This window comes from Pandoraea sp. (assembly GCF_004297875.1).
Lineage (GTDB): Bacteria > Pseudomonadota > Gammaproteobacteria > Burkholderiales > Burkholderiaceae > Pandoraea.
Window position 1 is genome coordinate 1 of the sequence record NZ_SCSK01000063.1, and the last position, 112358, is coordinate 112358.

The window sequence follows — 112358 nt, forward strand, 5'->3', positions numbered from 1 at the left end:
GGTGAACAAGGCGGTCACGCAGATGGACGAGGTGACGCAGCAGAACGCGGCGCTGGTGGAGCAGGCGGCAGCGGCGGCGGGCTCGCTCGAGGAGCAGGCCCATCGCCTCAAGGATGCCGTGTCGGTGTTCCGCATCGGCCAGGGCGTCGCGGATGTCGTGGCCTTGCGGCAACCCGGGAAATCGGTCAACGACGATCGCCACGATCGCGAACCGCACCAGGCTGCGACGCGCAAGCGCGCGCTGGGCTGATTACCAGAGACGCACATGAGCACGCCGCGCCATCCGCCGCCCTCGCCGAGTTCGCCGGCGTTCGCCCGTCCAGCGGCCAGGACGGCCGAGAGCGCCTCGACGCCGGCGCTCGACAGCGGCCGCGACTTCGTGTTTACCGTCGCGGACTTCGCCCGCATTCGCGACATGATTTACCAGCGGGCGGGCATCGCGCTGGCCGAGCACAAGCGGGAAATGGTCTACAGCCGTCTGGCGCGCCGCATGCGCGCGCTCGGGCTGATGCGTTTTAGCGATTATCTCGACCGGCTCGAGGCCGATAGCGGCTCCGGCGAGTGGGAAGCCTTCACCAATGCGCTGACCACCAACCTGACTTCGTTCTTTCGCGAAGCGCACCACTTCCCGCTGCTGGCCGAGTTCGCCCGCGCACGTGCCAAGCCGCTGTCCATCTGGTGTTGCGCCAGTTCGACCGGCGAAGAGCCGTACTCGATCGCCATGACGCTGCTCGATGCGCTGGGCCCGCGTGCCCAGGCCAGCGTGCTGGCCACCGACGTCGACACGCAGGTGCTCGCGCGCGGCGCGGCCGGCACCTATGCCGCCGAGCAGGGCGGCAAACTGCCGCCCGAATACCTGCGCCGCTTCTTTCTGCGCGGCACCGGTGCGAACGCCGGCAAGATCAAGGTGCGGCCCGAAGTCGCCGCCCTGGTGTCGTTCGCGCAGCTCAACCTGCTCGCGCCGCAATGGCCGGCCCAGGGTCCCTACGATGCGATCTTTTGCCGCAACGTCATGATCTACTTCGACAAGACCACGCAACGTCGCATCCTCGAGCGCTTTGCTCCGCTGCTCAAGCCCGGCGGCCTGCTGTTCGCCGGACACTCCGAGAACTTCACCTACGTCACGCAGCAATTCCGCCTGCGTGGCCAGACGGTCTACGAACTGGCTCGAGCCGAGGAGCGCGCATCATGAATGCCCCGGTGCTGGCCAAGTCGCTGGCGACCAACCTCTATTTCGATCAGCAGTTCGGCTGCCAGGCGGTCAAGCTGCTGCCCAGCGAATACTACGTCACCAGCGCCGACATGATGCTGGTCACGGTGCTGGGCTCGTGCGTGGCGGCCTGCGTGCGCGATACCGTGAGCGGCATCGGCGGCATGAACCACTTCATGCTGCCCGACGAAAACGACAGCGACCGCCTGTTGTCGGCCTCGATGCGCTACGGCGCCTATGCGATGGAAATGCTGCTCAACGAGCTGATCAAGGCGGGTGCGCGCCGCGAGCGGCTCGAAGCCAAGGTGTTCGGCGGCGGCGCGGTGCTCGCCGGCATGACCACGCTCAATATTGGCGATCGCAACGCGCAATTCGTGCTGCGCTATCTCGAAGTCGAGCAGATCAAGGTAACCGCTCAGGATCTGCTCGGCGCGCAACCGCGCAAGGTCTGCTTCATGCCGCGCAGCGGCAAGGTCATGGTCAAGAAATTGGGTCAGCGCGGCGACGACGCGATCGTCGTCAAGCGCGAGCAGGATTACGCCCGGCAGTTGCGCGGTAACCAGGTGCGCGGCACGGTCGAGCTCTTTTCCTCGCCGGCGCGCAGTGCGCGCCAGGCGAGTGTGGCGGAGGAAACTTGAAAGACAAAATCAAAGTCCTGTGCGTGGACGACTCGGCGCTGGTGCGCAGCCTGATGACCGAGATCATCAATGAGCAGCCCGACATGACGGTGGTGGCGACCGCGCCCGATCCGCTGGTCGCGCGCGACCTGATCAAGCGTCATGACCCGGACGTGCTGACGCTGGACGTCGAGATGCCGCGCATGGACGGGCTCGATTTTCTTGAAAAGCTCATGCGCCTGCGCCCGATGCCGGTGGTGATGGTGTCTTCGCTGACCGAGCGCAATTCTGAAATCACCCTGCGTGCGCTCGAGCTGGGGGCGGTCGATTTCGTCACCAAGCCGCGCCTGGGCATTCGCGACGGGCTGCTCGAATACGGCGAGATGATCGCCGACAAGATTCGTGCCGCGGCGGGCGCGCGCATCAAAAGCGCGGTGCCGCGTTATCTGAAGCCCGCCGCCAGCGAGGAAGTGCCGCTGCTGCGCAATCCGCTGGTCAGCACGGAAAAACTGATTATCATCGGTGCCTCGACCGGCGGGACCGAAGCGATCCGCGAAGTGCTGCTGCCCTTGCCGCCGGATTGCCCGGCGATCCTGATCACCCAGCATATGCCGGCCGGCTTCACGCGCTCGTTCGCACAGCGCCTGAATTCGTTGTGCCGGATCACCGTCAAGGAAGCCGAGCACGGCGAGCGGGTCTTGCCGGGGCACGCCTACATCGCGCCGGGCGACACGCACTTGCGGCTCTCGCGCAGCGGCGCGAACTATGTCGCGCTGCTCGATCAGGGGCCGCCGGTGAACCGGCACCGGCCGTCGGTCGACGTATTGTTTCAATCGGCGGCCGAACATGCCGGGCGCAACGCGGTCGGGGTGATCCTCACCGGCATGGGGCGCGACGGCGCGGCCGGATTGCTGAGCATGCGCCAGGCCGGCGCGCATACGCTGGCGCAGGACGAGGCCAGCTGCGTGGTGTTCGGCATGCCGCGCGAGGCCATTGCGCTGGGCGGCGCCGACGAGATCGTGCCGCTGAACCAGATGGCGCGGCAGGTGATGCAGCAAATCGCAAGATTCGGAGAGCGGGTGCAGCGCGTATAGTGTGCCAATACGGGTGAGCCAATACGGCGCTGCCGGGTAAGTTGAGCCAGTTAGCAATAGTGGAGTGATGATGGTGGACAAGAACATGAAGTTTCTCGTGGTCGACGATTTCCCGACGATGCGGCGCATCGTGCGAAATCTCCTCAAGGAACTGGGATTTTCGAATGTCGACGAAGCCGAAGACGGCGTCGTTGGGCTGGCCAAGCTGCGCGGGGGCTCGTTCGAGTTCGTCGTGTCGGACTGGAACATGCCGAACATGGACGGGCTGACCATGCTGCAGCAGATCCGTGCCGACCCGGCACTGGCCAAGCTGCCGGTGCTGATGGTCACGGCCGAGGCGAAGAAGGAAAACATCATCGCCGCGGCGCAGGCCGGCGCCAGCGGCTACGTCGTCAAGCCTTTCACAGCCGCGACGCTCGATGAGAAGCTCAACAAGATCTTCGAAAAAATGGAAAAAGCGGGGGCCTGAACGTGAGCGAAGAAGTCACTCTCCATCCTCCGGGCGAGCTCGACGGCGGGCATGCCCCGGGCGATCACGAGCAGGCCGAGCGCATGCTCAACCGCATCGGGCAATTGACCCGCATGCTGCGCGACAATCTGCGCGAGCTGGGGCTCGACAAACAGATCGAGCAAGCGGCCGAGGCCGTGCCTGACGCCCGCGACCGGCTCAACTACGTGGCCACCATGACCGAGCAGGCGGCCGAGCGCGCCCTCAATGCGATCGAGGCCGCCAAGCCGATCCAGCAGCGCCTGCAGCAGGAAGCCAGCGCGCTCGACGAGCGCTGGTCGCAGTGGTTCGGCGGCCCGCTCGACATGGACGACGCGCGCCGCCTGGTCAACGATACGCGCGCCTATTTGCGGGCGGTGCCGGACGAGACCCGCGCGACCAACGAACAATTGATGGAAATCATGCTCGCCCAGGACTTCCAGGATCTGACCGGGCAGGTCATCAAGAAGATCATGGAGGTGGTGCGCACCATCGAGAGCCACCTGCTGCAGGTGCTGCTGGAAAACGTCTCGCTGGAAAAACGGCGCGAGAGCGGCGAGCCCCTGCTCAACGGCCCGCAGATCAATCCCGAGGGACGCTCCGACGTCGTCTCCGATCAAGCCCAGGTCGACGACCTGCTGGCCAGCCTCGGTTTTTGAGGCAGGCCCCGCGCGCGTTTTCGTGCGCTCAGTCCGCGGCCGGTGCCGGCACCACCACCGGCCGGTGATAAGCCTGCGGTTTCGACGCGACGCGCACTTGTCCATGGATGCGCGCCTGGTGCTCCGGCGCGAACATGTAGTACGGGAAGGCCGCGGCGGGCGCGCTCACCGCATCGAGCCGGGCGAGCAGTGCCGGCTCGAGTGTGAAGTCGAGCGAAGCGAGCGACTGCTGTAGTTGCTCCGGCTTGGTCGCGCCGACGATGATGCTCGACACGCCGCGCTTGCCGGCCAGCCAGTTCAGGGCGACTTGCGCCATGGGTCGACCGACCGCGTCAGCGACCGCCTCGAGCTCGGCGACGATGCCGAAATTGCGTTCGGTCAGTTTATCGAAGCCCGGACCGGGGTTGGCGCTCACCGTTTGCAGGCGACCTTCGCCGAACGCCGCACGCCCGTCCCGCGCCGGCCGATATTTCCCCGCGAGCAAGCCCATGGCCAACGGACTCCACGGAATCAACCCCATGCCCAGCTCGGTGGCCAGATCGCTGAACTCGTGTTCAGCGTTGCGCTCGATCAGCGAGTACTCGATCTGCATCGCGGCAACCGGCTCGAACCCTCGCCAATCGGCCAGGGTTTGCGCCCGGCCGGCGAACCAGGCCGGCGTATCCGACAGGCCCACGTAGCGAATCTTGCCTGCCCGCACTGCGTCGTCCATGGCACGCATGACCTCGTCGACCGGCGTCATGCGGTCCCACGTGTGCAGGTAGTACAAATCCACATAGTCGGTCTTCAATCGTTTGAGCGAGCCGTCGAGCGCGCGCAGCAAATTTTTCCGATGATTGCCGCCGGCGTTCGGGTTGCCGGTCTCGCTGTTGTAGCTGTACTTGGTTGCCACCACCATGCGATCGCGCAAGCCGCGCGCCGCAATGAATTGGCCCAGCCACGCCTCGCTGGTGCCGGCCGTATACAGGTCGGCGGTGTCGACGAAGTTGCCGCCGGCGTCCACGTAAAGATCGAACAGGCGCTGCGCGGTCGCCTGGTCCGCGCCCCAGCCCCACTCGGTGCCGAAGGTCATGGTGCCCAGTGCAATCGGGCTAACGCGCAGGCCGGAGCGGCCCAGGGTGGTATAGGTTTGCATCATCGTCATGGGAGTCTCCTTCAGGGTGTTTGCGACGGCTTTGCGCAACTGCATTGGTTGCCATATTGCCCCGACTTGTTTATGTAGAAAAATAGCGTTCTACTAAAAGGAATATGAAGCTGAACTTCATAAAAGGAGGCGCCATGGATGCCGCTCAATTACCCGCTGTCAGCGCTTTTGCCCGCGTCGCCCAATGTGGCAGTTTCACGCGCGCCGCGGCGGTGCTCGGGGTCTCGCCGTCGGCGCTGTCGCAGACGATCCGGGGCCTTGAAACCCAGCTCGGCGTGCGGCTGCTGCAGCGCACGACCCGCCGCGTGGGGCTCACGGAGGCCGGCGCGCAGTTCCTGCGCAGTGTCATGCCGGCGCTCGAGTCGCTGTCGGTGGCGTTCGACGCCCTTAACGATTGGCGCGCACGCCCTGCCGGCACGTTGCGCATCAACCTGTCGCGGGTGGCCAGCGAGTTGCTGGTGATGCCGTATCTGGCCGAATTCAGCGCCGCATATGCCGATGTCACGCTTGAGTTGATGCTGGACGACGGCATCAGCGACCTGGTGGCCGAAGGCTGCGATGCCGGCATCCGGCTCGGCGAGCGGCTGGCGCAGGACGTGGTCGCGGTGCGCCTGGGTGGCGAGCAGCGCACCATCGTGGCTGGCTCGCCAGCCTATTTCGCACGGCACGGCAAACCGCGCACGCCCGAGGATCTGTGCACGCACGATTGCCTGCGCTACCGTTTCGCCTCGAGTGGCGGCATTTATCGCTGGGAATTCACCCGCGACGGCCGTACTTTCGAGGTCGATCTCAAAGGCCGTGTGGTGACCAACGACTTGCGCACCATGGTCGAGGCCGCACTGCAAGGCGTGGGTCTGGTGCATGTGATCGAAGACTACGTCCGTGCGCCGCTGGCCGACGGGCGGCTCGAACGTGTGCTCGACGAGTGGTGCCAGCCCTTTCCCGGGTTTTATCTCTACACGCCCAGCCGCGCGCAAATGCCGTTGAAATTGCGCGCCTTTATCGATTTCCTGCAGGCAAAGCTTCACCGTTGACCGGTCGCTGGCCTTGCCGCACCGGCGGACAAATTTTGAATAAGGCCTTAATCCCGGCCCTGTTTCGCCGATCGCCGCTTGACGTGTTCAACGACAATCGGTCCTGATGGGGTGGGTCTCGCCGCCCTCGGCACAGTGAAAAAGGGCTTGGAAGGGCATGGCTGAAGAGAGCGATCTCGAGCGCACCGAACCTGCGTCCCCCCGGCGCCTCGAACAGGCGCGCGAGGAAGGGCAGGTTGCGCGCTCGCGCGAATTGGCGACGTTCATGTTGCTGGCCGCCGGCGTTGGCGGCCTGTGGGCCATGGCCGGCAGCCTGTCGCAGCATTTCGCGGGGCTGCTGCGGCACAGCCTGAGCTTCGATCAGGCCAGCGCGCTCAACACGCACGTGATGATGGCGCGCGCCGGCGCCTCCGGCCTGCAAACGGTGCGGGTCATGCTGCCGCTGCTGGGCCTGCTGGCGCTGGCGGCGCTGATCGCACCGATGATGCTGGGCGGCTGGCTGTTTTCAACCAAACCCCTGATGCCGCAATTCTCCCGGCTCGATCCGCTCAAGGGTCTGGGGCGAATGTTTTCCGTGCAAAGCCTGGCCGAACTGGTCAAGGCGATTGCCAAGACGATCCTGGTCGGCTGCGTCGCGCTATGGGTGCTGCTGCGCGACCGGGACCAGGTGTTCGGGCTGATGGGGCAGGCGCCCGACGTGGCGCTGCGGCACGCCGTGCATCTGGTGGGCGAGTCGTGCGCGTTCATCGTCGGTTCGCTGCTGCTGATCGCCGCGCTCGACGTGCCGCTCCAGCTCTGGCAGCACTACCGCAAGCTGCGCATGACGCGCGAAGAACTTCGCAACGAGTACAAGGAAACCGAGGGCGACCCGCACGTCAAGGCACACATCCGCCAAATGCAGCGCCAGGCGGCGCGGCGCCGCATGATGGCAGCCGTGCCCAAGGCGGACGTGATCGTCACCAACCCGACCCACTTCGCGGTGGCGCTGCAATACGTCGACGACACCATGCGCGCGCCGCGGGTGGTCGCCAAGGGCGCCGATCTGGTCGCGCAGCGCATCCGCGAGCTCGGGCTCGAACACGGCGTACCGGTGCTCGAGGCACCGCCGCTGGCGCGCGCGCTGTACCGCCATACCGAACTCAATCAGGAAATCCCCGCGACCCTCTACAACGCCGTGGCCGAAGTGCTGGCGTGGGTCTACCGGCTGCGCCGCTGGCGCGCCGAGGGCGGCGAGCGTCCGGTCGAACCGGACGAGCTGGCGGTGCCGCCTGACATGGCGGGCGGCGCGCCGGGCGCCGAAGGCGGTGCCGCATGAACGCGCGCGTGAACGACTGGCTGCGCCGTCCCGGCAATCTGCTGGGCGGCAATCTGCGCGCGCTGGCGCCGCCGATCCTGATCATGATGATCCTGGGCATGATGATTCTGCCCTTGCCGCCATTTCTGCTGGATCTGCTGTTTACGTTCAACATCGCGCTGTCGGTGATGGTGCTGCTGGTCAGCATGTACACCCAGAAGCCGCTGGACTTCGCGGCGTTCCCGAGCGTGCTGCTGTTCTCCACCCTGCTGCGCCTGTCGCTGAACGTCGCCTCGACCCGGGTGGTATTGCTCAAGGGGCATACCGGGGCCGATGCCGCCGGACGCGTGATCGAGGCGTTCGGCCATTTCCTGGTGGGCGGCAATTACGCGGTGGGGATCGTGGTGTTCGTCATCCTGGTGGTCATCAACTTCATGGTGATTACCAAGGGCGCGGGGCGGATCGCCGAAGTGGGCGCTCGCTTTACGTTGGATGCCATGCCCGGCAAGCAAATGGCGATCGACGCCGATCTGAACGCCGGGCTGATCGGCGAGGAAGAGGCGCGCCGCCGCCGCGCGGTGATCGCCCAGGAAGCCGACTTCTACGGATCGATGGACGGCGCCAGCAAGTTCGTGCGCGGCGATGCCGTCGCCGGCCTGCTGATCATGGTGATCAATATCGTCGGCGGGCTGATCGTCGGGGTCGTCCAGCACAATATGGACCTGGCCGACGCCGCCAAGACCTACACGCTGCTGACCATCGGCGACGGACTGGTGGCGCAGATCCCGGCACTGGTGATTTCCACCGCGGCCGGCGTGGTGGTCAGCCGCGTGGCCACCGACGAGGATATCGGCCAGCAGGTGATGGGGCAGCTGTTCTCCAATCCGCGCGTGCTGGTCCTGACCGCGGGCATCCTGGGCATGATGGGCCTGATCCCCGGCATGCCCAACGTGGCGTTCCTGCTGCTGGCCGCCGCGCTCGGCGCGCTGGCGCGCTGGCAGCTCAAGCGCGACGCGCTGGCCAAAAGCGGCGCGGCGACGCCGGCACCGGCCCCTGGCCCGGCGGTGGACGTGGCCGAAGCGAGCTGGGACGACGTCACGCTGGTCGACCCGCTCGGCCTGGAAGTCGGCTATCGCCTGATCCCGCTGGTCGATCGCGCGCGCGACGGCGAGCTGCTCAAGCGCATCAAGGGCATCCGCAAGAAATTCGCGCAGGAAATCGGTTTCCTCGCGCCGGTGGTGCATATTCGCGACAACCTCGAACTGAAGCCGACCGCCTACCGCATCACCCTCAACGGCGTCGAGATCGGCCACGGCGAAGCCCACCCGGGACAGCTGCTGGCGATCGACCCCGGCCAGGTCAGCGGCCCGCTGCCGGGCACCCAGACGCGCGATCCGGCGTTCGGATTGCCCGCCGTGTGGGTCGACCCCAGCCTGCGCGAGCAGGCCAATATGCAGGGCTACACGGTGGTCGACGCCGGCACGGTGGTGGCCACCCACCTGAATCATCTGGTTTATGGCCATGCATCGGAATTGTTGGGCCGTCAGGAAGTGCAGCAACTGCTCGACCGTATCGGCAAGGACTCCCCGAAGCTGACCGAAGATCTGGTGCCCAAGACGCTGCCGCTGACGACCGTGCAAAAGGTGCTGCAAAACCTGCTGGACGAAGGCGTGCCGATTCGCGACATGCGCACCATTCTCGACGCGCTGGCCGAGCATGCGCCGCGCGTGACGGACCCGCACGAGCTGACTGCGCTGGTCCGCCTGGCCTTGGGCCGCGCCATCACGCAGGCGCTCTACCCCGGCCAGGGAGAGCTCCAGGTCATGGGCCTCGACGCCAATCTCGAACGCATCCTGAGCCAGGCGCTGGCGGCCAGCGGCAACGGCGCGGGCGCGGGTCTCGAGCCGGGGCTGGCCGAGACTCTGCTGCGCGAGACGCAGGACGCGATGCGCCGCCAGGAACGCGCGGGCCTGCCGCCGGTGCTGCTGGTGCAACATCCGCTGCGCGTGCTGCTGGCGCGCTTCCTGCGCCGCAGCCTGCCGCAACTCAAGGTGCTGTCGTCGGCCGAAGTGCCCGACACCCGCTCCATTAAAGTGACTGCCCTGATCGGAGGTCAAGCTTGAATATCCGTAAGTTCGTCGCCGGTACGTGCCGGGACGCATTGCGCCAGATCCGCGAGGAAATCGGTCCCGATGCCGTGGTCCTGTCCAACCGCACGGTGGCCGGCGGTGTCGAAATCGTCGCATTGTGCGAGGCTGACCTGGCATCGCTGGCGAGCGCCTCGCCGAACCCGCCTGCCTCCAAGGCGCCCCGCGCGACGCTCGACCCGGCGCTGGCCGAAGCCATGATCGGCGAGATCCAGTCGATGCGCGGCCTGCTCGAGAACCAGGTAGCCGGCCTGTTGTGGAGCGAGCGCCAGCGTCGCACGCCCGCGCACGGCGAGATCCTGCGCACCCTGCTGGGCAGCGGTTTCAGCGCGCAACTCGCCAAGACGCTGCTGGAGGCGTTGCCGGCCGGGCACACGCGCGAAGCCGGACTGGCGTGGGTCAAGCAGGCGCTGATGCGCAACCTGCCGATCATCGAAAACGAAAACGCCCTGATGGAGCGCGGCGGCGTGTATGCGCTGATGGGGCCGACCGGCGTGGGCAAGACCACCACCACCGCCAAGCTCGCGGCGCGTTTCGTGATGCGCCACGGCGCCGACAAACTGGCGCTGCTGACCACCGACAGCTATCGGATCGGCGCGCACGAGCAGTTGCGCATCTACGCCAAGATCCTCGGCGTGACCGTGCATGCGGTCAAGGACGCGGCCGACTTGCGCCTGGTGCTGGCCGAGCTGCGCAACAAACATACCGTGCTCATCGATACGGTGGGCATGAGCCAGCGCGACCGTACCGTGCCGGAACAGGTCGCGATGCTGTGCGGCACCGACACGCCGGTACGCCGCCTGCTGCTGCTCAACGCCACCAGCCACGGCGACACGCTCAACGAAGTCGTGCACGCCTATCAGTCGGCCGACGCAGCGAGCCTGGCCGGCTGCATTCTGACCAAGCTCGACGAGGCGACCAACCTGGGCGCGGCGCTCGATACGGTGATCCGCCACCGCTTGTCGGTGTATTACGTCTCGACCGGGCAGCGCGTGCCGGAAAACCTGCATGTGCCCGAGCGCGAGTTTCTGATCGACACGGCATTGAACGCCACGCGCGAGAACTCGCCGTTCGTGCCCGGCGCGGACGACATGCCGACGTTGCTCAGCCGCCTGGGCGGCAGCTCCGGCGCTTTTAGCGCGGAGGCTCGCCTTGGATAAGCTCGTGCGGGATCAGGCCGAGGGTCTGCGCCGCCTGTTGCGGCGTCATGCGCCGCGCGTGGTGGCAATCGCCGGCGGCACGCCGCGCGGCGGGCAGACCAGCGTGGCCGTCGAGCTGGCGGCAGCGCTCGCGCAGCAGGGGCGCGACGTGCTGCTGCTGGACGAAACCGGTCATGCGTGCGGGGCGCTGGGCATCGCCTCGCACCACCATCTGGACGACGTGCTGGCCGGCGAGATGCCGCTGTCGATAGCGCAAACGCGCCTGCGCGACGGCTTTGCCGTGCTGCCGGCCGAGGCGCGCAAGATGACCGGTCCGGTCAGCGGGCAATGGCCGACGCGACTGGGCGCGACCGCCCCCGACATCGTGCTGATCGACGCCGCCGCGAGCCCGAGCGCGCCGCTCTCGTCGCTGGCGTGCCATGCGCAGGACGTGATGGTGGTGCTCACGCCGAACGCCGAATCGATTACCGGTGCCTATGCGTGGATCAAGCGCGCCCACCTGACTCATGCGATTCCGCGCTTTCGCCTGCTGGCCAATCGCGCGGGCGAATCGGAGGCGGCGGTGATGTGCCGCAACCTGGCCGGCACCGCCAGCCGCTATCTGGCCGTCACGCTGGAGCTGGCCGGCTGCGTGCCGGCCGACCGCCAGCTGCAGCAGGCCCGGCAACTCCGCCGCTGCGTGGTCGATGCGTTCCCGGCCGCACCCGCGGCCGTGCAGTTCCGCCAGCTTGCCGCGACGCTGATGCAATGGCCGGCGGCCATGGGCGCGCCGCTGCCACTGGCGCGCAACAGCGCGGCCGGCGTCGCTCTTGCCGCGCAACCGTGCGCGAGTTGACCATGGGGGACGGCATGTATACGGCGCGCGGCACGGTTCAGACCAACGATCTGCTGGAGCAATATGCGCCGCTGGTGCGCCGCCTGGCGCTGCAGTTGATGGCCAAGCTGCCGGCCAGCGTCGAGCTCGACGATCTGGTGCAGGCCGGCATGCTCGGCCTGCTCGATGCCGAGAGCCGCTACCAGGAGACCCAGGGCGCGCAGTTCGAAACCTACGCCAGCCAGCGCATACGCGGCGCGATGCTCGACGAGCTGCGCGAAATGGACTGGGCCTCGCGCGGCGTGCGCAAGATCGCGCGCCAGATCGAACAGGCGGTGCAGCGGCTGCAACAGCGCCTGGGCCGCTCTCCGGCCGAGAGTGAAATCGCCACCGACATGCAGGTATCGCTCGAGGCATACCAGCAGATGCTGCAAGAGGCGCATGGCTGCCAACTGATCTACTACGAGGATTTCGAGGGGGACGACGAGGAGCCATTCCTCGATCGATTGAGCGCCGACCATCACGCCGATCCGTTGGCCGCGCTGCTCGACGACGACCTGCGCCAGGTGCTGTCCGATGCCATCGAGCGCCTGCCCGAACGCGAAAAGCTGCTGATGAGCCTGTACTACGAACAGGGGTTGAACCTGCGGGAAATCGGCGCGGTGCTCGAAGTCAGCGAGTCGCGCGTATGCCAGCTGCACAGCCAGGCGATTTCGCGCCTGCGCGTGCGTCTGCGCGAACAGGCCTGGACCACCTCGGGGCAATGAAGCTGCGTCCGGCCGAATGCCGATGACGCAGGCGCTCGAAAGTGCCGCGCCTGCGGCGCGCCTCAGGCCGTGACGCTGCCGCCGCCGAGCGTCGCCTGCTGGCGGCCGTCGGGGCCATAAAGCGGTTCGCCGGCGCCCACGTTGAGAGCGGCCAGCGCGCGCTGGGTGTAATTCAGGCGCGTGCGGATCAGGCTGCCGTTGATATCGTTATTGCGTTTGGCCACGGCGGCCAGCGCCAGCAGTTCGGCCCAGGCCTGGCCGATCTCGGGGTCGCACGCGGCGGCCGCCTCGCCGCCGGCGCGTCCCGCGCCGAAACCCATCTCATGCAAGCGCCGGTCGCGGTCGCGGCCGTGCCCGGCCAGTTCGGCGACCAGCTGGGCTTTGCGTTCCGTCAATGCCGGCAACGGCTCGAGCGAGCCGGCCACGAGTGCCTGCTGCTCCTCATCGAGCACGGCCGCGAAGACCGCGACGGCGGCGTGTTCGTTGGCAATGGCGCTCAGCAAATCCTGTTTCATGATTTCTTCTGGGCACTGAGCAGATCGCGCACGGAGTTGATCAGTCCGCTGGCGATCTTGTCGGGGTTGATGGCGAGCTTGCCCTCGCTGATGGCCTGCTTGAGTTCGGCCACCCGGGCGGTATCGATATCGGCCGCGCCGGACTGCGCCAGCTGCGTCTGCAACGCTTGCATGTGGCTGGCCAGCGGGCTCAGGCTGACCGCGTCGCCCTCCAGGCTGCTGCCGGCACTCGCCCCGGCCGCACCCGGCCCGGGCGCGCCGGCGTTGTTCGTGGTGCGCGCGGTGCCGCCCTTGACAGCGGACGTCCCGGTCACTTTATTGGCGGATTGTTGGATTTTCATCATCTTTTCCCAGAATCTTGCCTGTTTAACGGCAGCATCTTGCGGAACTTTAACAGCGTACCGCGGCCCGCGCACTACCCGCCCGCCAAGGGGGTGCGTCCTCGGACCGGCGCGGCGCTCCGGCGCCTCACAACGAAACGATGACCTCCACTCCGCCGGAGCGGTCATGGGCCACCACGCCGCTGACCACTTGTCCCGAGCGCATCCGCACCTGAACCATCTGACCCACGCTGGCGCGCGTCAGGACCTGGCCTTCGGCGCTGACCTCGAAATGGCTGCCCTTGGCCACCACACGCAAATTCTGCCCCTGTTGCACGACGATGGCGCCATGCAGTAAATCTTGCCGAATCGGCAGGCCGGCGGTGATCATGTTTTGCGCGACCTGGCCGATCGCCTGACCCGGATCGGTCACGATCGAGCGCGGCAGCAGCGTCAGATCGCCTTGCCGCGCGATCAGGTCGCCCGCCTGAATGGTTTGTCCGGCGCTGATCTGGCGCCCGGCTACGAAATAGGTCGCATCGACCGCGATGCGCGCTTGCAGATAAAGCGTCCAGGGCCGCGCGCCGCTGCAGCGCACGCCCACGCTGGTGGTGCCCCACAGGCGCGCGCCGGGCGGCAGGAACGCTTCCATCGCGGTGCATGCTGCCATGCGGTTCGAGACCGCCTCGCCCAGCGTGATCTTGACAGTGCCGGGCATGCCGCTGGTCTGCGCCTGCAGGAACGACAGCGCCGTCTGCCGGATCGTCTGCGGGTCCTGCCACGCGTCGGGCAGGGTGGCCGGCGCGGTCGCGGCGAGTGCCGGCGCGCCCGCGCACAGCAGCGCGAGCAGCGCCGGAAGCAGGCATCGCGCGCGGCGCGCCAGGGCGGGGAGGGGCAGCTTGGTTGTCATCGTTTCGGATCCACTCATGCGGCGCCGGCGGCAGTGCGCCGGGTCTTTTTCACGCTTGCATTCTAGCCACGCAAGCGCTCGGGGCATGGGTGGAATTGGACGGCAAATTGCGGCCTGTTCGGGCAATTGATCCCGGCGTGACGAATCTAGAATGCCTCACATGCCAAAAGGTCTCGAGGCGTTGGCGCGGGCGCTGCCCGCATTGCCGCGACGAGCGCCATGGCACGGCAAAACCATTGGAGCGCGCCGGGGCGCGCAGAGGTCGAGGACGGCATGATCGACAAACTGGATGCAGCTTTGCGTTTTAACCAGGACGCGCTGGATTTACGGGCCTACCGGCAGGAGGTCCTGTCGTCCAACATCGCCAATGCCGACACACCGGGGTACAGGGCGCGCGACTTCGCTTTCGGCAGCGCGCTGGCGCAGGCCGTCGAGCGTGGCACGCAGGCCGCCCAGGCCGTCACGTCGCAGCCGGGGCAGCCGGTGCTGCTGCGCACCTCGGCGCGGCAGTTCGCCGGCCAGGCGATGCCTTCGACCAATGCCGGCGCGCCGGCGGGCGTTGACCTCGCGTATCGGGTGCCGTACCAGCCGAGCGTGGACGGCAACACCGTCGATCTCGATAACGAGCGAGTCAGGTTTGCCGATAACGTCGTGCATTACGAGACGGGACTGACGGTCATATCCAACCAGATCAAGCAAATGCTGGCGGCGATCCAGCAATAGGGGTGAATCCATGGCACTGATGAGCATTTTCGATGTGGCCGGCTCGGCCATGACCGCACAGTCCGAGCGCATGAATGTGGCCGCCAGCAATATGGCCAACGCCGACAGCGTGACCGGTCCGGACGGTCAGCCGTATCGCGCCCGGCAGGTGGTGTTTCAGACCGACCCGGCCGGTCAGGGCGTGGGCGGGGTGCGCGTGGCAGGCGTGATTCAGGACCCGTCGCCGATGAAAAAGGTCTACGACCCGAAAAACCCGGCGGCCGACGCCAGCGGCTACGTCACGATGCCCAACGTCGACATGACCGATGAAATGGTCAACATGATCTCGGCTTCGCGTTCGTACCAGGCCAACGTCGAAGTGCTCAATACCGCCAAGACGTTGATGCTCAAGACGCTCACGATCGGCCAATAAAGGAGCGCCGCCATGACCACCATTACCGGCTCCAACGGCCAGTTTTCCAGCAGTTTCCTGGATGCCGTCAACGGCACCAGCGGCAGCGGCGGCACCTCGGGCTCGGGCAGCGCCTCGGGCACCGGCAGCGCTACCAGCCTGCAGAACAATTTTCTGCAACTGCTGGTCGCGCAGATGAACAACCAGGATCCGCTCAACCCGATGGACAACTCGCAGGTGACCTCGCAACTGGCGCAGATCAGCACCGTCAGCGGCCTGAACCAGCTCAACACGACGCTCTCGTCGATCACCGGCCAGATCAATTCATCGCAGAACCTGCAGGCCGCCGGCCTGGTCGGCAAGGGCGTGCTGGTGCCGGGCAGCACGGTGGGGGTGACCGGCGGGCAGGCGACGCCGTTCGGCGTGCAACTGCCGGCAGCGGCCGACACCGTCACGGTCGACATCGTCAGCCCGAGCGGCGCGACGGTGCGCACCCTGCACGAGGGCGCGCTGGCCGCCGGGCCTCAGGTCCTGACGTGGGACGGCAAGGACAACAACGGCGTCACGGTCGCCGACGGCAGCTATACCGTGAAAGTCAGCGCCACCGCCAATGGCCAGAACGTCGGGCCGACGGCATTGAACTACCAGGTGGTCAGCAGCGTGGTGACCGGGGCCAATGGCGCACCGTCGCTCAATCTCGGCACAGGCGGCGTGGTCAGCCTGAGCAGTGTCCAGGAAATTTTGTAGGCGCGGCCTGACGCATGTGCGTCAACTGCACTCGCTTCCAAGGGGTTTGATATGAGTTTTTCCACAGCTTTGAGCGGCCTCGATGCGGCGTCCCAGAATCTGGACGTGATCGGCAACAACGTGGCCAATGCCAGCACCGTCGGCTTCAAGGAAGGCGAGGCGCTGTTCTCCGACATCTACGCCAACTCGATGTCGGGCTCCGGCAACAACCAGATCGGCATGGGCACGCGCGTGACCGGCGTCGAGCAGCAGTTCACGCAGGGCGACCCGACCGTGACCAACCAGTCGCTCGACCTGGCGATCAACGGCAACGGCCTGTTCCGGCTCAACGACAACGGCACCACGGTGTATTCGCGCAACGGCCAGTTCCAGCTCGACAAGAACGGCTACATCGTCAACGCCAATGGCGATCGCCTGACCGGCTATGGCGCCAACACGACCGGCGTGATCAACAGCGTCAGTCCGCAGGATCTGCAGATTCCGACCGGCTACATCGCGCCGTTGGCCACCTCGACGATCGCCGGGCAGTTCAATCTGGATTCGCGCACTGCGGCGATTCCGTCGACCACGGCGTTCAACCCGGCCGACACAACGACCTACACCAATGGCACGTCGGTGAACGTCTACGATTCGCTGGGCAACCAGCACTCGGTCAATCTGTATTTCGTCAATCGTGGCCCGGATCCGGTCACCGGCCTGGGCACCTGGAACGTGTACGGTACGATCGACGGCAGCACGCCGATCGGCGCCGCGCCGGGGCTGATCGACACGCTAACCTTCAATACCGCCGGTGGCCTGGCCAGCGGCGGCGGGCCGATCACGCTGCCCACCATCAGTTACGGCAACGGTTCCTCGAGCGTGAGCAACATGACGCTGACCCTGAACGGAACCACGCAATACGGCAGCACCTACGCGGTCAATGCGCTGCAGCCCAACGGCTACGCCACCGGCCAGTTGAGCGGCTTTACCATCGGCAACGACGGCATCATCACCGGCACCTACTCGAACGGGCAGTCGGCCACACTTGGGCAGGTCGCGCTGGCCAACTTCAATAACCCGCAGGGGCTGGTACCCACCGGCAACAACGCCTGGGTCGAGTCGGCCACCTCGGGCGCGCCCAAGGTCGGCGTGCCGGGCAGTTCCAACCTCGGCAGCCTGCAGTCGGGCGCGGTCGAGAGCTCGAACGTCAATCTCACGGCCGAACTGGTCAACATGATCACCGCGCAGCGCAACTACCAGGCCAATGCGCAGACCATCAAGACGGAGAACCAGCTGGTGCAGACGCTGGTGAACCTGTAATGCACGCCGCTCGCTTGCCGCGGAGGATCTCATGGATCGCGTGATTTATCTGGCGCTCAGCGGCGCACAACAGGCCTTCGAACAGCAGGCCGTGACCGAAAACAACGTGGCCAACGTCTCCACGCCCGGCTTTCGGGCGCAGCTCAGCGCCTACCGGCAAGTGCCGGTGGTCGGCGGCAGCGGCAATCCGACCCGCGTGTTCGTCACGGCCTCGACCCCGGGGGCCGACTTCACGCCGGGGCCGATCATGCAGACCGGCCGCCCGCTGGACGTGGCGGTGCAGGGCGACGGCTGGCTGGCCGTCAATACCGCCAACGGCGGCGAGGCCTACACGCGCGCCGGCGATATCCAGATCAATCCGGACGGCGGCCAGCTGACCATCAACGGCTTGCCGGTGATGGGTTCCAGCGGGCCGCTGGCCGTGCCGCCCGGCGCGGCCATCACGATTGCCAAGGACGGCACCATCTCGGCACTGGGACAGGGCGACCCGCCCAACTCGGTGGCGGTGATCGGCCAGCTCAAGCTGGTCAACCCGCCGACGTCCTCGCTGGTGCGCGGCGACGACGGGCTGTTTCGCCTGGCCAACGGCCAGCCGGCGCCGGCCGATCCGAACGTCACGGTGCTCTCGGGCGCGCTGGAGGGCAGCAATGTCAATCCGGTCACCGGCATGGTCGACATGATCGCCCAGGCGCGCGATTTCCAGATGCACATGAAGGTGCTGCAAAACGCCGACACCAACGACCAAAGCGCCAACCAGCTGTTGACCTTCAACTGACGCGCCGCCCGCGCGCGCGCCACCGATTCCTGCAGGAGAACGCCGCATGATCCGCTCGCTATACATCGCCAAGACCGGCATGGATGCCCAGCAAACCGAAATGGACGTGATTTCGAACAACCTGGCCAACGTCAGCACCACCGGCTTCAAGAAAAGCCGTGCGGTGTTCGAAGACCTGATGTACCAGACCATCCGCCAGCCGGGCGCGCAGTCCTCGCAGCAGACCCAGTTGCCGTCCGGGCTGCAGTTGGGCACCGGCGTCGAGCCGGTATCGACCGAGAAGATTTTCACGCAGGGCAATCCGCAGCAAACCGGCAATCCGAACGACGTGGCGATCCAGGGCGACGGCTTCTTCCAGGTTCTGTTGCCCGACGGCACGACCGGCTACACGCGCGATGGCTCGTTCACGAAAGACAGCAATGGCCAGTTGGTGACCGCCAGCGGCTATCCGCTGCAGCCGGCCATCACCATCCCGGCCAACGCGCTGACCATGACCATCGGCACCGACGGCGTGGTGTCGGTCACGCAGCCTGGGTCGGCGGCCAACGTGCAGGTCGGCACCATCCAGCTGGCCACCTTCGTGAACAATGCGGGGCTGCAAAGCAAGGGGCAGAACCTGTATCTCGAGACCGCGGCCTCGGGCGCGCCGAACGTCACCGCGCCGGGCACCAATGGCTCGGGCACGCTGGCCCAGAATTATGTGGAGTCCTCCAACGTCAACGTGGTGGAGGAGCTGGTCAATATGATTCAAGCGCAGCGGGCCTACCAGATCAACAGCAAGGCGGTCACGGCATCGGACCAGATGCTGCAGACCCTGACGCAGCTTTGAGTCCGTCGGGCGGAACTTGATATGAAATTTCGTTGGGCCGCTTGGTGGGTCGTGCTCGGGCTGCTGTGCCTGGGCGGCTGCGCCTATTTTCCGCAGGAACCCGTGGTGGAGGGGCCGACGACCGCGCGGCCGCCGCCCGAGCCGGTCAAACCCGATCCGGACGGCGCGATCTACCGGCCGGAATTCGCCAACCGGCCTTTGTTCGAGGATTTGCGCCCGCGCAATGTCGGCGACATCCTGACCATCGTGATCAACGAAAAGACCGCGGCCAGCAAGAACTCGGCGACCGACACCAGCCGCTCGGGCAGCGCCGGCTTCGCTTTCCCGTCGATTCCCGGGATGGTGGGCGGCCTGTTCAACAACCAGGCCACTTCCGTCAACGGCGCGAACCAGTTCGCTGCCAAGGGCGACGCCGATGCCAACAACGTGTTCACCGGCACCATCACCGTGACGGTTTTGCAGGTGTTGTCCAACGGCAACCTGGTGGTCGCCGGCGACAAGCAGATCGCGATCAACCAGGGCACCGAGGACATCCGCTTCTCCGGCGTGGTGAATCCGGCGAGCATTTCCGGAACCAACACGGTGTCGTCCACGCAAGTGGCCGACGCGCGCATCGTCTATCGCGGCAAGGGCGCGATCAACGAAGCACAGACCATGGGTTGGCTGCAGCGCTTTTTCCTTAACGTTTTGCCTTTCTGATGATGTTGCCGACCTTACTCCAACGTTTTCGCGTGGCCCGCTGGGGGCTGGTGCTGCTGGCCGCGGCCGGGCTCGCCGCCGGCATGGCCGCGCCGGCGCGCGCCGAGCGCCTCAAGGATCTGGCCTCGATCCAGGGGGTGCGCGACAACCCGCTGATCGGCTACGGCCTGGTGGTCGGGCTGGACAACAGCGGCGACCAGACCATGCAGACGCCGTTTACCACCCAGAGCCTGACCAATATGCTGTCGCAGCTGGGCATCACGGTGGCGCCCGGCACCAATATGCAGCTCAAGAACGTCGCCGCGGTGATGGTCACCGCCACGCTGCCGCCGTTCGCGCAGCCCGGCCAGCAGATCGACGTAGTGGTGTCCTCGATGGGCAACGCCAAGAGCCTGCGCGGTGGCACGCTGCTGATGACCCCGCTCAAGGGCGCCGACGGCCGTGTCTATGCGATCGCCCAGGGCAATCTGCTGGTCGGCGGGGCCGGCGCCTCGTCCAATGGCAGCAGCGTGCAGGTCAATCAGCTGGCCGGCGGGCGCATCAACGGCGGCGCCATCGTCGAGCGCGGCGTGCCGACCACGATGGGCGGCCAGCCCGGCGTCGTGCGCCTGGAGTTGAACACGACCGACTTCGGCACTGCCGAGCGGGTCACCAACGCGATCAACCGGCGCTTTGGCCCCAGCACCGCCAATGCGCTCGACGGCCGCGTCATCATGCTGCATTCGCCGCTCGATCCTTCGGCTCGCGTGGATTTCCTGGCGCAGGTCGAAAACATCGACGTGCGGCCGTCGCTGGCGCGCGCCAAGGTGATTCTCAATGCGCGCACCGGCTCGGTGGTGATGAACCAGACCGTCACGATCGATGCCTGTGCGGTTGCGCACGGCAATCTGTCGGTGGTCATCAATACCACCCAGACCGCCAGCCAGCCGGCACCTTTCTCCAACGGCCAGACCGTGGTCGTGCCGAACTCGCAGGTGTCGCTGCAACAGGACGCGGGCGGCCTGCACCTGCTCAGCTCGGGCGCCTCGCTGGCCGACGTGGTCAAGGCGCTCAATACCCTGGGCGCCACGCCGGGTGACCTGATGTCGATCCTGCAAGCCATGAAAGCGGCCGGCGCCTTGCACGCCGATCTGGAAATCATCTGAGGAAGCGGTATGAGCGATTCCCCTCTCATCGGACAGCCGGGCGACCTGAGCCAACGCCTGGCGCTCGACGTGCAAAGCGTCAACGCGCTGCGCCAGGCGGTGCGCACCGACCCGCGCGCCGGCGTGCAGTCGGCCGCGCGCCAGTTCGAGGCAGTGTTCACGCAGATGCTGCTCAAGAGCATGCGCGATGCCTCCAGCGTGCCGGGCTCGCTATTCGGAGGCGACGACCAGACGCAGACGTACACCGAAATGCTGGACCAGCAACTCTCGCAGGAAACGTCCACCAAAGGCATTGGCCTGGCCGACATGATGCTGCGCCAGTTGGACCGCGCCGCCGGCCTGCAGCCGGGGACCACGCCGCTGCGCGCCGCCCCGGCGCCGGTGCCGCTGGCCGGGCGACCCTACGAGGCGGCCGGCGCGGTGGGCGTGCCCGCGCCGCGCCATGACGGTACGGTGGCGGGCAACTTCGTCGATCGCCTGGCCGGCGCCGCGCAAAGCGCCAGCGCGCAAACCGGGATTCCGGCCAACTTCATGCTGGGCCAGGCCGCGCTCGAGTCAGGCTGGGGCAAGCACGAAATCCGCAGCGCCGACGGCAGTACCAGCCACAACCTGTTCGGCATCAAGGCGGGCAAGGATTGGCACGGGCCGGTAGTCGAGGCGATGACGACCGAATACGTGCACGGCGTGCCCACGCGCGTGAAGGCCAAGTTCCGCGCCTACGGGTCGTACGCGGAGGCGTTCACCGATTATGCCAATCTGTTGCGCGGCAATCCGCGCTATGCGCAGGTGGTGGCCTCGGCGGGCGACGCCCGCTCGTTCGCGCAAGGCCTGCAGCGCGCCGGTTATGCGACCGATCCGCATTACGCCAGCAAGTTGATGAGCGTCATCCGGCAAATGACGTGAGTGCGGTACCAGACCGGCCGCACCGGCGGGCTCAATTTTTCGCTCGCGCGGCCGTAAACACGGGATAAGGGCAGGCCGCGCGCGAGCGTGCGGCTCAACCAACTGATCGCCAGGGACATCATGAGCATTGCAGGCCTGACAAATATCGGGGTGAGTGGGCTGGATGCCGCGCAGTTCGGACTGACCACCACCGGCAACAACATCGCCAACTCCGGCACCGCCGGCTACAACCGCGAGACCGTTGGCTACCAGGAGGGCGTCGGTTCGTTCGCCGGCGTCGGCTACCTGGGCACGGGCGTGCAGGTCAGCGGCGTCAATCGCGTCTACAGCCAGTTTCTCGCGGCGCAGGTCAACCAGTCGCAGGCCCAGTACAGCCAGCTCAATACCTATTACCAGCAGGTGCAGCAGATCGACAATATGCTGGGCTCGCCTACCGCGGGCCTGTCGTCTTCGCTGAGCAACCTGTTCGCGCAGTTGCAGACGGCCAGCTCCGCGCCGGGCGACGCCGCCACGCGCCAGACCGTATTGGGCGCGGCCCAGTCGCTGGCCACCATGTTTCAGTCGCTCAGCGGCAGCCTGTCCCAACTGAGCACCAGCGTGAACGGGCAGATCGGCGACGACGTCACGCAAGTCAATAGTTACGCCAAGCAGATCGCCTCGCTCAACCAGGCGATCCTGACGGCCCAGACCAGCAGCAACGGCGCCGCGCCCAATGCGCTGCTCGATCAGCGCGACCAGGCCGTGGCCAGCCTGAACCAGCTGGTGCAGGCCAACGTCGTCAAGGCCAGCGACGGCAGCTATAACGTGTTCATCGGCACCGGCCAGACGCTGGTCATGGGGCAGCAGAATTTCTCGCTCAAGGCGGTCCCGTCGGCGTCCGATCCGACCCAGACGACGATCGGCTACCAGGGACCCTCAGGCGCCACCGTGGCGGTGCCCGAGGGCAGCATCGCCGGCGGCGCGCTCGCCGGGCTGCTGACCTTCCGCGCGCAAACACTGAACCCGACCCAGAACGCACTGGGGGCCATGGCCGTCACGCTGGCCGACAGTTTCAACAGCCAGAACCACCTGGGCATCGACCTGAACGGTAAGCTCGGCGGCAACATTTTTTCCGTCGCGCCGCCGACGGTGCTGGCCAATGCCGCCAATTCGGCGACCGGCGGCGTGAGCGCCACCGTGGCCAACGCCGCGCAACTCACCACCAGCGATTACACGCTCGCTTACGACGGCACCAACTACACGCTCACGCGTTCGTCGGACGGCACGACCTGGAGCGGCACCTCGCTGCCGCTGAAGAATGCCAACGGCACCTATCCGGACGGCTTGCAGCTGAGCGTGACCAACCCGCTCACTGCCGGCGACAAATTCACCATCCTGCCGACGCGCGACGCCGCCTCCAGCATCGCCGTGAGCATGACCGACCCGTCCGGGCTCGCCCTGGCCGGCGCGGTGGCCACCGCCAAGGGCGCCACCAACACCGGCAGTGGCGCGATCGATGCCGGTTCGGTCGACACCAGCTATCCCGCCGCGCCGCTGAGCTCGCCCGTGACGCTGACCTACAACAGCGGGCCGCCGAGCACGCTGAGCTTTGCGCCGGCCGGCGCGGCGGTGACGTCCACCGTCAATGGCACCGCCACCACCTATGCAGCCGGCACCCCCGTGCCATACACGCCGGGCACGCCGACCCAGCTTTCGTTCGGCGGCATCACCGTCAATCTGAGCGGCGCGCCCGCCAATGGCGACACCTTCACGATCTCGCCCAATGCATCGGGCGTCTCGGACAGCCGCAACGGCCAGCTGTTGTCGGCGCTGCAAACCGCCAATACCATGGCCGGCGGTACTGCCAGCTTTACCGATGTCTACGCGAAACTGGTGTCGGACATCGGCTCGACGACCGCGCAATACCAGACCACCAGCACCGCGCAATCCAACCTGCTCAAGCAGGCCACCAACGCGCAGTCCTCGGTGTCGGGGGTGAACATGGACGAAGAAGCGGCCAACCTGTTGAGCTACCAGCAGATGTACCAGGCCAACAGCAAAGTGATTCAGATCGCCTCGACGCTGTTCGATACGATCCTGAACCTGAATCCCTGAGCCCTCGCGACGCGGAGCAAAGCACCATGCGCATCAGTACCAGCATGATCTACCAGCAGGGCCTGCAGGCGATGCAGGACCAGACCAGCCAGCTGCTGACAATTCAGCAGCAATTGAGCAGCGGCTCGCGCGTGCTCACCCCGAGCGACGACCCGAGCGCGGCGGCCGAAGCGGTGAGCGTGTCGCAGGCCAGCGCCATCAACACCCAGTACGGCGCCAACGACGGCGCCGTGAAGAACGCGCTGTCCCAGGAAGACAGCATCCTGGGTAACGTGACCAACACCATCCAGAGCGTCATGTCGCAGATCGTCGCGGCGGGCGACCCGACCTTGAGCACGGGCGGGCGCAATGCCATCGCCAGCCAGTTGCAGGCCAGCTACAGTCAACTGCTGTCGCTGGCCAATAGCCAGGACGGCAATGGCAAATATCTGTTCTCCGGCTATCAGGGCAATACCGCGCCCTTTGTCGACCAGCCCGGCGGCGCGGTCTACGTGGGCGACCAGGGGCAGCGCATGGTGCAGGTCAGCGCCAATCTGCAACTGGCCACCAGCGATATCGGCAGCGACATCTTCGCGCGCGTGCAGGGCGGCGCGGCCGGCGACGTGATCAGTGCCAGCCCGAACAACACCGGTACGGCCACCTTCAGCCAGGTGTCGGTAACCAATGCCGCCGATCCGGCCGCCGGCGATAAATTCCAACTGTCGTTTACGGTGGACAACACCACCACGCCGCCGACCACGCATTACACCGTGCAGGATCTCACCAACACGGCGAATGCCCCCGTCACGGGGGTGTACACCGCGGGCCAGGCGATTTCGTTCGGCGGCAAGCAGGTGAGCATCTCCGGCACGCCGGCCAACGCCGACAGTTTCACCATCGCGCCGGCCGCCGGCGCGGGCGGCGGTTCCAGCGCGGTGACCGCGAACAGCGCCAACACCGGCAGCGCGACCTACGGCCCGCTCTCGGTGACCAACCCGGCCGACCCGGCCATCGGCGACAAATTCCAGATTTCGTTCGCGGTCAATCCGCTCACCTCGGCCACCACTTACACGGTGCAGGACTTGACCAACACCGCGGCCACGCCGGTGACCGGCACCTACACGGCGGGCCAGCCGATCGCCTTCGGCGGCCAGCAGCTGAGTTTTTCCGGCAGCCCAGCCAACGGCGACAGTTTCAACGTGACGCCGAGCACGCCGGTCAGCACGAACGTGTTTGTCGCGCTCAGCGGCCTGATCCAGACGCTCAAGAATGCCGGTGACGGCCCCGGCGCGCAGGCCAGCCTGACCAATGCGCTGGCAACCTACAACCAGCAGTTCAGCAATGCGTTGAACAATGTGCTGACCGTGCGCGCCAGCGTGGGCGCGCGCATCGATCAGGTCAACACGCTCAGCTCGCAAAGCAGCAGCAACAATCTGCAATACCAGACGCAGCTGTCGAATCTCATGGATGTCGACTGGAACAGCGCGGTCACCAAGTTTTCACAGACGCAGGCGGCGCTGCAGGGCGCGCAGAAAACCTTTCTGCAGATCCAGCAGCTGTCGCTGTTCAGCCTGATCCAGTAGGTCCGGCCGGCGCACGCCGTGCCGCCGCTGGCCGCGCGCCGCGGCTCACGGCCCCTTGAGCGCCGCGCTGACCTGATTCATCAGATCGATGCCGGTGGTGAACATATGCTGGAACATCGGCGCGAAGCGCGGCATCAGAAGCTCGAGCACCAGCAGCCCGGTCAGCAGGGTCAGCGGAAAGCCGACCGCGAAGATGTTCAGTTGCGGCGCGGCGCGGTTGAGAATGCCCAGCGCCAGGTTCGCCAGCAGCAGCGAGGCGATCAGCGGCAACGCCAGCAACAGGCCGATCATGAAAATGTCGGCGCCCCTGGCGGCCAGCAGGTGCCAGCCGGCGGCGGCCAGCGGCGCGCCGATGGGCAGCAGCTGAAAGCTGTCGACCAGCGCCGCGAGCATGGTCAGGTGGCCGTTGAACGCCAGGAACGCCAGGATGGCGATCATGTTGAACAGCTTGCTCAGCACGTCGGTGCTGCCGTCGCTGCCGGGGTTGATGAGCACCGCGAAACTCAGGCCCATTTGCAGTCCGACATAATCGGCGGCGGTTTGCGCGGCGGCGAAGATCACCTGCATTACGAAGCCCAGCGCCACGCCGATCAGCACCTGCTGCCCGAGAATCCATAACCCGGCCAGGGAGAATGGCGTGAGTGCCGGCAAGGCCGGCAGCGTGGGGGCGACGATCAGGGCGATCACGGCGGCCAGGCCGACTTTCACCAGCGTCGGAATATTGCTCTCGTTGAACGGCGGCGCGGTGCTCATCAGCCCCAGGATGCGCACGAATGGCCACAGGAAGCCGACCACCACCGCGCTGAGCTGCGCTTCGGTAAAGGTGATCACGTCACACCGGCGCGGCTTAACTCACCATGCCGGGAATGGCATCGAGGATCTGGCGCATATAGTCGGTCATCAGGTTGAGCATCCACGGACCGGCGATCACCAGCGTGGCGAACACCGCCAGCAGCTTGGGGATGAACGACAGCGTCATTTCGTTGATTTGCGTGGCGGCCTGGAACAGGCTGACCAGCAGGCCGGCGGCCAGCGCCACCAGCAGCGGCGGCGCGGCCAGCAGCAGGGTGATGACCATGGCCTGGTGGGCCAGGCCCATGACGGTCTCGGGAGTCATGACGAGCGGCCCTCAGAAAACGAAGCTTTTTGCCAGCGAGCCCAGCAGGAGCTGCCAGCCGTTGACCAGCACGAACAGCATCAGCTTGAACGGCAGCGAGACCGTGGCCGGCGACACCATCATCATGCCCATCGACATCAGCACGCTGGCGACCACCAGATCGATGATCAGGAACGGGATGAAAATCGTGAAGCCGATCTGGAATGCGGTTTTCAGCTCGCTGGTGGCGAACGCCGGCACGAGGATGCGCATCGGCACGTCTTCGGGCCCCTGCATCGGCGGGGTCTTGGCGATCTTGGCGAACAGCGCCAGATCGGCCTCGCGGGTCTGCTTGAGCATGAACGCGCGAAACGGCTGCGCGCCGCGCTGCACGGCCTGCTCGAAGCTCAGCTGGTTGGCCTCGAACGGCTTGTAGGCGTTGTTGTAGGCCTGGTCGAGCACCGGCGACATGACGAAGAAGGTCAGGAACAGCGCCAGTCCGATGAGCACCTGATTGGGCGGCGTCGACTGCGTGCCGAGCGCCTGGCGCAGCAGCGAGAGCACGATGATGATGCGAGTGAAGCCGGTCATCATCAGCAGGATCGCCGGCAGGAAGGTCAGCGAAGTCAGCAGCAGCATGGTCTGCACGCTGAGCGAGTAAGTCTGGCCGCCGCCGGGCGCCGGCGTGGCGGTCAGGGCGGGCAGCGCGGCCTGCGCGAACGACAGGGCCGGCAGGCCCAGCAGTACCACGGCCAGGCAAGCGGCCGGCAGCCAGCGGCGGCGCGATGGCGCGAGATTCGACAGCGTGTCCATCACCGGTCCTTGCGCAGCTTTTGTTGCAGGCGTTGCGCGAACTGCATGGCGCTGGCCGCGGCGGCGCTGGGCGCCGGCATGGGCAGGTCGGGCGGCACCCGGTCGGCGGCGATGGTGTGCAGCGTGCGCACCTGGCCCGGCGCGACGCCGAGCACCAGCCAGTCGCCGGCCACCGAGACCACGACTACGCGCTCGCGATGGCCCACCGAGGCGCCGCCGATGATTTTGACCGGGCCGCCGGCGAGCGGACGCTGCAGGCCGAAGCGCTTGGCCAGCCAGGCGCAACCGAACACCAGCGCGAGCACCAGCACCAGACCGAAGCCGGCCTGCATGAAGCCGGCCGCGCCCAGGCTCGGCACTTCGACGGCATGAGCGGCGGCCTGGCTCGCGGCGTGCGCCGGCAGTGCCGCGCCAGCGCACAGCGCGCCCAGGACGATCGGAGCGAGCCGGGCGGCGTGCGCCGCCAGGGCGGCCGGGCGCCGCCGCGCTGCGGAGTAATGCGGGGATTTCATCGATTCAATTTGCGAATGCGTTCGGAGGGCGTGATGATGTCGGTCAGCCGCACGCCGAATTTGTCGTTGACCACCACCACTTCGCCCTGGGCGATCAGGTAACCGTTGACCAGCACGTCCATCGGTTCGCCGGCCAGGCCATCGAGCTCCACCACCGAGCCCTGCGCGAGCTGCAGCAGGCTCTTGATGGCGATCTTGGTGCGCCCCAGCTCCACCGTCAGCTGCACCGGAATATCGAGAATCATGTCGATATCGTTGTGCAGCGCGGGCGCGCCGCTGCCCACCAGCGGCTGGAACGCGGCCGGCGTGGCGGCCACCGTGGCGGTATTTTGCTCGGCCATTGCGCTGGCCCAGTCGTCCAGTGCGGTATCGGGCGTGTCACTCATGATCCGGTTCCTTGAATGAATCGTTTTGCGCGTGATTGATCATTTGGTTCACGCGCAATGCATATTGGCCGTTGAAAACACCGTAGCCGCACTCCATGACCGGCACGCCGCCGACCTTGGCCGTCAGGGTTTCCGGCATCTCCATCGGAATCACGTCGCCGGCGCGCATATTGACGATCTGCGCGAGCGTGACGTCGACTTCGGTCAGGTTCACCACCAGCTCGACCTCGGCGCTTTGCACCTGCTGCGAGAGCAGGCGCACCCAGCGCTTGTCGACTTCGAGCGCCTCGCCCTGCAACGGGCTGGAAAGGTGATCGCGCAGCGGCTCGATCATCGAATACGGCATGCAGATATGCAGCTCGCCGCCGGTCGAGCCGAACTCGATGTCGAAGGTCGTCGTGACCACCACTTCGTTGGGCGTTGCCACGTTGGCGAATTGCGTGTGCATTTCGGCACGCACGTATTCGAATTCAACGGGGTGCACCGGCCGCCACGACTCGCCGTAGCTGTCGAATACCAGTTGCAGCATCCGCTGGATGATGCGCTGTTCGGTCTGCGTGAAATCGCGCCCTTCGACGCGGGTATGGAAACGTCCGTCGCCGCCGAACAGATTGTCGACCACCAGGAAGATCAGGTTCGGGTCGAACACGAACAGCGCGGTGCCGCGCAGCGGCTTGATGTGGACCAGATTCAGGTTGGTCGGCACCGGCAGGTTGCGGATGAACTCGCTGTACTTCTGCACCCGCACCGGGCCGACCGAGATTTCGGAGCTGCGGCGCATGAAATTGAACAGCGCGATGCGCAGCAGGCGGGAGAAACGGTCGTTGATGATTTCCAGCGTGGGCATGCGCCCGCGCACGATGCGTTCCTGCGTCGCCAGGTTGTACGGGCGCACGCCCGACAGATCGATGGCCGCGGAGTTGTCCTCTGGCTCGCCGGTGACGCCCTTCAGAAGGGCGTCGACTTCTTCCTGCGAGAGAAACTCCTCGTGTGCCATGAGCGACTCACTGAATCACGAAATCGGTGAACAGCACGTTGGTGACCTGCTGCGCAGGCAGCCCGGCGCCGAACGGCTGATCGACCAGCGTGCGGATCTCGCTGGCCAGCTTGTGCTTGTCGGCGATCGTGCCGAGGTCGCTGACCTGCTTGCTGGCCAGCAGCAGCAGGATGCGGCTGCGCACTTCCGGCATGTGTTCGACGATGCGCTGTTGGTTGGTGGTGTCGCTCACTTTCAGTGCCAGCCCGATATGCAGGTAACGGTCGCTGTCGGTATCCGCGAGATTGACCGTAAAGGGTTCCATCGAAACAAAAACCGGAGGTGCGGGCGGCTTCACTCGATGCGCATCGGACTTGTTCCGGTGCATCAGGTAGACCGCGGCGGCCGTGCCGGTCACGCTCATCAGTAGCAACACGATGCCAATCAGGAGCCAGGGACGCCGCTTGGCGGCGGCGGGTTGCGGGGTTGCGGGATTCGCCATCGTAGTTACCTGAATCTGGAGTGTATTGTCGGCCACGAATCGATCTTGCGATCGGCCGAATAGAAAGGACAAAGACGTCCTACTCGTGTCTTAACGGCAAAAACCGATACAGACTTTAGGCGGACTTCCGCAAGTCGGGACAAGGCGTGGGAAGGGGCGGCGCCGCGCAGCGGGACGGATCCCCCCGGGGGCCGCGGCGCGGCGAGGCGAGGCGACCGGCGGGCCGGCGGCCCGCCCGGCCTCAGGCGAAGGTGTCGACCAACCCTCGCGCGATGCGCGCGGCGGCCGTGGCGGCGCTCGCGCCCGCGAGCGAGCCGGGGCCGCCCACACTGGCCGGCCCGCTCTGGCGCGAGCCGTTTTGTCGCGCCTGGGCGTTGAATTGCTGGAATGCCTGCTGCTGCTGCGACGAATCGGCACTGACCATCGTGTTGCCCAGCGCGATACCGTTGTCGGCCAGCGACGCGCGCAACTGCGGCAAGGCCGCCTGCACGGCGTCGCGCACCGCCGCGTGGGCCGAGACGAACAGCGCCTGGGCCTGGTTGTCGGCCACGTTGAGCACCACATGCAGCGGCCCGAGATCGGGCGGATTCAACTGCAGCGCCGCGCTTTGCTGGTGCGCGCTGCTCAGCCACACCACCTGCTGGCTGAGCGCCTGGCCCCAGTGGGCGCTGTCGTCCAGGTGCGGGGTGAGCGTCATCATCAGTGGCGCGGCGGCCTGCAGCGGGACGGCGGGCTGGGCGGCGGCCGCAGTGTTGCTGCCGGCCTGGGCGGCCTGGATTTGCGCGGCCGCCTGCGCGGTTTGTGTGGCCTGATTCGCCTGACTTGCCTGCACCGCTTGCGCGACCTGATTGAGCAACGCGTTTTGCGTCGCACCTTGCCCGTCGGCGCTCGCGCCGGCCTGCCGCGAGCCGCCTTGCGAAGCCGGCGCGGCCCCGCTCTTGCCGGATTTCGCGCCGGCTGGCTCGAGCATCTTGCCGCCTGCCGCGGCGGCGTCAAGCTGCGCGCCCGGCGCGGCGTCGCCCTGGGCCGCGCCGTTGGCGTCGGCGCCTTTGAGCAGCGCGGCGCCGACGGTCGCCGTCAAACGCTTGTCGGCGACATTGCCGCTGGTCGCGGAAATTGCTGTCTGAGTCGCGGCCGGCGTGCCTGCGCCAGCCGACGTCGAGGCGGCGTTGGAGGCGACGGCCTGCGCCGGCAGGTGAGCGGCCATGGCCGCCAGCGCGCAGGCCAGGGCGGCATCGGGCGTGCCCGGGGCCGGGGTGGCGTGGTGCGCGTCGTGCTGGCCAGTTTGATCGGTATCCTGAGCGGTTTTGCCGGTCGACCCGTCGGCGCCGTTGGCGCCACTCGACGAGGCGCTCGACGAGGCATGGGATGGCGGCGTGGACGAGGCGCCGGCCTGGTCGGCCGAGCCGTTGCCGGACGGCGCCGCGTTGACGGCTGGCTCGGCATTGACCTGCTGATCGAGCAGCGCGCCGAAAGTGCTGTCGGCGCTGCCGCTGGCCGAGCCGGCGCTGGCGCTCGCGCTGGCGGCCGCGCCGCCGCCAGCCTGGTTGACGGGCGAGACGTTCAACATGCGCGTTCCTTCGTATCGTGCAGAGTTTGCCGCGACCGGCTCAGCTTGGCCGCGTATTCGTCGTTGTCTTTTTGCTCGCGCCTGGCCGTGCGCACGTTCTCACGAGCCTGCGCGCGGCTGGCCAGGGTTTCGAACGAATTCAGGCGTTGTTTGTGCTGTTGCCAGTCGTGCTGGGCCGCGGCGACTTTCTGCTCGGCCAGGACGAGCAAGTCGCGCTGGCGGCCGATCGCCACGTCGAGCGTGTCGATGAATTGCTGGAAATTGCGCCAGCCGGCGGCGGCCATGCCGTCTTGCGTGGCCGTCTGCAGCCGGTTGCGATATTCGTGCCGGTAGGCCACCAGGGCCTGCAGCTGCCGCTCGGCTTCGGCGCGCTGGGCCTGCTGGGCGCCGAGCTTGCGGGCGGCGTCGTCCAGATCGCGCTGCGCCAGTTCGGTCAGCAAATTCAGCGGTAGGTGCTCTGTCATCTCGTTTCCTCAAAAGGCGCCGGGCGTTCAGCTCAGCAGCGCGTGAAGCTGTGTCGCGCTGTCCTGGTAGCCGGCGCGCTCGCGCATGCCCTGCTGTAAAAAGGCCTCGAGCTGCGGGTATAGCGCGATGGCCTGGTCGAGCTGCGCATCGCGCCCGGCCGCGTAGGCGCCCACGCTGATCAGGTCGCGGTTGCGCTGGTAGCGCGAGAGCATCTGCTTGAAGCGGCGCACGTCGTCGAATTGCCGATCGTCGACCAGCGCGACCATGGCGCGGCTGATCGATGCTTCGATGTCGATGGCCGGGTAGTGTCCGGCCTCGGCCAGATCGCGCGAGAGCACGATGTGGCCGTCGAGGATGGCCCGCGCGGCATCGGCGATCGGATCCTGCTGGTCGTCGCCCTCGGTCAGCACGGTATAGAACGCGGTGATCGAGCCGCCGCCCTGGGTGCCGTTGCCGGCGCGCTCGACCAATGCGGGCAGCTTGGCGAACACCGACGGCGGATAGCCCTTGGTGGCCGGCGGCTCGCCGATGGCCAGCGCGATTTCGCGCTGGGCCATGGCGTAGCGCGTGAGCGAATCCATGATCAGCAGCACGTCCTTGCCCTGGTCGCGAAAATGTTCGGCCAGCGTGGTCGCGTAGGCCGCACCCTGCATGCGCACCAGCGGCGAGACGTCGGCCGGCGCGGCCACCACCACGGCGCGCGCCAGGCCTTCGGCACCCAGGATGTTCTCGATGAAGTCCTTGACTTCGCGGCCGCGCTCGCCGATCAGCCCGACCACGATCACGTCGGCGCTGGTGTAGCGCGCCATCATGCCGAGCAGCACGCTCTTGCCCACGCCGCTGCCGGCGAACAGGCCCATGCGCTGTCCACGCCCGACGGTGAGCAGCGCGTTGATGGCGCGCACCCCGACGTCCAGCGGGGTGTCGATCGGCGCGCGGCTCAGGGGGTTGATCGGCGCCGTGCTCAGCGAGGCGCTGTCGGCGTGGCCCAGCGGGCCGAGGTCGTCGAGCGGGCGGCCGGCGCCGTCGACCACGCGCCCGAGCAGCGCGTCGCCCACCGGCAGGCGCTTGCCGCCGGTAGCCGGCGCGGCCGGCGCGCCGGCCTCGGGTTCGAGCGGGAATACGCGGGCGCCGGGCAACAGGCCGGCAGCCTCGGTTTGCGGCATCAGGAAAAGGCGCTCGCCGGCGAAGCCCACCACCTCGGCTTCGGCCGTGGCCGGATCGCGTTGCGCGTCATGCACCGGCAATTCGATCAGGCACCCGCTGCCGACCGGCAGCCGCAGGCCGACGGCTTCGAGCACCAGCCCGGCGGCACGCGTCAGGCGCCCGCATGTGCGCAACGGCTCACAGGCCCGCAGGCGCGGCACGGCGGCCTGGATCTGGTTGCGCCAGCGCAGCAAGTGGGCGTCGCGCAGGTCGTGGCGCGGATTCGAGGCGTGCCCGTCCGGTTCCGCGACGGCGGGTGGCGCGGCGGCCGGCGCCTCGTCCCACAGGCGAACGTGCGGCCGGGGCTGGCCGTCGGTGCCCGGCTCGGGCATTGGGCGGAGCGTATCGGATGCGCCGTCGGAGTCATCCGCGCCGTGCGTGTCTGGCGCGACGGCGAGGGGGGCGCGGCGATGAACGTCGGCGACCACCGGGATCGGATCGAGATTCACCATGTCTGCAGCTTCCCGAGGGCCGCCGCGACCCGTGCCCAACGGGTCGGCAGGCTGGCGTCGATTTCGCCGCTGGCCGATTGGGCGCGGCAGCCGCCGCGCGCGATCGTCGGATCGGCACGCACGGTCCAGCCGCCGGCTTGCAGCTCGTCCTGCAGATGTGCCTGCACCAGCCCGATATCTTCCGGGTTGAGCAGCAGGCGTGGGGTGTCGCCGATGGTCTCGCTGGCCAGCACTTCGCGCACCGCCGGCAAGAGCGCTTCCGGGCGCACCGCGAGGGTTTGCCGCAGCGCCTGGTGGGCGATGTCGAGCGCCAGGCTGACCAGCGTGTCGGCGATTTCACGGTCGAGCGCGCCCAGCGCGTCGGTGAAGGCGCCCGCCAGCGTGCGCAGGTGTTCGGCCTGGGCTTGTACTTGCGCCTGCCCGGCAGCGGTGCCCGCCTCGAGGCCGGCCTGGTAGCCGGCCTGATAGCCCGCGGCGTGCCCCTCGTTGCGCGCGGCTTCGCGCCGTTGCGCGAGGTCGGCCGCCGCGGCCGGATCTTCGCGAACCACCGGCGCGGCGTCGAACGAAGCCATTTCCCAGCGCTGGTAGGCGCTCAGGCGCTCCTTGGGGATGACGCTGGAGCTCATTGGCGGCCCCCCTTTACTCGGGCGGCGTCATCGCCGGTCGTGCCGGATGCGTCACACATAAGCGTCGTCTCCCCGGCCGCCGATCACGATTTCGCCGGTGTCCGACAGGCGGCGCGCGGTCTGCAGGATCTTCTTCTGTTCCGCTTCGACCTCCGAGACGCGCACCGGGCCGCGCGATTCGAGGTCGTCGCGCAACAATTCGGCCGCGCGTTGCGACATGTTCTTGAGGAATTTTTCGCGCAATTCGGGCGGCGCGCCCTTGAGGGCGATGATCAGCGATTCGGACTCGACTTCCTTGAGCAGCACCTGGATGCCGCGATCCTCGACGTCGAGCAGGTTCTCGAAGACGAACATTTCGTCGACGATCTTTTGCGCGAGATCGGCATCGTAGGTGCGCACGCTCTCGATCACGGTTTCTTCCTGGGTGCCGCTCATGTAGTTGAGAATCTCGGCGGCGGTGCGGATGCCGCCCATCGGGCTGCGGCGCAGGTTTTCGCTGCCCGACAGGAGCTTGGTCAGGACGTCGTTCAGTTCACGCAGCGCTGCTGGCTGGATGCCGTCGAGCGTGGCAATGCGCAGCACCACGTCGTTGCGCAGGCGCTCGGTGAACAGGCCCAGGATTTCGGAAGCCTGGTCGCGGTCCAGATGGACCAGGATGGTGGCGATGATCTGCGGGTGCTCGTGGCGGATCAATTCCGCCACCGCGCTCGAGTCCATCCATTTCAGGCCTTCGATGCCGCTGGTGTTGCCGCCTTGCAGGATGCGTTCGATCAGGCCGGCCGCCTTGTCGTTGCCGAGCGCCTTGGTCAGCACGGTGCGGATGTACTCGGTGGAGTCGAGATTGAGCGCGGAGTGCTGCTCGACCTCCATCGAGAAATCTTCCAGCACCGCGAGGATCTGCTCGCGCGAGACCTGCTTGAGCGAGGCCATTGCCGCGCCGAGCTTTTGCACCTCGCGCGGCGCCAGGTATTTGAAGACCTCGGCGGCCTCATCCTCGCCCAGCGCCATCAGCAGGATGGCGCTGCGTTGTAGTCCGTCAGCGCTCATCGCCGCTCACCCATGATTTGACCACGGTCGCCATGACCTTGGGGTCCTGCCGCGCCACCTGGCGCGCGAATTCCAGATTGCGCTCGTAATCGCCCGCCTCGGGCCCGGCCCGCTTGACTTCGGTCGTCTCGGCCGCCGCGACGGCTTGCGGCTCGGGTGCCGGCGGAGCCGCAAGCAGGCGACGCAGGGCCGGCCGCAGCACGCCGAACCACAGGTACAGGCCGACCAGAATCACGAGCGCGTATTTGCCGATGTATTTGGCCAGTTCGATATTGCGCGAGCGTTGCCACCAGGGTTCGGTGTCGGCCGGCGTCTTGTCGAGCTCGAACGGACTGTTGACGACATTGACGGTGTCGCCGCGCGTGCCGCTGAAACCGATCGCGTCCTTGACCAGGCCCTGGATCTGCTGCAACTGCGCGGCCGTGAGCGGCACCAGCGCCGGCTTGCCGGCGGCATTGAGGCCGGGGCGATAGTTCACCACCACCGCGGCCGAGATCCGCTTGATGCCGCCGCTGGCTTCCTGGGTGTGGCGAATCGTGCGATCGACCTGGTAGTTGATGGTGGCGTCCTTGCGATCGCTGCGCGGACCCTGTGGCGCCTGCGCGGCACTGGCGCCAGCCGGCGGCTGGCCCGCGTTGGCCTGGCGCTGCGACTGGGCCGCCGCGACGTTGTTGGCCGGCGACGCGGTCGGCGTGGCCGGCGGCTGGTTCGACAACGCGCCGGGCACGCCGCCCTCGGACTGGCCGCCGATTTGTTTGGATTCGCTGGTTTGCTGGCTGAGGACCGCCTGATCGCCCTGATTCGGCTTATAGGTCTCGGCAGTCTGTTCGACGCGGGAAAAATCGATATCGGCCGAGACTTGCGCATGCACGTTGCCCTGGCCGACCAGCGGCGTGAGGATGGCCTCGATGCGGCGCTGGTAAGACTGCTCGAGCGTATGCACGTATTTGAGCTGATTGGCGTCCAGGCCGAGCGCGTTGCTCGCCGGCGCCGAGAGCAGGTTGCCGTTCTGGTCGAGCACGGTGACGTTGCTCGCGGGCATGTCGGGCACGCTGCTGGCGACCATGTGGACGATCGCGTTGACCTGGCCGTCGTCGAGCACGCGGCCCGGATACAGCGTGAGCATGACGGAGGCGCTCGGCTTTTGCTGATCGCGCACGAATACCGATGGTTTGGGGATGGCCAGCAGCACGCGCGCGCTTTGCACCGCCGAAACGGCTTCGGCGGTGCGTGCCAGCTCGCCCTCCAGGGCGCGCTGGTAATTGACCTGCTCGGCAAACTGGCTGATGCCGAACGGTTGGTGGTCCATCAGTTCGAAGCCGACCGAGCCGCCCTTGGGCAGTCCCTGCGTGGCCAGCCGCAGGCGAGCCTCGTGCACCTGATCGGACGGCACCAGGATTGCGCCGCCGTGCTCGGCGAACTTGTACGGCACGTTCATTTGCTGCAGCGCATTGATGATCGCGCCGCCGTCGCGGTCCGACAGGTTGCTGTACAGCACCTGGTAGTCGGGGGCGCGCGCCCACAGGAGCAATGCCACGAAAACAGCCACCAGGGCGGCCACGCCGAGCATCAGCGGCAAGCGCTCCCGGGCGCGCAGTTGCACCAGGAATGGCAGCTTGTCGGCCGGCACCACCGGCGTGGTCGTGCTCATGCGAACTCTCGCGAGCGCGGGGGCCGCCGCATGACGGTGAAAACTGCGACTGGCATGGTGTCGAACTCTCCAAAAAACGCAAATTCCGGCCCAGGCGCGCACGGACCGGATTGTGCCGATTATTGGCCAGGGCAAGCCATTCCAATTGCTTGAAAAGCGGGGCCTTTTCCCGTTACTTGCACCGCTGGGGCCGGGCGGGCCGGTGCTAAGCTGCGTTTTGTCTGGAAATGGGCCTGATGGGCCCGGGTAAAACGGGCTTCCCGGAGAAAAGCATGGCGATTTCAGGTATTGAATCGATGTTGCAGCAATTGCGTGCGCTGGCGACCGGTGCGGCGGATCCGGCTGCCTCGGCCAACTCTGCCGCGCCTGCCGGCGGCGCCGCGCCCGGCGGCTTTGCGTCGGCGCTGCAGGCGTCGCTGCGCGACGTCAGCGCAGCCCAGAACCACGCCAACCAGGAAGCGCAGGCGTTCGAGCTCGGCGTGCCGGGCGTCGGGCTCAACGACGTCATGATCGACATGCAGAAGGCCAATATCGGCTTTCAGATGAGCCTGCAGGTGCGCAACAAACTGGTGTCTGCCTACACCACCATCAGCAATATGCCGGTGTGAGCGCCTCAGGCACGCTGCCCGCGTCCGGTGGGGCGCCGCAACGGCGGCGCCAGCGGCTTCGGCATGGGCGGCGGCGGCCGGGCGGTCTTGCCGGCCTCCAGCCGGTACAGCCAGGCGAGCAACTCCGCCACCGCCTGGTACAACTGCGGCGGGATGCGGGCGTCGAGGTCGACCTGCATCAGCAGGCCCACCAGTTCGGGCGACTCATGCACGTACAGGCCGTGCTCGCGGGCCGTGCGTACGATGGTGTCGGCCAGCAGCCCGTACCCCTTGGCGACCACCCGCGGCGCTTTCTCCTTGCTGGTGTAACTCAGCGCAATGGCGCTGCGCCGACGCTCCTCGTGCTCGCTCATGGCACTGCGCCCGCGGCAGCCGCGGCCTCCGGCTTGTCATCGGGGGCAGCGGACTCGGCGGCCGGCGAGGCACCCACTTGACCGATCACTAATTGGCTGGTGCTCAGCCCGGTGGCGGAAAAGCGCTGACGCAGGTCGGCGCTGCCGCCGGCCAGCAGCTCTGCGGTGTGCGCTTCGACAGCCTCGATTTTGGCCTGTAGCTGTGTGCCGACGAGTGCCAGGCTGACTTCTACGGTGCCGAGCTGCGCCAGCGACAGCCGCAGATGCGTGTGCCAGCTGCTGGGCGCGGGCCGCACGCCCGGTGGTGCATCCGGCCGTCTTTCCTCGGCGCGCCATTGCAGCGGCGCGCCCGGCCACGCCTCCCCTTGCCATTGAAAGCGCGGCACGACCAGCATCTCGAGTTGCTGGCGCACCAGATTCAGATTGGCACTGACGCCCGCCTGGGCGCTCATGCCGGCCGGTGCCGGGCCGCCTGGCGCGGCACCCGGCGTCGTGGGCGGCAAAGGGATGGGCGCGGCGCCCGGTGCCATGCCCGATGGCGGGCCTTGCTGCGCGATGCCGGCGGCCGGCGCGGATGCCATCGGCGCGGGCGCGCCGGCCGGCTGGCCTGCCGGGTTGGCCGAATAGAGCGCAATGGCCTGGCCGGTCGAGGCGTTGCCCGGCGCCGACTCGACGGTCGCGCCGGTTGCGGCGGCCGCCGGCAGCTCGCCCGGCAGGCGGGTGTCGGGCGGCCACTGCGTTTGCGGCTCGGTTTGCAGTTGCTCGAGCGAGCGGCCGCCGCTGGCCCATTGCGCCAGGTGCGATTCGTAGAACAGGCCGCTGCTGTCCATCGCCTGGCGCAAGGCCGCGACGATCACCGGGGCCAGCGCGTGCGTGGCGTCGCCCGGCGGCAACGGCCACAAAGGTTCGGTGCCGGTGACCGGACCCGGCGCGTCCGGGGCCAGGCTCAACAACGTATCGATGGTGCGCGCGGCGGAACTGAGCACGGCCGGTGGCCCGGGCGGCGCGGCACCGGTATTCAATGGCTGCGCGTCGGCGCCATCGGTGGTGCTGCTCGGCGTGTCGGCCGCGACGGCGACGTTGGTCGAGGCGGATTCTCCGACGGCGTTCGGCGAGGCACTGTCGAGCGCCTGCATCAGCACGTCGAGGCGGCGGGCGAGCGAGGAAGCCAGCAGGGAATCTAGGCCGACCATCTTGCTCCCCTTTCATCTTGTGGTGTCGAGCCGCGGCAGCGCTGATGGCGAGCGCCGGCCGCGCGTGATCTCAGCGGCTGTTGCCGTACGCCTCTTGCAGGGCGCGCCGTTGGTGCGAGCTGCGCAGCAGGCGGTCCAGATGCATCAGGTGGGGCGTGGCCAGATCGCGAATGCGCGCGTCGTCGTCCAGGATGCGGCGAATCACCGCGTGCTTGCGCGCGCGCTGGCTGTCGTCGAGCGTGACGTGTGCATCGACCGGCTTGAGTTCGTCGACCCGGGCACGATACTGCTTCTCGAGCTCGATCAGGCCGTCCCAGTCGCCGTCGCGTGCGGCGCGCAACATGTTTTGCGTCAGGCCGGCGATAAGCTCGTAATGCGACAGAAGCTCGGCAGCCGAATTCATGCGGGCACTCCCTGCGCGACCGCCTGGAGGGCGGCGGCAGCCGGATCGATCGCGCGCCAGGCCGAGCCGATGGTCTCGAGCAGGCCGTCGACGATTTGCAGCTGGGCGGCGTCGTTGTGCAGGTTGGCCAGCAGCAGCCGCTGATTCATATGGTCGTAGAGTTCGGCGAGCTGCTCGGCCAGCGCGCCGCCGGCCTCCATGTTCAGCGCGCCGCGCAGCCCGCCGATGATTGCGATGGCGTGGGAAATCGCCTTGCCCTTGCCGGGTATGTCGCCTTGCTGCAGCAGGCGTCGCGCATTGGCCAGGGCGGTACGAGCGCCGTCGAACAGCATTACGATCAGTTGATGCGGATTGGCCGCGATGACGCCGGTCTCCAGGCCGACTTTGCGGTACGCGTTGGCCGCGTTCATGCCGTACATGAGTGATTCTCCCCGAGCGTTGTCATGGCTTAGCCTTTGGTGGACGAACCCGACGACGAGCCTGAGGAGCCCGACGAACCGGAGGACGATCCCGTTGAAGTGCCAAGCACTTGCTGCAAATAGTTGCTGGTGCTGTTGAGCTGCGAGATGGTCGCGTCCAGCGCGGTGAATTGCGCCAGATACGTGTTCTGCATCTGTGTCATCTGTGCCTGCCAGTCGGTCTGCGCTTTGGTCAGGCTGGTGATCGTCTGGTTCAGGCTGTTGGTCGCCGAGGTCAGCGCGCCGGAGTTGCCGAGAAAGCCGGTGATCTGGCTCGACAGCAGGCTGGCGTAACCCTGCGAGAAATTGAGCGTGCCCCGATTGCCGGTGGTCGTGCCCTGTACGCTGATCTGCAGGCCGGCGACCGCCGTGCCGGGCGCGCCGGTGAGCGTCTGGCCGCTGCCGGTGGTGGCGTAGCCGCCGATCGTGCCGGCGATGTCCAGACCCGTGGTATTGGTGGTCGTGCCGATCAGCGCCGTGTAGCCGTTGCCCCCGGTGAACGACACGTTCGAAGCGCTGCCGTAGCGGTTCGAGGTGAATTTCAGCACGCCGCCGCTTTGCGTGACGGCGACCGTCGAGCCCGCGTTCGCGAAGGTGGTGTTGCCGTTGATGGCCGACTGGATCGCCGAAGCAAGCGCGCTGGCGGTATAGGTGCCGGCCGGAATCGTCACGCTCGACGATACGTTATCGAGCGTGAGATTCAGGGTGTTGTTGGTGCTGTCGATGACCGTGCTCGCGCCGAGCGTCACCGAGCCGGTCGCGCTGCCCTGCGTGGCGGCCTGCGTGACGTTGACCGCGTATTGCCCCGCCTGCGTGCTGGCGCTAGAGCCGAGATAACTGACCAGACTGTCGGTGGCCGTGCCGTTGGTGGCGAACAGCGACGCCAGCTGGCTGAAATTGTTGTTGACCGCGTTTTGCAGCTTGGTCGAGTCGACCGACAGCGAGCCGTCGGCCTGGAATTGCACGCCGACCTGGGTGAGCGTCGACAGCGCCGACTGGCCGACTCCGGGCAGCGGGTTGTCCAGCACCGAGCGAATCTGGTTTTGAATCAGCTGCACGGTCGGATCGCCGAGCAGCGCGCCGGTATTCTGGCCGGTGCTGTCATAGGCGGTGAGCGAACTGATCGCGCTGTTGAGCGTGTTGTAGGCCGACACGAAGCCGTTGACCGCGGACGTGACCCCGGCCGTGTTGTTGGCGGTCGTGACGGTGGCGGTGCCGGCCTTGAGCAGGTTCAGGCTCACCCCCTGAATCGCGCCGCTCACGGTATTGGTGCTGCTCGATACCGCCAGGCCGTTGACGGTGAGCTGGGCATTTTGCGCAGCCGCCGTCTGGGTCATGTCCTGCGTGCCGGTCGGGTCGTAGCTGAGCAGGCCGGCGATGGCGCTGTCGGGCGAGCCGCTGCCGGTGGCGTTGCTCGCGCTGATGCGCATGCTCATGTTCTGGCCGGTGGCGGTCGACGTCAGCACCAGGCGATAGGGGGTGCTGCTGCCGTCATTGACGATGGTTGCCTGCACGCCGCCGTTGGCGGCATTGATTGCATTGGCGATGCCCTGCAGCGTGTTGTTGCTGCTGTCGATGGTGACCGAAAGCGATTGTTGCGCGGCATTCTGGGTGAACGAGGCGCCGCTGTAGGTGCCGTTGCTCAGCGTGCCGCCGCTGATGGTGCCGAAGTCGATCGTCAGCTTGGTCGGCGTGCCGCTGCCGATGGCGCTGGTGGTGCTGGCCACGCCGGCTGCGCTCAGGCTCTGGGCCTGGGCCAATTGCGAGACATTGACGCTGAAGTTGCCGGCCTGCGCGCCGCTGGCGGCGGTGGCCGTCACGACGGTCTTGTCGCTGCTGTCGGCCGACAACTGCAAAAATTGAGACGGATCGGACAGGCTGCTGAGCGACGCCTGGAACGAGCTCAACGCGCTTTTCAGGGCGCCGAAGGCCGACAGGGTGGTCTGGTAGCTTTGCTGCTGCGATTTGAGCAGCGTGAGTTTGTCTTGGGCGGGCTGCATCAAGCTCGTCACCAGGGCGTTGACGTTCAGTCCCGAGCCGACGCCGGGGGAAGAAACAAGGCCTGATGAGCTCGACATGATCGATGCGACTCCGAAAATTCAAGTAGGCAACCGGTCGGGGCATCGATGAAGCGGATGCCCCGTTTGCCGCGCGAACCAACCCGCAAAATGGGCCGGCCCGCGCGGAGACTACATTACTGCAGCAGCTTCAGAACCTGTTGCGGCATGGCATTTGCCTGGGCGAGCATGGAGATGCCGGCCTGTTGCAGAATGTTGGAGCGCGTGAGGTTGGCGGTTTCCGCTGCGTAGTTGGTGTCTTCCACACCGGAGCGGGCGGACGTCAGGTTTTGCGCCGACGTGCTCAGGCTGGAGATGGCCGACTGGAAGCGGTTTTGCATGGCCCCCATGGTCGACTGCAGTGCATCCACCGAGCTGATGGCCGCGTCGATGCGGGCGATGGTGGTTTGCGCGCTGCTGGTGGTCAACACGTCGGCGCTGACCAGGCTGCCGCTGACGGCGGAGGTGCCGGCCAGGCCGAGCGTGGTGGCTTGCGCGCCGCTGACGGTCAGGGTGCCCTGGGCGGTCATCGACAGGCTGTTTCCGTCGGTGCTGACGGTGGCGTTCAGGCCGTCGACGCTGGCGCTGTTGATGGCGTCGGCCAGCGACTGCACGGAACTGAAGGTGCCGGTGATGCTCAGGGGGCTGTTGCTGCCGACCTGAATCGACAGGTCGCCCGCGGCCAGCGTGAGCGACTTGGCGGCCATGGCGGCGGCCACGCCGGTCGAGGTCACGGTGGTCGGCGTGGCGGCCGCCACGCTCAAGGTGCCCGCATTGATGTCGGAGCCAACCACCGAGTAGGCGGTGCTGCTGCTGTTCGTGAAGACGATGTTGTTGGTGCCGTTGGCGGTAACGGTCAGGCCGGTGCTGGCACCCAGAGCGGCGTTGAGCCCGGTCTGGATTTTCGTGGCCAGGTCGGCGGCGCTGGTATAGGCCGTGCCCGCGGCGAGCACCGTGGTGCCGTTGATGGTGATGGCGGCTGAGGTGCTGCCGCTCGTCAGGGCGACGCTGCCCGTGCCCACACCGCTCGTTCCAGCAGCGATGGAGCTCGCGCCGATCAGGGTGCCTGCCTGCGTGCCGGTGACGGCGATGGCGCTTGCCGAACTGTTCGCCAGAGCGATCTGGCCGCTGCCGTTGACGGTGGCGGTCAGGCCGGTGACGCCGGCGGTGTTGATGGCCGCGGCCAGGCCGTTGGCGTCGGCGAAGGTGCCGGTGATCGATTTGCCGCCGATCGTCAGCTGGCCGGAGCTGAGCGTCAGGCCGGCAGGCTTGATGTAGGCGCTCAGATTGACCGGGCCGGATTGGGCGATGCCGCCGATTTGCGACGACTGCACGCCGGCGGACAGATCCACCGAGATCGACTGGCCGGCGTTGGCGCCGACCTGGAACGAGGTCACGCCCAGCGAGCCGTCGAGCACGTGCAGGCCGTTGAAGGTGGTTTGCGTGGCCAGGCGGTTGACTTCGGCGATGTCCTGCTGGACTTGCTGGTTCAACGCGGCGCGGTCGGAGCTGGAATTGGTCGCGTTGGTGGCTTCGACGGCCAGCGTGCGGATGTTCTGCAGGTTGTTGGTGATCTGCTGGAGCGCGCCGCCGGCGGTCTGCACCAGCGAGATGGCGTCGCTGGCGTTGCTTTGCGCTTGCGTGGTGCCGTTGATCTGCGCGGTCATGCGGTCGGCGATGGCCAGGCCCGCGGGGTCGTCGGCGGCGCTGTTGATGCGCAGGCCCGAGGACAGGCGCGTGATCGAGGTCTGCAGGCTCGATTGCGAGTTGTTCAAATTATTCTGCGCGATCAGCGAGAATATATTTGTATTGATGACTGATGACATTTAGCCACTCCTTTTCCCGTAAATAGGCATTCGGCGAACCCGCCGTAACTTTGGCCCTGCGGCGCATGCCGCGGAAAAAAGCCGCCGTTGTTAGGGTTATCGGACGCTTGCCGGAAAAATTTAGGGTATGCGCGATGTTTCGCCGCAATGAGTGCGACAGGCATGCGCTTCCCTGCCCACTGTTCGGGAGTCCTGACAGGCCTCATGACAGTGTAGTGGCGGGGCGGGAAGCCGATCGGTCGAGCAGAGGCGAGAACCGGGCTTTAATCAGGGATTGCCCGGATAAGGGGTCAGGGCGGTGCCGGCACGCAGGGGCGCCGCCTTGCTTGGGCGGTCAGGCGAACGCGGCCATGCCGGCCATTTCGGGATCGGCCAGACCGTGCTGCATGACGTAGAAGGTGAGTTCGGCGTTGTTGGACAGGCGCATTTTCTCGAGCAGGCGCGAGCGGTAGACGCTGACTGTCTTGACCGACAGCGACAGGGCATTGGCGATGTCGGTCAGGCGCTTGCCGGAACCGATCATGCACAGTGTCTGGTATTCGCGATCGGACAGCGTTTCATGGGCCGGACGGTCGGCATCGGGTGCCAGATAGTCGGCCAGCGACTCGGCCACCTGGGGGCTGACGTATTTCCGCCCGTTGGCGACCTGGCGCACCGCATGCACGAGTTGCGTCGCACTGGCGCGCTTGCTGAGGTAGCCTGCCGCGCCTGCCTTGAGGGCGCGCAGGGCGAATTGCCCTTCGTCGTACATACTGAAGAGCATCACCGGCAGGCACGGGTGGTCGCGGCGCAGTTGCTTGAGCACTTCCAGGCCGTTGGTGTCGGGCAGCGAAATGTCGAGCAGCACGACATCCCAGTGGGATTGTCGAACCAGTTCGATGGCCTGGGCACCGGTTTCGGCCTCGCCGACCGCGCTGACGACGCCATCGGCCATCAGCAGCTGTCGCACTCCCTGGCGCACGATCGTGTGGTCATCGGCGATCAATACTCTAAGCATCATGATGATTGTTTTGCGCAGGAATTGTCAGGAGAGCGTGGCAGACCCTGCGCGTCGGGGCAGGGTAACGCGCACGGCCGTACCGCAGGGCTGGACGTTTTCGATGCGAAAAGTGCCATTGAGGGAAACACAGCGTTCGTGCATGCCTTTGAGACCAAGAGAAGTGCTTTTGCGCCGTGCGCCGGCGGGAATGCCACTGCCGTTGTCGGCGACGGTCAGGGTGACGGATTGCCGCCGGGCGGCCAGGGTGACTCGCAGCTGCGTGGCGCGAGCGTGCTTGGCGGCGTTGTTGAGTGCTTCCTGGGTGATGCGAAACAGCGCGGCGGCGCTCGCGGGCGCGAGCGCGTCGAACGCTGCCGTGTCATCGCATTCCCACGCGCATGAGAGTCCGGTTCGACGCTCGAATTGCCGGACCCAGGCGCGCAGCGCCATGCTCAGGCCGTGGCTCAGTTCTGGCGGGTGCAGGTCGTGGGCCAGGGTGCTGACGGCCGATTGGGTGTCGGCCAAGCCATGTTCGAGCGACTCGAGCGCGCTCGACAGGGCGCTGTTGCCGTTGGGCGCTTGCCGGCGAACCAGTTCGAGCGTCAGGCGCAGGGCGGTCAGATGCGCGCCGAGCACGTCATGGAGTTCGCGTCCGATGCGGGTGCGTTCCGCATCGCGCGCGGCATTGATCTGTTGGGGCGCGAAGTGCACGACCTCACGCCGGCGTGAGGTGCCGGGCCTGATCTGCGTCGTAATGGAATCGACGGAATGCCGCATCAAACTATCCTGTAAATTCAGTGCACAAGCGGGCTTGCCTGAAGCGCTTGTTGACTTGCCGAGAATTTAACAAAATTTACATTTCGCAACAATTACAAGTGCTGAAATTCTTGATAAATGACAGGTTTTCTCTTTGTCTATTGATTTAAAAGGAAATTTTCAAAAAAGAGATACTTAAAAGAAGTAAAAAGATTTGAAATCCTTAAGTAACTTAGGGTATGTCCTAACCAATGCCGATCGAATTTCGCCAAAAAGCAACGCTCTCCGAATAAATATTTTTGCATTGATGCCGGTTGAGCAGAAATTACCTGACGTCGAGACGGCTCGGACGACGAAGGAGGATCAGCGGCATGGGCACATCCGGAGGGTTTGTAAGAATTTGTAAGCTCGGTGGCGTCCGCGCCGCGTGAGAACCGGCGCGTCTGCCTTTGCGTGACGGCTAGGCGTGACGATCGGGCGTCGCGGCCAGCGGCAGCCGCACGCAAACCGCCAGGCCGATGCCGCCCGGGCCGGCGGCCAGTTCGATGGTGCCCTGACTGGCCGACACGATCTCCTTGACGATCGCCAGGCCCAGGCCGGTGCCTTCCTGCCCGGGCGCGGCATGGCGGTAGAAGCGCTCGAACACGCGGGCGCGCGCTTCGGCGAGGATGCCGGGGCCATTGTCCAGCACCACCAGTTCGGCGGCCTGCCCGCGCCGGTGCGCCGATACGGTGACCTTGCCGCCCGACGGGATGTAGCGGATCGCGTTGTCGACCAGGTTCATGACCAGCGCGCTGCACAGCCCCGCGTTGCCGGTGACCCATACCGGGGCCGCATCGGACTCGAATCCCAGATCGATGTCGCGTCGTTGCGCCAGGGCCGCGAGTTCCTCGAGCACGGTCGCGCCGACGGCTACCAGGTCAACGGGCTGGCGCAGTAGTGCGGCGGTATTGGCGGCTTCGGCCTGGGCGAGCAGCAGCAGTTTGTTGGTCAGATCGATCATGCTGCGGCTGCTGTTGTGCATCGCGTCGAGCACGTCGGCGACGGCGGCGCGATCGTCGAGCTGGGAGGCGAACTGGATTTGCGTATCGAGCAGGGTGAGCGGGGTGCGCAGCTGATGCGCGGCGTCGGCGATGAAGCGCTTTTGCGCGGCCACTTGCGTGTGCAGCCGCTGGATGCATAGATTGATCGCATCGACCACGGGGCGCAATTCGAGATGCAGGTCGCCCGCGCGAATCGGCGCGAGCTCCATCGGGTCGCGGCCGGCGACCTCGTCCTTGAGGCGAATGATCGGGCGCAGTTCCATCGTGAGGGCAATCACCGCCAGCAGCACCGTCAGCGCCAGCATGGCCACCTGACGATGCAAGGAGGGCCGCCACAGCGCGGCGAGCATGCGGTCGTGGCCGCGCCGCGTCTGCCCGACCAGAATGGCGACGCGGTGCGGCACGCCCGAGTCGTACATGGTGCGCACCGTTTTCGCCACGCGTATCGGCTGGCCGCCGAGCGTGGCGTTCTGGTAGGTTGGCGTGGCAGGCGAGAAGGGCGCACCCACCGGGAAGTCGGGGGTTCCGGCGAGCAGCCGGCCATGCTCGGTGATCACCTGGTAATAGACCTGGTCCTGGTCGGGGGAAGCAAACAACTCCAGCGCCGCGGGCGGCACGCTCACGTGCAGCGAGCCGTCGCTCCAGCCGAGCTGCCCGGCAATCACCTGGGCCGAGGTCGAGAGCGCCCGGTCCTGGATCAGGTCGGCGGTATTGCGCGCGCTGAGGTAGGCCAGCCAGGCGCTGACGCAAATGTACAGTGCGAGGGGAATCAGCAGCCACAACATCAGCCGCAGGCGCAGGCTCGAGATCATTGCCGGTCTTTCGGGCGCAGCAGGTAGCCAAGGCCGCGCAGCGTCATGATGCCGGCCTGGCACGGCTCGAGCTTCTTGCGCAGGCGGTGCACGTAGATTTCGATGGCGTCCTCGCTGGGGTCGTCCTCCAGGCCGAACACGCCGTTCATCAGTGCGGTCTTCGAGATGGTCTTGCCCTGCTTGAGCATCAGGATTTCCAGCACGGCATGCTCGCGTGCCGGCAGCGCCAGCACGTTGCCGGCAATCGCGAACTGCCGTGTATGCGTGTTGTAGCTGAGGTCCGCGCAACTCATCTCGGCCGCCTTGTCGGGGGTTTGCCGGCGTACCAGCGCCTTGATGCGGGCCACCAGTTCGCGCACCTCGAAAGGCTTGACGAGGTAGTCGTCGGCGCCCACGCCCAGGCAATCGACTTTTTCGTCGACCGAGCCGCTGGCGGTGAGAATGATCACGGGGACGTTGTCGCGCCGCTCGCGCAACCGGCGCAACACGCTTTTGCCGCTCAGTTGCGGCAGCATCAGGTCGAGCAGCACGACGTCGTAGCGCTCGCTGTGCAGCAGGCGGTCGGCGGTGTCGCCGTCGCTGGCCGCGTCGACGGTGAACTTTTCCTCGCGCAGCATTCTGGTGAGCCAGTGCGCGAGCGGCAGGTTGTCTTCGATCAGAAGTAATTTCATGGGCCTGAGCGGCTGGCGTGTTCCGCCAGGGTTTGTACGTGGCGCCTGCAAAAAGTCGGAGTTTAGAAAGCTGGATGAAAGTTGCGCGCGCCTAGAATCGCTTCGCAGTATCGCCTTTATTGTGAAGGCGGGTTCATTATCCCGAAAAAAACATAGGAGACAACACCATGCGTGTTACGACTCGTTCTGGCCGGCCCCTGGTTCGTTCCCTGGTGGCGTCGAGCATTCTGGGCGCCCTGTTGAGCATGGGGATCGGCACGACACACGCCGCCGATGTCCCCAGGATTTCGATCATGGTGGGCGGTATCAACAAGCTGATTTATCTGCCGGCCGCACTGACTCAGCAACTGGGCTATTTCAAGGACGAGGGCTTGGACGTCGAGTTGCTGTCGCAGCCGGCGGGAGTCGACGCCGAAAATGAGTTGCTGGCTGGCGCGGTGCAAGGTGTGGTGGGCTTCTATGATCACCGATCGATCTGCAAAGCAAGGGCAAGGAGGTCGAGGCCATCGTGGTGTTCGGGCAGGTGCCCGGCGAGGTCGAGCTGGTGTCGTCGAGCGCGGCCGGCCAGATCAAGAGCATGGCCGACATCAAGGGCAAGACGCTGGGCGTGACCGGCCTGGGCGCCTCGACGAACTTCCTGACGCAATTTCTGGCGGCCAAGAACGGTGTCAAATCGAGCGAGTTTTCGGTGCTGCCGGTCGGCGCGGGCAATACTTTCATCGCCGCCATGCAGCAAAAACGCATCGACGCCGGGATGACTTCCGAGCCGACCGCCTCGCGACTGATTTCGACCGGTCAGGCTTCGGTGCTGGTCGACATGCGGTCGATGGAGGGCACCCAGAAGGCGCTGGGCGGCGCCTACCCGGCGTCGAGTTTCTACGTCAACCGCGCCTGGGCTCAATCGCACAAGGCGGTAGCGGCCAAGTTGGCCCGTGCATTCGTCAGGACGTTGAAGTTCATTCACACGCACACGCCCGAGCAGATTGCCGAGAAGATGCCGAAGGACTACTACGCCAACAACAAGGCGCTGTATCTGCAGGCGCTGACCAACTCGATGCCGATGTTCTCCCCCGACGGCAAAATGCCGGTCGGCGGTCCGGAAACGGTGCTCAAGGTGATGTCGTCGTTCAATCCGAACGTCAAAGGCAAGCATATCGACTTGTCGAAGACCTATACCAACGAGTTTGTCGATCAGGCGCTGCAGGCCAGCAAGTAACAGACTTCGTGCGAGCCCCGGCACGAGATGCCGGGGATTGTCCTGGGTGCAGTGTGTGCGCATTGCACTGCGGGAGCGCTCGCGCTTCGTATTTGAAGGATTCCTTATGAACCCATCCGTTTTACGCGACACGCCGGCGATCGAATTCAATCACGTGTCGTGCCGCTTCATCTCACCCGACGGCAAGGCGACCGTAGCGCTGCGCGACTTCACCATGAGCGTGGCGCGCGGCGAGTTCGTCGCGGTGGTGGGCCCGACCGGTTGCGGCAAGTCGACCACGTTGAGCCTGATCACCGGCCTGCTCAAGCCGACCGTCGGCGAGGTGCGCGTGATGGGCGTGCCGGTCAGCGGCATCGATCCGCGCATCGGCTTTGTGTTTCAGAACGACGCCGTTTTTCCCTGGCGCAACGTGATCGACAACGTGGCCGCCGGGCCGATGTTTCGCGGGCAGTCGAAGCAGGCCGCGCACGAGTTGGCGCGCGAGTGGATACGTCGGGTCGGGCTCGACAAATTTGCGCATCATTACCCGCATCAGCTCTCGGGGGGCATGCGCAAGCGCGTGGCATTGGCGCAGACCTTCATCAACCGGCCGGAGATCCTGCTGATGGACGAGCCGTTCAGCGCGCTGGACATGCAAACGCGCACGCTGATGCAGGACGAGCTGTTGCAGCTGTGGGCGGGCAACGCCGGATCGGTGGTGTTCGTGACGCACGATCTCGAGGAGGCGATCGCCCTGGCCGACCGCGTATTCGTGCTCTCGGCGCGGCCGGCCACGCTCAAGCGCGTCTACAACATCGATCTGCCGCGCCCGCGCATCACTTCAGAGGTGCGCTACGAACAGCGGTTTATCGATCTCTCTCGCGAAATCTGGGCGGATTTGCGCGAGGAAGTCCAGATCGGTTGATCGATCAACTCCCAGCAATTGGCAAGGTAAACACCATGAGTGAACAAGTGACGATGGACGGTTTCGACGACGTCAGCATGGCGCGCGAAGAGCAGCGGGCTCAGCGCAGGATTCGGCAGCGCTACTGGTTTGTGATTTTCCTGCGCGTCGCGATTCTGGTGGTGGCGCTGGGCGGCTGGGAGGTGGCAGCCGACATGAAATGGATCGATCCGTTCTTCTTTTCCCAACCGTCGCTGATCGTGGCGCAGATCTACGACTGGTTTGTCAACGGCACCTCGCAGGGGCCGTTGCTCACCCAGGTGCTGGTGACTCTGGAGGAGACTGCGTTGGGCTTCCTGATCGGCTCGGTCGCGGGCGTGATCTTCGGCATTGTGCTGGGGCGCAACAAGTTGCTGTCGGACGTCTTCAGTCTGTATATCCAGATCGCCAATTCGATCCCGCGCGTGGTGCTGGGCTCGATCTTCGTGATCGCCTTGGGCCTGGGCATGGCCTCGAAGGTGGCATTGGCCGTCGTGATGGTGTTCTTCGTGGTATTCGGCAATGCCTTCCAGGGGGTGCGCGAAGCCGACCGCTACATGATCGCCAATGCGCAGATCCTGGGCGCGTCGCCGCGTCAATTGACCATGTCGGTGGTGATTCCGTCGGCGCTGAGCTGGATTCTGGCGAGCCTGCACGTGAGCTTCGGCTTCGCGCTGGTGGGCGCGGTCGTGGGCGAATTTCTCGGCTCGAAGCAGGGCATCGGCCTGCTGATCTCCACCGCGCAAGGCGCATTCAACGCCAGCGGCGTGTTCGCGGCGATGATCGTGCTGGCCGTGGTGGCGCTGGCCGCCGACTACCTGCTGACATCGCTCGAGAAGCGCCTGCTCAAGTGGCGTCCGGCGGCCTTCTGAGCCAAGGCCGCATCACGGCAATACCATCGACTCGTGGAACCAGGCGGTGGCGGCGCGCGAGGCGGCCGCCACCGTTGTTCACTCGACCTTGAGCCGGGTGATTTTCGTGCCCTCGATGCTGAGGTTGGCCATCAACCCCTGGTTGGTCATCACGATGACGTCGACCGGCGCGGTTGCGGTGTTCAGGTCGACATTGCCGTTGGCACCGGCCTTGACGACGGCCACCGAGGCGTCGACGCCGGCGGTCCAGCCCTGGCTGCTGCGGAATTTATCCAGCGCGTCCTGCGTCATGAACAGGAAGATGACGGCCTTGGATTGAGCACCGATTTGCAGTCCGAACGAGCCGGAGGCGGTGCTGTAGTAGCCGACCGTTCGGCCGCCCACGCGCAGCGCGCCTTCGCCGTATTGGGCGCCGACCATGAAGCCGGCAGCGAGCACCGACGGGAACACCAGCACGCCGCGTGCCTTGTCGACCAGTTCTCGCGAGCCGGGTACCGTCGTGTACAGGCGATTGAGCGTGGCGGTGGTGTCGGCATCGATTTGCCGGGTTTTGTCGGTGCTGGTGACGCTCGACATCGGGGTGGTGGTGCAGCCGGAGAGCACCAGAGTCGTTGCGCAAAGCGCGGCGGCTGACTTGACCAAAAACTCTCTTTTTTGCATTTCGTTCTCCGCGACAGTTCGATGATATGGCCCGCGGCGATGGCGAAGCGCTCTGGCGTCGACATGCCGGCAGGTGTGGCGTGAATGTAGCGTTGCGGGATTTCTGGTCTGGTACTGCTGCATTTTTGCAAATGCGTGAATTCATTATGCGGGTAAATCCCTGCTTGTCAAGAATCGGAGTGCCGGAGATGTGCCGGGATTTTTTTCAATTTCACAAAACTTGACACGCCATTTATATGTTACTAACGTGGTCACACATTGGACTATCGCGATGACTACCAGCAGCCGATTTGCCGTTGCCGTACATATTTTGACGCTGCTTGCCAGTGGCGATGGGCCTATCCCGTCGACGTTGATCGCCGGCAGCGTGGGCACCAATCCGGCATTGATTCGCCGGTTGATCTCGCGTTTGGCCGAGGCCGGTTTGGTGGCATCGGAGATGGGCTCGCAAGGCGGGGCTACGCTGGCCAGGCCTGCGGCGAAGATTACGCTGCTGGAGATCTTTCGCGCCGTCGAGTCGACCGATCTCATCGCACTGCATCGCAGCGCGCCGAACCCGGCGTGCACGGTCGGCAAGGAAATCACCGGTGTATTGCAGCGGGTCGCTGAAAAAGCACAGGCAGCGATGGATGGTGTGCTTGCGGATCTGACGATTGCCGACATGCTCTCGCAGGTCAAGGCGGCTGGCCGTCGGGGCCGGCGGTGAATTTTTTTAATCCAATATGTAACCATATTGGTTTCATATGGTGCCGAGCCCGAGGGCATTCGACTTTATTTGTATCGAGGAGGAATTCATCATGAAAATCGCCCTGATTGGCGCAACCGGCAACGTCGGACAACGGTTGACGGACGAAGCGCTGCGCCGTGGCCACACCGTGACGGCGATTTCCCGGCATGCGTCTCGATTGCCGGCAAGCCCGTCGTTGCTCGCGCGTGACGTTGACTTGCACGACAGTGCCGCGCTGGCCGAGGCGCTCGAGGGAAGTGACGTCGTGCTCAGCGCGGTGCGTTTTCAGGACGCGCCGGCGCCGGCTATTACCGGGCCGCTCAAGCGCGCGGGCGTCAAACGATTGCTCGTCGTGGGTGGTGCCGGCAGCCTCGAGGTCGCGCCAGGATTGCAACTGGCCGATACGCCGGAATTTCCCGACGCCTATAAGAAGGAGGCCCTGGCCGGGCGCGATTTTCTCAACGCGTTGCGGCAGGAACCCGAGCTGGACTGGACGTTTGTTTCGCCTTCCGCGTTGTTTGCACCCGGCGAGCGTACCGGTAACTTTCGGGTGGGGCAGGACACGCTGCTCAGCGATGCCCACGGAAAGAGCTGGATTTCGATGGAGGATTTCGCGATTGCCTTGCTCGATGAAGTCGAGCGGCCGCGTCACAGCCGTCGCCGGTTTACGGTAGGTTATTGAATTCATACCATCCGGACGCGAGGGCGGCCATGCCGCAACGAGAGATTCCCGCCGTTTACATGCGCGGCGGCACGAGTAAAGGAGTCTTTTTCCTGACCGACGACCTGCCGGCCGATCCCGTGCGGCGCGACCGCATTTTGCTGCGTGTGATCGGCAGCCCGGACCCCTATGGTCAGCAGATCGACGGCATGGGCGCGGCGACTTCCAGCACCAGCAAGGTTGTGCTGGTTGGGCCGTCGAGCCGGCCCGATTGCGATGTCGATTACCGCTTCGGACAGGTCGCGATCGACCGCCCGCTGATCGACTGGTCGGGCAATTGCGGCAATCTCACCTCGGCGGTCGGCCCGTTCGCGATCGCGCAAGGGCTGGTCGCGGCGCCGCGCGATGGTACGGCCGTGGTGCGTATCTGGCAGGCCAATATCGCCGCGAGAATCATCGCGCATGTGCCGATGCGCGATGGCGAGGTAGTCGAAGAGGGCGATTTCGAACTCGACGGCGTGACGTTTCCCGCGGCGCAGATCCGCATCGAATTCCTCGACCCGAGCCCGGCGCAGGACGCAGAAGGGGCGCCCGGCGGCATGTTCCCGACCGGGCGGGCACTGGACTCGCTGGAGGTGCCCGGCATCGGGCGCGTGGAGGTGACGATGATCAACGCCGGTAACCCGGCCGTATTCATCGACGCGGCGCAGCTGGGGTTGCGGGGCAACGAAATGCAGCGCGACGTCAATGGCGACGCAGCGCTCCTGGCCAGGTGCGAGGCGATTCGCGCGCATGCGACGGTTCGCATGGGGTTGGCGCGCGACGCCGACGAGGCAACCCGGTTGCGGCCGCACACGCCGAAGCTGGCGTTCGTCGCGCCGGCGCTGGCCTACACGGCGTCGAGCGGCAAGGCGATCGAGTCGGCGATGGTCGACTTCAATGCACGCATTCTGTCGATGGGCAAGCTGCATCATGCGATGACCGGCACCGGGGCGGTGGCTATCGCGGTGGCGGCGGCGATACCGGGCACCCTGGTCAATCGGCTGCTGCCGGCTGGAGCGGTGCCCGAGCAGGTACGCTTCGGACACCCGTCCGGCGTGATGGCGGTGGGCGCCCGGGCTGAGCGGCGCGGCGACGCGTGGGTGGTGACCAAGGCGATCATGAGCCGCAGCGCGCGGCGGTTGATGAGCGGGAGCGTTCATGTGCCGGCCGCGGTCTGCGCCTGACGGCGGCCAGCCGAGCGTGTTCCGCCGACGCGGGGCCTCGAGCCGGTCGCCGGCCCGACACCGATTGCCGGATTGACGTATGCTTGGCGGGTCAGTCAAGCGAATTCAACCCCCACAGGACAAACGAAATTGACTTCCGATGCCTCCCATCTCTCGTCCAAATTGAGTCTCTCGCCGGGTATCTCGGTAGAGCGCTTTGGCACGCGCGTGCGAGTCAACTGGCAGGCCGCGCTGCATCTCGAGGGCAGGGATTTATCGGTGCGCGTCTGGGATATTTCGATCGACGGGTTGAGCTTTGTCACGGACGCCGCGCTTGCGCTCGGCGCCAGGCTGGCCATGACGCTGCTGATCCGCACGCCCGACGAGTCGGGACAGCGCGTCGCAGTGCCGCTGTCGATTCAAATCTGCAACAACATCCTGACCCGCGAGGGTTTCCGCGCCGGCGCCTATATCGAGACGATCGACGCCGAGCACAAGCAACTGCTGATGGCCTGGATCGAGCGGTTGCAGCCGTCGGGCGAATAGCAGTTCCGGGTTCGAGCGGTGTGGAGGGTGATGGTGCGCGCACCGAGCCCAAAGGGCGATACGGCAAACAGAATGACGTGAATTCGTTGGCGCGCCCGACTGGAATCGAACCAGTGACCCTCGGCTTCGGAGGCCGATACTCTATCCCCTGAGCTACGGGCGCATTCGTGTGTGACGGCGTGTGAGGCCGGTTGGGCTGCGCACGGCTGGCCCGAGGGCCTGGCCTGCGGCCAATTAAGACGTGGAAGGATAGCGGTTTTAGCCCTCGCCGTCCATGCCTTGGCCGTGTTTTGCCACGCTTTTGTGTGAAAAAAACGACCGACGGCGTCCGTTGCAGGAAAATCCGGCTGTTCAGCCGAACTCCCATGCGATATTAAATAGCGGAGGTTTGCCGCTATAATTCCGTGTTAATTTTACTTAATAGCGCGCTAGACGCTAAAAGTCGACGCCCCCGGTTTCCACAAATTTTGAGAGATCCGCATGAGCGAAGCGCATAACGAGCACGAGACGCCGATCAAGACGCCGAAGCAGCTGATTGCCGTGGTTGCCGCTGGTTTTCTTGTCCCAATTGCCATTATTGCCCTGCTGGTGGTGTACGTCGGCAACAGTGCCCGCACCGGCGCCGGCAGCGGCGGGATGTCGGCGGAGGCTGTGACGCAGCGCATCGCGCCGGTAGCTCATGTGGAAGTGCGCGACGCCAACGCGCCGCACGTGTATCAGACCGGCGAGCAACTTTTCAAGGCGGTCTGCTCGGCTTGCCACGCGACCGGCGCGGCCGGAGCGCCCAAGGTGGGCAATAGCGCGGACTGGGCGCCGCGCATTGCGCAGGGCTTCCCGACGCTGCTCAAGACCGCGTTGGCGGGCAAGGGTGCGATGCCGCCGCGCGGCGGCACCAACCCGGCCGACGTCAGCGATTACGAAATCGCGCGTGCCATCGTCTATATGGCGAACCAATCGGGCGGCCACTTCAGCGAGCCGCCGCCGCCCGCGCAGCCCGCCTCGGGCGCTGGTGCGGCACCGGCTTCCGCTGCGGCGGCACCCGCGTCGGCGGCAAGCGCCGAGACGAACGCCGCGGCTGCGGCGATTGCCGCGATTTCCGCCGCCAAGCCGGCAGCCACCGCTTCGGCTGGCCAACCGGCGCCGGGCAGTCCGGCCGATCTGGCCGCCGGCAAGAAGCTATACGGGCAGGTTTGCGTGGCTTGCCATGCCGCCGGCGTGATGGGGGCGCCGAAGTTCGGCAACAAGGCGGACTGGGCCCCGCGCATCAAGACCGGCATGGATACGCTGTATAACGCGGCACTGCACGGTTTCAACGCGATGCCCGCCAAGGGCGGTTCGAATGCGCCCGACGGCGAGGTTAAGTCCGCTGTCGATTACATGGTGCACGCGGCCGAGCAGTAAGACCGCTGGCGTGTTCCGATCAAGCCCCGTGCGCGCACGGGGCTTTTTTGTACCCGCTGCCGGCGATCCGGCCTGCGTGTTCGACGACCGTGTTCGGCGGCGCGGCTCAGGCCGGATTCGGTGTTTTGCCGCCTGCCAGCAGGGCCTTCAGGCTCGCCAGCCGTTCCTTGGGCGTCATCGGTGCGTCTTCCGGGGCGGGCGGCGGCGCGTCGTCAAGGTTCATTTCGCGCACGAAGCGCGAGACCTCGCACACCAGGGTGTCTCGCGCACGCTTGCGTTTCTTGCACCAGCTCAAATGCAGGCTGCGTTGCGCGCGGGTAATGCCGACGTACATCAAGCGCCGCTCTTCCTCGATTTTTTCGTCGGTGATCTCATCGCCTTCGCGCAGGTGCGGCAGGATGCCTTCCTCCACGCCGACCAGGAAGACGTGCGGATATTCGAGCCCCTTGGACGCATGCAGGGTCGACAGGCGCACCGCATCGGGGTCTTCCTCGCGACCTTCGAGCATCGACATCAGGGCGACGGTCTGGGTCAATTCGAGCAGATTCTTGCCGGTATCGGCCAAGCCGTCGGCGTTGTCGAAGCCGGTCGCGCCAGCGCCTTCCTCCGCTGGCCTGGTGCCCCGGCGCTTGAGCCAATCGAGAAACTCCAGGGTGTTCTGCCATTTGGCCTGCGCCTGCCGCTCGTCGAAGGCGTCATACAGATAGGCCTCGTAATGAATGCCTTCCATCAGCTCGTTGAGCACTTCGGTGGCCGGGTCGCGCCCGGCGCGGTCGGCAATGCGCGTGATGAAATCGCAAAAGGCGCGCAGCGGCTCGAGCTGGCGAGCCGCCACGCGTGTCTCGAGCGCGCCCATGTAGACGGCCTCGAATAGCGATACCTTGGCCTGGCCGGCGAAACTGCCGAGCGCTTCGAGCGAGCTGCTGCCGACGCCCCGGCGCGGTGTCGTGACGGCGCGAATGAAGGCCGGGTCGTCGTCCGGATTGGCGATCAGGCGCAGGTAAGCGCACAGATCCTTGATTTCGGCCTTGTCGAAAAAGGATTGACCGCCCGACAGGACATAGGGGATGCGCTCGCGACGCAGGATCTGTTCGAAAATACGGGCCTGGTGATTGCCGCGATACAGGATCGCATAGTCGCGGAACTGCGCGCGCCGCTCGAATTTATGCGCCGAGAGTTTGAATACCACCGATTCGGCCTCGTGTTCCTCGTCGTTCATGCCGGTGACGCTGATCGGGTCGCCCATGCCGTGCTCGCTCCACAGCTTTTTCTCGAACAGCTTCGGATTGTTGGCGATGACACTGTTGGCTGCCTGCAGGATGCGTACCGTCGAGCGATAGTTCTGCTCGAGTTTGATGACCTTGAGTTGCGGAAAATCGCTCTGCAGCTGCTTCAGGTTTTCCAGGGTGGCGCCGCGCCAGCCGTAAATTGCCTGGTCGTCGTCGCCGACGGCCGTGAACGCCGCGCGCGGGCCCGCCAGCAGCTTGAGCAGTGTGTATTGGCAGGTATTGGTGTCCTGGTATTCGTCGATCAGCAGGTAGCGCAAGCGGTTTTGCCAGCGCTCGCGCACCGCTTCGTCCCTGGCGAACAGCTCGGTCGGAATGCGGATCAGGTCGTCGAAGTCGACCGCCTGGTAGGCGTGCAGCGTGGCCACATAGTTGCGAAACACCATGGCCGCCTGATGGTCGTCGGCATTTTGCGCGCCGGCAAGCGCCTGTTCGGGCGTGACCAAGCCGTTTTTCCACAGGGAAATGGTGTTCTGCACGCGCCGGATCATGCCCTTGTCGGTGGTGCCCAACTGCTCCTGGATCAGCCCGAAGCAGTCGTCGGCGTCCATGATCGAGAACTGGGGCTTGAGGCCCACGTTTTCGGCCTCGCGGCGCAGAATCTGCACGCCCAGCGAATGGAAGGTGCAGACCGTCAATTGATTGACCGGCACCTTGCGGCCTTCCTTGCCGGGGGCGGTCAGCGTTTTGCCCTCCAGCAGTTTGGCTACGCGCTCGCGCATTTCGGCCGCGGCCTTGTTGGTGAAGGTTACCGCGGCGATATGGCGGGGTTCGAATCCCTTCGCTTCGATCAGATAGGCGATTTTCTGTGTGATGACGCGGGTCTTGCCGCTGCCGGCGCCGGCCAGCACCAGGCAGGGACCGTCGAAATAGCGCACCGCCTCGTGCTGTGCGGGATTCAGTGGAAATGAGGACATCGGGATTGAGCGGGCCGAAAATGACAGGCGGTTGCCGGGCGCGCCCGCGAGGTCGCGGCCTCGTGTAACCGCCGGGCGGCCAAGTGTATCATGGGCTTCCAGGGCGGCTTGCGGGTCTTCCGAGAGCGGAACTTGTTACGGAAGATCGCGTCCAGGCTGTGTCGGGGAGCGCGCTGGTGCGTGCCGATGCGCATCGTCGGATGTGAGGTCGCGGGCACCCCGGTGTCATCAAAGGACAGCCCATGAATTTGAACCAAGTCGAAGAATCCCGTTGGCTGACCGGGGGACTGATCGCGTTTGCCGCGGTGCTGACGGTTATCGCACTCGGTGGCGCCTGGTGGGCGGTGACCGACCCCGGGGCCGTGCCGTCGGGCGACACGCATGTCTTGCCGACCCAGGCGCCAGAGGCAAGCGGGCCGGTGCTCGCGGCGGCGTCCGCTGCCGTCGGCAATGCACCGCCTGGGCAGGCCGCCGCAATCCAGCCGGCTTCCGCCCAGGCCGTGCCTGATGCCATCCGTGCCGTGCCGATTCCGCCGGCGCCGCCGGTCGCGGTCGTCGGGCAAGCGAATGCCGGTAGCGTGCCGGCGAGCATCGGCGCGACCAAGGCTTCGCCGATGATGTTGCCGCTGGCTTCCGGCGTCGACGCCAGCGCGCAGGCTGCCGCGCCCATGCCGGCGCCGCCGCCATCGTCGGCGCAGTCGCCGGCCGATCTCATGCAGGCATTGCAGCCGGTCAACCCGCCGCCTGCTGCGGTGCCGGTCCGGAGCGCGGCGCCAGCGTCGGCCGCCGCGAGTGCGCCAAACCTGACAGCCCAGGTGGCCGCATGCGACAGGTACGCGTGGTACCAGCTCGTGCAGCGCCAACAGTGCCTGTGGTCGATCTGCAATGGCCGGTGGGGCCGGGACGGCTGTCCGGCCTACCAGCATCCGAGCGGCGGGCACTAGTGCGTTCGGGCCGGCGTTCATGGGCCGGAAAGGCAATGCCATCAACGGCATTTGACAAGCCCGGAGGTTGCCCTTACAGTGCCGATTCGTGATCGGGAGAGCGCGCCGGGAAGCACATGCCGGCGCCGCCGAAGGGGTAACACCCGCAAACTCTCAGGCAAAAGGACCGATCGTGACGAAAGCGAAGCTTTCGATCTCTGGAGAGCGGCGGCGGCGATCAGCCGGCTGCCCACCGAAGGGGCGCGCGAGGCTCGGTAGCCACCTGTTGGCAACCCGCCGCGCAATCTCTCAGGTACCGAGGACAGAGGGGTCATCCAAGTATCCGGCCATCCGTGGCCTGGCGCTTGGATGACCCTTTTTCCTTTTCAGGACCCGAGACCTTTCATGACCGAACTCAAACGTACTCCGCTGAACGCCGTGCACCGCGCACTGGGTGCCCGCATGGTCGATTTCGGCGGGTGGGACATGCCCGTCAACTACGGCTCGCAGATCGACGAACATCACGCCGTTCGCACCGGGGCAGGAATGTTCGACGTATCGCACATGTGCGTCGTCGATCTGTACGGGCCGAGCGTGCGGGAGTTTCTGCGCTACGCGCTGGCCAACAATGTCGACAAGCTGCAAACGCCGGGCAAGGCGCTCTATTCGTGCATGCTCAATCCCAACGGCGGCGTGATCGACGATCTGATCACCTATTTTTTCAGCGAAGATCACTTCCGGCTCGTCGTCAATGCCGGCACCGCCGATAAGGACCTCGCCTGGCTCGGGCAGCTCAATGCGCACGGCGACTACAACCTGACCATCACGCCGCGCCGCGAACTGGCGATTGTCGCGGTGCAAGGCCCTCAGGCGCGCGCCAGGGCGTGGCAGGCGGTGCCGCAGATCCAGGCGGCCAGCGAGATGCTCAAACCGTTCAACGCGACGGTGGTGGCCGACACGCCGTTCGGCGAGCTGATGGTGGCGCGCACCGGTTACACCGGCGAGGACGGTTTCGAGCTGATTTGTCCGGCTACGCACGTGGCGGCGTTGTGGCAGGCGCTGACCGCCGCCGGCGTGCGTCCGGCCGGACTGGGCGCACGCGACACGCTGCGCCTGGAAGCGGGCATGAATCTGTATGGACAGGATATGGACGACGACGTCTCGCCGCTCGACGCCGGGCTGGCCTGGACCGTCGAGCTGCAGAGCGAGCGCGCTTTCGTCGGCAAGGATGCTCTGGAGACGCAGGGACAGCGGGCGCGTCTGGCCGGCTTGATCCTGCTCGACAAGGGCGGGGTGCTGCGCGCGCACCAGAAAGTGCTGACGCCGCATGGCACCGGCGAAATCACCAGCGGCACCTTCAGTCCGACGTTGCAGCAGTCGATCGCGTTTGCCCGCCTGCCGCGCGGGGTTGCCGACGGCGACACCGTACAAGTGCAGATTCGCGACAAGCAACTGGCCGCTCGTGTGGTCAAATTACCGTTCGTGCGCCACGGCAAGGCGGTCAACGCCTGAACTGGTCCGAGCCGAACCGAACCTTCTCCCCCTTTCTTTCTCCGGAGCCTGACATGAGCATTCCTGCCGATCTGAAATACACCGAATCCCACGAATGGGTGCGCCGCGAAGCCGATGGCACGCTGACCATCGGCATCACCGACCACGCGCAGGAAGCGCTGGGCGACATCGTTTTCCTCGAACTGCCCGACGCCGGCCGCCAGGTAACCGTTGGCGAGGCGGTCGCGGTGATCGAGTCGGTGAAGGCAGCATCCGACATCTATGCGCCGGTGGCCGGCGAGATCGTTGCCAGCAACGGCGATCTGGCCGGCACGCCCGACCAGGTCAACAGCGACGCCTATGGCGCGTGGCTGTTCAAGATCAAGCCTGCCGACGCCTCGGCCGTCGAGAAGCTGATGTCCGCCGAGGCTTACGCCAGCAGCATCGGCGCCTGAGCCAGCACAAGCCGTAACGCCAGGGCCCGCCCGCCGGGGCGGGCCCGCCAAGACACCAAGAGATTGTTGACCATGAACGCTTTGACTGACCTGCCTATGACCCGCCGTGCGCTCGCCGAGCTCGAGCAGCGCGACAATTTCGCCGCACGCCATATCGGCGCCGACACCGGCGAACAACGCGCCATGCTGGCCGAACTCGGGTATGCCTCGCGCGACGCCCTGATCGACGCCGTCGTTCCCGCCTCGATCCGCCGTACCGAAGCGCAGTCGCTGGCAGCCGCGTTGACCGCCGCCGGGTTGCCGGCCGAGCCGCAAACCGAACAGGAGGCACTGGCGCGGCTGCGCGCGCTGGCCAGCAGGAACAAGGTCTGCAAATCGTTCATTGGCCAAGGCTACTACGGCACTTTCACGCCCGGCGTGATTCTGCGCAACGTGCTGGAAAATCCGGCCTGGTATACGGCCTACACGCCTTATCAACCCGAAATTTCCCAGGGCCGGCTCGAGGCGCTGCTGAATTTCCAGCAGATGGTGATCGACCTGACCGGACTGGCGATTGCCAATGCCTCGATGCTCGACGAAGCGACCGCCGCGGCCGAGGCGATGACGCTGCTCAAACGCACCGGAAAATCCAGGTCGAATATCTTTTTCGTGGCTGACGACGTGCTGCCGCAGACCATCGAGGTGGTGCGCACCCGTGCCCGTCCGCTCGATATCGAGGTGGTGGTCGGGCCGGCCGAGGCGGCCGCCGGCGCGCAGGCGTTCGGCGTGCTGCTGCAATATCCCGGGGTCAACGGCGACGTGCGCGATTACCGCGCACTTGCCGACGCGGTGCATGCCCAAGGCGGCGGCGTGATCGCCGCGGCCGACCTGCTGGCACTGACGCTGCTCGCGCCGCCGGGCGAATGGGGCGCGGACGTGGCGGTTGGCAACAGCCAGCGCTTTGGCGTGCCGATGGGCTTCGGCGGCCCGCATGCCGCATACATGGCAGTGCGCGACGAGCTCAAGCGCTCGATGCCGGGCCGCCTGGTCGGCGTCACGGTCGACAGCCAGGGCAAGCCGGCGCTGCGCCTGGCGCTGCAAACCCGCGAGCAGCATATCCGCCGCGAAAAGGCGACCTCGAACATCTGCACGGCGCAGGCACTGCTGGCGATCATGTCCAGCATGTATGCGGCTTATCATGGGCCGCAAGGTTTGCGCATCATTGCCGAGCGTGTGCATCGCCTGACTGCGGTGCTGGCAGCCGGCCTCGCGCAAATGGGGTTGGCGCCGGTCAACACGACCTTCTTCGATACGCTGACCGTGCCGGTGCGCGGCAATGCGGCGGCGGCGCACGCGGCGGCCGCGGCCCGGGGGATCAATCTGCGCGCAATCGATGCCGCGCATGTCGGCATTTCGCTGGACGAAACCAGCACGCGCGACGATGTCGTCGCGCTGTGGTCGGTGCTCGCCGGCGCGGCAGGCGTGAGCGCCGCGCAGCCGGATTTCGACGCGCTCGAGGCGAACGCGGGCAATGCCTATCCGGCGGATCTGGCGCGGCATAGCGCTTATCTCACGCATCCGGTATTCAACCGCTATCACTCCGAGCACGAAATGCTGCGCTATCTGCGCAGCCTGGCCGATAAGGACCTGGCGCTTGACCGCACGATGATTCCGCTCGGCTCGTGCACGATGAAGCTCAACGCGACCAGCGAAATGCTGCCGGTGACGTGGCCCGAATTCGCGCACATCCACCCGTTTGCGCCGGCCGATCAAACCGCCGGGTACCGCGAGATGATCGCGCAACTCGAACAGATGCTGGTGGCGGCGACCGGCTACGCGGCCGTGTCGCTGCAGCCCAATGCCGGCTCGCAGGGCGAGTACGCCGGTTTGCTGGTCATCCAGGCCTACCACGCATCGCGCGGGCAAGCGCATCGCAATGTCTGCCTGATTCCCGCGTCCGCTCACGGCACCAATCCGGCCTCGGCGCAAATGGCGGGCATGCAGGTCGTGGTGGTGGCCTGCGACACGCAGGGCAACGTCGATCTGGCCGACCTCAAAGCCAAGGCGGAGCAGCATCGCGATCGCCTGGCCGCGATCATGATCACCTATCCGTCGACGCACGGCGTGTTCGAGCAGGGCGTGCGCGAGATCTGCGACATCGTGCACGCCAACGGCGGGCAGGTCTATGTCGACGGCGCCAACATGAACGCGATGGTGGGGCTGTGCGCGCCCGGCCAGTTCGGCGGCGACGTCTCTCACCTGAACCTGCACAAGACCTTCTGCATTCCGCACGGCGGTGGCGGCCCCGGCGTCGGGCCGGTGGCGGTCGGCGCGCACCTCGCGCCGTTCCTGCCGAATCAGGCCTCGACCGGCTACCTGCGCGGCGAGCAAGGCATCGGCGCGGTGTCCGGTGCGCCGTATGGCTCGGCGTCGATTCTGCCGATTTCGTGGATGTATATCGCGATGATGGGTGCGCAAGGACTGAGCGCGGCCACCGAGAACGCGATTCTCAACGCCAATTACCTGGCCAGGAAGCTCGCGCCGCACTACCCGGTGCTGTACAGCGGGCCGGGCGGACTGGTTGCGCACGAGTGCATTCTCGACCTGCGCCCGCTCAAGGAGACCAGCGGCATCTCGGTCGACGACGTCGCCAAGCGGCTGATGGATTTCGGCTTCCACGCGCCGACCATGAGCTTCCCGGTACCGGGCACCTTGATGATCGAGCCGACCGAATCGGAATCGAAGGCCGAGCTCGATCGCTTCATCGAAGCGATGGTGACCATTCGCGAGGAGATTCGCGCCGTCGAGGAAGGCCGCGCCGACCGCGAGGACAATCCGCTCAAGCACGCGCCGCATACCGCCGCCGTGGTGACCGCCGACGAATGGCCGCATGCCTATGCGCGCAGCCAGGCAGCTTATCCGGTCGCCAGCCTGCGCGAGCGCAAGTACTGGCCGCCGGTGGGCCGTGCCGACAACGTGTACGGCGATCGTAACCTGTTCTGCGCCTGCGTGCCGATTGGCGAGTACCAGTAGCAGCGGGAGGCAGCGCGCCGCATGGCGCGCTGCACAACAGCATGTGTGCGGCATGACAAAAAAAGATGGAACGGCCGTCACATCGACGGCATCGAACCGATAGTTGCAGCCGCATGTGAGCGCTCACATGCCGTTCGCACTAACAAGGAGGCTGATGCATGGCGGTTTCTGTTTTCGATCTCTTCAAAATCGGCATCGGGCCGTCCAGTTCCCATACCGTCGGACCCATGCGCGCGGCGCTGATGTTCGCGCAAGGGCTCGAGCGCGACGGCCTGCTGGCGCAGACCGCGAGCGTGCGCGCCGAGCTGTATGGCTCGCTGGGCGCCACCGGCAAGGGGCACGGCACCGATAAGGGCGTGATCCTGGGGCTGATGGGCGAGGCGCCCGACACGGTCGAGCCGGCCGGTATCGCCGGCAAGCTCGCGCAAATGCGCGCCGAGCGTTCGCTGGCGCTGCTCGGCAAGCATCCCGTGCCGTTCATTGAAAAGGAGCACATCGTCTTCTATCGCCGCGAAGCGATGGCCGAACATCCCAACGGCATGAAATTTCACGCGCTCGACGCCGCCGGCGCCACTTTGCGCGAAGGCCGTTATCTTTCGGTCGGCGGCGGCTTCGTGGTTACCGCGGGAGCGGCCAACACGCAGGTGCTCAGCGCGCACGAACAATTACCGCGCCCGTTCCGCACCGGCAAGGAGATGCTGGCGATGTGCGAGCAGACCGGCAAGAGCATCGCCGGCCTGATGTGGGACAACGAACGCGTGTGGCGCTCGGACGAGGACATTCGAGCCGGCCTGCTGCGTATCTGGACGATCATGCAGTCGTGCGTGGCGCGCGGCTGCGGCATTGGCAACACCGATGCCGACGGCGAGCTGCCCGGGCCCCTGCATGTGCGGCGCCGTGCCCCGGAGCTGTATCACCACCTGACACAGCGCGCCGAGCGTACCTTGTCAGATCCGCTGTCGGTGATGGACTGGGTCAATCTCTACGCGATCGCGGTCAATGAAGAAAACGCCGCCGGCGGCCGTGTCGTGACGGCCCCGACCAACGGCGCGGCCGGCATCATCCCGGCGGTCATGCACTACTACGACCGCTTTGTGCCGGGCTCCAGCGAGCAAGGGATTCTCGATTTTCTGTTGACTGCCGGCGCAATCGGCATCCTGTACAAGCTCAATGCATCGATATCGGGCGCCGAAGTAGGCTGTCAGGGCGAGGTCGGTGTCGCGTGCTCGATGGCGGCGGGGGCGTTGACCGCAGTACTCGGGGGCAGCGCGAGCCAAGTGGAAAATGCGGCCGAAATCGGCATGGAACACAATCTCGGACTCACCTGCGACCCGGTCGGCGGCCTGGTGCAGATTCCCTGTATCGAGCGCAACGCGATGGCCTCGATCAAGGCCGTCAACGCGGCTCGCATGGCATTGCGTGGCGACGGCCAGCACTATGTTTCGCTCGACTCGGTCATCAAGACCATGCGCGAGACCGGCGCGGACATGAAAACCAAATACAAGGAAACGGCGCGCGGCGGGCTGGCGGTCAACATCGTCGAATGCTGAGCCCGGCGCGCGTGGCCTTGGTGGCGGGAGCCGGCATATTGGCGCGTATTGCGCTTGCGGGCGCGTTGCTGGCTCCGCTCGCGGCAATGGCCGCGCCGGTGGCCGTGACGGTGGCAAACGACACCCGGCCTACCCGCTGCGCCGAAGAAGACAACGTGACGTTCACACTGAGTGCACCGGGCGTCGAGCAATTTCGCGTCGAAGCCCTGCAGCCAGCCTATGTCGGCACGATACGGGACAATCATTTCGCACCGGACTTCACCGGGTGTGACTTCAGCGGGCGTGGCAACGCCGCCGACCCGCACTACACCTTCACGCCCCGTCACAAGGTCCTCTACCAGGGTCGCCGCACGCGCATCGTCGGCATCACCTTGCCGTCGTTCTGGCGACCGGCCCGGGTGCCCGTACGGGTTGCCGGACGCGCCGACACCGGCTTTCATCTGATCCAGATTTTTCGAAAGACGCATGGCCGCTTCGTCGAGGCGATGGTCCTTTATCCGGCCGACGGCTACTGGCGGATCAAGCCGCTGCCTGCGCCCGGACTGCGCGACAGCGGTTACGGCTCGTCGTTCCTGGTGGGGCCGATCCGCAACGAGGGGCGGCCGGTTGTCGATATCGCCTCGATCGACATTACCCCGGCGCCGCTGTCGCTGGTGCTGAATTTCGTTCATGGTGGCCGTGCGGTGGCGGCGCTCGAGCAGATCGATTCGACGCGCACTGCACTGCGCTTCACCCTTTCCCCCGGTAGCGAGGGGGGCGGGCCCTTCGCGATGCTGCGCTCGATGTATGTGGCGCCGCACAATGCCGACGTCAGCGAAGTGCGGTGGCGCGACGGGCGCAACGGCGTGCGCCGGGTCGAGCCGCTGCCGGCGGTGACGACGCTGCGGGCGACCGACGTGCGCTTTGGCCGTTCGGTGCCATCGCGGCACAATACCAGCGCGCCGGACATGCGTTTCAGCGATTTCCAGGCGCATCGCTGAATTGGCGTTACCCTCGATGGGCACGGCAGTTTGTGCGAATAGCGCACCAACTGCCGCATAAAAAGCGTTTGCGCCGCAGCCTCGCGCAGCGCTACGCTAACGCTCATCGACTTGACACTGACGGCGCGTTCGCGTCGCCGCATGAGGAATCTCCATGAACCCGGCCGCATTGCTGCAATCCCTTGGCGTCGACATCGCCGCTCTCGAAGGACCCGACCTGCCGGTGCGCTCGCCGCGCGACGGCGCCCGGCTCGCCGTGTTGCGTGCCGACGACGCTGCGAATGTCGAGCGCAAGATCGCGCTGGCTCACCAAGCGTTCGAGCGCTGGCGCGTCGTACCGGCACCAGTGCGCGGCGAATTGGTGCGCCTGCTCGGCCAGGTGCTGCGCGAGCACAAGACCGCACTGGGACAACTGGTGACGCTGGAGGCCGGGAAGATCCTCTCGGAAGGGTTGGGCGAAGTGCAGGAAATGATCGATATCTGCGACTTCGCGGTCGGCCTGTCACGCCAATTGCACGGCTTGACCATCGCCTCGGAGCGGCCCGGCCACCGGATGATGGAGACGTGGCATCCGCTGGGTGTGTGCGGCGTGATTTCAGCATTCAATTTCCCGGTCGCCGTGTGGTCTTGGAACAGCGCGCTGGCGTTTGTGTGCGGCGACGCCGTGGTCTGGAAGCCCTCCGAAAAAACGCCGCTGACGGCGCTGGCGTGCGACGCGCTGCTGCGGCAGGCGATCGCTCGCTTCGAGGCGGCGCGCCCCGGCGTCGTGCCCACGGGGCTGCATCAGGTCGTGCTGGGTGGGGCCGAGGCGGGCGATACGCTGGCGGCCTCGCCGCGCGTGCCGGTGGTCAGCGCCACCGGCAGCACCCGCATGGGCCGCGCGGTCGCGCAACGGGTCGCGCAGCGCCTGGGACGCAGCATTCTCGAGTTGGGCGGCAACAATGCGATGATCGTCACGCCGAGCGCCGATCTGGACCTGGCATTGCGCGCCATCACCTTTGCCGCGGTCGGCACCGCCGGGCAGCGCTGCACCAGCCTGCGGCGCCTGATCGTGCACCGTTCGCTGACCGACACGCTGTGCGAGCGGCTCAGGAAGATCTATGGCTCGGTCAAGATCGGCGATCCGCTGGCAAGCGATACGCTGGTCGGTCCGCTCATCGACCGGGCCGCGTTCGAACACATGCAGCAGGCACTGGCGCAGGCGCGCGAACAGGGCGGCGAGGTCTTTGGCGGCGAGCGCGTGGCCAATGACCTCGGAGAGGATGCTTACTACGTAAGACCGGCGCTGGTGCGCATGCCCGCCCAGACCGACGTCATGCGGCATGAGACATTCGCCCCGATCCTCTACGTCTTGTCGTACGACGACTACGCGCAAGCGCTGCATCTGCACAACGACGTTCCGCAAGGGCTCTCGTCGGCGGTTTTCACCAACGACATGCGCGAGGCCGAGCGTTTCATGTCGCCGCAGGGCAGTGACTGCGGGATCGCCAACGTCAACATCGGCACCAGTGGCGCGGAAATCGGCGGGGCCTTCGGCGGCGAGAAAGAGACCGGCGGCGGGCGCGAATCCGGCTCGGACGCCTGGAAGGGTTACATGCGCCGCGCCACCAATACGATCAATTTCAGCACCGAGCTGCCGCTGGCCCAGGGCGTGCGGTTCGACATCTGAGGGCCGGGCGCCGCGGTTTTTCTGTCCTGAAAGGAATCTATGTCTTCGACCCCATCGACTGAATTCACCACGGGGGCGCGCCTGCTGGTCGAGGCGCTGGTGACGCAAGGCGTCGAGCGCGTTTTCTGCGTGCCCGGCGAGAGCTATCTGGCGGTGCTCGACGCACTGTACGACGTGCGCGAGCGCATCGAACTCGTGGTGTGCCGCCACGAGGCCGCGGCGGCCAATATGGCTGAAGCCTCCGGCAAACTCACCGGCCGGCCGGGCATCGTGATGGTCACTCGTGGCCCGGGTGCCGCGCACGCGTCGATCGGGGTGCACACCGCGTATCAGGACTCCACGCCGATGATTCTGCTGATCGGTCAGGTCGCGCGTGATTGTTTGGATCGCGAAGCATTTCAGGAGATCGACTACCGGCGCATGTTCGGCCAGATGGCCAAATGGGTCGCGCAGATCGACGATGCTCGCCGGGTGCCCGAGTATCTGTCGCACGCGTTCCACGTCGCGGTGTCGGGCCGGCCCGGGCCTGTCGTGCTGGCGCTGCCCGAGGATATGCTCAGCGAGCCGTGTCAGGCAATGCCGGCCGCCCCCGAGTATCAGCGCGTGGCCGCGGCACCCGCGCCGGCGCAGATGGCGCGCCTGCGCGCCATGCTGGAGGGTGCCCAGCGTCCGCTGGCGATCCTCGGCGGCAGCGGCTGGAACGCTCAGGCGTGCGCCGACGTGCGGCAATTCGCCGAGCGCTGGGATCTGCCGGTCACTTGTGCTTTCCGCTTCCAGGACCTGTTCGACAACACGCACCCGCAGTATGCGGGCGACGTCGGTCTCGGCATCAACCCGGCGCTGGCCAGGCGCGTCAAGGACGCCGACCTGATTCTCGCGATCGGCCCGCGTCTGGGCGAGGCAACCACCAGTAATTATTCCCTTTTTGAGATTCCACGCCCACGCCAGACCCTGGTTCATGTCCACAGCGGGGCCGAGGAATTGGGGCGTGTGTACGCCGCCGACTTGCCGATTAACGCCGGCATGCCGGAAATGGCCGCGGCGCTGGCCGGGCTCGATGGCCCGGCAGCCGTGCCGCGCTGGCGGGCCGCAACCGCCGAGGCGCACGCCGAATATGTCGCCTGGAACACGCCGCAGCCGATCCCCGGGCCGCTGCAATTGGGTGACATCATGAAGCAGTTGCAGGCTCGCCTGCCAGCCGACGCGGTGATTACCAACGGTGCGGGCAATTATGCGATCTGGCTGCACCGCTTCTTCCAGTATCGCCACTTCAAATCGCAACTGGCGCCGACTTCGGGCGCGATGGGCTACGGCGTGCCCGCCGCGCTGGCTGCCAAGGCGGCGCAGCGCGAGCGCACCGTGGTGGCGCTGGCCGGCGACGGCTGCTTTCTGATGAGCGGTAATGAGCTGGCCACGGCGATGCAGTACGGTCTGGCGATCATCGTGCTGGTCATCAACAACGGCCAATACGGCACGATTCGCATGCACCAGGAGCGGCACTACCCGGCGCGGGTGCACGGCACCGCGCTGACCAATCCGGATTTTGCCGCGTATGCGCGCTCATTTGGCGCGTTCGGGGAGATCGTCGAGGACACCGCGCAGTTCCTGCCGGCCTTCGAACGGGCATTGGCGTCGGGACTGCCGGCGGTGCTGGAGTTGCGGTTGCCCGCGGAGGCGATTACGCCCGCGACGACGCTGAGCGCGTTGCGCGCCCAGGCGCAGCGGCAGGCGTGACGGTCACGGCGCGGCGCGCGCGCCGCTTGGCCGGCGCAGGTGTTTGCGCTGGCCAGCCGTCGGCTTGCGCCCGATAGGCGAGCGTCTCGCGTTGCAGCCAGTCGCGAAACGCAAGCAGCAGCGGCGCATCGGCACGATTTTCGGGAAATACCAGGTAGTACGCCTTGGTGCCGCGCAGGCCCGGTTCGACCGGCACGAGCAGGCGGCCCTGATCCAGTTCGTTCTGCACCAGAAAGCGCGGCACGAGCGCCACGCCCATGCCGCAGATGGCGGCCTGCACCAGCATGCTGAACAATTCGAACTGGTGGCCGGTGCGCATATTGCGGGTTTCGGCCTCAAGCGCGCCGGTATGCGCGCGAAACCAGTCGCGCCACGCGTCGAGACGGGTCGACTGGTGCAGCAGCGCCAGTTCGGCCAGCCGGGCCGGGTGCCGGGCGAAATACCCTGCCGGCCGGACCGCGAGCAGTGCCGGACTGCAGACCGGCACCACTTCTTCGCCGAACAGATACTCGACTCGCGCACCCGGCCAGACCGGGTCGCCGAAATGGATGGCCGCGTCGAAACCGGTGTCCTCGAACAGGAAAGGCCGGGTGCGCGTGGCCAGGTTGATCACCACGTCGGGATGGGTCCCGGTAAAGCTTGCCAGGCGCGGAATCAGCCATTGCGTGGCGAACGTCGGCAGCACCGCCAGTTCGATCTTGCCGCCTTTGCCCTGGCGGGCGATCAGATCGAGCGTGTCGGCCTCGAGATTGCCCAGGTAGGCGCGCACCTGCTGCCAATAGGCGTGGCCGGCCTCGGTCAGCGTCACCCGGCGCTTGGCGCGATGAAACAGCTTCAGACCGACCATCGCCTCGAGGGCGGCAATCTGTCGGCCGATGGCGCTTTGCGTGTGGCACAGTTCCTCGGCCGCACGCGAGAAGCTCTGATGGCGTGCGGCTGCCTCGAAGGCAATCAGCGACAGGGTACTCGGGATCATGCGGCGCATTGGGGCTCCGGTGGCAACAGTCGGGTCGGGTGGCGCGGGACCGACCGTATGTTACCGTCTCCGGGCGCGCCGTGGATCGCGGCCGGCATGACATGCCGGCGCGGGCGACGCGCTGGCCACGCCGTTGCCCGCCGGGAATGGCCGGCCGGCTGTGACGACAAAATGAGTCGTTCTGCGAACTATCGTAGTGTGACTCGACGGATGACTGCGCTAGAATGGTCGGCATCGCTGCCTGGCGTCTGGACTGCGACAGATCGTTCCGCCGCGGCTTGATGTGTTTTCTCTGTTGAACCATGTGCGAGTGCTTCTGTCGATGCGCTCCCCGTAGTTTCCGTACCGCCCCCTTGTAGCCCCGCATGGGCCCGTCCTTTGACGGCGCCTGTCCCTTCGTTTGCCCCCGGTTGCGCGATGCGGCCGGTGTGCACCGCCGCTTGAAAGGAGTGCTCGATGAAATTTCCCACGCCACCGACTGCCGGCGCCGTCAATGACGCGCCGCCTGCGCGCTTGCCGAATGTGTCGCGCCCGCTGATCACGATTCGCTCCGCCGCGCGCCTTGGCGCTTTGCAGCGGCCTGCCCCGTCGCTTGCGACGCATCGTTCGGCCACGCATCAGGAGTCGTCATGGAGATGATGAGGGAAGACAGGATTTCTCCCGCCGCCGACCAGCGCCGGCGCATTTTTGCTATCGTCGGGGCCTCGTCGGGCAATCTGGTCGAATGGTTCGATTTTTATATCTATGCGTTCTGCGCGATTTACTTTGCCCATGCCTTTTTTCCGAGCGGCAATCCCACCACGCAGCTGATGAATACCGCCGGCGTGTTCGCGGCGGGGTTCCTGGTGCGGCCGATCGGCGGCTGGTTTTTCGGTCGACTGGCGGACAGGCATGGCCGCCGCACGGCCATGCTGGTCTCGGTGATCATGATGTGCACCGGATCGCTGGTCATTGCCTGCTTGCCGACCTACGCGACCATCGGTGCGGCGGCGCCGGCGTTGCTGCTGGTGGCGCGCCTGTTCCAGGGGCTGTCGGTCGGCGGCGAATACGGCACCAGCGCCACCTACATGAGTGAAGTGGCGCTCAAGGGGCGGCGCGGCTTTTTCGCGTCGTTCCAGTACGTCACGCTGATCGGCGGCCAATTGCTGGCGCTGCTGGTGCTGGTGATTCTGCAATTCCTGCTCTCCACCGAGGAACTGCGGGCATGGGGCTGGCGGATCCCATTCGTGATTGGCGCTGCGATGGCGATCGTCGCACTGTATCTGCGCCGCTCGCTCGATGAGACCACATCGGCCCAGACGCGTGCGCGCGAGGATGCCGGCACCCTCAGCGGGTTGCTCAAGCACAAGCGGGCGGTATTGACCGTCATTGGCTTCACCGCCGGCGGGTCGCTGGCCTTCTATACCTTCACCACTTACATGCAGAAATACCTGGTCAACACGGCTGGCATGAGCGTGCCGGCAGCCAGCGCGGTGATGACGGGGGCATTGCTGGTGTATATGTTGTTGCAGCCGCTATTCGGGGCTTTGTCCGATCGTATCGGGCGCCGCACTTCGATGATTTGGTTCGGCGCGCTCGGCACGCTGTGCACCGTGCCGATCCTGCATGCCCTCAGGGAAGTCACCAATCCTTATCTGGCTTTCGTGCTGGTGATGGCGGCGCTCACGATCGTCAGCTTTTACACCTCCATCAGCGGCCTGATCAAGTCGGAAATGTTTCCCCCGGAAGTGCGTGCGCTGGGTGTGGGCCTGTCGTACGCGATTGCCAACGCGATTTTCGGCGGCACGGCCGAGTATGTTGCGCTGGGCCTGAAAGCGCAGGGTTACGAGGAAATGTTCTTTTGGTACGTGACCGGCCTGTGCGCGATATCCCTGATCGTGTCCGCGCGCATGGCCGATCCGTCCCGTACCGGATATCTGAAAGACGCCGACTGAACCTGCGGCATCGCGCCAGTCGCGCGAAAAAGGAGGCCGGCACACACGGCCGGCCTCGGTCCTGACGCGGTAACCCCGGCGAGTTCGCGCGGGCTGTTTATCTTTCGACCGCCGTATTCAGCATTTGCCATCGGCCGCCGACTGCCTTGTACACGGTGATGCTGCCGTATTTCAGGTTGCCGTGCGGGCCGTAGGCTATGGTGCGCGCCGTCACGCCCGGCATTTGGGTGGCGGCAAGAGCCGGCAGAAACCTGGCGGGCGCGGTGGAATTGGCGCGTTTCATGGCGCCCATCATGGCCATCGCGCCGTCGTAGGCGTAGGGCGCATAGATGCCGGGCGCCGCGCCGAATCGCTTGCGATAGCGGCGTTCGAAGTCCGCTCCGCCCGGCATGCGGTCCAGCGGCATGCCGGCCATGGAGGCGATTGTGCCATTGGCGGCTTTGCCGGCGATCTGCAAAAACGAATCGGACTTGAGCGCCTCGCCAGCGACCAGCGGCGCGTCAACGCCGAGTTCGCGCATCTGCTTGGCCAGCAGGGCGGCCGGCGCCTCGGCGCCGCCATAGAAAATGGCATTGACCCGCTCGCGCTTGATGCGCCCGAGCATCGCACGATAGTCGCTGGCCTTGGGGTTGAGTGCGTCGCGCCGCACGATGCGGGCGCCGGCGCCTTTGGCCGCTTTCTCGAATTCGTCGGCCAGGGCGCGCCCATAAGCGCTTTGGTCATCGACAATCGCAATGCGCTTGAAGCGAAGCTGCTTGACGACGAATCGTCCGAGCACCGATCCCTGCTGCGTGTCGGTGGTCTGCATGCGGAAGGTCGAGTTGAAACCTTGTTCGGTATAGGCTGGCGCGGTGGTCATGGAAATTTCCGGAATGCCCGCGGCGGCGTAAATGCGCGATGCCAGAATCGTTGTCTCGGCGTTGAGATGGCCCAGCATGCCTTGAATGTCATCGTCGACCAGACGCTGCGCGACGATCACCGCACGGCGCGGGTCGCCTTTGTCGTCAGCCGCGTCGAGCACGAACTTGACCGGCTGGCCGCCGATCACCGGCTTGCTTGCGTTGACCTGGTCGATAGCCAGCAGGATGCCATCCTCCATGTCCTTGCCGTCGCGGGCCTGCGGGCCCGACAGCGGGGCGGCAAAACCCAGTTTTACCTCTTGCGTTTGCGCGAGTGCCGGCCATGCGGCGCCAAGCGCCAGCAGGCTGGCGACGGCAATAGAGGCGCACCGAATGCGCTTGCGTGACATCGACTTCTCCTTGCTCGATTCGTGTACCGGCGCAACTCGCCGAGCGCAATATAACGTCGACGCTGCCTGATCGGCTGACAGCGGCCCGGTACTGAATGCGAATCATACGCCGTGTCGGCGCGGCCATTGGGCGACCGGGCTTGCAAAACGGCACGCGGGCGGCCCCCAATGAGAGACCGCCCGCGTGTCCTGAGTGCAAGAAGATATTCAGCCGATCGTCATCAGGCTGGCATTGCCGCCGGCCGCCGCCGTGTTCACACTCACCGAACGCTCGGTGAGCAGCCGTTCGAGCAGATAGTCTTCCCCTGCGGCCAAGGCCTCGGGCGCCAGGCCCTGCACCGACAGGATCGGTCCGCTGCGCTGCGCGACCGTGCGACTGAGGTCGCGCAGCTCATCGCTGTCGCCCTCGAACAACACGGCCGCGAGTTCGGCCACAGCGCCCGCATCGGCGTCGTCGGGCAGCACGGTAACGCGCGCCTTGAATGCCTTCGGCAAGGTGTCGACCAGTGCCTTGGCTGCCGGCCGCGCGGTGAAGATCGCGCGGTTGCCGGTTGCCAGCACGGCCGCCAGCTGGGTCTGCGCGCCCAGTGGCGAGCTGGCCACGCACAGGACTTGTCCGCGCGGCTCCAGTCCGTAGGTGTTGCGCTCGCCGGTCGGGCCGGGCAGTACGGCGGTGGCGTCGAGTGGCGAGGTCGCCAGATAGCGTTCGCAACGCTCGACCGCATCCTTCGCACCTTGCGCGGCGAGCCACTCGCGATACTCGGCCAACGGCGCCAGCGCCGGCTCGTTGCGCGTGAGTTCCGGCGGTAACGACGCCGGGCAGGTCGCCAGCAGGCGGGGCAGGTAGAGTGGGCCGCCAGCCTTGGGGCCGGTGCCTGAGAGGCCCTCGCCGCCGAACGGCTGCACGCCGACCACCGCGCCGATGACGTTGCGATTAACGTAGATATTGCCGACCTTGGCGCGCTCGGTCACGTAAGCAATGGTCTCGTCGATGCGCGTGTGGACGCCGAACGTCAGGCCATAGCCCGTGCCGTTGATGTCGTCGAGCAACTGATTCAGTTCGGCGCGCGCGTAGCGCACCACGTGCAGGACCGGACCGAACACTTCGCGCTGCAACGATGTCAGGCTGTCGATTTCGATCAGGGTTGGCGGCACGAAGGTGCCGCGCCGGCAGCGCTCGGGCAACGGCAACTGGTGAACCTTGAAACCCTTGGCGCGCATCGCCTCGATATGGCGCTCGATATTGGCCTGGGCTTCGGCATCGATGACCGGGCCGACGTCGACCGACAGATGATCCGGGTTGCCGATCGTGAGCTCCTGCATCGCGCCCTTGAGCATGTGCAGCGTACGCTCGGCGATATCGTCCTGCAGGCACAGCACGCGCAACGCGGAACAGCGCTGGCCGGCCGAGTCGAACGCCGAGGCGAGCACGTCATAGACGACCTGTTCGGGCAGGGCCGAGGAATCGACGATCATGGCATTTTGCCCGCCCGTCTCGGCGATCAGCGGGATCGGGCGGCCGTTGGCATCGAGCCGGTCGGCCAGGGTGCGCGCGATGAGGCGCGCCACTTCCGTCGAGCCGGTGAACATCACCGCCTTGGTGCGGGGGTCGGCGACCAGCGCGGCGCCTACCGTTTCGCCGTTGCCGGGCAGCAGTTGCACCGCGCCGGCCGGCACGCCGGCCGCATGCAGCAGGCGCACGGCTTCAGCGGCGATCAGTGAGGTCTGTTCGGCGGGTTTGGCCAGCACCGGATTGCCGGCGGCCAGCGCGGCGGCCACCTGGCCGGTGAAAATCGCCAGCGGGAAGTTCCACGGGCTGATGCAGACTACCGGCCCGAGCGGGCGATGCAGGTCGTTGGAGAATCCGCGCCCGATCTGTGCGGCGTAATAGCGCAGGAAATCGACCGCTTCGCGCACTTCGGCGACCGCGTTCGGCAGCGATTTGCCCGCTTCGCGAATTACCAGGCCCATCAGCGTCGGCATGTGGGCTTCGAGCAGGTCGGCCGCACGCAGCAGGCATTCGGCGCGTTCGGCCACGGGGGTGGCTTGCCAGATGGGCGCGGTGGCGACCGCCTGGGCCAGCGCCGCATCGACATCGGCGGCCACGGCATCGATCACCTGACCGACCACGTCGCGCAGATCGGCCGGATTGCGCACTTCGCGCACGATGCCCTCCGTGCGTTCGCCGTCGGCCAGCAACGGCGCGGCGCGCCACGCGGTACCGGCACTGGCCAGCAGCGCCGACGAGAGCGATGCCAGGCGATGCTCGTTGGACAGGTCGATGCCGGCCGAGTTGGGTCGCTCGCGGCCGTAGAGATCGCGCGGCAACGGAATCTTGCTGTGCGGAGCCCCCAGCGGTGAAATCTTTTCCGCTTCGACAACAGGATTGGCGACCAGCTCGTCAAGGCTGACGGACTTGTCCGCGATACGGTTGACGAACGACGTGTTGGCGCCGTTTTCGAGCAGGCGGCGCACCAGGTACGCCAGCAGCGTTTCGTGGGTGCCGACCGGCGCGTAGATGCGGCATGGCCGGTTCAGCTTGCCGTTGGCCACCGGACCGACCACTTCTTCATAGAGCGGCTCGCCCATGCCGTGCAGGCACTGGAATTCATACTGGCCGGGATAATAGTTTTGCCCGGCAAGATGGTAAATGGCCGACAGCGTGTGGGCGTTGTGCGTGGCGAATTGCGGATAGACCGCGTCTGGCACGCTCAACAGCTTCTTGGCGCAGGCCAGATAGGAGACGTCGGTGTAGATCTTGCGCGTGTAGACGGGGTAGCCTTCCAGGCCCTCGACCTGGGCGCGCTTGATTTCGGTGTCCCAGTACGCGCCCTTGACCAGCCGCACCATCAGGCGATGGCGGCTGCGGCGCGCCAGGTCGATCACGTAATCGATCACGAACGGCGCGCGTTTCTGATAAGCCTGAATGACGAAGCCGATGCCGTTCCAGCCGGCCAGCTCCGGATCGAAACACAATGCCTCGAGCAGGTCGAGCGAAATTTCGAGACGGTCGGCCTCTTCGGCATCGATGTTCAGGCCGATGTCGAACTGGCGGGCCAGCCGGGCCAGCGCCTGCACGCGCGGCAGCAGCTCGGCCATCACGCGGTCTTGCTGGGCGCGGGAGTAACGCGGGTGCAGTGCCGAGAGCTTGATCGAGATGCCGGGACCCTCATAGATGCCCCGGCCGGCCGAGGCCTTGCCGATTGCCTGAATGGCTTGCTCGTAGGATGCGTAGTAGCGCTGCGCGTCTTCTTCGGTGGTGGCCGCCTCGCCCAGCATGTCATAGGAGTAGCGAAAGCCCTGCGCCTCGAACTTGCGGCTGTTGGCGAGCGCTTCGGAGATGGTCTCGCCGGTGACGAACTGCTCGCCCATGAGACGCATCGCCATGTCGACGCCCTTGCGGATCAGCGGCTCGCCGCCCTTGCCGATCATGCGGGTGAGCGCCGTCGAGAGGCTGGCTTCGCTGGTCGTGGTGACCAGTTTGCCGGTGATCATCAGGCCCCAGGTCGCGGCATTGACGAACATCGACGGCGAATGCCCCATATGGGATTGCCAATCGCCCTTGCTGATCTTGTCGCGGATCAGCGCATCGCGCGTCGCCTTGTCGGGGATGCGCAGCAGCGCTTCGGCCAGGCACATCAGCGCCACGCCTTCCTGGCTCGAGAGCGAGAACTCGTGGATCAGGCCTTCCACGCCGCCGCCGGTACGCTTGCCGCGCAAGGCCTCGACCAGCTTGCGTGCGAGCGCCTGGGTCGTATCGGCGAGCGCGGCGGGCAACTTGGCCTGGCCGATCAGCACCGGCACGCACTCGGGTTCCGGGCGCCGGTACGCGGCTGTGATGGCCGCGCGCAGCACCGATTGCGGTTGCACGTTTTGCGCGAACTCGAGAAATGGCTGCACCACGCTCTCGTCGTCCGGCGTCGACGAATCGACGACCTCGGTGCTACCGGGTCGCGCCGACTGCAGCTCCGGCGGCAGCGTACCGCTCTCGATCTTTTCCAGATAAGCGAAGATGGCTTGCTTGATCAGCCAGTGCGGAGTGCGTTCGATGAGCTGTGCGGCGGCCTTGAGCCGGCCGCGCAAGTTTTCGTCAACCTTGACGCCGAGCGTGGTATTTGCCATGAGGAGCACCTGCGAAATCCCTGGCTGCCGATCGGCAGCCGGATTATGGGGTGAGTGGGAACTGGTCGAATCGTACCGTGCTTTAGAGTGGGGTGCAACCGCATTTTTGGATGGGTTGTACCTTTTGCGGTGCAACGTGGTCGAGCTTCCGGGTTGCGCCAGGCGACCGGGAGTATGTCCGGTCGATCGAGGCACCTCAGATGTCGAGCGGGTCGACTTCCAGATACCAGCGAGCCGCCGTTTTGGTCTGCCTGAGACAAGGGATCCAGGCGCTCAGGAACTGCTGCAGGGCGGGGCGCGACGGGCTCTCGACCAGCAATTGCGCGCGCTCGCTGTTGGCCACGCGCACCAGCGTCATCGGTACCGGATCGTAGAGCGTGACCTGCGTTGCCGCGAGCGCCGGCGTCTGTCCCAGCTCGCGGGCCGTCTGCAGAAACTCCAGTGCGACGGCCAGCGCACGTGCTTCGGCACGCAGCAATGCCTGATGTGTGAAGGGTGGCAGGCCGGCCTGTTCGCGCTCGGCCAGCTGGCCCGCGGCGAACCCCGCGTAGTCGTGCCGCAAGAGCGCGGCGTACAGCGGGTGATCGGCGTAGCGCGTCTGGATCAGCACTTCGCCCGGCTGTCCGGCGCGGCCGGCGCGACCGCTGACCTGCATCAATTGCGAGAACAGGCGTTCGCCAGCACGAAAGTCATGCGAAAACAGCGCGGCGTCGGCGTTGACCACGCCCACCAGCGTGACATTTCGAAAATCGTGCCCCTTGGCCACCATCTGCGTGCCCACCAGGATGTCGATCTCGCCGGCATGTACCTCGTCGAACAACGCCTGCGCGCTGCCTTTGCGGCGGGTACTGTCGGCGTCGATGCGAGCGATACGGGCCTGCGGAAAGCGTCGCACGAGCGTCTCCTCGATGCGTTGCGTGCCGCGCCCGAGCGGCGCCAGATCGAGATTGCCGCAATCCGGGCAAGCGCGCGGAATGGCCGCCTCGAGGCCGCAATGGTGGCAGCGCAGGCGCCGTTCGCTTTTGTGCAGCACCAGATGCGCGCTGCAGCGCGGGCAACCGCTGATCCAGCCGCAGGCATCGCAGGCCAGCACCGGCGCGTAGCCGCGCCGGTTCAGAAACAGCAGGCTTTGCTGGCCGCGTGCGAGCCGTTCGGCGATCGCGCCCAGCAGCGGCTGGGCCAAGCCGTCCTCGAGGGCGCGCTGCGCCTGGCTCTCGCGCTGCAGATCGATCAGCCGCACGGCGGGCAGCGCGGCCTCCGGCGAGGCCCGCTCGCGCAGTGTGAGCAACTGATAGCGGCCCTGCTGGGCCCGGCGCCAACTGTCCAGCGACGGCGTGGCCGAGCCCAGCACGATCGGTATGCCGCGCTGGTGCGCACGCCATACCGCCAGGTCGCGAGCGGAGTAACGCAGGCTCTCCTGTTGTTTGTAGGACGGATCGTGCTCCTCGTCGACTACGACCAGGCGCAAGTGCGGCAGCGAGGCCAGGACTGCCAGTCGCGTGCCCAGCACGATGCGGGCCTGCCCACGATGGGCGGCGAGCCAGTGGCGGGCGCGCTCGCCCTCGGCCAGGCCGCTGTGCAGCGTGGCGAGGGTCTCCTGGGGAAAGCGCCGGCGAAATACCTGCTCCAGCTGTGGAGTGAGATTGATTTCCGGGACCAGTACCAACACCTGAGCGCCGCGCTGCGAGAGCGCCGCCGCGACCGCATGCAGATAGACCTCGGTCTTGCCGCTGCCGGTCACGCCGTGCAGCAGGAACGGCGCCGGTGCCGCGCCTGTCCGGCGCAGCGCCGCATCGATCGCCTCGAAGGCGGCTTGCTGCTCGCTGGTCAGGCGCGGCGCGGCGGCTACTTCGAGCGGCGCGTCGGCGTCGGCGTCGGCGTTTTCGACGATTACCCAGCCCTGCGCGGCCCACTGATGCAGCAGTTCCGGCGCTTGTGCGCACAGGGCGCGGGCTTCGTCTGCATCGAGCGTGCCGGCGGCGCAAAGTCCTTCAGCCAGCCGGCGCCGGGCTTTGGCGCGAGCCGGCAGACTCGCCAGCAGCGCCGACTCGCCGCGCGGGTCGAGCCGAAAATGCCGGGCGCCGCGTTCGGCCAGCAGGCGCGGCCATCGTGCAGCGCTGCGCAAATGGGTCGGCAACGCGGGCAGGGCGACCTCGCCCAGCGCACGCTGGTAGTAGCGTGCGGCGAATTCCATGAGCGCGCGCCAGTCCGCCGGCAAAGGCGGCAGCTCCCGCCATGCGATTTCCAGGGATCTGATTTTTTGCGACGGTACTTCGCTGCGCTGCGTCATCTCCCATACCACGCCAACCACCTGGCGGCGTCCGAACGGCACCTGCACCAGTTGGCCGGGGACGATGGGCGGCTCGCCGTGCCCCGTATATTGGACGCGGTAGTCGAACAGCGTGGTCAACGGCGTGTCGAGCGCGACACGCGCGAACAGGTCTGGAGGCACGGGCAAGACTTAAAGTAAAACCTCAGAATTCGCCATAAACCGAGGATTCATAGACGCTTTCATGGTTCGGGGCAAACCTGTGGATAACTATGTTGAAAACCTGCAGGCCGCAGACGGCTGAATCACTAGCCGAGGTTCAGCCCGGCAAAATACTTCGCATGTGAACAGGCTAATTCTTATTTTTAATCAGTAAGTTATAACGAATGATGGGGCCATCCACGGGAGTGGCGGCTTTTGTCGCGATGCAGCGAGCATTTTGTGCATAAGTCAAGTCTTGATAGGTCATTTTTTAAGGGGTTTTTCAATTTTTCTCCTTGACTTTTGCGTCGTGCCGATTCGGCCGGGCCTACTGGAGCGTAGCGGCCGCACAGGCCGCATGTCGCTTTCGTGTCGGTCGAATTTACTTGATTTGACGCACCTTCCGGCTGTACGCATGGACCTCGTCGACCAGGGCGGCGACATGATCGGGCTCGGTGAACTGGGAAATGCCGTGCCCCAGGTTGAACACGTGGCCAGGGTGATCGCCGTAGGCATCGAGCAAGCGCCGCGCTTCGCCGCGAATGGCTTGAGGGGACGCGAACAAGGCCGTCGGGTCGAGGTTGCCCTGCAGCGCGCAGCGTGCGCCGATACGCTGTCGCGCGGCGGCAAGATCGACGGTCCAGTCCAGGCCGACGGCGTCGGCGCCGCTCTCGGCGATCGCCTCGAGCCACTGGCCGCCGCCCTTGGTGAAAACGATCTGGGGAATCCGGACGCCGTCGTGTTCGCGTTTGATCTTCGCCAGCGCGCGAGTCATGGCCGCCAGCGAGAAACGCTGGTATAGGCCATCGGCCAGCGTGCCGCCCCAGGTATCGAAAATCATCACCGCCTGCGCGCCGGCCTCGATCTGTGCATTCAGATACTGGGCGACAGCCTCGGTATTGATGTCGAGGATGCGCGTCAGCAGATCGGGGCGCTGGTACATCATCGTTTTGACGGTACGGAAGTCGGCCGAACCGCCGCCCTCGACCATATAGCAGGCGAGTGTCCATGGGCTTCCGGAGAAGCCGATCAGGGGCACCCGGCCGTTCAGGGCCGAGCGGATCTGCGTCACCGCGTCGAACACATAGCGCAACGACGCCATGTCGGGCACGGCAAGGCTGGCGATGGCGGCCTCGTCGCGCAGCGGGTGCGCGAAGCGAGGCCCCTCGCCGGTCTCGAACGACAAGCCGAGCCCCATGGCGTCGGGGATCGTCAGGATGTCGGAGAACAGGATGGCCGCGTCCAGCGGGAAGCGCTCGAGCGGCTGCAGCGTCACCTCGGTGGCGTAGGCGGGGTTTTTCGCCAGCCCGAGGAAGCTGCCGGCGCGCGCGCGCGTCGCATTGTATTCGGGCAGATAGCGGCCGGCCTGGCGCATCAGCCAGATCGGCGTGTAATCGGTGGGTTGGCGCAGCAGCGCGCGCAGGAATGTGTCGTTTTGCAGGGTGGCGGGCACGGCGGTCGGGCTTCCGGTGTGGGGCAATGATGCATTCTACCTAACCATGCCCAAAGGGCGAACGCTAGCGTAGTATTTGACTTTCCATATGTTCGACGAGGAGACAACAATGAAAAGTCGTTGGATTGCCGTGGCGCTGGCGGCGTTGCTTGGCGCTTTTTGCAGCCTGTCCGGGGCCCAGACGCCGGCCAACGCCGCGAACTCGCGGCTCGATGCGGTCATCAAGAGCGGCACGCTGCGTGTTTGCACCACGGGCGATTACAAGCCCTATACGTTTTTGCGTCCCGATGGCCAATTCGAGGGAATCGACATCGACCTGGCGCAGTCGCTGGCCGCGTCGCTGGGGGTCAAGGCCGATTTCGTGAAAACCACCTGGCCGCATTTGATGGGCGACTTCCTGGCCGACAAGTGCGACATCGCAGTGGGCGGCATCTCGGTATCGCTCGAGCGCGCCAAGCACGTTTATTTCAGTCATGTGGTGATGGTCGACGGGAAGTCGCCGATTGCGCGTTGCGCGGACGTGAAGAAATACCAGACGCTGGCGCAATTGGATCGCCCGAGCGTGCGCGCCATCTTCAACCCCGGCGGCACCAACGAGAAATTCGCTCGCGCCTATCTGACCAAGGCGCATTTGATCGAGTACCCGGACAACGTCACGATTTTCGATCAGATCGTCAAGGGCAAGGCCGACGTGATGGTGACCGACACGTCCGAGACGCTGCTGCAGCACAAGCTGCATCCGACGCTGTGCCCGGTCAATCCGGGCAAGCCGCTGCAGTATGGCGAGAAGGCTTATATGCTGCCGCTGGGCGATAACGTGTTCCGCGCTTATGTCGACCAATGGCTGCACCTGATCAAGGCCAGCGGCGCCTATCAGAAGGTGGTCGACAAGTGGCTGAAGTGACGGGGCCCTGAGCCTGCGGATCGTGGCTAGTGGATGGCCCCGCAGCGCGGCAAAGGCGGCAGACGAGATGTCCTGCCGCCTTTTTTATTGTCAGGCGAGCCAATGCCGCAACCGGGCGGCCGCTTCCTGCATGATGCGGCGCCCCGCCGGGGACAGCGACTGCAGGCGCGCGAAGCCGTGCGTCATGCCGGGCGCCTTGATCAGTTCCGCCCGGCCGCCGTGTTGCTCGACGAAGTGCGCGTAGGCGACGCCGTCGTCATGCAGTGGGTCGTGCTCGGCGACCAGCACGATGGTCGGCGGCAATACGTGGCTGGGCGGTGCCGCGAGCAGGTCGACCCGGGTATCGTCTTGTGGTGCTTGCGCGCCATCCAGGAATTTTTCCCAATACCAGCGCATGTCTTCGCGCGTGAGGCCGATGCCGTTGGCATTGGCGATGTAACTGGGCGTGTCGAGCTGCGGTCGCGCTACCGGATAGATCAACCATTGGTGAGTGACCAGGCCGGGTACCGCGGCGTTGACCGAGGCGCACGCCTGGGCCGCCAAGTGGCCGCCCGCGCTGTCACCGCCCGCCACCAGCGCATCGGTTGCCAGCCCCAGCCGCACACGCTGCTCGGCGCACCACAGCAGCGCCGCGTGAGCGTCGTCGCACGGCGCCGGGAACGGATGCTCCGGGGCCAATCGATAGTCGACGCTGATCACGGCCACGTCGGCGTCGGCCGCGGCCAGGGCGCACAGCGAGTGATGGGTGTCGACATCGCCCACGACCCAGCCGCCACCGTGAAAATACACCAGCAGCGGCGGGCGTTTTCGGGCCGGCCGGTAGAGTCGCGCGCGCAGGGTGCGTCCGGGCAGCGGTATCGTCATCTCGGTGATCTGGATGTGCGGCAACTGCGGCTGCGGGGCGTGACCGGACAACTCGGCAAAGCGCTGGCGGCGCGCCACGGCGTCGTTCGGGTCCGGCAGCGGCGCGTATTGCTGTGCGATGCGGGCGTAGTAGGCGGCGAGATCGGCGTCAATGCTCATCGGGCGGACTCTTCGGTTAAGCGGCAGATTCAGTGGGGCGATGTCAATTCGGCTTGCCAGCGCGCGTGTTCGATCTTTACGCACCGGTCCATCACGACATCCAGTCCGGCGGCGCGGGCCAGCGCGGCGGCCTGCGGATGTTCGATGCCCAGCTGCATCCACAGGCTGCGCGCACCGATGGCGATGGCCTGCGCGGCGATCGGCGGAATATCTTCCGAGCGACGGAAGCAGTTGACCATGTCGATCGTGTGGCCCTGCGCGCGCATCGCTTGCGCTGCGTCCTGCAAGCTCGCGTAGCAGGTTTCGCCGAGAATGCCGCCGGGCAGATCGGCCGCCTGCGGATTGACCGGCACGATCCGGTAGCCGTGCGCCTGCATATAACGGCTGGTGGTATAGCTGGCGCGATCGGGGCGCGGCGAGAGTCCAACCACCGCGATCACCCGATCGCGTGCCAGGATCTCGGGAATGCGTGAGAGATTGTCGGTGTCGCTCATCGAAACTTGGCCGGGATGATTATCGGTTCGAACTAACACGGGTTGGTCGGTAGATGCGCCGCAGAGTCTGTGCCGCGCCGCGCAGGCCGCGCAAGCTACTCGAGCAAGGCGTAGGCGTTACATCCTGAAACACTTTGTTACCCCTGCATGAGGGGCTTTGTACCACAATCCTTCCATCGCTGTTGCACATTCCCCCGAGCGTTTGGCAGCGATGCCATATCGAGCAAGCGTTTCCCCCGATGCGTTCTCATGCTCACCGATATGGCTACCCAATCTGGTCTCCTCGCGCTAACCCCGTAGCGTGTGGTTTTGGCGGGCATATGCCCCGCCATTTTTTTTGTCTTCACGATTTGCAGGTGGCGCGCAGCCATGGCTTGAGCCAGCCGAGGCCCGCACGCGTCTGGCCCTGCGGCCGATATTCGCAACCGATCCAGCCGATATAGCCCAATTCATCGATCAACTTGAACAGGAAAGGGTAATTGATTTCGCCCGTGTCAGGCTCGTGGCGCGCCGGCACCCCGGCAATCTGGATATGCCCGATGCCGGGCAGATACTGCCTCAGCTTGACGGCCAGGTCGCCCTCGACGATCTGGCAGTGATAGAGATCGCACTGCACGCGCAGATTGGCTGCGCCCACGCGCTGGCACACGGCGTGCGCGTGATCCTGACGATTCAAAAAATAGCCGGGCATGTCGCGGGTGTTGATCGGTTCGATCAGGATGGTGATGCCTCGGGCCGCGGCCTGCTGTGCCGCATGCGTGAGGTTGGCGATGTAGCTGGCCTCGCACTCGGCGATGGTCTGTCCGGCGCTAACGATGCCCGCCATCACGTGCAATTGCCGGCAGCCAAGCGTATCGGCATAGTCGAGAGCGCGTTCCAGGCCGTCCCGAAACTCCGCCTCGCGCCCCGGCAAGGCCGCCAGGCCTCGTTCGCCCGCTGCCCAGTCGCCGGCGGGCGTGTTGAATAACACTTGGGTCAAGCGATGCGCATCGAGCTGCGCGCGCACCTCGGCGGCCGGCGCTTCATACGGGAACAGGCATTCGACACCCTGAAAGCCGTCGGCAGCCGCGGCGCCGAAGCGCTCGAGAAAAGGGTGCTCTTGATACATGAGCGTCAGGTTGGCGGCAAAGCGGGGCATGACACACTCCATGTAACGAAATGCGCGCCACCGTCGGCACGCGTTCAAGGGCGCTACTCGTCGCCGATTTGCGCCGCGGCGACGCTGCGCAGCTGGAATCGTCCGTCGTTATTGAACAGCCATGTCTCGACGATGTGCACGTGGCCGCTGCTATCGAGCAGGGTTCGGCTCGGCGGCGGAAATGGCGAGGCGCGCCGCAAGCTCGTCAGTGCCGTGGCGTCGGCGGACCGATCGCCGTTGTCGCGAAATAATCGCACACCCGTGAGGTACCCGCGCCGGTCGACCGCGTATTCGAGCGTCACTACCGAGCGCAACAGCGCTTGCGGCCGGCCCGGTGTAATCATGCGCGCATCGACCCGCGTGATGTACCTGGCCAGCGATACCTTGTAGCTCTCCAGGGCCGGGTTGGATGGCGCGCCAAGAACCAGCGGGCCGGGGTGCTTTTCGGAGATCGCGCAGCCGCCGAGCAGCAGCGCGAGCGCCAGCAGCAACCAGCCGCCGCCTGCACGCCAACGGGTTTGCTGCGATGCGCAAGTGGTATTCATTCCTTGCCCTCGCTTGTGCGCCAATTCGGCATCAGCGTGTTGGATGGCAAATTTTCGTCGAGCAGCTTGCGCGCTGTATCGATGCCGGCAACCGGCAAGCCGGTGGGCTCGAGCAGGCCGATCTGCACCAGCACGCTGGCCTGGTCCCAGTAAATGTGCTCGTGATACAGCTTGTCGCCGCGGAACTTGACGATGGCGACTAGCGGAATCTGCACGCGCCGCCCGGTCGGCGCGACCCCCGGCAGCATCCAGTCGATTTCGCAGGTGTGCGTGAAGCAGAACAGCATTTCGTCGACCAGCTGATTGGCGCCGACCGTGCGCGATATCGGGATCAGTTTTGTATCGGGCGGATTGGCGTTGACGAAATGGTACTGGTAGAAGCGCTTGAGTTGTTTATGACCGACCCCGCCGGTCATGGTGGGGATATGGTTGACATAAGGCTCGTCGACCATGGTTTTCATCAACGGCTCGACCTCGCGCGACTCGAACTCCAGCGCGCAGTGCGCCTCCCACAGCGACGGAAAATCGTAGTGGGGGCCGATCTCGCGCCGCAAGGCGGCAATCGAGCGTTGATGTGCCAGCGTGGCGGCGGGCTTGTCGAAATGATCGCCGCCGGGGCGCGCAAAGGCGTGGTCGACACCGGGGTAGACGTACATCTCGGCATTGGGCGTTCGCGCAAAGGCGGCGATGATCTTGTCGCGCGCCTCGGCCGGGCAATATTTGTCGTCGGCGGCGAAATGCAGCACCAGGCGCGACTTGATGTTGCCGATTTCCTCCAGATGCTTCTCCAGCCCAACGCCGTAGTAGCCGACGGCTACGTCCGCGTCGGTACGGCAAGCCGCCAGCATCGCGAGCTTGCCGCCCAGGCAAAAGCCGAGCACGCCCGCCTTGCCGGCAAACTCCTTGCGCTCGCGCAAAACCGCCAGGGTGGCGGCAATGTCCTCCATGCCCCTGTCGACGTCGAACGCCTGCAGCAGGGCGAAAGCCTTTTGCCAGTCACCCGCGGTGTAGCCGAGCTCGATGTTGGGTTCCTGGCGCCAGAACAGGTCGGGTACCAGCACGACGTAGCCTTCCTCGGCGTACAGGTCGGCGATGTCGCGCATGGTCTGGTTGACGCCGAAAATCTCCTGGCACAGGACGATGCCCGGGCCGCGGCCGTCGCGCGGCACCGCCAGATAAGCGCGGAACTCCTGTCCCTGGGTGCTGGGAATGTTGATATAGCTACCCGCCATGCTGAACTCCTTGGGGATGTCGATAAAACGGATTCGCGCGCGACCGGCAAGGCTCGATGACCGTCAGGGCATACGGACTGCGCAGCAAAGTCTCTTTCAAGATAGCACGACGACGAGCCGGGCATGCCGATAAAATGCGGGTGAACTGTTTTGCATATTCGCACCGATACCGGGAGTGACATGATTACGATTTACCACAATCCACGCTGCTCGAAGTCGCGTGGCGCATGCGATCTGTTGGCGCAATCGGCCGCCGCCTCGGGCGAGACGGTGCAAGTGATCGAATATCTGAAAACGCCGCCGACGCTCGCGCAACTGCAGGTGCTGCAAAAGCAGCTCGGCGTGAGCGCGCGGGAAATGCTGCGCGAGGGCGAGACGGAGTATCAGGCACTGGGACTGGACGACCCGTCGCTGGACGACACCACCTTGCTGCGCGCGGTGGCCGAGCATCCGAAACTGCTGCAGCGGCCGATCGTGGTGCGCGGCGAGCGGGCCGTGATCGCGCGCCCGCCGGAAAAGGTGCAAGAAATTTTTTGAGGCGCGCTGATCCGGGTGTTGCCCCGCCCCCTGGGGCACGCGGTGGTTCGGCTTTTACCGCTGCCCTGCCGGGCCGCTGTGTTCAGGCAGCGATTCGACGGCACCTTCCTCGTCTCCGGCATTTTCAGCGGCGCCCTCGCCGGACCCGATGCCGCCCGCTGAACCGGCGCCGGCTTGCGGTGCTTCAGCCAGCGCGGCACGACGCGCCTTGAGTTCGGCCAGCATGTTGCAGAACAGCGCACCTTGCTCGATCGCGTCATCGAGCGCGATGTGGGTGTGCGGCAGCGGATCGAACCAATGCCTGGGGAGGTTGGGTTTGATGCTCTTGCGGTACGGCAGCTCGGTCAGCGCGAACGCAAGCGTCTTGATGTCGAGGGCGGACCAGGAGAACGGACAGCGGCCGGCAAAACGCATCATGTACCAGAACATGAACGTGAAGTCGAAGCCCGCCGGGTAGGCGACGAAGACCGGTTTGCCGGGCAGGGTGTCGACCCATTTGACGTAGGCCTTGAGCGCGGTCTCGGGCGCCTGCAGATCCTGACGGCAGGCGGCCCACGCCTCGGGCTCGGTTTTCCACCATTTCATCGTGAACGGGTGCCCTTCGGCGCCGGGCAGCGTTTCGAGGTTGGCGCTGAAGGTGCCGATCAACTGCTTGTCGGCCGTGTAGGCGGCCGAGGCGAAACTCAGCATCGAATGCGGGCCGGGGATCGGGCCGTCGGCTTCGACATCGGTGCTGACATAGATTTCGAGGTGGTCATTCATGGAGACGGGGATATCAGCCAAAGCGGGTGTCGGCGACAAAAGGATTGGTGCGGCCCTCAGTGCCGAAAGTCGACACCGGCCCGTGCCCTGGCACGAAGGTGACGTCGTCGCCCAGCGGCCAGAGTTTTTCGCGAATTGCACGGATCAGGTCGGCATGGTTGCCGCGAGGAAAATCGGTACGGCCGATCGAGCCCGCGAACAGCACGTCGCCGACGATCGCCAGTCGCGTCGAGCGATGGAAAAACACCACATGGCCGGGCGTGTGGCCGGGGCAGTGCAGCACTTCCAGCGTTTGTTCACCGAATCGCACAGTGTCGCCGTCGCTCAGCCAGCGATCCGGACTCAGTGGCTCGGGTGCCGGAAAGCCGAAACGGGCGCAGGAGGCTTCGAGCTGGTCGATCCAGAATTGGTCGTCTTGGTGAGGACCTTCGATCGGCACGCCGCGCCGCTTTGCCAACGCGCCGGTGCCGGCGCAGTGGTCGACGTGGCCGTGCGTCAGAAGGATTTTGTCGAGTGTGGCGTTTTGCCGGACGAGTTCCGCCTCGATGAGATCGAGGTCGCCGCCGGGGTCGACCACCGCGGCGCGGCGGGTGGTTTCACACAACAACACAGAGCAATTTTGCTGGAACGGGGTAACGGGGATCAGGATGACTTTCATTGGAGGCGCCGGTATCGATAGCGACATTGTAAAGCCCTATCGCCCGACCCATCCTGCTGCGTCGCAAAATAGGTCAGCATGTACTTACTTCCGCCGCCGGTTCGAGCCGTGATACACTCGCCGGCATGCGAATACGCGACATGCTCAAACGGTTCGCGATCGGCAGCCTGGCCGCCACGTTACTTGCCGCCTGCACCACGCCGCTCGAACCTTCTCCGCCCTCCTCGCCGCCGACGTCTTCCAAAGCAACTCCGTCGTCGGTGACTGATGCCGCGCGTACACCTTCCACCGCTTTTCATCCGCTCGACCTTGGTTGGCCCGGCACGTCGCCGGCCGATGCCGACGGCGTACCCGAAGACGGCTCGGCCCACCTGCGCGCCGACGTCGGTACCTTCTTCGAGGAGGGCATGGCGTCGTGGTACGGCAAAGGGTTCAACAAGCACCGCACGGCCAGCGGCGAGCGTTTCAACATGCATGCGATGACCGCCGCACATCCGACGCTGCCGCTGCTGAGCTGGGTGCTGGTGCGCAACGTGCGCAACAACAAGGCGGTGATGGTGCGCATCACCGATCGCGGCCCCTACAGCAAGCACCGCATCATCGATCTCTCGTATGCGGCGGCCAAGCAGCTCGGCTTTGCCAGGCAGGGCGTTGCCAAGGTTGAGATCCGCAAACTCACGCGCAGCGAGGTCATCGCATTGCGCATGGACAAGGACACGCCGCTCGACGAGTCCTCCGACAAATGATCGGGCGGCGGCAACCGTCTACCGTTCGGCCTTCAGCGCAAGAGCCCGTTCGTATAGCGCGTTCTTCGACACCCCGGTGATCGCCGCGGCCAGCTTGGCGGCACCTTTGGTTGGCAGTGCTTCGAGCGCCAGCGCCAAAATCCGCTCGACCTCCGGCGACAGGGCGTCGGCCACCGCTGGCGCTGCGCCCTGAACTACCAGAACGAATTCGCCGCGTTGGCGGTTGGCATCGGCTTCGAGCCAGGCGGGCGCTTGCGCCAGCGCGCATTCGTGCAGATTTTCGAAGCGCTTGGTCAATTCCCGGGCAATCAGTATCCGGCGCTGCGCGCCAAGCACCTGGGCCAGAGCGGCCACGGTTTCGACGATGCGGTGCGGTGCTTCGTAGAACACCAGCGCCTGCGGTTGCCCGGCCAGCGCCTGCAGCGCGGCGACGCGTTGCGCCGCCCTGGACGGCAGAAAGCCGATGAAAGTGAAGCCCTCGACCCAGGCGCCGGCGACACTGACGGCGGTGATCGCGGCGCTCGGGCCCGGCAGCGGAATGACCTCGAGGCCGGCGGTCCTGACGGCCTCGACCAGCCGGGCACCGGGATCGGAGATGCCCGGCGTGCCGGCGTCGGAAATGTAGGCGATGCGCTCGCCCGCGCGCAGACGGGCGATGATTTTCTCGGCGGCGGCGCGCTCGTTGTGCTCGTGGGCGGCCAGCAAAGTTTTTTCCAGGCCGTAGCGGGCCAACAGATGCGCGCTGTTGCGGGTGTCTTCCGCCGCCACGGCGTCGACCAGACCCAACACGTGCAACGCCCGTAGCGTGATGTCGGCGGTATTGCCGATCGGCGTGGCGACCACGTACAGGGCGCCGCTGGGGTAATGCTGATCGTCGGCCAGGGCAAGCAGGGAGGTCATGCGGCCGACTCCGGGAATAGGTAAAAAATTAACAACTTTTTCAGTGGACTCATGTCGAATCAGCTCGGTGCGGCGTACGAGGCTCGTGCGCTGCAATACCTGCGACGCCAGCGGCTGACGTTGGTGGCGTGCAATTATCGATGCCGTCGCGGCGAAATCGATCTCATTATGCGCGATCCCGACGGGGTGCTGGTGTTTGTCGAAGTGCGTGCCCGGCGCAAACACGATTTCGGCGGTGCGCTGGAGAGCGTGACAACGCGCAAGCGCCAGCGTCTGGTAGCGGCGGCCGAGCACTACCTGGCCACGCAGACCGCGGCATGGCCCGCCTGCCGGTTCGACGTGATCGCCTTCGATGGCCCGCCCGACGCCGCCCCGCAGTGGGTGCGCAATGCGTTCGATGGGAGCGGATGAGCATGATGCGGCCTGTTAAACTTGCGCACTGGCGGTGTGCCGGGATGCAACCAGCGGCGTACCCGAATCAACGATAGCTCCGCGATAACATCATGTCGATCGAACGCATTCAGCAACAATTCCGTGACAGTGCCGAACTCAAGCTCGCTGCACTGGAGACTCTGGGGGCTCCGATCGAGGCGGCCACCGAACTCATGTTTACCGCCTTGGCCAACAATAACAAAGTGCTGGCCTGCGGCAATGGCGGCTCGGCCGCCGATTGCCAGCATTTTGCCGCCGAGCTGATCGGCCGCTTCGAGCGCGAGCGCCCAGGCCTGCCCGCGATTGCATTGACCACCGACAGTTCCATCCTGACTGCAATCGGTAACGACTACGATTTCAACAGCATCTTCGCCAAGCAGGTGCGCGCGCTCGGGCAACCCGAGGACGTGCTGCTGGCGATTTCCACGAGCGGCAATTCGGCCAATATCCTGGCCGCGATCGAAGAGGCGCACGAGCGCGACATGACCGTCGTGGCGCTGACCGGCCGTGGCGGCGGCAAGATTCGCGACGCGCTGACCGAACTGGACGTGCATATTTGCGTGCCGCACGAGCGTACCGCGCGCATCCAGGAAGTGCACTTGCTGACGATTCACTGTTTGTGCGATGGCATCGATGCCATGCTGCTTGGCGATTGAGCCCTGACCCCGTTTCGCTTGAAGCCTGAAGGAGAGCATTTTGATGATTTCACGACGTTCTATCAGAAATCTGTGCACCGGCGTGCTGTTGGCCGCGACCGTGGCGACGCTGCCGGGCTGCGGCTTGCTGCTGCTTGGCGGTGCGGCCGGAGGCGTTCTGGTGGCTACCGATCGCCGCTCGCTGGGGGCGCAGACCGAAGACCGGGAGATTCAGGTCAAGGCGATCAGCGACCTGAACAGCAATCTGCCCGACGTCGCGCATGTCAACGTCACTTCTTTCAATCGGCGCGTGCTGCTGACCGGCGAAGTGCCGGATCAGGCGACCCGCCAGGAAGCGGAAAACATCGTCAAGGGCATTCAAAACGTGCGTGGCGTGGTCAACGCGCTGGCCATCTCCGGCGCCAGCTCGCTCTCCTCGCGGGCCAATGACGCGTGGATCACCAGTAAGGTCAAGGCATCGCTGGTTGCCGCCAAGGATATCTCCGCCAACGTGTTCAAGGTCGTCACCGAGCGCTCCGACGTCTATCTGATGGGGTTGGTCACGCCGGCCGAAGGCGCCCGCGGCGCGGATATTGCCAGCCGTGTGCCTGGCGTGGATAAAGTCGTGAAGGTGTTCGAATATATCCAGCCGGAAGACGCACAACGCCTGACCGAGCAGGCCGCGAAAACACCGCAGCCGGCCGAACCGGCCGACGACACGGCGACCACCAGCGCCGTGCCGATCGGCAACGTCAGCACGACGCCGCTCTCGACCCCGGCCCCGATCAGCGATGCGCCGGTGATTCCCGCGACACCTGCCTCGCAACCCGGGGCACCGAAGTAAGCGGGTCTTTGCCCGGCAACGGGTAACAGGCCGGCCAAGCGATGACGCTGGCCGGCCTGTTGTTTGTGACCCCGATTTATAAGAGATCTCCCTCTAGTACGTCGTTATTTCGTTAAGCCAAATATCTCGGTACACTGCGGGGCAGTGGATAAAAATAACGGGAGGGGCGCAATGGCAAAAGCATCGACGTCGCCGGGGGCGCGTGCCGGACGCCATCGGCGGATGCGATTCGCACTGGGCCTGACGCTTGCCGCCGGGGCGATCGCCAGTGCACATGCCGGGGACGGCAGTCCATTGCGGGGCAACCCGATGGACACGTTGCCGACCATTCAGGCGCCCCAGATCGCGCCACCGACTTTCCATTTGCAGACTCCGACCCAGGAGCAAGCGCTTCAAGCCTTGCTCGCGCGCAAGATCGTTCCGGTCAAATTCGGTATCGAGGGCGTCAAAAGCATTCCATTCGAAACAGTCGCCAAGCTATTCGCGCCACTGGCCGGCCATGAGGTCACGATCGGGGAATTGGTCGCGCGCGCCAACGACGTCACCAAGCTTTACCAGCAGCACGGTTATCTGCTGTCGTTCGGCTTCGTGCCCGCGCAGGACTTCAAGAATGGCTTCGTGAAAATCGTCGTCGTCGAGGGTTATGTCGCCCACACGCGCATTACGGGTAACCCCGGACCCTCGCGCGCCAAGCTCGAGGCAATCGCAGCTCACATCCAGGCCGAACGGCCGTTGAAACGCGCCACTTTCGAGCGCTACCTGAACGTGCTGACCCTCGTGCCGGGTATGCGCATCAAGGCGGATATGAAACCACCCATGCGTACCGATGGCGCGACCGACCTGACGCTGGATGTGCAGCGCAAGCCGATTGCGGTGGGCGTCTCGCTGGGTACCAGCGACCCGGGCCTGCGCGGGCTGATCACAGTGACGACCAACGGACTCACGCCGCTCGGCGAGCAAATGCAGTTCGCCACTATCGTGCCAAAGGGGCCGAACCACGAAGAGTATTACGCGGCGTCGTACTCTCAGATGATCGGCAGCAACGGCCTGTCGCTCAAGCTCGATGCGTCTCATTACCGCGGCGTGCCGCACGACCAGACGCTGATCGACGACAACCTCACGCGGCACATCGACAACAAGCGGGCCGGCGCCACGCTGAGCTACCCGTTCGTGCTCAACAACCAGCGCCGGCTGGTCGGCAGCGGTGGGGTCTATGCGGTCGAAAACAGCGACAGCTACCAATCGACGGTCAGTGCGGCAAACGCCACCTCGAAGGTCAACATTCGTGTCGCCAATGCGCAATTGAGCTACAACGAAACCACACCGAAGCAAGCGCGCAGCGCGTCGATCGCCATTTACAAGGGCATCAACGGACTGGGGGCCAGTCAGAGCTCCAACTCGCCGGCGCTGGGTCCCTATGACCTTGGGTTCACACGCTATGTCGCCAGCGCAACACAGAGTTTCGTGTTGCCGCATCGGTTTGGCGTGGTGCTGGCGGCCACCGGCCAATACAGTCCGAACACCGTGCCTACCCCGGAGCAGGCGACCTTCGGCGGCACTCGCTTTGGGCTGGGCTACCCGGCCGGCGAAGTCGCCGGGGATTCCGGCTGGGGCGCGTCGATCGAATTCAACCGGTTGTTCCGTACCGGCTTTGCCTGGCTGAAAACGGTGCAGCCCTATATCGAAGCGGACACCGCGCGGGTTTATCTGAATCGGGGGCAACTGCAGCACGATAAGCTGGCCTCGCTCGCGCTCGGCGTGCGCGTGTCGGACCAACGGCACTATACCTTCGATCTTTCGCTGGCCAAGCCGGTCGCCGACAAGCCGGCCAACAGCAATAACCGGTCGTTGCGTGTGAACGCCGCCTACTCCTACCGGTTCGACTAGATGGCTGCCCGCGTCGGCACGCGGCCGGACGAATCCGAATTATCGGGAAACCCGGCTGGCTGAATTCTTGCGGTTCGATCAAAATATCGGCCGGATGCGGCGGTGAGCCGTGCGTGCTGCCGCATCGCGAATTGACAAAAAATCGCAAGGAGTCGAAATGAAACAGGTGGTTCTTGCCGCGTTACTGATGGCCGGCGTGTCGATGGCGCATGCGGTCGATGTGGCCCGGGCCAAGAAAATCGTTGCCGCAAATGCCTGCATGGGCTGCCACGCGGTCGATCGCAAAATCCTCGGTCCGGCTTTCCGCGACGTGGCGGCCAAATACAAGGGCGATAAGGGTGCCGAGGCGCAATTGGTGAGCAAGGTCAAAAACGGCGGCTCGGGCGTATGGGGTGTTGTACCGATGCCGGCGCACCCCAACATGAGCGATGCCGACATCAAGACGGTCGTGCAGTGGATCCTGGCCGGCGCCCCCGACAAGTAACGGGCGATTCGGCGTGATGCCGGCAGCGGTGGGCGCTGCAGCCGGACGTGGCGGGCGGGGTGCTCGGCACGTTCGGCCTCGAATCACCCGTCAGAACTTCATCCCCACCCCGACGCCCACGACCAGCGGGTTGATCTTGAGCGTACCCAGCGGCACGCCGCCGGCCGATGCGTCAGTCTGGATCCAGAGCTTCTTGATATCCGCATTCAGGAAGACGCGCTTGGTCAACTGGACATCCACGCCGATTTGCAGCGCCGGGCCGACGCTGCTGCGATCGATCGATACCGGTTGGGCGCCAGCCTTCAGATTGTCGTTATAGAACAGCGTGTAATTGATCCCAGCCCCCACATACGTGCGAATCTTGCCGGCCGGATTGAAGTGATATTGCGCCAGCAACGTGGGCGGCAGCAGACTGACCCGGCCAAGCTCGCCGATATTCGAGCTCACCGTATGGCGCGCGGTGCCGAGGATCAATTCGACGCCAATATGCCGGGTTGCCATGTATGTGAAGTCCAGCTCCGGCACGATCGAATTGTTCACGCCAGCGCCCACCGTCGACAGCACGCCCGAGGTCGACACATCCGGCTGGATGCTGATCGCCCGCGCGCGAACCAGAATATCTCCGGCATCCGCGTGTGCTACCGCGCTGCCAGCCAAAAGTCCAATTGCCAGGGAACCGGCCATTCCCAATCTCAACGCCGTTTGCATCTTGCTCATGATGGCTCCGATCAACAGGTGATTTCATTGCTGCTTTCGGAGATCGACTGTAGTCAATGACAGCGTGACAAGCTTTGGGCCAGGTCAATTGGTGCCCGAGTGTCGTCGCAACGCAACTGCGTGCGGTGCCTAGCAACGGCCCAAAAAAGTACGCTATAATCGCCGCTTCGTGGGGCGGTAGCTCAGCTGGGAGAGCGTCGCGTTCGCAATGCGAAGGTCGGGAGTTCGATCCTCCTCCGCTCCACCAGGAATTCTCAATACGCTGATTGGCAAGGAAACTTGCCCTCCGATTCGCCGGTTCTGGCTTCGTGTCACACGACCGTGTCACGCAAGGCAAACCGGCGATGGCTTTTAAACTCCCCGCACATCTGCATCGCAAGCGCTATGGCGTGTTGCGCATCCCGCTTCGCATACCCAATGACTTGAGACGGATTTTCCGCACGGGGAAAATCCGCCACACGAAAGTCACCACGTGGCGCTCGGCGCCCCCGTTTCACTTCAACAGCGACGCGAACTCTGGCGCGTGGACGACCTTGCCGATCAAATCTTGCACCGCGGGCATGAGCGCCTGGGCGGTTTGGTTGCAGGCGGTTTCGCCGTAGTAGCTGGTGGTGTAGGTGTACTTTTCGGCGACTTGCATATGCTGACCGTTTGACGATGTGACCGTGAGCGTCAGGTTCCAGATGCCGGAGGTGGACGAGAAGTCGATGCTGTCGAGGTGGCCGGTGAGCTGGATGGGCGCGGTGGGCGCATAGACGCCGGCGATTTTCAGTTCGGAGATAAAGGCCCGGCGGATGAATTCCGCGAACGGCTCGCCGTCCTGGGTTTTGATGGGGCCGACGCCGCGGCACATGATTTCGTTTGGATGTTGGTTGGCGCTCAGCGTCTGCGTGAACGCGCCCACGCCGACGCCATTGACTGCTGCGGTCTTCAGCGCGGTGACATTGTCTGCCGAAATCGAATATCGCGGCACGGCGTAGGTCGAACATCCTGCCAGCACGGCCGACGCGAGCGAAACGAGCGCAATGGTTTTTTTCATTCTTTTCCCCGATACATGACGTTTGGCGGCCCGGTGATTTGTTGGACACAGTGTCGCCGCCGGCATAACTGTGCCTGCCTGCATTCGGATTTTATGAAGTTCGTTGGGTCGAAGGCGGGCGATCTCGCCGCTTATTGAGCTACGACAAGAAGCAGGGAAATATTGGCAAAGAGATCGGCGCGCAAAACGGGGCAGGGCCAGCCGAAGCCGGCCGGTCTTGCCGTCGCGCGGACGTTGGCGCCAGGCTACGCGTCGTTGGGGATCGCCCGATAAACGCGGCCGAAGAAGTCATTGGCGTGCGCCGGGTCGAGCCAGCGTGCGATAACGACCAGCCGCTGCGTCGGTTCGATCCAGGTGAAGGAGCTGCCGGCGCCGATGGCGAAGTAGCTGGTGGCCGGCACGCTCGGGAACACACTGCGCTCGTGGTTGAGCCACACCAGATACCCGTAGTAAGGGGCGAGCGCGCACGGGGTGCGCATGCGTTGCAGCCACGCCTTCGAGAGGATTTGGCGGCCGTGGGCGAGTCCGTCGTCGAGCAGGAGTTGTCCGATCTTGAGTTGGTCATTGGCGCTGATCGACAGGCCGCCGCCCCAGTGCGTGCCGCCCGGCACCGATTGCACGCGCCGCCCGCCGACATCCACCCAGGCGTTGTCATAGCCGACCCAGCGCCAGTCGTCGCTCGCGCCCAGCGGTTGCATGATGGCCTCGCGAAACACCTCCGGCAGCGGGCGGCCGAACAGGTGCAGCAACGCCAGCGAAAACTGATTGATGCGAACGTCGTTGTATTCCCAATAAGTGCCCGGCGCTTGCAGGGGGCGCAAGTCGCCTTTCTTGCCGCCCGGCGCCTTGCCGAAGGTGACCGCGCGATAGTGATCGGCCTGATCGGACACCCCGAAGCACGTGCCTTGCCACTCGCTGGTCTGCTGCAGCAGGTGAGCCCAGGTTACCGCTTTATTGTGCGGGTCGTCGAAGCCGATGCCCGGCGCGCGCGCGCCTACCGGTTCGTCGACGTCCGGCAGCAGGCCGCGATCGTGCGCGACGCCGGCCAGCAGGGCCAGGTAGGTTTTGGCAATGCTGAAGGTCAGGTCGGCGCGCTCGGGCTCGCCCCAGGTCGCCAGCAGGCGGCCGTCCCTGGCGATCGCGCCCGAGGCCGGGCCGCGGTCGTGTACCGGGCCGAGCAGGCGATTCCACGGCGGCGGGTCGTTGACATGCACGCCCCAGGCGCCGTCGACATGACGGTCCCAGAGACTTTCATGGTCGATCGCGAATTGCACGGCTTGCTCGAGCGGGGTGGGCGGCATACGGCTCCTTGTCGTGACGACGGCATTCAATGCACGTTCAGGCGGCTGCGCGCCCAGACGATGGTGAACAGGCTGACCACGGCGGCGATCATCAGGTACAGGCCGGGCGCCAGGTTGTTGCCGGTGGCGGCAATGAGCGAGGCCACTGCCAGCGGCGTGAAGCCGCCGAAGATCGTGGTGCCCAGGTTGTAGCCGACGGCCATGCCGGTGGTGCGCGTGCGGGTCGGGAACAGATCGGCCATCAGCGCCGGGACCGGTGCGAAATAAAGCGCCTTGAGAATGCCGACCCACATCATGGCGGTGAGCAGCGTCGCCAGCGATGGATGCGCATTAATGAACATGAACGCCGGATAGATGGTCAGGAGGAACGCCAGCCCGGCCGCGAGCATGATGCGGGTGCGTCCGACCTTGTCCGACCAGTGGCCGACGAAGGGCGTCATGACCATGATGACGGCGCCGGTAACCAGCGTGCCGATGAAGCCGTACGAAGGCGCCAGCCCGAGCTGGCGCGTGGCGTAGGTCGGCATATAGAGAATCATGTATTGGGCAGTGGTGGTCAGCACCAGCGCGCCGATCGCCACCAGCAGGCGCTCCTTCTGCGTCGTCAACACTTCGCGAACCGGCGTGCGCGTCGGCCGCGTGCGCTCGAATTCCGGCGACTCGTCGACGTGGCGGCGGATGTACAGGCCCAGGGGGCCGATCAACATGCCGAACAGAAACGGAATGCGCCAGCCCCAGCTCGATAGTTGCGCCGGATTGAGCGTTGTGGTGAGCAGCACGCCGAAAGCGGATGCGAGCAGTGTGCTCGCGCCCTGGCTGGCGAATTGCCAACTCGACATGAAGCCGCTGCGCGCCGGGGCATGTTCGACCAGGAAGGCGGTCGAACTGCCGAACTCGCCGCCGGCCGAAAACCCCTGCAGCAGCCGCGAGATGAAGATGCCCAGCGGTGCAAGAACGCCGATCGTGGCGTAGGTGGGCATCAACGCGACCATGCCGGTACCCAGCGTCATCAGCGCGATCGACAGCATCAACGATGCCTTGCGGCCTTTGCGGTCGCTGTAGGAGCCCAGCACCATGGCGCCGATCGGCCGGGCCAGGTACGACAGCGCAAAGGTGCCGAGCGCGAGCAGCAGCGAAACGGTGCGGTCGTGGGTCGGGAAGAACAGGCGCGCCAGCGTCCCGGCGAAATAGCCATAGACGATCAGGTCGTACCATTCCAGCGCATTGCCGAGCGATGTGGCCAGAATCAGCCGATAGATACCGGTGGGTTGCCGGGATGCCGCGTCCAGCCGGGCGCTGCTTGCCGCATTGGGGTTCATCGGGTGCTCCTCCGAGGGGTGGTTAATCGATGCGGCTCGTGGGTCGCACCGGGCGCGGGCGCCGGCGTCGACCCCGGACGCTTACTTGTTGTTCGATCGTTGCCGTTGCTGCAGCACGGCCGGGCCGGCCTCGCCCAGATCCCAGAACAGGCCGGCCATGATGCGCAACCCTTCGCGCGCCACCGAGCCGAGCAGGTGTTCGTTCGGCGCATGCTGCGAGCAGCCGGGATAGGAGTGCGGCACCCACAGCGTGGGCAGGCCGAGCACCTCGGCAAAAACGTCGTTCGGCAGCGTGCCGCCGAGATTCGGCAGCAGTACCGGCGCCTTGCCGGTCGTGCGCTGCAGCGAGGCGAGCGCCCATTGCACCCAGGGGTCGTCCGGGTCGACGCGCGTCGCCGGCATGCCGCGCTCGACCTCGATCTGGACCTGCGCGAAGCCATGCGCGTCGAGGTGATCGCGCACGATCCGCTCGAGATCCTCCCAAGGAGTGCCTACCACGAAGCGGATTTGCATGAATGCGAACGCGTAAGGCGGAATCGCATTGACCGGCTTGTCCGGATTGCCGGTCTTGAAGGCCAGCACTTCGAGGTTGTTCCAGCCGAACACGCGCTCGGCCGGTGTCAGCCCGGGCTCGCCATAATCGGCATCGACCTCAGGCTCGCCCGGATTGCCGCCCACGGCGATGCCGGCCAAGGCGCGGCGCACCGCGTCGGGCAGCGGCGGCGGGCGCAGGCCTTCGACCAGAATGCGGCCGTGTCGGTCGACCATCGAGGCGATCGCATTGGCCAGCACCACGCCCGGGTTGCGCAGCAACCCACCCCAATTGCCTGAGTGGTGCCCGCCATCGCGCAGTTGCAGCGACAGCTTGAAGTTGACCAGGCCGCGCGAGCCGAGGAACAGCGTGGGATGAGCGGCACCCAGACGCGGGCCGTCCGAGGCGATCAGCAAATCGGCGGCCAGCACCTCGCGCTGGCTGGCGCAAAACGCATGCAGGCCTGGTGAGCCGGTTTCCTCGCCGGTCTCGAACAGCACCTTGAGGTTGAAGCCGAGGCGGCCGCCGCGCGCATCGAGCACTGCCCTGAGCGCGGCCAGATTGATGCTGTGCTGACCCTTGTTGTCGGCGGTGCCGCGCCCGTACCAGTGGTCGCCCTCGACGGTGACCTGCCAGGGCGAGAGGCCGCCGCGCCACTGAGCGTCATAGCCGCGCACCACGTCGCCATGGCCATAGGTCAATACCGTCGGCAGGTCGTCGCTCTCGTGCCGCTGGGCCACCAGGAACGGGCCGGCGCCGGCGACCGGATTGTCGTATAGCCGGGAGCCGAACCCGAGTTCGGCCAGCGCCGGGGCGATTTCGTCGCTCAGGTAGGCCCGCAGTAACGGGCCGCTATCGGGCTCCTGGCTTTCGGTGCGAAACGCCACGCGCTGGCGCAACGTCTCGAGAAAGGCGCCACGCTCGAAATGGTGGGTGACGTTGTCGATGGCGATGTCGCGGCTCACGTGGGTTCTCCGGGGCGGCGCGTTCGGTTTCGGATGCCGGCCGACGCGTACAAATAGATGCGGAAATTGTGAGCCGCGCCATCGTTGTAGACAATGTCAATATTTATCACTTATCTTTGCCGAAATGGCAAAGCGGAGAGATCATGCAAAACAACGCGCTACGTTATTTTCTCGAGGTGGCGCGCACCGGTTCGCTCACCAAGGCATCCGAGCGGCTCTATGTGGCGGTCTCGGCGCTGAGCCGGCAGATCGCCAAGCTCGAGAGCGAGATGGGCACGCCGTTGTTCGAGCGGCGCCCGCGTGGCATGGTGCTCAGCGAAGCCGGCGAGCTACTGGCCGCTCATGCGCGGCGCACCCTGCTGGAGGCCGAGCGTGTGACCGACGAAATTCGGGGTCTTACCTCGGGCGGCCGGGCGACCTTGCGGGTGGCGAGTTCCGAGGGTGTGGCCAACGACTTCCTGCCCCAGGTGTTTGCGCGATTTCGCCAGTCTTATCCGCAAACGCACCTGCAGCTCAATGTGGCCGCGCCGTCCGAAGCGACCCGCCGGGTGCGCGAGGGTACTGCCGATATCGCGGTGTGCTTCAGCCTCGCGCCGGAAAAGGACATTCACGTCCACTATGCGCAGCGCGCGCCGATTTTCGCGCTGGTGCGAGATATTCATCCGCTGGCAGGGCGCGAGGCCGTTTCGCTGGCCGATCTGTTGCCGTACCCGCTGGCGATCTCGGAGCCGGGAGTGACGATCCGGCAACTCTTCGATATTGGTTGCAGCCTCGAGGGGCTGCTGTTCGAACCGGTGTTTGTCAGCAACTATCACGCCGCCCTGTACAGCTTCGTGCAGACCACCGACGCGGTGATGCTGACGGGCTACCTCACCGTGCGCGGCCGGCTCAAGTCGGATCGCGTGGCCGCCGTGCCGCTGAGCAATCCGGAATTGCACCAGCGAACCTTGCAAGTGCAGACCATGGCCGGGCGTACGCTGCCGGGCGCGGTCAATGCATTCCTCGACCTGGTGATCGCCGCCATTCACGATCCGACCCGGCTGGATTGAGCGGCCTTGGCGCTCGCATCGGCAGCGGAATTGTTAAACTGTGGCGAACGGCGTCACTCGCCGGTTTTCCAGCCCGACATTTCTCATGCTTGCCCCTTCTCACTGGATGATGCTGACCAATCTGGCCGATTCGGCGGTGCTCGCGCCCGCCGCGCTGGCGATTGCGATCTGGCTGGGCGCCAGCCGGGCCTGGCGCCTGGCAACGCTGTGGTGCGCGTTGTTCGGCGTCGGCGTGGTGATGGTCGCGGCAACCAAGATCGCCTTCATCGGTTGGGGATTAGGGGTGCGGTCGCTGAATTTCACGGGCATCAGCGGCCACACGATGCTGGCCACCGCCGTCTACCCGACCATCCTTTGGCTCGTGCTGCAGCGTTACCGGCCGGCGGTGCGCAACACGGGCGCCGCGCTCGGGCTCCTGTTCGGTGTCGTTGTCGGCCTGTCGCGACTGGTGCTGCATGCGCATTCGCCATCCGAAGTGGTCGCCGGGTGCCTGTGGGGCGCGGTCGTCAGCATCGGGTTCATCGCACTGTCGCAATTGCGCAGCCTGCCGGCGCTGCATCCGTTGATGTTCGTCTGCAGTCTGCTGCTTATCGGCGCGGTGTTGTACGGCACGCGGGCGCCGAGCCAGCGTCTGATCATTCGCACCGCGCTGGCGCTGTCGGGCCATCACGAGCCTTATATACGCGTTACCTGGCGCATGCGTGGCACGGGCCGCAACCAACCCGCTCATGCGGCGCCTGTGTGCCGCGACGGGTTGTCGGGAACATAGCGCCGAGCTGTTCTTGCCGGGCGTTGCCCGATAGTGTCGTCTTGCCGTGCGTCATACCCATGGATATCGATCGCCGATGAATTCACTGCCGTTTCTCGAACGTTTCTCCCTGCAGGGGCAATGCGCGCTGGTGACCGGCGGCGCGCGCGGACTCGGGTTCGAAATCGCCCGCGCGATGGCCGGCGCCGGCGCGCACGTGGTCATCTCGGGGCGCGACCCGGCTCGCCTCGAGCAGGCACGGGAAGTCATCGCGGCCGGTGGCTCGGCAGTATCGGGCGCTGCTTTCGACATGGCCGACACGGCGGCGATGCGCGCGGCGCTCGGCGCCATCGTCGCCCGCCAGGGGCGGCTCGATATCGTGGTGAACTGCGTCGGCGCTCGCTCGCGCCAACCGCTGCAGGATTTCGCCGATGACGATATTCGCGCACTGCTGGAGACCGATCTGACCGCCGGTATCCTGTTGGCGCGCGAAGCGGCCCGGCATATGCTGGCGCGCGGCCATGGACGGCTGATTACCGTGACTTCGATTGCCGGTCATGTCGCGCGCGCGGGCGATGCCGTCTACACGGCGGCCAAGCAGGGGCTGACCGGACTGGTACGGGCGCTGGCCGTCGAATATGGCGCGCACGGCATTACCAGCAATGCCATTGCGCCGGGATTTTTCGCCACCGAGACGAACGCGCCGATGGTGACCGATCCCGCGATCGTCGCCCATGTCGAGCGGCGCATTCCGCTCAAGCGCTGGGGCCGGCCCGATGAGATCGCCGGCGCGGCGGTGTTTCTCGCCTCGCCCGCGGCCTCATTCGTCAACGGCCATGTGCTGACGGTGGACGGCGGTATGACGATTGCGATGTGAACCCGGCTGCGCGGGGCTGCCGCTCAGGAAAAAATCCGGCGCGCGTGAATGCCCAGGCCGGTAGCCACGCTGGCCAGCCGATCGCCTGCCACCGGCAAGGCGTTCGGAAAGGCAGCGGCCAGCGCGTTCGACAGAAAGCGCAATCCGGTCGAGCCGCCGGTGAAGTAGAGCGCGTCGATCGCCTGCGGAGCGACGCCGGCGGCGCGCGCGGTGTGTGTAGCAGCGGCCACGATGCGCTGCGTTTCCTCGCGTGTCGACTCGATCAATCCATGCTCGTCGAACGCGAGCGACAGATCCTCCTCCAGTAATTCCAGATCGATGCGCGTAGCGCTTCCGGCAGCCACGGCGATCTTGGCGTCTTCCGCGCAGCCGGCCAGCGCATGCCCCAGGCGCTGCGTGACGGTGCGCATCAGGCGGTCGTGATGGATCGGATCGGCGTAGAGATGGCGCATCAGGCGAATCTCGGCTGAGCGCTTGGGCCCGTAGATCGTGTTGATCAGATGCCAGGTCGCGAGGTCGAAATACACGCCGTTGGGAATCTCGCGTGCATCGGTGCCGATCGTCTTGTAGCCCATCTCGCGCAGGATGGTCGCCATTTCCACGCGCCGGTCGAAATCCGTGCCGGCCACGTGTACGCCGTAATGCGCCAACACGTCGGACTTGCGCTCGAGCTGGCGCATGCGTTGCGGCCCGACCCGCACCAGCGAGAAGTCGGAAGTGCCGCCGCCGATGTCGGCGACCAGCACGAGTTGTTCGGTCTCAAGCCGCGACTCGTAGTCGAACGCCGCGGCAATCGGTTCGAACTGAAATTCGATGTCCTTGAAGCCGACCTGGCGCGCCGCTTCGGTCAGCGAGCGCTGCGCCGCGGCGTCGCTGGCCGGATCGTCGTCGACGAAGAAAACCGGGCGGCCGAGCACCACGCGTTCGATCGGATGCCGCGCGTGTTGCTCGGCGGTGTGCTTGAGCTGGCGCAGGAACGTGGCGATCACGTCGAGATAGCGCATCGAGCGGCCGCCGCCGATGTCGGTGGCGCTCTCCAGCAGCGGCGAGCCCAGGATGCTTTTGAGCGAGCGCATCAGGCGACCGTCGTAGCCGTCGATGTAGGCCGCTATCGCGGCGCGCCCGAACGCCTGCGAGTTTTCGTCGGCGTTGAAGAACACCGCCGTCGGCATGGTCGGTTGAGTGCCTTCGAGCGTGGCCAGGCGGATGCCGGCGTGCTCGGGCAGCGCAACGGCGGAATTGGAGGTGCCGAAATCGATCGCGCAGAAACTCATGATGGCGATGGGTGAGAAGCAGACAAGCCGTCGAGTCTAGCACGGCCTGACTGGTGGCCGGGCCGCCGCTCCTGCTCCGGCATGCGGGTTAACCCGTGTTTATGACCCGATCTGGCCGCGGAGCCGGGGCTATCGAAAATATTTGAAATTCGTCTGTAAGGAAATGCGTGGCCGGTCCGACTACGGCTTCAACAAAGCAGCTCGGGCTGCGATCTTGAGCAGTCGAGCGCACCCTCTCGGACCGCGCGGGCCACGTTGGCCACTCAGGATACCTATCGTTGAACGATTCGATGGCCGATTGTCAGGAGCACGAATGATGACAAAGCAAATTCCGCAGAAAACACCGGCGATCCACCCGGTCTGGCTGCGAACCATGCACTGGCTCAATGCCGTTGCCGTGATTGTGATGGTGCTCAGCGGTTGGCGGATATACGACGCCTCGCCAATTTTCGGCTTTTCGTTTCCCCCGGGCATCACGCTGGGCGGCTGGCTGGCCGGCGCGCTGCTGTGGCACTTCGCGGCGATGTGGCTGCTGGCCATCAATGGCGTGCTGTATCTGGCATTCAACCTGATCACAGGGCGTTTCGCCCGCAAATTTTTCCCATTACGACCTGCCGAGATCCTGCGCGATCTGGGTGCCGCACTGCGCGGGCGCCTGGCGCATGCCGATTTGCGGCATTACAACGCGGTGCAGAAGCTGGCCTATTTGTTCGTGATGGTCGACATCGCGGTGCTGGTGCTCTCGGGGCTGGTGATTTTCAAGTCGGTGCAATTCCCATTGTTGCGCGAGTTGATGGGCGGCTACGACACGGCGCGCGTGGTGCATTTTGTCGCGATGTCTTTGCTGGTCGGGTTTTTCGTCGTGCACGTGGCGATGGTGGCGCTGGTGCCGCGCACCCTGCTGGCGATGCTGCGCGGGCGCTGACCGATAACCATGAACGAGGAGAATGTGATGCCGCGACCCATAGCGTCGAATGAAATCGATCGCCGTACCGCGCAGGATATCGTCGAGGCCGCCCGCCAGGAGTTGGGTTCGCCGGCCCGCCGCCTGTTCGGCAGGCGCCTGCTGACCCTGGGCGGCCTGTCGATGCTGACCGGCTGCACGGTCAACGGCGAGGGCGACGCCGAAAAATTGCTGATGCAGGTCTCGCGCCTGAACGATCGCGCGCAGGCCTGGCTGTTCGATCCCACCCGGCTGGCACCGACGTATCCGGCGAGCATGATCACCCGGCCGTTCCCGTTCAACGCCTATTACGGCATCGATCAGGTACCTCGCGTGGCCGGCAGCACATACAAGCTGGAACTCGGCGGCCGGGTGGCCGACAAGCGTCCGTGGACGCTGGCCGAGCTCAACGCGCTGCCGCAGACCAGCCAGATCACACGCCACATTTGCGTGGAAGGGTGGAGTGCCATTGGCCAGTGGGGCGGCGTGCCGTTCGGGCTGTTTCTCAAGCGCATTGGCGCGGACCTGAGCGCCAGGTACGTCGCCTTCAAATGTGCCGACGATTACTACACAAGTATCGATATGCCCACCGCGCTGCATCCGCAAACGCTGCTGGCGCTGCGCTACGGCGACCGGACGTTGCCGGCGAAGTATGGCTATCCGATGAAGCTGCGCATGCCGACCAAGCTGGGCTACAAGAATCCGAAGCACATCATGGCGATCATCGTGACCAATACGTATCCGGGCGGTTACTGGGAAGACCAGGGATACAACTGGTTCGGCGGCTCCTGAGGTGGTTGCGCGGTACCGATTTCGTCTGGCTTGCCAGATGTTTTATCCGGCATGGTGCCGGTTCATTTTAGATAGGGGCGTTTCATGAAAAAGTTGATGATGGCAGTACTGGCCGCTTGTATCGGCATGGCGTCGGCAGGTGCGTTTGCACAGGACACGATGAAAAAGGACGCGATGGGCCATGAGTCGATGGCCGAGAAGGCAATGAACAAATCTCATGCGAAGCAATCGCATGCGATGAAGAAGGACAGCATGGCCATGAAGAACGACAGCATGGCCATGAAGAACGACAGCATGGGCATGAAGAAGGACAACAAGATGCAGTAAGCGTGACGGCAAGAGCCTCGCGGGCGCGGCCGGCGGTTTGCCGGCCGCGCCCCTTTTTTTACATGCCGAACAGTAGAAAGCCGCCGCGCGCGAGCAACATGAGCAGCACCTGAATGATCAGGAACAAGGCCAGCGGCGACAGATCGGCTCCGCCGATGGGCGGCAGCACGCGCCGGATCGGACGCAGGAACGGCGCGGTGAGGTAGTCGAGCACGGGCATCGCGGGCGAGTGCGGGTTGACCCACGACATGACCGCCATGAGCAGCGTCAGCCACATCAGCAGGTTGAGCGCCCATTTGACGAGCGTGAGCAGGGCAATCAGCAAGCCCAGCGGGAACAGCAGGGCGGGTTGTCCGCCCACTGCGGCGACCATCAGCACGAGGAAAACCAATGCCGTCAGATACGCCGCCACCAGGCTGGCCCAGTCGATGCCGCGATATCCGGGCAGGATGCGGCGCAGCGGCAACACCAGCCAGTCGGTGACCTGGAATACCCCGCGCGAAATCGGATTGCCGGGTGGCATGCGGATGACCTGCATCCAGGCACGCAGCAGCAAAACGGCACCAAACAACGTAAAAATGGTGTCGATCAGAAAACGTGCAATTTCACCAAACATCTGGGCTCCTAGCAGGGCAGCCGGCATCCTGCCGGCCGTCGACGATATGCAAAAGCGGATTGTCGCACGCTTTGCCGTGCTTACCCAGGGCGCGCTGCCTTGCCATTCGCGCGGGGCCTCCGTACACTCGCGCCTAGCCTGAGCGCCCGGCTCGGGCCGAAGACTCGTTCCGCTCGCACACGCGACCAATCAATAAGAGGTTGAACCTCAAAGGAGAATATCGATGGCGGATTCCTATTTTCCCAAATGGCGACTGTCATCCGGTGTCGCGGGCAAGCAGGTGGTGGCTCCCGACGAGCGTCTGCCGGGGTTGCAGACGGTGGCGATGGGCGTGCAGCACGTGGTGGCGATGTTCGGCTCGACGGTGTTGGCGCCGCTGCTGATGGGCTTTGATCCGAATCTGGCGATTTTCATGTCCGGCGTCGGCACCTTGCTGTTTTTCGTGCTGGTGGGCGGGCGCGTGCCGAGCTATCTCGGCTCGAGCTTTTCGTTCATCGGGCTGGTGATCGCCGTGACCGGCTATGCCGGGCATGGCCTGAACGCGAACATCGGGGTGGCGCTGGGCGGCATCATCGCGTGCGGCGCGGTGTATGCGGTGATCGGACTGGTGGTGATGGCGATCGGTACGCGCTGGATCGAAACGCTGATGCCGCCGGTGGTGACGGGTGCCGTGGTCGCGGTGATCGGCCTGAACCTGGCGCCGGTTGCCGTCAAGGGCGTCAGCGGCCAGGGCTTCGACAGCTGGATGGCGCTGATGACGATCCTGTGCGTGGGCGGTGTCGCGGTGTTTGCGCGCGGCATGATGCAGCGCCTGCTGATTTTGCTGGGATTGATCCTGGCCTACCTGATTTATGCACTACTGACCAACGGCGCCGGGCTTGGCACGCCGATCGACTTCGCGCCGGTGGCGCAGGCAGCATGGTTCGGCCTGCCGAAGTTCACCGCGCCGGTGTTTCACGCCAACGCGATGGTGTTGCTGGCGCCGGTGGCGATCATTCTGGTGGCGGAAAATCTCGGTCATATCAAGGCCGTCAGCGCCATGACCGGACAGAATCTCGATCCCTACATTGGCCGTGCCTTTCTGGGCGACGCGCTGGCGACCATCGTCTCGGGCAGCGTCGGCGGTACCGGCGTGACGACCTACGCGGAGAACATCGGTGTGATGGCGGTCACCAAGATCTATTCGACGCTGGTATTCGTGGTGGCGGCATGCATCGCATTGGTGCTGGGCTTCTCGCCGAAATTCGGCGCGCTGATCCATACCATCCCGGGGCCGGTGCTGGGCGGCGTTTCGATCGTCGTGTTCGGCTTGATCACGGTGGCCGGCGCGCGTATCTGGGTGCAGAATCGGGTCGATTTCTCCGACAACCGCAATCTGATCGTGACCGCTGTCACACTGGTGCTGGGAGCGGGCGACTTCACGCTGCGCTTTGGCGGTTTTGCACTCGGCGGCATCGGCACCGCCACCTTCGGCGGGATTCTTTTGTACGCGCTGCTGCGCGGCCGCGCGCAGCGCGAGACCGAGACGATGGTGCAGCGGTAAGAGGCGACGCGCCGCCGGCCCCGGCGCGTCAGATCGCTGTGATGTTGCGCCGCACATGGTAGACTACGCGCGCTTGAATCCCGATAGACGGTGCCCGCGTTAGCGCGGTGGCCAAAGGATTCAAACGCGTCGCCCGCTGATCAATGTCGATCCGCTGAATGCGGCGCCCCATGCATCTTCGATTTCTCTAAAGTGCGCCGGCCGTGGCCGGGCGCCTCATCATTATGTCCTTCAAAACACTCGGATTGTCCGAGGCCATCCTGCGTGCCGTGACCGAATTGGGTTACACCACGCCGACTCCCATTCAGGCGCAAGCGATACCGGCGGTGCTGGCCGGCGGCGACCTGCTCGCCGGCGCGCAAACCGGTACCGGCAAGACCGCCGGCTTTACCTTGCCGATTCTGCAACGCCTGTCGCAAACGCCCGTGGCGCGCCCGCACACGCCCGGCAAGCCGGCACCGGTGCGCGCGCTGATCCTGGCGCCGACGCGCGAATTGGCCGCGCAGGTCCAGGAGAGCGTGGCCCAGTACGGCAAATACCTGAAATTGAGTTCCGCCACCGTATTCGGGGGCGTGAGCATCGTGCCGCAGGTCAAGCAACTGGCGCGCGGCGTCGACATCCTGGTCGCGACCCCCGGGCGGCTGCTCGATCACATGCAGCAAAAGACGGTTGATCTGTCGCGCGTGGAGATCCTGGTGCTCGACGAGGCCGATCGCATGCTCGACATGGGTTTTATCCGCGACATTCGCCGCGTGCTCGCGGCGTTGCCTGCCAAGCGGCAGAATCTGCTGTTTTCGGCGACCTTCTCCGACGAGATCAAGGCGCTGGCCGACGGCTTGCTCGATCGCCCGGCGCTGATCGAAGTCGCGCGTCGCAACACCACCGCCGAACTGATCGCACAGAAAATCCATCCGGTCGACCGTGAGCGCAAGCGCGAGTTGCTCGAGCATCTGATCACCTCGCAGAACTGGCATCAGGTGCTGGTGTTCACGCGCACCAAGCACGGCGCCAATCGCCTGGCCGAGCAATTGAACAAGAGCGGCATCACCGCGCTGGCGATCCACGGCAACAAGAGCCAGGGCGCGCGCACCCGGGCGCTTGCCGAATTCAAGCAAGGCACGCTGCAGGTGCTGGTGGCCACCGACATCGCAGCGCGCGGCATCGACATCGACCAGTTGCCGCACGTGGTGAACTTCGAGCTGCCGGAGGTTGCCGAGGACTACGTGCACCGGATCGGCCGCACCGGCCGCGCCGGCGCCAGCGGCGAAGCTGTTTCGCTGGTGTGTGTGGACGAGCGCGATTTGCTGGCGAGTATCGAAAAGCTGATCAAGCGCAGCCTGCCGCGCGAAGTGGTGGCGGGTTTCGAGCCCGACCCCCATGCGGTCGCGCAGCCGATTCGAAAGAATTCGCGGCAGGGCGCGCCTGGACGCAGCGGCGGGCAGCGCGCGCCGGCTACGCCGGCAGCCACGCAAGTCCTGCGTATCAAGAACGCGCCGAAGAAAAAAGCCGGCCAGTCTGCCGGCCAGCCGGGCAAGTCGCGCGCGCCGGGCAAACCGGCGTCGGGGCAAAGGAGCGTGCCGGCATCGGCCGAGCAAGGTCGTGCCGGCGCACCCAAGCCCGGCGGCGGGCGTTCCCGGGCGCAGACAGCGCAGGCCGCGCCGTCCCAGGGGCGGCGGCCGCAACGTGCCTCCTCGCAGGCGGCGCTGCTCACGCCAAAAGCAAAGTCCAGGCACGGGTAGCAGCGGAATTATCTCGATTTGCCAGACAAACCGGGCACCCCGCCCGGCTGTGGGCGTGCGGCAACAGTTGGCGCATGCCGCGCCACCGCAAATTTGATTAAACGGCGTTCATCGCCTAAAACTTCCTTATACCTGCATGACAAATCGCCCTGCGCAATGCGGCATTGCGCAGGCGCTCCGGATATGGGAGTTACGGTGAATTACCGGTGTGGTTGGCGACGGTAAGGAGCCATCGAAAATGCTGAGAAAGAATCCGCGCGGGGATTTCCCCGTGGTGCACGAAACGTCGTTTGTCGACCCGACGGCGATTTTGTGCGGCAAGGTCGTGGTCGGAGAAAATGTTTTCATCGGCCCCTACGTGGTGATTCGGGCCGACGAGGTCGACGAGCACGGCGACATGGCCCCGATCGTGATCGGCGCCAATTCGAATCTCCAGGACGGCGTGGTGATTCATTCCAAGGATGGCGCGCCCGTGACGATTGGGCAGAACACGTCGATCGCGCACCGCTCGATCGTTCATGGCCCGTGCGCCATCGGCGAGAACGTCTTCATCGGTTTCAACTCGGTGCTGTTCAATTGCGTGGTGCACGACTATGCGGTGGTGCGCCACAACTGCGTGGTCGACGGACAAGACATCCCTTCCAATTTCTATGTGCCATCGACCACCCACGTCAGTCCCGACACGGACTTGACGACGATCCCGAAGGTCACGCGCGATGCGAGGCAATTCTCCGAATCCGTGATTCATACGAATGTCGGATTCGCGCGCGCCTATCGTCGGATCCAGAACGAATTTTGAGCCAGGAGTCGTTATGTCTTTGAGCGTCAACGGTATTGCGATCGATCCGAGGGCGCTGGCCGAGGAAATCGACCAGCACCGCGACCGGGCCGATCCCGAGTCGGCCGCGCGACAGGCGCTGGTCGCGCGTGAGTTGCTGCGCCAGCGGGCGATCGAGCTTCGTTTGCTCGGTGAAGATGGCGTGTTCGACGATTCGGTCATCGACGCGCTGGTGGCAGCCGATGTGCATGTGGTGCCGCCGAGCCTGGACGATTGCCGGGCTTACTACGCCAACCACGCCGCGCAGTTCCGTCAGGGCGACAAGGTCACGCTCAGCCAGATTCTTT

General features: G+C 65.6%; 107 protein-coding genes, 2 tRNA genes, 2 pseudogenes and 2 riboswitches (1 of these 113 running past the window's edge). Of the genes and pseudogenes, 61 read left to right on the forward strand and 50 right to left on the reverse strand.

What is annotated here, in order from left to right; genetic code table 11:
• From EPN80_RS18140 to cheZ, 6 genes and pseudogenes are all read left to right on the forward strand, one after another.
• Window positions 1-250: pseudogene (locus tag EPN80_RS18140) on the forward strand (methyl-accepting chemotaxis protein); the annotation flags it as partial.
• 15 nt (window positions 251-265) lie between these two features.
• Window positions 266-1192 (forward strand): CheR family methyltransferase, encoded by a 927-nt coding sequence (locus EPN80_RS18145; RefSeq protein ID WP_293030593.1) that lies wholly within the window; start codon window positions 266-268, stop codon window positions 1190-1192.
• Complete coding sequence (gene cheD / locus EPN80_RS18150) at window positions 1189-1848, forward strand: chemoreceptor glutamine deamidase CheD (protein WP_293030597.1); 660 nt, start codon at window positions 1189-1191, stop codon at window positions 1846-1848. Before EPN80_RS18145 ends, cheD begins: the two co-directional genes overlap by 4 nt.
• A complete protein-coding gene (locus EPN80_RS18155) occupies window positions 1845-2921 on the forward strand; it encodes a chemotaxis response regulator protein-glutamate methylesterase (protein WP_293030600.1) in 1077 nt (358 codons plus the stop codon). Before cheD ends, EPN80_RS18155 begins: the two co-directional genes overlap by 4 nt.
• Before the next feature lie 73 nt (window positions 2922-2994).
• Entirely contained in the window at window positions 2995-3390 is a 396-nt protein-coding gene (gene cheY, locus EPN80_RS18160) for a chemotaxis response regulator CheY (RefSeq protein ID WP_206093720.1), read from the forward strand.
• Complete coding sequence (cheZ, locus tag EPN80_RS18165) at window positions 3387-4067, forward strand: protein phosphatase CheZ (RefSeq protein WP_293030906.1); 681 nt, start codon at window positions 3387-3389, stop codon at window positions 4065-4067. The genes cheY and cheZ overlap by 4 nt, the downstream gene beginning before the upstream one ends.
• A 28-nt stretch (window positions 4068-4095) precedes the next feature.
• Here cheZ and EPN80_RS18170 read toward each other — a convergent pair whose 3' ends face one another.
• Window positions 4096-5211, reverse strand: coding sequence for an aldo/keto reductase (locus EPN80_RS18170; protein WP_293030603.1), 1116 nt, complete (start codon window positions 5209-5211; stop codon window positions 4096-4098).
• Between the two features lie 134 nt (window positions 5212-5345).
• Between EPN80_RS18170 and EPN80_RS18175 the strand changes: the two genes are divergently transcribed.
• From EPN80_RS18175 to EPN80_RS18200, 6 genes are all read left to right on the forward strand, one after another.
• On the forward strand, window positions 5346-6245 hold the full coding sequence (locus EPN80_RS18175) for a LysR family transcriptional regulator (protein WP_293030606.1): 900 nt from the start codon (window positions 5346-5348) through the stop codon (window positions 6243-6245).
• A gap of 157 nt (window positions 6246-6402) precedes the next feature.
• Complete coding sequence (gene flhB, locus EPN80_RS18180) at window positions 6403-7560, forward strand: flagellar biosynthesis protein FlhB (RefSeq protein WP_293030609.1); 1158 nt, start codon at window positions 6403-6405, stop codon at window positions 7558-7560.
• Window positions 7557-9662: a flagellar biosynthesis protein FlhA gene (gene flhA / locus EPN80_RS18185; protein ID WP_293030612.1), complete on the forward strand. Its 2106-nt coding sequence runs from the start codon at window positions 7557-7559 to the stop codon at window positions 9660-9662. Before flhB ends, flhA begins: the two co-directional genes overlap by 4 nt.
• Window positions 9659-10846: a flagellar biosynthesis protein FlhF gene (gene flhF / locus EPN80_RS18190; protein ID WP_293030615.1), complete on the forward strand. Its 1188-nt coding sequence runs from the start codon at window positions 9659-9661 to the stop codon at window positions 10844-10846. Before flhA ends, flhF begins: the two co-directional genes overlap by 4 nt.
• Window positions 10839-11681, forward strand: a complete 843-nt coding sequence (locus EPN80_RS18195) for a MinD/ParA family protein (RefSeq protein ID WP_293030618.1) — start codon at window positions 10839-10841, stop codon at window positions 11679-11681. The genes flhF and EPN80_RS18195 overlap by 8 nt, the downstream gene beginning before the upstream one ends.
• A 14-nt stretch (window positions 11682-11695) precedes the next feature.
• Complete coding sequence (locus EPN80_RS18200) at window positions 11696-12427, forward strand: RNA polymerase sigma factor FliA (protein WP_293030908.1); 732 nt, start codon at window positions 11696-11698, stop codon at window positions 12425-12427.
• A 62-nt stretch (window positions 12428-12489) separates the two neighbouring features.
• On the opposite strand, the gene EPN80_RS18205 is transcribed toward EPN80_RS18200, so the two are convergent.
• The 3 genes from EPN80_RS18205 to flgA form a co-directional block, all read right to left on the reverse strand.
• The gene (locus tag EPN80_RS18205; protein ID WP_293030621.1) at window positions 12490-12942 is read right to left on the reverse strand and encodes a flagella synthesis protein FlgN; all 453 of its coding nucleotides are present in this window, start codon (window positions 12940-12942) and stop codon (window positions 12490-12492) included.
• Window positions 12939-13283 (reverse strand): flagellar biosynthesis anti-sigma factor FlgM, encoded by a 345-nt coding sequence (flgM, locus tag EPN80_RS18210; protein ID WP_293030623.1) that lies wholly within the window; start codon window positions 13281-13283, stop codon window positions 12939-12941. Before flgM ends, EPN80_RS18205 begins: the two co-directional genes overlap by 4 nt.
• Before the next feature lie 127 nt (window positions 13284-13410).
• Entirely contained in the window at window positions 13411-14172 is a 762-nt protein-coding gene (gene flgA, locus EPN80_RS18215; protein ID WP_293030626.1) for a flagellar basal body P-ring formation chaperone FlgA, read from the reverse strand.
• Window positions 14173-14445: 273 nt separating this feature from the next.
• Between flgA and flgB the strand changes: the two genes are divergently transcribed.
• From flgB to flgL, 11 genes are all read left to right on the forward strand, one after another.
• Complete coding sequence (gene flgB / locus EPN80_RS18220; protein WP_293030911.1) at window positions 14446-14895, forward strand: flagellar basal body rod protein FlgB; 450 nt, start codon at window positions 14446-14448, stop codon at window positions 14893-14895.
• 10 nt (window positions 14896-14905) lie between these two features.
• Window positions 14906-15307 carry a flagellar basal body rod protein FlgC gene (flgC, locus tag EPN80_RS18225; RefSeq protein WP_293030629.1) on the forward strand — a complete coding sequence of 134 codons (402 nt, stop codon included), beginning with the start codon at window positions 14906-14908 and terminating at the stop codon, window positions 15305-15307.
• A 12-nt stretch (window positions 15308-15319) separates the two neighbouring features.
• The gene (locus EPN80_RS18230) at window positions 15320-16033 is read left to right on the forward strand and encodes a flagellar hook assembly protein FlgD (protein ID WP_293030632.1); all 714 of its coding nucleotides are present in this window, start codon (window positions 15320-15322) and stop codon (window positions 16031-16033) included.
• A gap of 51 nt (window positions 16034-16084) precedes the next feature.
• Window positions 16085-17332 carry a flagellar hook protein FlgE gene (flgE, locus tag EPN80_RS18235; protein ID WP_293030635.1) on the forward strand — a complete coding sequence of 416 codons (1248 nt, stop codon included), beginning with the start codon at window positions 16085-16087 and terminating at the stop codon, window positions 17330-17332.
• Between the two features lie 31 nt (window positions 17333-17363).
• Window positions 17364-18107, forward strand: coding sequence for a flagellar basal body rod protein FlgF (locus EPN80_RS18240; protein WP_293030638.1), 744 nt, complete (start codon window positions 17364-17366; stop codon window positions 18105-18107).
• Between the two features lie 46 nt (window positions 18108-18153).
• The gene (gene flgG / locus EPN80_RS18245) at window positions 18154-18936 is read left to right on the forward strand and encodes a flagellar basal-body rod protein FlgG (protein WP_047215623.1); all 783 of its coding nucleotides are present in this window, start codon (window positions 18154-18156) and stop codon (window positions 18934-18936) included.
• Between the two features lie 21 nt (window positions 18937-18957).
• Entirely contained in the window at window positions 18958-19635 is a 678-nt protein-coding gene (locus EPN80_RS18250; protein ID WP_293030643.1) for a flagellar basal body L-ring protein FlgH, read from the forward strand.
• Window positions 19636-19718: 83 nt separating this feature from the next.
• The gene (locus EPN80_RS18255) at window positions 19719-20780 is read left to right on the forward strand and encodes a flagellar basal body P-ring protein FlgI (protein ID WP_293030913.1); all 1062 of its coding nucleotides are present in this window, start codon (window positions 19719-19721) and stop codon (window positions 20778-20780) included.
• Window positions 20781-20789: 9 nt separating this feature from the next.
• Entirely contained in the window at window positions 20790-21683 is an 894-nt protein-coding gene (gene flgJ / locus EPN80_RS18260) for a flagellar assembly peptidoglycan hydrolase FlgJ (protein ID WP_293030645.1), read from the forward strand.
• 87 nt (window positions 21684-21770) lie between these two features.
• Window positions 21771-23777: a flagellar hook-associated protein FlgK gene (gene flgK, locus EPN80_RS18265; RefSeq protein WP_293030647.1), complete on the forward strand. Its 2007-nt coding sequence runs from the start codon at window positions 21771-21773 to the stop codon at window positions 23775-23777.
• Between the two features lie 26 nt (window positions 23778-23803).
• Window positions 23804-25339 (forward strand): flagellar hook-associated protein FlgL, encoded by a 1536-nt coding sequence (gene flgL / locus EPN80_RS18270; RefSeq protein WP_293030650.1) that lies wholly within the window; start codon window positions 23804-23806, stop codon window positions 25337-25339.
• 45 nt (window positions 25340-25384) lie between these two features.
• On the opposite strand, the gene fliR is transcribed toward flgL, so the two are convergent.
• The 13 genes from fliR to fliF form a co-directional block, all read right to left on the reverse strand.
• Window positions 25385-26170, reverse strand: coding sequence for a flagellar biosynthetic protein FliR (fliR, locus tag EPN80_RS18275; RefSeq protein WP_293030652.1), 786 nt, complete (start codon window positions 26168-26170; stop codon window positions 25385-25387).
• 16 nt (window positions 26171-26186) lie between these two features.
• Window positions 26187-26456, reverse strand: coding sequence for a flagellar biosynthesis protein FliQ (gene fliQ, locus EPN80_RS18280; protein WP_047215630.1), 270 nt, complete (start codon window positions 26454-26456; stop codon window positions 26187-26189).
• A 12-nt stretch (window positions 26457-26468) separates the two neighbouring features.
• Window positions 26469-27248, reverse strand: a complete 780-nt coding sequence (gene fliP / locus EPN80_RS18285; RefSeq protein WP_293030656.1) for a flagellar type III secretion system pore protein FliP — start codon at window positions 27246-27248, stop codon at window positions 26469-26471.
• Window positions 27248-27760, reverse strand: a complete 513-nt coding sequence (gene fliO / locus EPN80_RS18290) for a flagellar biosynthetic protein FliO (protein WP_293030659.1) — start codon at window positions 27758-27760, stop codon at window positions 27248-27250. The genes fliP and fliO overlap by 1 nt, the downstream gene beginning before the upstream one ends.
• On the reverse strand, window positions 27757-28146 hold the full coding sequence (gene fliN, locus EPN80_RS18295) for a flagellar motor switch protein FliN (protein WP_293030662.1): 390 nt from the start codon (window positions 28144-28146) through the stop codon (window positions 27757-27759). The genes fliO and fliN overlap by 4 nt, the downstream gene beginning before the upstream one ends.
• Complete coding sequence (gene fliM, locus EPN80_RS18300; protein WP_293030663.1) at window positions 28139-29143, reverse strand: flagellar motor switch protein FliM; 1005 nt, start codon at window positions 29141-29143, stop codon at window positions 28139-28141. Before fliM ends, fliN begins: the two co-directional genes overlap by 8 nt.
• Window positions 29144-29150: 7 nt before the next feature.
• Window positions 29151-29624: a flagellar basal body-associated protein FliL gene (gene fliL / locus EPN80_RS18305; RefSeq protein WP_047216774.1), complete on the reverse strand. Its 474-nt coding sequence runs from the start codon at window positions 29622-29624 to the stop codon at window positions 29151-29153.
• Window positions 29625-29865: 241 nt separating this feature from the next.
• Window positions 29866-31194, reverse strand: a complete 1329-nt coding sequence (locus EPN80_RS18310) for a flagellar hook-length control protein FliK (RefSeq protein ID WP_293030666.1) — start codon at window positions 31192-31194, stop codon at window positions 29866-29868.
• Window positions 31188-31658, reverse strand: coding sequence for a flagellar export protein FliJ (gene fliJ / locus EPN80_RS18315; RefSeq protein WP_293030669.1), 471 nt, complete (start codon window positions 31656-31658; stop codon window positions 31188-31190). The genes EPN80_RS18310 and fliJ overlap by 7 nt, the downstream gene beginning before the upstream one ends.
• Window positions 31659-31685: 27 nt before the next feature.
• A complete protein-coding gene (fliI, locus tag EPN80_RS18320; protein ID WP_293030672.1) occupies window positions 31686-33317 on the reverse strand; it encodes a flagellar protein export ATPase FliI in 1632 nt (543 codons plus the stop codon).
• A complete protein-coding gene (gene fliH / locus EPN80_RS18325) occupies window positions 33311-33943 on the reverse strand; it encodes a flagellar assembly protein FliH (RefSeq protein ID WP_293030676.1) in 633 nt (210 codons plus the stop codon). Before fliH ends, fliI begins: the two co-directional genes overlap by 7 nt.
• Before the next feature lie 51 nt (window positions 33944-33994).
• Window positions 33995-34990, reverse strand: a complete 996-nt coding sequence (gene fliG, locus EPN80_RS18330) for a flagellar motor switch protein FliG (RefSeq protein ID WP_047215636.1) — start codon at window positions 34988-34990, stop codon at window positions 33995-33997.
• Entirely contained in the window at window positions 34980-36641 is a 1662-nt protein-coding gene (gene fliF / locus EPN80_RS18335; protein WP_293030680.1) for a flagellar basal-body MS-ring/collar protein FliF, read from the reverse strand. The genes fliG and fliF overlap by 11 nt, the downstream gene beginning before the upstream one ends.
• A 272-nt stretch (window positions 36642-36913) precedes the next feature.
• Between fliF and fliE the strand changes: the two genes are divergently transcribed.
• Entirely contained in the window at window positions 36914-37249 is a 336-nt protein-coding gene (gene fliE / locus EPN80_RS18340; protein WP_293030683.1) for a flagellar hook-basal body complex protein FliE, read from the forward strand.
• A gap of 5 nt (window positions 37250-37254) precedes the next feature.
• Here fliE and EPN80_RS18345 read toward each other — a convergent pair whose 3' ends face one another.
• The 10 genes from EPN80_RS18345 to EPN80_RS18390 form a co-directional block, all read right to left on the reverse strand.
• Window positions 37255-37602 (reverse strand): EscU/YscU/HrcU family type III secretion system export apparatus switch protein, encoded by a 348-nt coding sequence (locus tag EPN80_RS18345; RefSeq protein WP_293030686.1) that lies wholly within the window; start codon window positions 37600-37602, stop codon window positions 37255-37257.
• Entirely contained in the window at window positions 37599-38795 is a 1197-nt protein-coding gene (locus EPN80_RS18350; RefSeq protein ID WP_293030689.1) for a flagellar hook-length control protein FliK, read from the reverse strand. The genes EPN80_RS18345 and EPN80_RS18350 overlap by 4 nt, the downstream gene beginning before the upstream one ends.
• Before the next feature lie 70 nt (window positions 38796-38865).
• Entirely contained in the window at window positions 38866-39198 is a 333-nt protein-coding gene (locus EPN80_RS18355) for a flagellar protein FliT (protein ID WP_293030692.1), read from the reverse strand.
• Window positions 39195-39617 carry a flagellar export chaperone FliS gene (fliS, locus tag EPN80_RS18360; RefSeq protein ID WP_293030695.1) on the reverse strand — a complete coding sequence of 141 codons (423 nt, stop codon included), beginning with the start codon at window positions 39615-39617 and terminating at the stop codon, window positions 39195-39197. Before fliS ends, EPN80_RS18355 begins: the two co-directional genes overlap by 4 nt.
• A 29-nt stretch (window positions 39618-39646) precedes the next feature.
• Window positions 39647-41734, reverse strand: coding sequence for a flagellar filament capping protein FliD (gene fliD, locus EPN80_RS18365; RefSeq protein WP_293030698.1), 2088 nt, complete (start codon window positions 41732-41734; stop codon window positions 39647-39649).
• A gap of 116 nt (window positions 41735-41850) precedes the next feature.
• A complete protein-coding gene (locus tag EPN80_RS18370) occupies window positions 41851-43539 on the reverse strand; it encodes a flagellin (RefSeq protein ID WP_293030701.1) in 1689 nt (562 codons plus the stop codon).
• A gap of 334 nt (window positions 43540-43873) precedes the next feature.
• Complete coding sequence (locus EPN80_RS18375) at window positions 43874-44539, reverse strand: response regulator transcription factor (RefSeq protein WP_293030702.1); 666 nt, start codon at window positions 44537-44539, stop codon at window positions 43874-43876.
• Window positions 44540-44563: 24 nt separating this feature from the next.
• Window positions 44564-45295 (reverse strand): sensor histidine kinase, encoded by a 732-nt coding sequence (locus EPN80_RS18380; RefSeq protein ID WP_293030704.1) that lies wholly within the window; start codon window positions 45293-45295, stop codon window positions 44564-44566.
• Window positions 45296-45734: 439 nt separating this feature from the next.
• Window positions 45735-47129, reverse strand: coding sequence for a sensor histidine kinase (locus EPN80_RS18385; RefSeq protein WP_293030706.1), 1395 nt, complete (start codon window positions 47127-47129; stop codon window positions 45735-45737).
• Window positions 47126-47800: a response regulator transcription factor gene (locus EPN80_RS18390; RefSeq protein WP_293030708.1), complete on the reverse strand. Its 675-nt coding sequence runs from the start codon at window positions 47798-47800 to the stop codon at window positions 47126-47128. The genes EPN80_RS18385 and EPN80_RS18390 overlap by 4 nt, the downstream gene beginning before the upstream one ends.
• A gap of 245 nt (window positions 47801-48045) precedes the next feature.
• On the opposite strand from EPN80_RS18390, the pseudogene EPN80_RS18395 reads away from it, so the two are divergent.
• The 3 genes and pseudogenes from EPN80_RS18395 to EPN80_RS18405 all read left to right on the forward strand — a co-directional run bounded on the left by EPN80_RS18395 (window position 48046) and on the right by EPN80_RS18405 (window position 50810).
• Window positions 48046-49016, forward strand: a pseudogene (locus tag EPN80_RS18395) (ABC transporter substrate-binding protein).
• Window positions 49017-49122: 106 nt separating this feature from the next.
• Complete coding sequence (locus EPN80_RS18400) at window positions 49123-49920, forward strand: ABC transporter ATP-binding protein (protein ID WP_293030710.1); 798 nt, start codon at window positions 49123-49125, stop codon at window positions 49918-49920.
• A 35-nt stretch (window positions 49921-49955) separates the two neighbouring features.
• Window positions 49956-50810 (forward strand): ABC transporter permease, encoded by an 855-nt coding sequence (locus EPN80_RS18405; RefSeq protein WP_293030712.1) that lies wholly within the window; start codon window positions 49956-49958, stop codon window positions 50808-50810.
• A gap of 78 nt (window positions 50811-50888) precedes the next feature.
• On the opposite strand, the gene EPN80_RS18410 is transcribed toward EPN80_RS18405, so the two are convergent.
• Window positions 50889-51470 (reverse strand): YSC84-related protein, encoded by a 582-nt coding sequence (locus EPN80_RS18410; RefSeq protein ID WP_293030714.1) that lies wholly within the window; start codon window positions 51468-51470, stop codon window positions 50889-50891.
• A 271-nt stretch (window positions 51471-51741) separates the two neighbouring features.
• Between EPN80_RS18410 and EPN80_RS18415 the strand changes: the two genes are divergently transcribed.
• The 4 genes from EPN80_RS18415 (at window position 51742) to EPN80_RS18430 (ending at window position 54609) form a co-directional block, all read left to right on the forward strand.
• Window positions 51742-52176 (forward strand): Rrf2 family transcriptional regulator, encoded by a 435-nt coding sequence (locus EPN80_RS18415; RefSeq protein ID WP_293030716.1) that lies wholly within the window; start codon window positions 51742-51744, stop codon window positions 52174-52176.
• A 91-nt stretch (window positions 52177-52267) separates the two neighbouring features.
• Entirely contained in the window at window positions 52268-52879 is a 612-nt protein-coding gene (locus tag EPN80_RS18420; RefSeq protein WP_293030718.1) for an NAD(P)-dependent oxidoreductase, read from the forward strand.
• A 29-nt stretch (window positions 52880-52908) separates the two neighbouring features.
• Entirely contained in the window at window positions 52909-54084 is a 1176-nt protein-coding gene (gene prpF / locus EPN80_RS18425) for a 2-methylaconitate cis-trans isomerase PrpF (protein ID WP_293030720.1), read from the forward strand.
• 129 nt (window positions 54085-54213) lie between these two features.
• Window positions 54214-54609 (forward strand): PilZ domain-containing protein, encoded by a 396-nt coding sequence (locus EPN80_RS18430; RefSeq protein WP_293030722.1) that lies wholly within the window; start codon window positions 54214-54216, stop codon window positions 54607-54609.
• An 87-nt stretch (window positions 54610-54696) separates the two neighbouring features.
• Here the strand turns inward: EPN80_RS18430 and EPN80_RS18435 are convergent.
• A tRNA-Arg gene (locus EPN80_RS18435) sits at window positions 54697-54772 on the reverse strand.
• Window positions 54773-55089: 317 nt separating this feature from the next.
• Between EPN80_RS18435 and EPN80_RS18440 the strand changes: the two genes are divergently transcribed.
• Window positions 55090-56010, forward strand: coding sequence for a c-type cytochrome (locus EPN80_RS18440; protein WP_293030724.1), 921 nt, complete (start codon window positions 55090-55092; stop codon window positions 56008-56010).
• 106 nt (window positions 56011-56116) lie between these two features.
• On the opposite strand, the gene EPN80_RS18445 is transcribed toward EPN80_RS18440, so the two are convergent.
• Window positions 56117-58213 carry a UvrD-helicase domain-containing protein gene (locus EPN80_RS18445; protein ID WP_293030726.1) on the reverse strand — a complete coding sequence of 699 codons (2097 nt, stop codon included), beginning with the start codon at window positions 58211-58213 and terminating at the stop codon, window positions 56117-56119.
• 242 nt (window positions 58214-58455) lie between these two features.
• Between EPN80_RS18445 and EPN80_RS18450 the strand changes: the two genes are divergently transcribed.
• The 8 genes from EPN80_RS18450 to EPN80_RS18485 all read left to right on the forward strand — a co-directional run bounded on the left by EPN80_RS18450 (window position 58456) and on the right by EPN80_RS18485 (window position 70027).
• On the forward strand, window positions 58456-59157 hold the full coding sequence (locus EPN80_RS18450; protein WP_293030728.1) for a hypothetical protein: 702 nt from the start codon (window positions 58456-58458) through the stop codon (window positions 59155-59157).
• A gap of 83 nt (window positions 59158-59240) precedes the next feature.
• A riboswitch (glycine riboswitch) is annotated at window positions 59241-59336 on the forward strand.
• Window positions 59337-59344: 8 nt separating this feature from the next.
• Window positions 59345-59472, forward strand: a riboswitch (glycine riboswitch).
• A gap of 69 nt (window positions 59473-59541) precedes the next feature.
• On the forward strand, window positions 59542-60648 hold the full coding sequence (gene gcvT, locus EPN80_RS18455) for a glycine cleavage system aminomethyltransferase GcvT (RefSeq protein WP_293030730.1): 1107 nt from the start codon (window positions 59542-59544) through the stop codon (window positions 60646-60648).
• Between the two features lie 53 nt (window positions 60649-60701).
• A complete protein-coding gene (gene gcvH, locus EPN80_RS18460) occupies window positions 60702-61082 on the forward strand; it encodes a glycine cleavage system protein GcvH (RefSeq protein ID WP_293030732.1) in 381 nt (126 codons plus the stop codon).
• Between the two features lie 72 nt (window positions 61083-61154).
• A complete protein-coding gene (gene gcvP, locus EPN80_RS18465) occupies window positions 61155-64094 on the forward strand; it encodes an aminomethyl-transferring glycine dehydrogenase (RefSeq protein ID WP_293030734.1) in 2940 nt (979 codons plus the stop codon).
• 158 nt (window positions 64095-64252) lie between these two features.
• Window positions 64253-65644, forward strand: a complete 1392-nt coding sequence (locus tag EPN80_RS18470) for an L-serine ammonia-lyase (protein ID WP_293030736.1) — start codon at window positions 64253-64255, stop codon at window positions 65642-65644.
• Entirely contained in the window at window positions 65638-66624 is a 987-nt protein-coding gene (locus EPN80_RS18475; RefSeq protein ID WP_293030738.1) for a hypothetical protein, read from the forward strand. Before EPN80_RS18470 ends, EPN80_RS18475 begins: the two co-directional genes overlap by 7 nt.
• A gap of 154 nt (window positions 66625-66778) precedes the next feature.
• The gene (locus EPN80_RS18480) at window positions 66779-68293 is read left to right on the forward strand and encodes an aldehyde dehydrogenase family protein (RefSeq protein ID WP_293030740.1); all 1515 of its coding nucleotides are present in this window, start codon (window positions 66779-66781) and stop codon (window positions 68291-68293) included.
• A gap of 39 nt (window positions 68294-68332) precedes the next feature.
• The gene (locus EPN80_RS18485; protein ID WP_293030743.1) at window positions 68333-70027 is read left to right on the forward strand and encodes a thiamine pyrophosphate-binding protein; all 1695 of its coding nucleotides are present in this window, start codon (window positions 68333-68335) and stop codon (window positions 70025-70027) included.
• Here EPN80_RS18485 and EPN80_RS18490 read toward each other — a convergent pair.
• On the reverse strand, window positions 69972-71012 hold the full coding sequence (locus EPN80_RS18490) for a LysR substrate-binding domain-containing protein (protein ID WP_293030746.1): 1041 nt from the start codon (window positions 71010-71012) through the stop codon (window positions 69972-69974). The two genes, EPN80_RS18485 and EPN80_RS18490, sit on opposite strands and share 56 nt — an antisense overlap.
• 447 nt (window positions 71013-71459) lie before the next feature.
• Between EPN80_RS18490 and EPN80_RS18495 the strand changes: the two genes are divergently transcribed.
• Both EPN80_RS18495 and EPN80_RS18500 read left to right on the forward strand, forming a co-directional pair.
• The gene (locus tag EPN80_RS18495) at window positions 71460-71642 is read left to right on the forward strand and encodes a hypothetical protein (RefSeq protein WP_293030749.1); all 183 of its coding nucleotides are present in this window, start codon (window positions 71460-71462) and stop codon (window positions 71640-71642) included.
• Window positions 71633-72937: an MFS family transporter gene (locus tag EPN80_RS18500; protein ID WP_293030752.1), complete on the forward strand. Its 1305-nt coding sequence runs from the start codon at window positions 71633-71635 to the stop codon at window positions 72935-72937. Before EPN80_RS18495 ends, EPN80_RS18500 begins: the two co-directional genes overlap by 10 nt.
• Before the next feature lie 97 nt (window positions 72938-73034).
• Here the strand turns inward: EPN80_RS18500 and EPN80_RS18505 are convergent, their stop codons facing one another.
• The 4 genes from EPN80_RS18505 to hemE all read right to left on the reverse strand — a co-directional run bounded on the left by EPN80_RS18505 (window position 73035) and on the right by hemE (window position 82231).
• Window positions 73035-74186, reverse strand: coding sequence for a branched-chain amino acid ABC transporter substrate-binding protein (locus EPN80_RS18505; protein WP_293030755.1), 1152 nt, complete (start codon window positions 74184-74186; stop codon window positions 73035-73037).
• Window positions 74187-74393: 207 nt separating this feature from the next.
• The gene (gene putA / locus EPN80_RS18510; RefSeq protein ID WP_293030758.1) at window positions 74394-78308 is read right to left on the reverse strand and encodes a trifunctional transcriptional regulator/proline dehydrogenase/L-glutamate gamma-semialdehyde dehydrogenase; all 3915 of its coding nucleotides are present in this window, start codon (window positions 78306-78308) and stop codon (window positions 74394-74396) included.
• A gap of 196 nt (window positions 78309-78504) precedes the next feature.
• Window positions 78505-80760, reverse strand: coding sequence for a primosomal protein N' (locus tag EPN80_RS18515; protein WP_293030761.1), 2256 nt, complete (start codon window positions 80758-80760; stop codon window positions 78505-78507).
• Between the two features lie 400 nt (window positions 80761-81160).
• Window positions 81161-82231, reverse strand: a complete 1071-nt coding sequence (gene hemE, locus EPN80_RS18520; protein WP_293030916.1) for a uroporphyrinogen decarboxylase — start codon at window positions 82229-82231, stop codon at window positions 81161-81163.
• Between the two features lie 109 nt (window positions 82232-82340).
• Between hemE and EPN80_RS18525 the strand changes: the two genes are divergently transcribed.
• Window positions 82341-83135, forward strand: coding sequence for a transporter substrate-binding domain-containing protein (locus tag EPN80_RS18525; RefSeq protein WP_293030764.1), 795 nt, complete (start codon window positions 82341-82343; stop codon window positions 83133-83135).
• Window positions 83136-83225: 90 nt separating this feature from the next.
• On the opposite strand, the gene EPN80_RS18530 is transcribed toward EPN80_RS18525, so the two are convergent.
• The 5 genes from EPN80_RS18530 to EPN80_RS18550 form a co-directional block, all read right to left on the reverse strand.
• Entirely contained in the window at window positions 83226-84158 is a 933-nt protein-coding gene (locus EPN80_RS18530; RefSeq protein ID WP_293030768.1) for an alpha/beta hydrolase, read from the reverse strand.
• A gap of 29 nt (window positions 84159-84187) precedes the next feature.
• Window positions 84188-84652, reverse strand: a complete 465-nt coding sequence (locus EPN80_RS18535; protein WP_293030771.1) for a CoA-binding protein — start codon at window positions 84650-84652, stop codon at window positions 84188-84190.
• A gap of 343 nt (window positions 84653-84995) precedes the next feature.
• Window positions 84996-85790, reverse strand: a complete 795-nt coding sequence (gene otnI, locus EPN80_RS18540; protein WP_293030774.1) for a 2-oxo-tetronate isomerase — start codon at window positions 85788-85790, stop codon at window positions 84996-84998.
• Window positions 85791-85843: 53 nt separating this feature from the next.
• Window positions 85844-86335, reverse strand: a complete 492-nt coding sequence (locus tag EPN80_RS18545; RefSeq protein ID WP_293030777.1) for an energy transducer TonB — start codon at window positions 86333-86335, stop codon at window positions 85844-85846.
• Window positions 86332-87567: a dienelactone hydrolase family protein gene (locus EPN80_RS18550; protein WP_293030780.1), complete on the reverse strand. Its 1236-nt coding sequence runs from the start codon at window positions 87565-87567 to the stop codon at window positions 86332-86334. Before EPN80_RS18550 ends, EPN80_RS18545 begins: the two co-directional genes overlap by 4 nt.
• A 180-nt stretch (window positions 87568-87747) precedes the next feature.
• On the opposite strand from EPN80_RS18550, the gene arsC reads away from it, so the two are divergent.
• Window positions 87748-88104, forward strand: coding sequence for an arsenate reductase (glutaredoxin) (gene arsC / locus EPN80_RS18555; protein ID WP_293030783.1), 357 nt, complete (start codon window positions 87748-87750; stop codon window positions 88102-88104).
• Between the two features lie 54 nt (window positions 88105-88158).
• Here arsC and EPN80_RS18560 read toward each other — a convergent pair whose 3' ends face one another.
• Window positions 88159-88866, reverse strand: a complete 708-nt coding sequence (locus tag EPN80_RS18560; RefSeq protein WP_293030786.1) for an exonuclease — start codon at window positions 88864-88866, stop codon at window positions 88159-88161.
• A 13-nt stretch (window positions 88867-88879) separates the two neighbouring features.
• Window positions 88880-89524 carry an MBL fold metallo-hydrolase gene (locus EPN80_RS18565; protein WP_293030789.1) on the reverse strand — a complete coding sequence of 215 codons (645 nt, stop codon included), beginning with the start codon at window positions 89522-89524 and terminating at the stop codon, window positions 88880-88882.
• Between the two features lie 140 nt (window positions 89525-89664).
• Here EPN80_RS18565 and EPN80_RS18570 point away from each other — a divergent pair, with 140 nt between their 5' ends.
• On the forward strand, window positions 89665-90270 hold the full coding sequence (locus tag EPN80_RS18570; RefSeq protein ID WP_293030792.1) for a septal ring lytic transglycosylase RlpA family protein: 606 nt from the start codon (window positions 89665-89667) through the stop codon (window positions 90268-90270).
• An 18-nt stretch (window positions 90271-90288) separates the two neighbouring features.
• Here the strand turns inward: EPN80_RS18570 and rsmI are convergent, their stop codons facing one another.
• Entirely contained in the window at window positions 90289-91170 is an 882-nt protein-coding gene (gene rsmI, locus EPN80_RS18575; protein ID WP_293030794.1) for a 16S rRNA (cytidine(1402)-2'-O)-methyltransferase, read from the reverse strand.
• Window positions 91171-91221: 51 nt separating this feature from the next.
• On the opposite strand from rsmI, the gene EPN80_RS18580 reads away from it, so the two are divergent.
• The 5 genes from EPN80_RS18580 (at window position 91222) to EPN80_RS18600 (ending at window position 95452) form a co-directional block, all read left to right on the forward strand.
• Window positions 91222-91581 (forward strand): YraN family protein, encoded by a 360-nt coding sequence (locus tag EPN80_RS18580; RefSeq protein ID WP_293030797.1) that lies wholly within the window; start codon window positions 91222-91224, stop codon window positions 91579-91581.
• 92 nt (window positions 91582-91673) lie between these two features.
• Window positions 91674-92258 (forward strand): phosphoheptose isomerase, encoded by a 585-nt coding sequence (locus tag EPN80_RS18585; RefSeq protein ID WP_293030800.1) that lies wholly within the window; start codon window positions 91674-91676, stop codon window positions 92256-92258.
• 43 nt (window positions 92259-92301) lie between these two features.
• Window positions 92302-93081, forward strand: coding sequence for a BON domain-containing protein (locus EPN80_RS18590; protein WP_293030803.1), 780 nt, complete (start codon window positions 92302-92304; stop codon window positions 93079-93081).
• A 171-nt stretch (window positions 93082-93252) separates the two neighbouring features.
• On the forward strand, window positions 93253-94968 hold the full coding sequence (locus EPN80_RS18595; RefSeq protein ID WP_293030806.1) for a POTRA domain-containing protein: 1716 nt from the start codon (window positions 93253-93255) through the stop codon (window positions 94966-94968).
• A gap of 157 nt (window positions 94969-95125) precedes the next feature.
• Complete coding sequence (locus tag EPN80_RS18600) at window positions 95126-95452, forward strand: c-type cytochrome (protein ID WP_293030808.1); 327 nt, start codon at window positions 95126-95128, stop codon at window positions 95450-95452.
• 90 nt (window positions 95453-95542) lie between these two features.
• On the opposite strand, the gene EPN80_RS18605 is transcribed toward EPN80_RS18600, so the two are convergent.
• Window positions 95543-96136: an OmpW family outer membrane protein gene (locus EPN80_RS18605; RefSeq protein WP_293030919.1), complete on the reverse strand. Its 594-nt coding sequence runs from the start codon at window positions 96134-96136 to the stop codon at window positions 95543-95545.
• A 204-nt stretch (window positions 96137-96340) separates the two neighbouring features.
• On the opposite strand from EPN80_RS18605, the gene EPN80_RS18610 reads away from it, so the two are divergent.
• Window positions 96341-96416, forward strand: a tRNA-Ala gene (locus EPN80_RS18610).
• Window positions 96417-96662: 246 nt separating this feature from the next.
• Here EPN80_RS18610 and EPN80_RS18615 read toward each other — a convergent pair.
• From EPN80_RS18615 to EPN80_RS18630, 4 genes are all read right to left on the reverse strand, one after another.
• Window positions 96663-97292 carry a hypothetical protein gene (locus EPN80_RS18615; protein ID WP_293030811.1) on the reverse strand — a complete coding sequence of 210 codons (630 nt, stop codon included), beginning with the start codon at window positions 97290-97292 and terminating at the stop codon, window positions 96663-96665.
• 161 nt (window positions 97293-97453) lie between these two features.
• Window positions 97454-98509 carry a serine hydrolase gene (locus EPN80_RS18620; protein ID WP_293030814.1) on the reverse strand — a complete coding sequence of 352 codons (1056 nt, stop codon included), beginning with the start codon at window positions 98507-98509 and terminating at the stop codon, window positions 97454-97456.
• Between the two features lie 26 nt (window positions 98510-98535).
• Complete coding sequence (locus EPN80_RS18625) at window positions 98536-99828, reverse strand: MFS transporter (RefSeq protein WP_293030816.1); 1293 nt, start codon at window positions 99826-99828, stop codon at window positions 98536-98538.
• 81 nt (window positions 99829-99909) lie between these two features.
• On the reverse strand, window positions 99910-101325 hold the full coding sequence (locus EPN80_RS18630; RefSeq protein WP_293030819.1) for a M20 family metallopeptidase: 1416 nt from the start codon (window positions 101323-101325) through the stop codon (window positions 99910-99912).
• 143 nt (window positions 101326-101468) lie between these two features.
• Here EPN80_RS18630 and EPN80_RS18635 point away from each other — a divergent pair, with 143 nt between their 5' ends.
• From EPN80_RS18635 to EPN80_RS18645, 3 genes are all read left to right on the forward strand, one after another.
• Window positions 101469-102374, forward strand: coding sequence for a LysR family transcriptional regulator (locus tag EPN80_RS18635; RefSeq protein WP_047215684.1), 906 nt, complete (start codon window positions 101469-101471; stop codon window positions 102372-102374).
• Window positions 102375-102459: 85 nt separating this feature from the next.
• Window positions 102460-103143: a phosphatase PAP2 family protein gene (locus EPN80_RS18640; protein ID WP_293030823.1), complete on the forward strand. Its 684-nt coding sequence runs from the start codon at window positions 102460-102462 to the stop codon at window positions 103141-103143.
• A 76-nt stretch (window positions 103144-103219) separates the two neighbouring features.
• On the forward strand, window positions 103220-103999 hold the full coding sequence (locus EPN80_RS18645; protein ID WP_293030826.1) for an SDR family oxidoreductase: 780 nt from the start codon (window positions 103220-103222) through the stop codon (window positions 103997-103999).
• Between the two features lie 23 nt (window positions 104000-104022).
• Here the strand turns inward: EPN80_RS18645 and EPN80_RS18650 are convergent, their stop codons facing one another.
• Entirely contained in the window at window positions 104023-105273 is a 1251-nt protein-coding gene (locus EPN80_RS18650) for an Hsp70 family protein (protein WP_293030829.1), read from the reverse strand.
• A gap of 313 nt (window positions 105274-105586) precedes the next feature.
• On the opposite strand from EPN80_RS18650, the gene EPN80_RS18655 reads away from it, so the two are divergent.
• The 3 genes from EPN80_RS18655 (at window position 105587) to EPN80_RS18665 (ending at window position 107335) form a co-directional block, all read left to right on the forward strand.
• Complete coding sequence (locus EPN80_RS18655; protein WP_293030831.1) at window positions 105587-106198, forward strand: cytochrome b/b6 domain-containing protein; 612 nt, start codon at window positions 105587-105589, stop codon at window positions 106196-106198.
• A 27-nt stretch (window positions 106199-106225) separates the two neighbouring features.
• Window positions 106226-107008, forward strand: a complete 783-nt coding sequence (locus EPN80_RS18660; protein ID WP_293030834.1) for a molybdopterin-dependent oxidoreductase — start codon at window positions 106226-106228, stop codon at window positions 107006-107008.
• Between the two features lie 84 nt (window positions 107009-107092).
• Window positions 107093-107335, forward strand: coding sequence for a hypothetical protein (locus tag EPN80_RS18665; protein ID WP_293030837.1), 243 nt, complete (start codon window positions 107093-107095; stop codon window positions 107333-107335).
• Between the two features lie 58 nt (window positions 107336-107393).
• On the opposite strand, the gene EPN80_RS18670 is transcribed toward EPN80_RS18665, so the two are convergent.
• On the reverse strand, window positions 107394-107951 hold the full coding sequence (locus EPN80_RS18670; protein ID WP_293030840.1) for a YggT family protein: 558 nt from the start codon (window positions 107949-107951) through the stop codon (window positions 107394-107396).
• Between the two features lie 223 nt (window positions 107952-108174).
• On the opposite strand from EPN80_RS18670, the gene EPN80_RS18675 reads away from it, so the two are divergent.
• From EPN80_RS18675 to EPN80_RS18690, 4 genes are all read left to right on the forward strand, one after another.
• Window positions 108175-109494, forward strand: a complete 1320-nt coding sequence (locus tag EPN80_RS18675; RefSeq protein ID WP_293030843.1) for a solute carrier family 23 protein — start codon at window positions 108175-108177, stop codon at window positions 109492-109494.
• Window positions 109495-109718: 224 nt separating this feature from the next.
• On the forward strand, window positions 109719-111233 hold the full coding sequence (locus EPN80_RS18680; RefSeq protein ID WP_293030846.1) for a DEAD/DEAH box helicase: 1515 nt from the start codon (window positions 109719-109721) through the stop codon (window positions 111231-111233).
• Window positions 111234-111471: 238 nt separating this feature from the next.
• A complete protein-coding gene (locus EPN80_RS18685; protein WP_293030849.1) occupies window positions 111472-112032 on the forward strand; it encodes a carbonate dehydratase in 561 nt (186 codons plus the stop codon).
• A 13-nt stretch (window positions 112033-112045) separates the two neighbouring features.
• Window positions 112046-112358, forward strand: partial view of a peptidylprolyl isomerase gene (locus EPN80_RS18690; protein ID WP_293030852.1) — the start only. Its footprint extends 440 nt past the window's final position; only the first 313 of its 753 coding nucleotides appear in the window; it begins with the start codon at window positions 112046-112048; its stop codon lies beyond the right edge, outside the window.

Coding starts and splice junctions, on each gene's coding strand:
- EPN80_RS18145 (WP_293030593.1), top strand. CDS start 266: ATGAGCACGCCGCGCCATCCGCCGCCCTCGCCGAGTTCGCCGGCGTTC.
- cheD (WP_293030597.1), top strand. CDS start 1,189: ATGAATGCCCCGGTGCTGGCCAAGTCGCTGGCGACCAACCTCTATTTC.
- EPN80_RS18170 (WP_293030603.1), bottom strand. CDS start 5,211: ATGACGATGATGCAAACCTATACCACCCTGGGCCGCTCCGGCCTGCGC.
- EPN80_RS18175 (WP_293030606.1), top strand. CDS start 5,346: ATGGATGCCGCTCAATTACCCGCTGTCAGCGCTTTTGCCCGCGTCGCC.
- flhB (WP_293030609.1), top strand. CDS start 6,403: ATGGCTGAAGAGAGCGATCTCGAGCGCACCGAACCTGCGTCCCCCCGG.
- flhA (WP_293030612.1), top strand. CDS start 7,557: ATGAACGCGCGCGTGAACGACTGGCTGCGCCGTCCCGGCAATCTGCTG.
- EPN80_RS18200 (WP_293030908.1), top strand. CDS start 11,696: ATGTATACGGCGCGCGGCACGGTTCAGACCAACGATCTGCTGGAGCAA.
- EPN80_RS18205 (WP_293030621.1), bottom strand. CDS start 12,942: ATGAAACAGGATTTGCTGAGCGCCATTGCCAACGAACACGCCGCCGTC.
- flgM (WP_293030623.1), bottom strand. CDS start 13,283: ATGAAAATCCAACAATCCGCCAATAAAGTGACCGGGACGTCCGCTGTC.
- flgA (WP_293030626.1), bottom strand. CDS start 14,172: ATGACAACCAAGCTGCCCCTCCCCGCCCTGGCGCGCCGCGCGCGATGC.
- flgB (WP_293030911.1), top strand. CDS start 14,446: ATGATCGACAAACTGGATGCAGCTTTGCGTTTTAACCAGGACGCGCTG.
- flgC (WP_293030629.1), top strand. CDS start 14,906: ATGGCACTGATGAGCATTTTCGATGTGGCCGGCTCGGCCATGACCGCA.
- EPN80_RS18230 (WP_293030632.1), top strand. CDS start 15,320: ATGACCACCATTACCGGCTCCAACGGCCAGTTTTCCAGCAGTTTCCTG.
- flgE (WP_293030635.1), top strand. CDS start 16,085: ATGAGTTTTTCCACAGCTTTGAGCGGCCTCGATGCGGCGTCCCAGAAT.
- EPN80_RS18240 (WP_293030638.1), top strand. CDS start 17,364: ATGGATCGCGTGATTTATCTGGCGCTCAGCGGCGCACAACAGGCCTTC.
- flgG (WP_047215623.1), top strand. CDS start 18,154: ATGATCCGCTCGCTATACATCGCCAAGACCGGCATGGATGCCCAGCAA.
- EPN80_RS18250 (WP_293030643.1), top strand. CDS start 18,958: ATGAAATTTCGTTGGGCCGCTTGGTGGGTCGTGCTCGGGCTGCTGTGC.
- EPN80_RS18255 (WP_293030913.1), top strand. CDS start 19,719: ATGGCCGCGCCGGCGCGCGCCGAGCGCCTCAAGGATCTGGCCTCGATC.
- flgJ (WP_293030645.1), top strand. CDS start 20,790: ATGAGCGATTCCCCTCTCATCGGACAGCCGGGCGACCTGAGCCAACGC.
- flgL (WP_293030650.1), top strand. CDS start 23,804: ATGCGCATCAGTACCAGCATGATCTACCAGCAGGGCCTGCAGGCGATG.
- fliQ (WP_047215630.1), bottom strand. CDS start 26,456: ATGACTCCCGAGACCGTCATGGGCCTGGCCCACCAGGCCATGGTCATC.
- fliP (WP_293030656.1), bottom strand. CDS start 27,248: ATGGACACGCTGTCGAATCTCGCGCCATCGCGCCGCCGCTGGCTGCCG.
- fliO (WP_293030659.1), bottom strand. CDS start 27,760: ATGAAATCCCCGCATTACTCCGCAGCGCGGCGGCGCCCGGCCGCCCTG.
- fliN (WP_293030662.1), bottom strand. CDS start 28,146: ATGAGTGACACGCCCGATACCGCACTGGACGACTGGGCCAGCGCAATG.
- fliM (WP_293030663.1), bottom strand. CDS start 29,143: ATGGCACACGAGGAGTTTCTCTCGCAGGAAGAAGTCGACGCCCTTCTG.
- fliL (WP_047216774.1), bottom strand. CDS start 29,624: ATGGCGAATCCCGCAACCCCGCAACCCGCCGCCGCCAAGCGGCGTCCC.
- EPN80_RS18310 (WP_293030666.1), bottom strand. CDS start 31,194: ATGTTGAACGTCTCGCCCGTCAACCAGGCTGGCGGCGGCGCGGCCGCC.
- fliJ (WP_293030669.1), bottom strand. CDS start 31,658: ATGACAGAGCACCTACCGCTGAATTTGCTGACCGAACTGGCGCAGCGC.
- fliI (WP_293030672.1), bottom strand. CDS start 33,317: ATGGTGAATCTCGATCCGATCCCGGTGGTCGCCGACGTTCATCGCCGC.
- fliH (WP_293030676.1), bottom strand. CDS start 33,943: ATGAGCTCCAGCGTCATCCCCAAGGAGCGCCTGAGCGCCTACCAGCGC.
- fliG (WP_047215636.1), bottom strand. CDS start 34,990: ATGAGCGCTGACGGACTACAACGCAGCGCCATCCTGCTGATGGCGCTG.
- fliF (WP_293030680.1), bottom strand. CDS start 36,641: ATGAGCACGACCACGCCGGTGGTGCCGGCCGACAAGCTGCCATTCCTG.
- fliE (WP_293030683.1), top strand. CDS start 36,914: ATGGCGATTTCAGGTATTGAATCGATGTTGCAGCAATTGCGTGCGCTG.
- EPN80_RS18345 (WP_293030686.1), bottom strand. CDS start 37,602: ATGAGCGAGCACGAGGAGCGTCGGCGCAGCGCCATTGCGCTGAGTTAC.
- EPN80_RS18350 (WP_293030689.1), bottom strand. CDS start 38,795: ATGGTCGGCCTAGATTCCCTGCTGGCTTCCTCGCTCGCCCGCCGCCTC.
- EPN80_RS18355 (WP_293030692.1), bottom strand. CDS start 39,198: ATGAATTCGGCTGCCGAGCTTCTGTCGCATTACGAGCTTATCGCCGGC.
- fliS (WP_293030695.1), bottom strand. CDS start 39,617: ATGTACGGCATGAACGCGGCCAACGCGTACCGCAAAGTCGGCCTGGAG.
- fliD (WP_293030698.1), bottom strand. CDS start 41,734: ATGTCGAGCTCATCAGGCCTTGTTTCTTCCCCCGGCGTCGGCTCGGGA.
- EPN80_RS18370 (WP_293030701.1), bottom strand. CDS start 43,539: ATGTCATCAGTCATCAATACAAATATATTCTCGCTGATCGCGCAGAAT.
- EPN80_RS18375 (WP_293030702.1), bottom strand. CDS start 44,539: ATGATGCTTAGAGTATTGATCGCCGATGACCACACGATCGTGCGCCAG.
- EPN80_RS18380 (WP_293030704.1), bottom strand. CDS start 45,295: ATGCGGCATTCCGTCGATTCCATTACGACGCAGATCAGGCCCGGCACC.
- EPN80_RS18385 (WP_293030706.1), bottom strand. CDS start 47,129: ATGATCTCGAGCCTGCGCCTGCGGCTGATGTTGTGGCTGCTGATTCCC.
- EPN80_RS18390 (WP_293030708.1), bottom strand. CDS start 47,800: ATGAAATTACTTCTGATCGAAGACAACCTGCCGCTCGCGCACTGGCTC.
- EPN80_RS18400 (WP_293030710.1), top strand. CDS start 49,123: ATGAACCCATCCGTTTTACGCGACACGCCGGCGATCGAATTCAATCAC.
- EPN80_RS18405 (WP_293030712.1), top strand. CDS start 49,956: ATGAGTGAACAAGTGACGATGGACGGTTTCGACGACGTCAGCATGGCG.
- EPN80_RS18410 (WP_293030714.1), bottom strand. CDS start 51,470: ATGCAAAAAAGAGAGTTTTTGGTCAAGTCAGCCGCCGCGCTTTGCGCA.
- EPN80_RS18415 (WP_293030716.1), top strand. CDS start 51,742: ATGACTACCAGCAGCCGATTTGCCGTTGCCGTACATATTTTGACGCTG.
- EPN80_RS18420 (WP_293030718.1), top strand. CDS start 52,268: ATGAAAATCGCCCTGATTGGCGCAACCGGCAACGTCGGACAACGGTTG.
- prpF (WP_293030720.1), top strand. CDS start 52,909: ATGCCGCAACGAGAGATTCCCGCCGTTTACATGCGCGGCGGCACGAGT.
- EPN80_RS18440 (WP_293030724.1), top strand. CDS start 55,090: ATGAGCGAAGCGCATAACGAGCACGAGACGCCGATCAAGACGCCGAAG.
- EPN80_RS18445 (WP_293030726.1), bottom strand. CDS start 58,213: ATGTCCTCATTTCCACTGAATCCCGCACAGCACGAGGCGGTGCGCTAT.
- EPN80_RS18450 (WP_293030728.1), top strand. CDS start 58,456: ATGAATTTGAACCAAGTCGAAGAATCCCGTTGGCTGACCGGGGGACTG.
- gcvT (WP_293030730.1), top strand. CDS start 59,542: ATGACCGAACTCAAACGTACTCCGCTGAACGCCGTGCACCGCGCACTG.
- gcvH (WP_293030732.1), top strand. CDS start 60,702: ATGAGCATTCCTGCCGATCTGAAATACACCGAATCCCACGAATGGGTG.
- gcvP (WP_293030734.1), top strand. CDS start 61,155: ATGAACGCTTTGACTGACCTGCCTATGACCCGCCGTGCGCTCGCCGAG.
- EPN80_RS18470 (WP_293030736.1), top strand. CDS start 64,253: ATGGCGGTTTCTGTTTTCGATCTCTTCAAAATCGGCATCGGGCCGTCC.
- EPN80_RS18475 (WP_293030738.1), top strand. CDS start 65,638: ATGCTGAGCCCGGCGCGCGTGGCCTTGGTGGCGGGAGCCGGCATATTG.
- EPN80_RS18480 (WP_293030740.1), top strand. CDS start 66,779: ATGAACCCGGCCGCATTGCTGCAATCCCTTGGCGTCGACATCGCCGCT.
- EPN80_RS18485 (WP_293030743.1), top strand. CDS start 68,333: ATGTCTTCGACCCCATCGACTGAATTCACCACGGGGGCGCGCCTGCTG.
- EPN80_RS18490 (WP_293030746.1), bottom strand. CDS start 71,012: ATGCGCCGCATGATCCCGAGTACCCTGTCGCTGATTGCCTTCGAGGCA.
- EPN80_RS18495 (WP_293030749.1), top strand. CDS start 71,460: ATGAAATTTCCCACGCCACCGACTGCCGGCGCCGTCAATGACGCGCCG.
- EPN80_RS18500 (WP_293030752.1), top strand. CDS start 71,633: ATGGAGATGATGAGGGAAGACAGGATTTCTCCCGCCGCCGACCAGCGC.
- EPN80_RS18505 (WP_293030755.1), bottom strand. CDS start 74,186: ATGTCACGCAAGCGCATTCGGTGCGCCTCTATTGCCGTCGCCAGCCTG.
- putA (WP_293030758.1), bottom strand. CDS start 78,308: ATGGCAAATACCACGCTCGGCGTCAAGGTTGACGAAAACTTGCGCGGC.
- EPN80_RS18525 (WP_293030764.1), top strand. CDS start 82,341: ATGAAAAGTCGTTGGATTGCCGTGGCGCTGGCGGCGTTGCTTGGCGCT.
- EPN80_RS18530 (WP_293030768.1), bottom strand. CDS start 84,158: ATGAGCATTGACGCCGATCTCGCCGCCTACTACGCCCGCATCGCACAG.
- EPN80_RS18535 (WP_293030771.1), bottom strand. CDS start 84,652: ATGAGCGACACCGACAATCTCTCACGCATTCCCGAGATCCTGGCACGC.
- otnI (WP_293030774.1), bottom strand. CDS start 85,790: ATGCCCCGCTTTGCCGCCAACCTGACGCTCATGTATCAAGAGCACCCT.
- EPN80_RS18545 (WP_293030777.1), bottom strand. CDS start 86,335: ATGAATACCACTTGCGCATCGCAGCAAACCCGTTGGCGTGCAGGCGGC.
- EPN80_RS18550 (WP_293030780.1), bottom strand. CDS start 87,567: ATGGCGGGTAGCTATATCAACATTCCCAGCACCCAGGGACAGGAGTTC.
- arsC (WP_293030783.1), top strand. CDS start 87,748: ATGATTACGATTTACCACAATCCACGCTGCTCGAAGTCGCGTGGCGCA.
- EPN80_RS18560 (WP_293030786.1), bottom strand. CDS start 88,866: ATGAATGACCACCTCGAAATCTATGTCAGCACCGATGTCGAAGCCGAC.
- EPN80_RS18565 (WP_293030789.1), bottom strand. CDS start 89,524: ATGAAAGTCATCCTGATCCCCGTTACCCCGTTCCAGCAAAATTGCTCT.
- EPN80_RS18570 (WP_293030792.1), top strand. CDS start 89,665: ATGCTCAAACGGTTCGCGATCGGCAGCCTGGCCGCCACGTTACTTGCC.
- rsmI (WP_293030794.1), bottom strand. CDS start 91,170: ATGACCTCCCTGCTTGCCCTGGCCGACGATCAGCATTACCCCAGCGGC.
- EPN80_RS18580 (WP_293030797.1), top strand. CDS start 91,222: ATGTCGAATCAGCTCGGTGCGGCGTACGAGGCTCGTGCGCTGCAATAC.
- EPN80_RS18585 (WP_293030800.1), top strand. CDS start 91,674: ATGTCGATCGAACGCATTCAGCAACAATTCCGTGACAGTGCCGAACTC.
- EPN80_RS18590 (WP_293030803.1), top strand. CDS start 92,302: ATGATTTCACGACGTTCTATCAGAAATCTGTGCACCGGCGTGCTGTTG.
- EPN80_RS18595 (WP_293030806.1), top strand. CDS start 93,253: ATGGCAAAAGCATCGACGTCGCCGGGGGCGCGTGCCGGACGCCATCGG.
- EPN80_RS18600 (WP_293030808.1), top strand. CDS start 95,126: ATGAAACAGGTGGTTCTTGCCGCGTTACTGATGGCCGGCGTGTCGATG.
- EPN80_RS18605 (WP_293030919.1), bottom strand. CDS start 96,136: ATGGCCGGTTCCCTGGCAATTGGACTTTTGGCTGGCAGCGCGGTAGCA.
- EPN80_RS18615 (WP_293030811.1), bottom strand. CDS start 97,292: ATGCAGGCAGGCACAGTTATGCCGGCGGCGACACTGTGTCCAACAAAT.
- EPN80_RS18620 (WP_293030814.1), bottom strand. CDS start 98,509: ATGCCGCCCACCCCGCTCGAGCAAGCCGTGCAATTCGCGATCGACCAT.
- EPN80_RS18625 (WP_293030816.1), bottom strand. CDS start 99,828: ATGAACCCCAATGCGGCAAGCAGCGCCCGGCTGGACGCGGCATCCCGG.
- EPN80_RS18635 (WP_047215684.1), top strand. CDS start 101,469: ATGCAAAACAACGCGCTACGTTATTTTCTCGAGGTGGCGCGCACCGGT.
- EPN80_RS18640 (WP_293030823.1), top strand. CDS start 102,460: ATGCTTGCCCCTTCTCACTGGATGATGCTGACCAATCTGGCCGATTCG.
- EPN80_RS18645 (WP_293030826.1), top strand. CDS start 103,220: ATGAATTCACTGCCGTTTCTCGAACGTTTCTCCCTGCAGGGGCAATGC.
- EPN80_RS18650 (WP_293030829.1), bottom strand. CDS start 105,273: ATGAGTTTCTGCGCGATCGATTTCGGCACCTCCAATTCCGCCGTTGCG.
- EPN80_RS18655 (WP_293030831.1), top strand. CDS start 105,587: ATGATGACAAAGCAAATTCCGCAGAAAACACCGGCGATCCACCCGGTC.
- EPN80_RS18660 (WP_293030834.1), top strand. CDS start 106,226: ATGCCGCGACCCATAGCGTCGAATGAAATCGATCGCCGTACCGCGCAG.
- EPN80_RS18665 (WP_293030837.1), top strand. CDS start 107,093: ATGAAAAAGTTGATGATGGCAGTACTGGCCGCTTGTATCGGCATGGCG.
- EPN80_RS18670 (WP_293030840.1), bottom strand. CDS start 107,951: ATGTTTGGTGAAATTGCACGTTTTCTGATCGACACCATTTTTACGTTG.
- EPN80_RS18675 (WP_293030843.1), top strand. CDS start 108,175: ATGGCGGATTCCTATTTTCCCAAATGGCGACTGTCATCCGGTGTCGCG.
- EPN80_RS18680 (WP_293030846.1), top strand. CDS start 109,719: ATGTCCTTCAAAACACTCGGATTGTCCGAGGCCATCCTGCGTGCCGTG.
- EPN80_RS18685 (WP_293030849.1), top strand. CDS start 111,472: ATGCTGAGAAAGAATCCGCGCGGGGATTTCCCCGTGGTGCACGAAACG.